We start from the raw sequence: 115343 nt of genomic DNA, 5'->3' as shown, positions 1-115343 counted from the left end.
TAGTTGAGTCGTGTCCATAGGTAAAGGTTAAGATAACTCGCTAATCCATTGTAGTGCTGACAAGCTTGGAATAAAGAAGTACTCGCCGCCATGCAAGGTATTAAAAGTTTCGATACCGTGATAGCGCCTGCGAATTGGATCAGCGGGTACGGTAAAGGTATCAGCATCACTGTCCTTATTAGCATCATGTAAGCCAACCATTGGGTCTTTTTCTTCCCCTAAGCTCATAAAGTTGCCATCATTAATCCACTGTGATTGTAAGAATTCTACGGTTTCCATCGCATGCGCGTTGATACCGATAAAGAACAGGCCGCGATCCTTACCATCGTCCTCGACTACCTCAGGTGGCACGACCTCGCCAAAACCAACACTACGTCTGACAATGCGGTGAATACGCACATCAGATAAGATAAAGTCTTTGCTATCGCGCGGATTCATGCGCCGTACGTGTGCGCCAAACGGGCACTTTTTGCCGTAAGGATCGCCTTTATAACCGAAGTCATTGTTGCGACTCGGGTCATCACCCAATGCTTGATTATCCGCATCAGGAGATAAGATGAGCGGCGCGCCTGATCGCCAGCGCCCCCACATTTTTGCACCGAGCAGCTCTGCCTCCTGTTCATCATCGGTGTTGTCTTTACGATACTTATTAAAGGCAGCAACGTGACTATGATAAGCGCGTAGCACCATAAACGAGCCATCCTTGCCCAAGATTTCAGGCTGCGGCATTGGTGCCACAGTACCTGCCTCCCCTTCATAACCCAGTACAAACTCGCCTGCAGCAATAGGATCGCCATCATGGCTAGGCGGCGTTTGAATGCCACTGCCTTTGATTTCAGGATTACTGATACCGTCGCGATAACCGAAGACGTTCTTGACAGTATTGTTTGAACCAAAGTTCTGCTCCATCAATATCTCTATATCACCATGGGCAGGATTGTGATCATCAATGTGATCTTTGAGATTATCTTTAAGCTCATCAAGTTTGGCTTGCCATTTCTCTTTGGTATCAGCAATGATAGCTACGCCTACGTGGATATCGCCTTTATCACCAAAAGGTGCTATCCAATTATCAGGGGCATTGACATCAAAATCATGCAACTGCTCAGCACGCGCGGCCATACCAGCTTTAAACGACTCAGGGAAACTATCAAGTGAAGAATGCGGCACGCCCAACGCCTCTAACCCCTCGTAAGTTATCACAATAGATAACGTGGCTTGCATATCATTATGCCATCCTTGACTCCCAGTCACATCAGGCAACACTTTGGCTAGTAGTTGTCGTCCAACTGCCTCATCGTTAACTTTTAGCGCCACTACTGTGCCAAAATAGGGCGTTGGACGCTCACGTAGCACGATAGATTGAATATTATCTAGCGCCATTGTCACTAGATTAGGGTTGAAAACTCCGCGTGCTTTACGAGTCATCGCCTCAATACTTTCGCCCACTTCTTCTTTGATATCTCTAAACCATGTCTCAAAGCTACTGTCTTCAACAGGATTGCCGAACTCATCTTTGAAGTTCTGCAATTTATCAGTCAATTCAGACAGTGGTCTCTTATTATTATCTCTACTCATAGATGAACCCTATTTTTTAGTTTCTGGAATATAATTCAGAATTTTTTAGATTGAAAGATTCAATACTTAATTCGCTTGAGCTTCATCCAAAGCTTTGTTGATCCCCTTTACAATGCGCTCATGGCGGCGGATGTCTTGTACAGTGAGATGCGGCACTCCAACATACCAGCCAGCAGCGGTAATTTGGTGGTCTAAGATAAACTGTTTGACACTTGGGTCTTTGATGCCAGGCCAGCCTTTTACATTGCCAAATAAAATATCCATTAATTCAGGAATTTTGGTCGCAAAGTCATCAATGTAAGGATCCCAGTCGCCATCGTAGGCCGTACAGAACAGCACTCTAGTATCATCATCTATAAATACAAAGCGCAGATCGTGCAAGGTTCCTACTCGTGTTGCACCTTTTAGATTACCCCCTGCTATTTTTAAAATCTCTTTTAGACGTTCAGCGCCGCCTTCTTTTAAGGGGGCTATAACCGTAAGCTCAGAGACTTTCCCTGACTTTAGGCCTTTCTCGCCGGCGTTAGTCGTCGAATGATCATAACCATCATCACCGCCTTCCTTTAAGTTGGCGACCAATAGTTCAGCTCGTAGCTTGAAGGCATCAATAGACTCAGTGAATTTACTCTTTAGATCTTCTGAGTTGTTGACAGTATGGTCTTTTTGTTCTTGACTACTCACAGTATTTCTCCTCTCTTAATTGATGATGCCGTACCTTAGCAAATAGAGTTTATGACTCAAAACTTATTAAGCTATTCACACAAAATAGAACATATCACGAACATTTGTCATATTTCAAAATGAAACAGTACAAGTACTAAACGGTATTCTAGTTAGAAATAATAGTGTTTTTATTTTCTAGTATTTAAAATTCCAACGTTTTACGTCCAACAAACTGAACCACAGCACTTAGTCCTTGATGACGCTTGCCCTCAGATATCACACGCTGTTTTTCGGTGCCAATAATTTGTACCAACTCAGTCAGTTCCGTTTGCAAGTTATTTAGTGAGCTAAAGCGCTCCTTTTGCGCGTCAGGGGGACCACCGATAGCGTCCATCTCAAGTTGATCCTCGGTATAAGCTTCAACAATCAATACCCCATTAGGTTTTAGTGCGAGCACAATTTGAGCATGCACATACTGCCTTATTTTAGGCGGCAGATGCGCCCAAATAGAGACGATGCCATCCCACTGTCCCATACCAAACTGATAATCAGCCAAATCAGCGACTTGAGTGGTGATGTCAACGCCTCGCTCAATAGCTAACTTTATCGCTTTGTTTAAACCCACTTCGGATAAATCCATAGCGGTCGCCTGATAGCCTTGCTCAGCCAAAAACACTGCATTCCTGCCCTCGCCTTCTGCTAGACAGAGCACGCGCCCGCCAGCAGGTATCCGTGCAAACTGCGCTTTTAAAAAGTCATTAGGCTCAGTACCAAAGACATATTCTGCTTCGTTATAACGCTCGTTCCACATATTAATTGCAGCCTTGAGTAAGTAATCATCCAATCCCGTTTTAAAAATACACTTGTCTGCTCAGTTTACTTGTATATTCAATTAATAACATATAATATATTCATTAAATAGAAATTGTTGAATGGCTTGGTTTAAATATGCTATGAGTGAGAATAAGGAGCTTCCTGTGATTCATTTAAGCTATATCTTTAAATGCTTAGCACTAAGTATTACTTTTTTTGCGGTATTTTACTTTGCCGTTTTACTCGTCGATCCTAGCTTTGATAAGTATACCCTCACTCTTGGCATCAGTACTTTGCTCTTTCCTATCGTAAAATGCGCTATCGATATTGTCAGAGATGCCGTAGCGCCTAACTATGTTATGTTTAACGGAGCGCTGTCATCACTACTGATCAATATTACTATCTGGTTACTCACGCCATTTCTTATCGTCATATCAGCTGTTGCCTTTTTGTTTTATAGCATGGGAGTGCTCAAGGAAAATAGCAGTAACTAAGTAAAATAAGCGCAAATAAGCGCAAATAAGCATACTTTAGCGCAGCTTTGCTGTTGAATTTCGACAAAATAAATTTGTAAATTAAAGCAAAACAACCCCATGATTTTAATCATGGGGTTGTTTTTTGTATCCGTATTTCGTAACGTGGCCTATGGATTACTAACATAACCTATGCACTGTAACCTGACTTTGATATTTACCTAGGGGTCCATATGTACTCGTAGAGCTAACGCTTCCGATGACGCAAGTATCAAAATATCTATAGTACCCTATCTGCTTTACGCCTTTGGGATGTTGAGTTAATACCTGTTTTGGGTCTGACACGTAGTAGGTTATCTCATTAGAGCTAAGCTCATGAATCTCAAAGCTTCTCTTAAACTTACCCTGTAATTTTACTTGTTTTTCTATTGTGGACTTGTCGTCATGGTCCGTATTCGCCGAAGTTTTGGCACAGCCTGTATTTACAAATATGACAGGTATAACTGCTAATAGTAGTAATTTATGATTGATGATCATCGTCGTTCTCTTAAAATCTATAATTTTCTGGCAGCGCGATTTTTTAACGCGTCCTAAAAAATCTCCTTAAGGACTGCTCTTAGTGAAAAGCACCTTGCAACGCTATGAGCTAGGAGAGGATAAAGGTCTGGGAGACCTTTATCCTAGCGCAAGAGAAAATCTATGATTTTCTGGCAGTATATAATTTTTTAACGAGTCTCATCCCATGCTTTATTAAGCCGCTTCGGTGAGACTGCCATGCGGGTTTTCATCGGTTGTGCAAACAGTTGAATGCGGTACTCCTCTACCATCCAGCGGTAGTCACTGATGGCTGCATCGCTAGCACGATTGCTCAGGCGCTCCATGTGCACATCCAAGGCGTAGACGCCATCAAGATCGGCCTCCAAGTTATGCTCAAGGCGCTCGATACGCACTTCTAATGCCTCTAGATAACGTGGGTATTGTTGCCAATGGCTATAGTCCATACGGTAAATAAAGTCCGATAGGTGCAAGTCCTCAAGCTGATCTTCGATATCGTCGATTGACTCGCCAAATATCTCGCGATCGAGCATCAGTAGGCTTTGGCGGATGCGTTGCCAGCGCGTATAAACGTTTTTGAGGGTTTTGATGACGCTTTGACCGGTCAACAAAAAGTTGCTTTGTACTACCTCTAGTGTTTGGCTATACTCATCGCTAGTAAAGGGCAGCTCCTCACTCAAGCCGACGGCAATGCTATCCGCACTCTCAGGCAAGTCGTTACTGTGATCAAATAGGACGTAATGCTCCTCTAATGTCGCATCCAAAGTGGCATCAATCACAATGGTTTTGAGCTTGTCCATATCGCCAAGCGGGGCAAAAGCCAGTTTAAATATTTTGTCGATTTGGCTCGTCAGCTGTTTTTGTTTGGCGCCAAGCTTGGACTTAATCAGTGCTAGTACACCGATACGGTGCGCTTTTAGAGCGGCGTTGACATCAGTATATTGATGAATAGACACCGCGGTGCCTGAACTATCAGCGACCAAGGCAGCGAATTGTTTCATCACCACGCCTGCGCTATGGCGATTCTTGCTAAAGTTATAGTGCTCAGGGAACTCGGTATGCACCCCTTGTTGCTCGTTCACTGCTTGACTGGTCTCGCTGGCATGACGAATCTGTAAGGTCTCAAGATCGCGACCTTTTTCTATGATACGGTTTTTGTCATCGACGACGCAGATTTGCGGTTGCAGATATCGATCAATACTAGAGGGATCAAATTTATCAGGGGTGACCGACATAATGCCGCGGCGGTTTAGGGCTTGGCAAAGCTGCTTGAGCAGACCCTGTCCGCTATCAGGCTGCAATTCATCGAACAAACTATCGGCGGTATCTGGGATAGGTACGATTTGGCGGCGAATGTCTTTGGGTAGAGATTTGAGTAGTTGCAATACCAGCTCATAACGCCAACCTGGCACGCCCCATAACAGCTCAATAGCATCCAGCTGCGGCAATGCAGCAAGTGGTACACGAATGGTCACCCCATCGTCATCGCTGGCAGGATCAAAGACGTAGCGTAGTGGCAATTTTAAATCGCCCAATTGCCATACTTCTGGGAAGTCGCCTGTCGTTGGTGCTTGGCTATTGAGCACATCATCATCAGTGAAGAATAGATACTTGTTATCGCTCTTCTCCACCTCAGCGCGCCAATCTTCAAAGGCTTTGCGACTAGCAACGTGCTCAGGAATCTTTTTATCATAGAACTGGTACAGCGACTCTTCATCGACCAATAAATCGCGGCGACGCAATTTGTCTTCGATACGCTCAACATGAGCGATCTTGTCCATATTATGTTGCAAAAATGGCGCGGCGCGGCCCAAATTACCGGTCACTAAACCGTCACGAATAAAGATTTCCCGCGACTCGCTTAAATTGACTTGTTCGTAGTTGGTCAGCTGTTTACCGATAATAATCAAACCAAAGAGACTAATCTGTGCGTAAGCCTTGACGCGTCCTGTCTTCTTTGACCAATGCGGCTCAAAGTAGTGGTATTTGAGCAGGTTGCCCGCGGCGGAGATAATCCACTCAGGCTCAATCTTGGCAACCGTGCGCATAAAGACTTGCGAGGTCTCAACGACTTCAAAGGCCATCACCCATGGCGGTACTTGCTTAAACACCGTACTGGCTGGAAAGATTTTGGCTTTTTGCTGGCGGGCAGCGAGATACTCACCGCGGCTCTCTGTCTTGTGCGCGATGGTTGAGAGCAGCCCTGTCATCAAGGCGCGATGCAAATTAGCATACTTCACCGCTTTGATTTCTTCATCATTTATACTGGTAGGATCACTATTAACGGCTTCACTATTTTCTTTGTCAGTAAGCTTAAGATCCGTAACCATTTGCACCAGTTGGCGATGGGTTTGACTCCATTCGCGTACGCGCGGGAAGCTTAAATAGTTCTTTTTGGTGAATTGCTTACGCTGGTTACCAGAGAGCTTGTTACCGTCTTCGTCTTTTTCAAACAGGGCCTTCCATAGACTCAAATAAAATAGAAAGTCCGAGTCATCTTGACGAAATTCGGCATGTTTTTGATCGGCTTGCTGGCGCTTATTGGCGGGACGTTCACGCGGGTCTTGTACCGCAAGGGCAGCCACCACAATAAGCATTTCACGAATACAATCAAAATCGCTACCTGCAACCAGCATACGTGCCAGCCTTGGATCAATTGGCATGCGCGCCATCTTTTGCCCAGTTGGTGTCAAACGCAAATGATCGAGAGTTGGTTTGCGCTTATGCTTGCTATTTTGAGTGGTAGTCTGCTCATTTTTGGAAGCAATTGCGCCTAATTCATCGAGCAGTTTATGCCCATCCGTGACTAAGCGACTATCAGGCGGCTCAATAAACTCAAAATCATCAACGCTACCTAGACGCAGATTTGCCATCTGCAAAATAACAGATGCCAAGTTAGTACGTAGAATCTCAGGCTCGGTAAATTCTGGACGACCGCTAAAATCCTCCTCAGAATACAAGCGAATACAAACGCCTGGCGCGACACGGCCACAGCGACCTTTACGTTGATTGGCAGCAGCTTGTGAGATCGCCTCAATAGGCAAACGCTGCACGCGCGAGCGATACGAGTAGCGTGATATGCGCGCAAAACCTAAATCAATCACATAGCGGATACCAGGCACGGTTAATGCAGTCTCAGCCACGTTGGTCGCGATAACGATACGGCGACCACGACCTGATGGCTGAAAAATCCGTTGTTGCTCCTCATACGTCTGACGGGCGAACAACGGTAATACCTCAGTATGCTTAGGGCCATGACGCTCTAGCACGTCTTGAAGCTCGCGAATCTCGGCTTCGGTGGCCGCAAATATCAAAATATCAGCTTGATCGGCGTGCCCTTTACTTTGGGCGTCATGAAAGCACTCCTCGACTGCGGCAACCACTGCGCGCGGCAAGTTCTCTTCAAAGTCATCATAGCTGTCATCATCTGAGCTGGTTACTGGCTCATCCGTCAAAGGACGATAGCGCACTTCAACGGGGAAGCTGCGCCCTTCAACATTAAAGATAGGCGCATTAACTTGCCGTTTGAGTTTATTATCATAACGACTAAAGTATTCGCTAAAACGCTGAGTATCAAGGGTCGCCGAGGTGATAATGACCTTTAAATCGGGACGCTTGGGTAAGAGCTTTTTGAGATAACCCATAATAAAGTCAATATTAAGACTACGCTCGTGCGCCTCATCAATAATGATGGTGTCATACTTACTCAAAAACCGATCGTGACCCAATTCTGCGAGCAAAATACCGTCGGTCATCAGCTTGACGACAGACTGCGCGGTACCTTGCTCGTTGAAGCGAATCTTAAAGCTGACGGTATCGCCAAGCTTTTCGCCCAATTCTTCAGCAATACGGTTAGAAACACTTCTCGCCGCTAGTCGTCTGGGTTGGGTGTGCCCTATTTGTCCCGTAATACCGCGACCAGCTAGCATCGCCAATTTTGGCAATTGGGTGGTCTTACCTGAACCGGTCTCCCCTGCGACGATGATGACCTGGTTATCGATAATCGCTTGCACCAAATCATCAGCACGCTGACTAACAGGCAAATCAAGGTTGAGTTTGGCAGGCAAATCCTCAGGAATACTCTCTATACGCGCCTGCACTGCTTGCTGTGAGCGGGATTTGATCTTGTCATATTGCGCGCGTTTTTTGCTAAGCTCTTGCTGGGCTTTGTCGCGTTTATCACTAATAGCGTGGTTATCAGCATCAGTGTGTTTGTTTTTAACGACAGCGGCCCGTGCCAGCTCACGCTCAAGACGGCTCAGGTAATAGCTGTCTTTGGCAAGGACTGGTAAGGTATCAGGAATGTTTAGGTTTTTTGATTCTTTAGAATATTTAGTCTGTTCTACGGTATTAGACATATTTGCTTAGGCTATTTATTATTTAAAAGTGCTTAGATTATGGGGATATTTTGGGCGTGATTCAAGATAGGTTTGTGTTCGCTTAGCAACGAGATATCTTTTGCCAATTCGCAAGATACTCATTCATAAGCTCATTGCTTATCGATCTAGTAGCTTTATAAGATTAAGAGGTATAGGCTGGCACAGTTATTCACTACGCGTATAAATAACCTGCTCATTAGTAGCCGCCTGCGTAAAGAAAGTATGCAATTTTTGTAGTGGTATTCTAGGGAAAGGTAGATGCATAGATAGTATCAAGGTCTCAAACGCAACTAACTCATCAGCGAGTGCCTTGGCAATATCAGGCTCAATCTCTGGGTTGTCATAAAGGTTATCAATAAGCCAAGTTAATTGTGCAAAACTGCTATTGTCATGAATTTGATAAAGGGTGGGAATGAGATCATCTGAGATATAACCGCGCGTTTTACGGATCATGCCGTTTTTGAAGTGCATATTTAGAGCCATATTGGTGCGTATCCTTTATCTAAATGCTTTTAATGGGTTGACTTTAAGACTTACTCTATCTATAGCACTGTATCACTTTTGAGGGCGATTACCTAAACTATCCTTGTCTATGTCCTACTGCTTATGCAAAGCGTGTGCTTTTGCGCGAGGGACGAGCGCCGAGGCAGAGTATGAAAAAGCGCTGAGCGCTAACCTGCATATTTGTATGCTTGTCATTGTGTCATGCTGAGGCCCTGCTTTTTAGTCTTTTGCTTTTGATGATAACAAAATCCCGATGTCTAAGACTCGCTTAAACATCGGGAGAAGTAAGTTTTGTAGTATGCAAGAGTTATAGTAAAAAGAAATACGCCCAAAGCCCAATAGCGACGGTTGAGATCAGGTTAAGCACTACCCCTGTGCGCACCATCTCAGATTGCTTGATGAGTCCTGTGCCAAAGACGATGGCATTGGGCGGCGTGGCGACTGGCAGCATAAAGGCACACGATGCACCGATACCAATGACCAAGACCAGCACTTCTTGCGGCAAGCCCATTTGCTCAGCAATGGCGGCAAACACAGGAACTAATAACGCAGCAGACGCGGTGTTAGAGGCAAATTCAGTTAAGAAGATAATAAAAGCAGATATGGCAATCATAACGACAATAATCGGCGCGCTAGATAAAGCATTGGCGACAGTTTGACCAAGTATTAGGGATGCGCCTGAGACTTTGAGCACTGTCGATAGCGCAATACCGCCACCAAATAACATGAGCACGCCCCAGTCGGTATTATCAGAGACTTGCTTCCAAGATACCAAGCCCAAACTGACCACAGCGGCCGCCGCTGACAGCGCGATAATAGCATCGGTATCCGCAATATCGAGCGCGGCACCGATCTTTTTGGAGAATATCCAGCTTAGCGCAGTGATGATAAAGACGATGATGGTCACGACTCTAGGACGATTCCAAGGAATAGGCGCTTCGTCGGAGATGGTGACTTGCCGATTAAGATTGGGCTTGAGTACCAAATACATCGCGCCTAGTAACAGCGGTAGCATGACGAGCATGATAGGAATACCAAACTTCATCCAATCAACAAAGGCGATATCGAGCGCTTTTGCGGCGATGGCATTGGGTGGCGATCCTACAATCGTACCTAGTCCGCCAAGACTGGCTGAATAAGCGATACCTAAGAGCACAAACACAAAGGTGCCGCGGTCTTTTTCGCGATCCACTTGCGTCAAGATACCTAGTGCTAGAGGCAGCATCATAGCGGCGGTTGCGGTATTAGAGATCCACATCGATAAGAACGCGGTAACGCCAAATATCAAAAACACTGCAGTACCAAGCTTACCGCCTGACATGGAGATGATTTTTAAGGCGATTTTTCTATCCAGTTGCTGTACATGCAAGGCGGCGGCCAAAGCAAACCCACCAAAGAACAGGTAGATAATAGGACTGGCAAAGCTCTGTAAACCAATCTTGGCACTAAAATCAGGAATCCCTATCAAAGCTCCTATGACCACGACTAACAAGGCAGTGATAGTGACATGTAGCGCCTCGGTTAGCCATAAGGCACCAATAAAGAATAGTAGAGCCAGACCTTTATTGGCGCTGTTATCAAAGGGTAATACATTATAAATAATAAAACTAATGACAGCCGCTATAGCGACGACTATTAGCCCTTTTCCCGTTCCTTTAGGGAAAGTGTCGGTAAATAAATACTCGTTGCCATCCTTTGGCAAGTGGCTATCTAATTTAGATTCTGACATACAATGTCCTTGTCACTGATGTTGAGTCGTATGGGAAGTGAGTCCCTTATGAGAAGATAAACTTGGTCATTTTAACAAATTTTTGTCGATTTAGAGTATTAGCATACTATCTTTTATTCACTATATAAGTATTTTTTATACCTGTTCATCGTTACACATCGATACCAAACAGACCTCATTAGCGTCTGTACAAGTCAAACTTCGTATTACATAATTGATAGGTTCACTCAAAATGAGTAAATGTCTATAATCTACAAAAACCTAGGCATATGATAAACCAACAGGAGTACCGTATGACGGATCGTAATAAGCCGGACCCAACAACTAAAGTTGCCCCTACTGACATTAATCAAGATGATCTAGCCAAAAAAGATCAGCAACGTACGGATGATTCAGCACTCGATATGATGCAAGGCATGCATGATCATGAAGATCATGAAGAAGAAGAGAAGTAACTGATATCTTTGTAATAGTTATTTAGCAAGAGTAATGACGAAGCGCTTATCATGATGATGAGCGCTTTTTTTTGTGCAAATTGGGGTCTGCAAGTTGACGCTTTTCAGGCAAGCGATCTGAAGCGTGGTTATAGACAAAGGCGGCGATAAGCACGATTATTATGGGGACAAACAAAGCGCCGTAGGAGATTTTGGCATAAAGAAACGCCCCGACTACCCCGCCGCCGCAAAAGCAATACCAAATAATCGCTTGAAAACCAAGCGTCGGCTTACTGATAGAGCGCCCTGCCAGCCAATTACCAATCGCCGCACCCATGTCTGAGGTCAGGCCTGTTAGATGTGTGGTACGAATGACGGCGCCACTGTAGGTTGCGACCATAGCATTCTGTAATCCGCAAGCCATAGCAGCAGCCAGCTGTCCTAAGTAATCCTGCTGTTGGTACAACCAGTGGCTCAGCAATAATAATGCCGCCTCGATATACAATGCTCGTCCGTAACGTCGGCCTAATTTAAGAGAGGTCTGCCCAATGACAAAGCCACTCAAAATAGCGCCTGCTAAAAATGACAGCAAGGATGCGCCAATATACAAAATGCTGCGACCATCAAAGTAAGCAATGGCGGCTGAGAATAGACTGACATTGCCAGTGACATGTGAGACGGATAGATTAGTAAAGCCCATCAGCGCTATGGTATTGACCGAGCCTGCGCTAAAGGCTAGTACTGCCCCGCCCCAGAGTATCCATCTTGGTAATTTGGTAATCATAAGCGCTCAGTAGCAGGTAAGCAAAAGTGGATTATTATAACCAAAAAAGACAGCCGATTGGCTGCCTTTTGAATGTAGAACATATTGACGTAGTTTACAAAGTTACTTATCAGCTTCATCGAGCATCATGAGCTGCTCACTGATAGCAACGGTATTGAAGCCTGCATCGACAAACATAATTTCACCTGTGATACCAGATGCCCATGGTGATAATAAGAATAACGCGGCATTACCAACTTCCGTCTGATTGACATTGCGCTGCAAGGGAGCGATTTTTTCGCTGATATCGAGCATTTTTCGAAAAGATTTGATACCGCTTGCCGCAAGCGTGCGGATAGGACCTGCTGATATAGCATTAACGCGAATACCCTCACCGCCCATAGAGGTTGCCAAATAGCGCACGCTAGCCTCAAGGCTGGCTTTTGCCATGCCCATTACATTGTAGTTTGGCAATACCGAGATGCTACCTTCATAGGTCAACGTCAGCATCGAACCGTGACGCATTGCTAAAAGTTCACGCGCCGCTTTGGCTAATGCCACAAAGCTATAGCTTGAGATGTCATGAGCAATGTGACTGCCCTCGCGAGTTGTGGCACTCACAAAGTCGCCATCGAGCTGATCCATCGGTGCAAAACCAATCGCGTGTACTACGCCATCAATACCATCACCCCAATGCTGGGTCACTTGCTCAAAACAGGCAGCAATAGAGTCATCAGACGCCACATCACATTCTAGTACCAAATCCGCTTCAAACTTCTCGGCCGCCATATCTACACGTTTTTTTATTTTATCATTGGGATAGGTCAAAATAAGAGAAGCGCCTTCACGGTGAAGTGCCTCAGCAATAGCCCATGCGATAGAGAGTTTGCTGGCGATTCCTGTGACGACAAAACGCTGTCCTTGAAGTAGCATAAAATATCCTTATTAATTGATAAACGTGATTAGAGGTTTGAGCTAATAGAGAATGGTAGTCATATGCTACTCATTATACATTAATTTAGTTAAGTAAACAGTCGTAAACTAACTGCACTGGATTACCAACGTACGCTTATTGAGACTGTAGTCATACATATCGGTGTATCGGTCATAGCGGTATGAAGTTGTCATTATTTCAAGTATAATCACAGCCCTTTAAACCCTGCACAAAGTTATTAGGTTTTGGCTGATACATTTTTTAGAGCCAGATTTAGCACAAAGCGATACCCACATTTTTGATAGCGGTCAAACTTATGAGCAACAATGCGATATTAGTAGATTACAAAGAAAGCACTGAGTCCTATCGTCAATTGATCGACTCAACTGGTGAAGACTTGAGTCGTCCTGGTCTACAAGATACGCCTATTCGTGCGGCAAAGGCTTTTGCGCATCTGACGCAAGGCTATCATCAAAGCCTTGACGAAGTGGTTAACGGCGCGGTGTTTCCATCGACCAATCGCGAGCTGGTACTGGTGCAAAATATCGAGTTTTATTCACTATGTGAGCATCATATGTTGCCCTTTCATGGCGTGGCTCACATCGGCTACCTGCCAAATGGTCAAGTCTTAGGGTTATCGAAATTTGCGCGTATCGTCGATATGTTCGCGCGCCGCCTGCAAATTCAAGAGAACCTAAGCGAGCAGATCGCGCAGACCATTATGGATGTGACGGGTTGCCGCGGCGTAGCAGTTGTCATGGACGCCTCACACATGTGCATGATGATGCGCGGAGTTAGCAAGCAGCACTCGACTACGCGAAGCACGGCGATGCTTGGCGAGTATAAGCACGATAATCAGGCACGTAACGAGTTTTTGGACGCCGTACCTAAGCGCCGACCAGCCTTCTAGCTCTTATTTTTTCTAGCTCTCATTAATATAGCAGTGCAAAAAGCCCACTATTTGAGCAAATAGTGGGCTTTTTTGTGGTTAATGTTTAGATGGTGGTTAATATTTAGATGTAAGTAATATAAACCTTATGCAACAGGCTTGACATCGTCAATCCACGCGCCATAGCCTTCCTCTTCCATCTTCGCAAGCGGTACAAAGCGCATTGCGGCAGAATTCATGCAGTAGCGCATGCCCGTCGGTGCTGGGCCATCATTAAACACATGACCTAAATGCGAGTCAGCATAGCGGCTACGTATCTCGGTACGCGTTGAGAAAAAACCCTTGTCTTCTTTTTCAACGACTAAGTTAGGGTTGAGTGGACGCGTAAAACTTGGCCAGCCTGTGCCAGACTTATATTGATCGCGTGAAGAATACAGAGGCTCGCCCGATATCACATCGACATACAGACCAGGTTCTTTATTATCCCAATACTCATTGCTAAAGGCGCGCTCAGTACCATCTTGCTGAGTGACTTTGTATTGCATAGGACTCAGTGACTTTTTGAGCTCATCTTGACTAGGCTTAGTAAAGGCTTGCGGATTAAAACCAACAGTATTTATGCTTTGTGATGTCATCTTAGAGGTCTCCGGAGCGTCAGTCTGTGCGGCACTAGCATTCTGCATACTATTACTAGTAGGCTTGAATTGAGTAAAATCCAACTCATAATCCTTGCCATAAACACTTTCAATGAACTGATAACGACCAGAGTTAAAGGTATAAGCCTTATAGCGTAGCGGGTTTTTCTTATAATAGTCTTGATGATAGTCCTCAGCAGGATAAAAAGTGCTGGCAGGGACGATCTCGATCACGACTGGCTTTTTGTATACGCCAGAGGCTTGCAGTTGCTGCTTAGCCGCTTCAGCGATTTGTTTTTCTTGCTCGTTATTATAAAAAATAGCAGGACGATACTGGGTACCGCGATCAACAAATTGACCTTTATCATCAGTAGGATCAGCAATACGCCATAACGCTTGTACGATACCGTTATAGGTAATTTTGGTTGGATCATAATATACCTGAGCTGCCTCAGTGTGACCCGTACCACCAGCTGATACTTGGCTGTAAGTTGGATTGACCGTCTGACCGCCGCTATAACCTGATACTACTTCTACCACGCCAGGTATCTTTTCATACCCCGCCTCCACGCACCAAAAACATCCCCCAGCTACAGTTGCGACTGCCAAATTTGTATCGGTCGGCGCATAGGGGTTTTCGGCATTAGGGTTTTTGACGGTTGTATTGCTCTCTGTAGACGCACAGCCTGTAATAAAAGCACTACCGACTATAGCGATAGTCGCAATAAAACCTATTTTCGATTTATTATTCATTAGCATATCCTAAATATTAGGTATTAAATAAGGTGTTTATCATTTTATAATACTCCTTACATATCACCGTAACATACCTATTTTGTTATAAATATTTAACGAGTTAGTCTCACTTTATAATAAAACTGAACAATAGTAGCCTATAGTAGATAAATATATTGCTTAGGCTATTTATCATATCGAATAAATTTATATTAAAAAAGCACACTACCCTTTGAGTAATGTGCTTATTTGTAGCTGACTTGATAAATAAACCTAATTAAGCCACTTTGTCACTTTTAGCAGCGCGCTCATCACTAGTCGCCTTAATTTTAGATAGGATATCTTTGATGCCTGACGCTGGCATGTAAGTAGGCACAGCATAAGTGTCGCTGACTTCTTTGGCAGCCGCTTTGGCAATAGCATCAAAGTCACTCTCCTTCATACCTTTAACGGTAGGATCGATACCGACTGACTCAATCAAAGCGCGCACTTGCTCGATAAAGTAGCTCGCCAGCTCTTTATCCGTTTTATCCGCTTGCGTGCTCTCGATAATGCCGATTTTTCTAGCCAGTTTTGCCAGTCTTTTTTCGCTTGATTTACGATTTAAATCCAGCACGTATGGCAGTACGATCGCATTAGCGCGACCGTGAGGAATACTATAATGCGCGCCTAACTGGTGAGCGATAGCGTGGACGTAGCCAAGGCCAGCCTTATTAAAGGCGATACCGCCGTAATGCGCGGCAATTCCCATCTCCTCTCTTGCCTTTAGATCGCCGCCATCATTATAGGCGATAGGCAAATAGTGCATGACCGCTTTGGTCGCAGAAGCGGCGTAGTAGTCGGTCTCAACGCTAGCATTGACACTCATCCACGCCTCTAATGCATGAGTTAAGACATCGATACCAGTATCAGCAGTGATATGCTTGGGCATGCCTTTCATAATCACAGGATCGATAGCAGCGGCTCGAGGTATCATTCTAGGGTCGATTGATAGCGCTTTTTGATGCGTTTCATTGTCTGACACAACCGCACCAAGTGTCGCTTCTGAACCAGTACCAGCAGTCGTTGGAATACAGTACAGCGGCATACAGGACTTGCGCGCTTTTAAGATACCGATAAGCTTTTGCGGCTTGCAGTTATTGCCTTGTGACATAGCGATCATCTTTGCCGCGTCAATGACTGAGCCGCCACCAATGGCCAAAATAGAGTCACAATTGTTATTTATAGACTCACTCAAGCCCTCTTCGACCACAGCAAAAGTAGGGTCTGGGGTGATACCGTCATAAACATGGTAGTTGATATTATGCTTGTCCAGATAATCGGTGACTTTTGACGGTACGCCAAGTTTGTTTAGCACCTCATCAGTGACGATCAATACGTTAGTGCTGCCTTCGTTGATAATCATGTCGCACAGCTCAAAGCAAGCCTCTTCACCGACATACAATAGCGGTCTTGGAACAGGAATCAAGTGCGAGACAACTTTTAACACCTTGGCACGGGTTTTAGCAACGGCTAGATAACCTGCATGTTGCAAGCTGTCGTTGTTCATCAAAGTGGAGATAACAGGAAGTTTACTTTTACTCATAAAAAAATCCTTTTAGATAAAAGATAGTATAAAGACCATCTACCTTAGTCGCTCAATGAGCTCGCAGCACTAGTAATGGTAGGGGTTTGACCAGATTTACGTATTGTATTCAATTGTACCACTAGGATTTTTCGTGTGTGATGAATACTATGAACTGATGTGTTCTAACTGTTTTAGGAGTGCTATGGTTTATGCCATGCTCGCTTGTAATAACTGTTTGGCATAAGGGTGCTGCGGCTGATTAAACATCTCTTCAGTTGCTCCTGACTCGATACATTTGCCGTCTTTGAGTACCATAATATGCTGACACAAAGCCCGTACAACCTTTAGATCATGACTGATAAACACATAGCTGATGTTAAGATTGGCTTGAATCTCGCGCAGCAGTTTGACTACCGTCACCTGCGTCGTACTATCTAGTGCTGAGGTTGGCTCATCTAATATCAGCAGTTGCGGCTGCATAACGAGTGCTCGTGCCAGCGCTACTCGTTGACGTTGACCACCAGATAGCTCATGCGGATAACGATGGACAAATTCATTGGGTAGATGCACCGTCGCCAGACTGTCTATGACCGCTTGCTGGCGCGCCACTTTTGCTACCCCCTGTACTAGTAGCCCCTCTTCGATAATTTGCATAACGGTCATACGCGGGTTAATACTAGCAAAGGGGTCTTGAAACACCATTTGAATCTGCGCGCGAAACTCCCGTAGCTCGCTTTTGGACAGCTTGGTGATGTCTTGACCACCGATGGTAATTTGCCCGTTCACCTTGGCTTGATTACTGAGTAATCTACTTAATGCAAGCGCCGTCGTTGTCTTACCTGAGCCCGACTCACCGACCACACCCAAGGCCTCGCCCGCCTTTAGGGTCATATCTAGATCACTGACCGCCGCAAACCAGCGTTTGGTGCCACCGAATAGGCTTTTTTCTACAGGGAATTGCACACCCAATTGCTCAACCTCTAGTACCTTGACATCACTGTCACAGCTTTTAGATAGACTAAGCGCTTGACCAAAGTCTTGTGCCATAAGGGTGCGCGTATAGTCCGCTTTTGGCTGAGCAAAGATATCTGAGGTTTGACCCTGCTCTATCGTCTGACCCCGGCGCATAACGATAATCTCATCGCTATAGCGCTTAACTAGATTGAGATCATGACTGATCAGTATCATCGCCATATTATGCTCAAGCTTTAAATCATTTAAGAGCGCCAATATCTCATGTTGCAAAGTGACATCAAGTGCTGTGGTTGGCTCGTCGGCGATCAAAATATCAGGCTGCTGCGCCAGTGCCATGGCTATCATCACGCGCTGGCGCTGACCGCCTGAGAGCTCATGCGGATAGCGACTTAGCTTATCCGCAGGGTCTGTGATATTGACGTCGTTTAATAGTGCAATGCTACGCGCGCGCCACTCTTTTTTAGGTACACCAACCAAACGTAGCGACTCAGCGATTTGCTTAGCAACCGTATGAAGCGGATTGAGCGCCGTCATCGGCTCTTGAAATATCATACCGATACGCTGACCACGAATGTGCCTGAGGGACTGATTGCGCGACTTGCTATTGGCTATCGGCAAGCTATTGGCTTTTGGTTGAGGAGCCCTATCTGAAGCGTGAGCCAATTGCGCCTCACCGCTCACTATCAGACTATTAGGTAATAATCCGAGCAGCGCAAGACTGGCGATAGATTTGCCTGAGCCTGACTCCCCTACGATAGCCAGCGTTTCGCCTTGACGCAGCTGATAGCTGAGCTTGTCTACGAGCGCTATACCGGTATCCGTCACAATGGATAGATTATTGACCGTCAGCATAACTTTTGCATGCTTGTTGGTCTGATCGAGCACTGCGGACGGCTCTTTTTGAATAGGTGTCATCATATTATGAGCGCCTCGGATCGAACGCATCTCGTAGCGCCTCACCTATGAATATTAGTAAGGATAAAATAAAGGTTAAGCTAAAGAATCCTGATAAGGCAAGCCACGGTGCATCAAGGTTGTTTTTGCCCTGTACCATCAGCTCACCTAAGGACGGCGACCCTGGCGGTAGACCATAACCCAAAAAGTCTAGGGCGGTGAGTGCAATGATATTAGCCGTTAATATAAAAGGTAGCTGCGATAGACTAGACGCCAAAGCATTAGGTAAGATATGCTTGAGCATAATCTGCGTGTCAGATACGCCAAGGTTACGCGCCGCACGTACATAATCAAAATTACGGGCGCGCAAAAACTCAGCGCGCACCAGACCCACCAGTCCCATCCAACCAAAGAGCAGCATGAGCCCGAACAATATGGTAATGCTAGGGCTAAATAGGCTGACTAAAATAATAATCATAAACAGCTGCGGCATCCCGCCCCAGACTTCCATAAATCGCTGACCTGCCAGATCCACCCAGCCCCCATAGTAGCCTTGAATAGCACCGACGATAATACCGATAAACGCACCTGCTAGCGTTAACGCTAAGCCAAATAGGAGTGACACGCGCATGCCGTAAAGGATACGAGCCAATACATCGCGGCCTTGATCATCGGTGCCCAGCCAGTTTTGGCTATTGGGCGGCGCAGGATATGGCAGCCCCAGCTCAACGTTAGGCGTTTGATCGGCAAAGGCAATGGGCGGCATGAGAAGATAGCCTTTAGACTCTATCAATGCTTGTACCGCAGGATCTTTATAGTTAGCTTCGGTCTCAAATATCCCGCCAAAGGCCGTCTCGGGATAGGCTTTTAGCACAGGGACATAATAGTCACCATCGTAATTGACAAGTAAAGGCTTATCATTAGCAATCACATTGACCGCCATACAGATGACAAAAACAATCGTGAAAATAATGAGAGAGATAACGCCGAGACGGTTATGACGAAAACGATCCAGCCGCGCTTGCCAAACAGGATTTAAGCGGCGTTTTTTTGTTTGGGATAAAGGGGTCACAATAGAATGCTGACTTGACATTAGCGACCCTCAAAATCAATGCGAGGGTCAATCAGATGATAACTGATATCACTGATAAGCTGTAATAGCAGACCAACTAAGGTAAAGATAAATAACGTTCCAAAAATGACAGGATAATCACGCTGCTGAATGGCTTCAAAGCCGAGCAAACCTAAGCCATCAAGCTTAAAGATAATCTCAATCAAAAAGTTGCCCGCAAAGAAAATACCAACGATCGCCGCTGGAATACCCGCAATGATGATCAGCATAGCATTACGAAAGACGTGACCGTAGAGCACTTGGCGCTCGCCCAAACCTTTGGCGCGCGCGGTTAATACGTACTGCTTGCCCAGCTCTTCTAAAAAGCTAAACTTGGTCAAATAAGTTAATCCAGCGAAGCCGCCTACTGTACTAGCGAGCAGCGGGAGCGCTAAATGCCAAAAGTAATCTTTAATTTTGCCGAGTGTCGTTAATTGATCAAAGTTCTCAGAGGTCAGTCCTTGTAGTGGAAAAATATTCCAATAACTGCCCCCTGCGAAGAATACGAGCAAAATTACGGCGAATACAAATACTGGTATAGCATGTCCAATTGCAAGTAGCATCGCCGTTGCCTTGTCTACCGCTGAGCCATGATGCATCGCCTTATAAACACCAAGTGGAATAGCAATCATATAAATGAGTAGCGTACTCCAAAGCCCAAGTGAGATGGAAACAGGCAGCTTTTCGATAATTAAATCGGTTACGGTTTGACCTTTAAAGAACGACTTCCCAAAATCGAGCTGCGCGTAACTTTTAAGCATGAGCCAAAAGCGTTCTGGCGCGGACTTGTCAAAGCCGTACTGAGCATTAATCGCAGCGACCATGTCATCAGAGAGTCCGCGTGTGCCTTGATAGGTGCTATTGCTTCCTGAACTGCCAGCGCCCACGCCACCATTTATGGCGCTATCTTTTGCGCCTTGTTCGATAAGTGCTAATTGCTGCTCGACAGGACCACCAGGGGCGGCTTGCACAATGACAAAATTAGCCAGCAAAATTAAGAATAGCGTCGGCACTATCAGCAGTAGTCTTTTTAAGATATAACGGCCCATAGTGACGATTTCCTAAGTACAAGAGACGAGCAAAAAACAAATCAATGGATAGCAAAAGCCAAGAAACTTAAAGTTTTAAAAATCGTTTTTAAGCTCGCGCAGTGCTGCAAATACCGTTAAAGATTTATCATCCTCTAAGTGTCTTTTAGCACTCACGCCAGCGATGACACTTGGCTCATTCGCTCGCATAAACACATTGATAGCGCGCTCATGCTCTAAAGTGACAGGCAGCGTCGGTATGCCTTGTTCGCTCAGCTCCTCAGCTCGCGCCAAGGCTTTTATCATTGCTTGATTATCTGGCTCTATGCTAAGACCAAAGCGCAAATTGTTAGCGGTGTACTCATGCGCTGGATACAGCAACGTATCAGCAGGCAGCTCGTTTAGACGTCTTAGGCTGTCATAGAGCTCCTCTATAGTGCCTGTGAAGACGCGACCACAGCCGCCACTAAACAGGGTGTCTCCGCAAAACGCGTGCTTTTGTCCATCGATATCTAGGATGTAGGCGATATGCGTTTCGGTGTGTCCCGGTATATCCCATATTTGTGCGGAATGACCCCAAGCGCTCACTGTGCTACCGTCTTTGACCGTTTGATCTTCTTCAACGCCGTGCTCACTATGGGCGACGATATGAGTCATCGGAAAATACTCTTGTAACTCCATAACCCCGCCAACATGATCATAGTGATGATGGGTCGTCCAAATTGAGGTCATTTCTAGATCATGCGCTTTCATGTAGTCAGCAACGGGCGCTGACTGACCTGGATCGATAACTATCGCCTGTTTATTATTCTTATTAATCAGCGTCCAAATGTAGTTATCGGTAAAAGCTTTAATCGGATGGATTTGAATACTCATGGTAAATCCTTACTAGAAGTTATTTTCATTTATTGTCTTGATGCTAAGCGATAAACTTTGTAGGTTGTGCAACTATTGACCCAGATATTCATTGACGCGGCGCTCGCCTTCTTTGTCTACCCACCAGTAGTCAATACCCACCGCATTAGTTGGCAAAGTAGCATGACGATACTGATCCCAGTACGCTACATTCGTCTCAGACTTACCATACAAGGGTACTAGATAATGACCAGCGCGCAACAAGCGATCGAGTACTTGAGTGTACAAAATAATCTCGTCACGGCTTTTGGCAGCGATAAGGGACTCGACCACACTATCGATAGCGGCATTTTTGATACCGATTGTATTATGATTACCAGGCTCGTCCGCAGCGGCGCTACCCCAAAAGGCGGCTTGTTCAGCGCCAGGTGATAGACTTTGGGCAAAGACATCAACCGTCATATCATAATCATAGCTACGCGTGCGCTCAAAATACTGCGGGCCGTCAACTTGACGCAATGTGGCATCAAACCCCAAACGCTCAAGGTTGCGAATATAGGGCAATAATACCCGCCCCATGGTCTCGCCTGTCATCAATATCTCAATTTGCGCTAGCGTACCATTGGGCTGATAAAGTTTCATATCATCATAATAAAACCCAGCATCGAGCAATAACTGCCGAGCTTTTAGTAACCCCTGCCGATTAAAGCCTTTGCCATCGCTCATCTCTACTTGCCAATCCTCCAGCACGCCTTGTCTGTGAATGGGTTCAAGCTCATCTAAAAGCGGTGCTAGTACTTGCCTCTCAAGATCTGAAGGCGCGCCAGTCGCTGCTAGCTCTGAGCCGTGATAAAAGCTTTGCAGGCGTTCATACTGATCATGGAACAAGGTCTTATTCATCCACTCAAAATCATAGGCTAAGCTTAGCGCTTGGCGTACCCGGATGTCTTGGAACAGCGGACGACGCAGGTTCATAATTAGCCCCTGCATCGGTACGGGGTTTTGACTGGTGATCGATTCTTTTTTTATCATGCCTGCTTTGACCGCTGGGAAATTATAGCCCGTCGCCCAGTTTGAGGCTTTGTTTTCGGGACGAAAGCGGTATTGACCCGATTTAAACCCTTCAAAGGCAATCTCATCACTTTGATAGTAGACAAACTTAATCATATCAAAATTATAACGACCGCGATTGACCATAATATCGCGTCCCCAATAATTGGGGTCACGCACATAACTGACTGAGCGCCCAGCGTCGACGCGACCAAGCTTGTAGGGGCCACTACCGATAAGTGGCGTCAGACTAATACTCTCAAAGTCGGCATCTACGGAGGATTTTTTAAAGACTGGAAATTGACCAACAGTGAGCAGTATCTCTTTGTTATCCGCATTGTTAAAGACAAATTTAACTTGATGCTCATCAATGATTTGCACCTCTTTAATATCGCTCAAATAACTACGAATATACATCGGCCCTTTAGTCAGTATCGCATCATAGGTCGCTTTGACGTCCGTACTGGTCACAGGCGATCCCTCCCAAAAGTGCGCTTTTGGGTTAAGATGATAGATAATCCAGCTGGCATCATCGGGATCATAGGTGACCTTTGTCGCCAGCTGCGGATACATAGTAAAGGCTTCATTAAGTGAGCCGGTCATAAGGGTATCATACAGATAATCTGTACCGACCATCGCCACTCCAGTGGTCATCCATTTGTTGGCACTATTAAAGGTGCCACGCGCATCTAGGGATAGCGTACCGCCTGTTGGTGCATCAGGATTGGCATAGGGCATAAAAGGCGCGTCAATATACTCAGCAGTGCTGTTGTGACCGAGCGCTTGAGTCGTAATGGGCGCTGCTACGCTGCTTGGTATCCAGCAGATCACAGCGCCTATGGCGGAACTTAGCAAGGCATTTTGTAGGGTAGCTTTTTTTATCATAATAGAGACTAGAACAACTCAATCCATTCGGCAGCTTATCATCAGCTCATCAAAAACCATCATCAGTTTAGGCAAGCTGTAAAATTTAATCATAACAAACTTAGCTTTTTTAACCTAATGATTTGCAAGAGTGCTTGCGCCCAGACAAACATTTTATAAACAGTCACAAAAAAACGCAGCCCATATTGAGCTACGTTTTTAGTATTTACTTTTTATCCAATAATTGTACCAGCTTATTAAGCATACTTTTTTTCGAAGTCTTTCATAAAGTCCACCAATAGCTGTACCCACTCAAGTGGCACCGCATTGTAGATACTCGCGCGCATACCGCCGACGTCACGATGACCTTTTAGACTTAGCAACCCTGCCTGCTCTGACTCTTCTAAAAATACTTTATCCAAACTACTATCTGCTAGAGTAAACGGCACGTTCATGATAGAGCGATACTCAGGCTCGACGGGATTATGATAAAAGTCGCTGTCATCGATAGTCTGATATAGCAAATCAGCTTTTTTCTGATTGATCTTACCGATGGCTTCGACTCCGCCCTGCGCTTCTAACCAATCAAAGACGAGACCCGCTAAGTACCACGAGTAGGTCGCTGGTGTGTTCGACATCGATTCTTTGTCGGCTTGATGACCATAATTGAGCAGCAGCGGACACCACTCGCTGGCTTGATCTAATAGATCGTCACGAATAATGACGATGAGCAAACCTGCAGGACCGATGTTCTTTTGCGCGCCTGCATAAATCATCCCGTATTTAGACACATCAATCGGCTGCGACAGGATGCATGAAGACATATCAACGACAAGTGGCGCCTCAACTTGCGGCGGCTCAAAGATTTGCAACCCGTGAATGGTCTCATTGGCGCAGTAGTGAAAATAAGCAGCATGATCACTCAGCTGCCACTCGCTCATAGCAGGCACAGTAGTAAAATTACTGTCTTTGCCCGTGGCAACTTGATTGATACCACCCAGACCGATCGCCTCGTAACGCTTGGCCTCTTTTATCGCTTTGCCTGACCACGCGCCTGTTGTTAGGTAATCTGCTGGACCGCCATTTAACAGATTCAGTGGAATCGCTGAAAACTGTAAGCTGGCGCCGCCTTGCAAAAACAGCACTTTATAATTATCAGGAATAGCCATCAAGGAGCGTAATTTAGTCTCAGCTTTTTGGGCAATGGCCATATAGTCTTTGCTACGGTGGCTCATCTCCATAACTGAGACGCCGCGACCTTGCCAATCAAGCATCTCACTTTGCGCGCATGCTAAGACTTCGGTTGGTATAGCCGCAGGACCTGCACAAAAATTAGGCAGACGATGCGGCGCTGAGGTATCAGATGCTGAAGTTGTATTGGTAGACGCATTGTTTGAGGACATATTATTTAAAGACATAGCCACTATCCTAAATAGGAAGATATAAAAGGGAGTATTTTATCTGAGTTTTTATAAAAAAGGATAATTGTAAATGATATTGCAGAATTATCAGCTAGATATCTGCTGCCAGAGCTCGCGCTTAAGCATACTATCTGTAAGCATTACACTTAGCGTTGGTACCTGAGCTAGCTTAGGATGCGTCAAACCCTCAGGTAGTTCGGTCAATGCAGCAACTTGTATCTCCTCGCTCCTACCAATCCTAAAGATATAGCCTGCCAAACTGGCATTGGCAAGCTCAGCGGTATCCATGCCAGCACAGATAGGAAAAGAGGTGGTTTCGCAGTTTAATGATAAAGCCTGAACGATATTTTGCCACAGTTTTTGACCGTTGCTATCTAACGCTTGGATATCGACTATTAGCACCCAATTGCTGTAACGTGCGCCTTGTAAATCAAAGGGGGCTACTTTATCTTGCGTTGCAAAATCCTCTTTGTCATCACTGTAAGAGTGAGGAGTCAAAGTTGTGACTTGATCTAAAAGTGGTGCTATGGCTGGGGCTACAGAGGATTCTACAGGATCGATACTATCAAAATGGTAATCCGCTTCGGCAATAGAGTTCGGTTTTATATCATCACCAGCAACACTTTGGTTTTCGCTAATCTCAGCAACTGGCGTATCTTGCGCCGGTGCTTGTGAGTGACGACTTGACTCAAGGCTTGTATCTGAAGCACTATCTATGACAACTGGCGCTGATACCAGTATTTGTTCCTCAGCTATCCCTATATCATCGATGTTTAACGTCAAAGAATCAGGCTGCACCCATTGTCCGATACCCATCATCGCCAAAATCTGCCGCTGTTGCATCAGTCTTTGGGTAACTGATGATTGCGGTATAGGAGTTGGCGTTTGATGCTGCGTGTCTTGGATATCACTCATGGGTGACGACTATCCTACTTATCATTAAGGTATTAAAAGAGTTTAAAGGCAATTGAGATGAGTATAACGATATTATACTAGTATAAGTAAGTGCGAAGGCATTTATCAAATTTTAGGCAAAAAAAAGCGACTCCATCAGCACATCCTCGGCACACAATGAATCTATTACCGTTGCTACCTTCCGGTCCTGGCGGGGTTCATAGAACACTGTTGCGAGGCTACCAATGGAGCCACCAGTTGCAAATTATACTCACTTTTTGGCTTTTTACAACCCCTATCGTAAACGTTCTTTATTATAAGCTTTAGAAAGTAGCAACTTACCTGACAAAATACTTATGGTATTAAGCGTAAAATTTGCTATGTTAACTAAGTCTAAAAAATATCTTTAATAAATAAGCTTCATTAATAATAATTAACAGTTTAAAACAAGGAGAACATGATGAAAACAACACTAATTATTAAAACTATTATGGCTACCAGTAGCGCAGCACTGCTTACAGCGATGATGAGCCCTGCTCATGCTGAACCGACTGGTTATGACCAAATTAGCTTTCAGACAGAAGTCAAAGAGGAGATTGCTAATGACGAAGTGCGCGCTAGTATGTATAAAAAAGCACAAGCAACTGATGCCAAAACCTTAGCAACGACGCTTAATACCTCTATTAACAGAGCCTTAGCGATCGCTAAACGCTACCCTACTGTAACGGTGAGTACCGGTCAGCAAAGTACTTATCCCCGTTATGATAAGAATGACAAAATCATTGGTTGGACAGGACAAGCAAATATCGATCTAAAAAGTACTGACTTCACCGCGACTAGCCAACTCATAGCAGACTTGCAAGAGACTTTGGTGATGAATAATCTAAACTTTGGTGTCTCTGAGATTAAAAAGGACGCGCTTGAGCAAAAGCTAATGACTGACGCCTCCCGCGCCTTTCAGCAGCAGGCTAAAAACTTGACCCGTGCTTGGGATGCTCGTGGCTATCGCGTCATCACGGTTAATCTTAATACGGGTAACAATAACTTCCCGCGCCCTATGTATAGCTCAATGCGCGCCGCTGATGCGGAGTCCTCAATTCCCAGTCAAAACTTTGAATCTGGTAATAGCACCATCTCAGTCACTGCCAACGGTACGATTGAGCTAAACAAATAACGTCAACTTATAACGCCAAAAGGTCAGCATTATTAGTGCTGACCTTTTTTTATTATGAAAAATTTTTCTGATTTTAGCACTTTTATTTGCAACTATTTTTATTTAGAGACAGTACTGTCTCGACGCATTTTTAGTCGTAGTTTTTGATGCCAAGGCAAGTTTTGATAAGCCTGAAGCTGCTGCGCAACTCGCTTTTTATTTTGCAAGATAGCGGTATTTTGGATGACGTAGACAGTGCGACTAATCCGATTAACGACTTGTCCTGTACTATTTTGTATTATCGCTTGAATGGTGTGCTCACCTGGATTGAGGTTGACCGTCGCAATCGATGCGGTAATTCCTTGCGATATTAGTTGATCGTCTATATAGATACTGATGCTGTCCCCAGTCTGTAGCGCTGGACTCAGTTGCAAATTGACAGTGATGATTTGTCCTGGGCGCTGGTAAGCACGCTCTTCACTAGGTTCGATCATAGCCAGTTGATAATTTATCGGCGCACGTGCTGTAGGCTCTATCGTTGCTAAGTTAACAGGATTAGATTGGCTACTACTATTGTTAGTTGATTGATTATTAGTTGAACGACTCGACTCGTTACCAGTACTGACATTAGTGTCTATGACCTGTTTGCCGGCTTGCTGCTCGTAGTTTTGCGGGCGATCGGTAAAAGTGACCTGACCGGTCTGCTCGTCAATGACTTTATAAATTGAGGCGGCATTGGCCAAAGGCGCACAAAGACTGGCTGACCCTATCATCAAACCTGCCAGCAGAGCTACTGCTCGATTATTCATTAGAGACTTCATTTTAAAAGTTGGCATCATAGTAAGTTGACCTATGTTAATAATATTTAATGACGACTATTATGCTTTATTTTTAAATTTGATTCAGTAGTGGCTTTGATAATGTAATTTTTAGCAGAGACAATATCAAATTTATAGCAACAGTTTAACTACCAAACCATAAACCATAAAAAACCAGCTAAGATTAACTTAACTGGTTATTATGAGATTAAACCACTAAAAGCTCTAAGTGTTCACTAGCAGCTATAGTACAAGTCAAACTCGACAGGATGTACGGTCACATTAACACGCTGAACTTCTTCTTCTTTTAGTGCGATAAAGGCGTCTAGCATATCTTTGGTGAAGACATCACCCTTTAACAAGAACTCATGATCATCACGCAAGGCTTGTAGGGCAACTTCTAAGCTCTCAGCTACCGTTGGGATTTGTGCTTCTTCTTCTGGTGGCAAGTCATACAAGTTCTTGTCAGCCGCTTCACCTGGATGCATCTTGTTCTGAATACCATCAAGACCCGCCATCAGTAGTGCGGCAAAAGCAAGGTATGGATTCGCTGTTGGATCAGGAAAACGTGCTTCGACGCGAACGGCTTTTGGACTGCTCACATGTGGAATGCGAATAGACGCTGAGCGGTTTGAGGCAGAATAAGCCAGCTTAATCGGTGCCTCATAATGCGGCACTAGACGCTTGTAGCTGTTGGTCGATGGGTTAGTAATCGCGTTTAAAGCACGCGCATGTTTGATGATACCACCAACGAAATACAGCGCGGTCTCAGACAGACCCGCGTACTCATCACCTGAGAAAGTATTGACGCCGTCTTTTGAGATGGAGATATGTACATGCATACCTGAACCATTATCACCAACGATTGGCTTTGGCATAAAAGTAGCTGTTTTGCCAAACTGATGGGCGACATTGTGAACGACATATTTTAATTGCTGTACTTCGTCCGCTTTACGAACCATAGTATTGAACGCAACACCAATCTCAGACTGGCAAGAAGCGACTTCGTGATGATGTACCTCTACTGTGCCCTCACCGACGATCTCTTCGATACGCTCACACATTACCGCGCGCATATCATGCGAGCTATCGATAGGGGGTACTGGGAAATAGCCACCTTTGACGCGCGGACGATGCGCCATGTTGCCCCACTCATAAGTCTCATTCGTCGACCAAGCTGCTTCTTCAGCAGTGATCTTATGACTGACGCCTGACATATCGATTGACCATTTAACGTCATCAAAGACAAAAAACTCTGGCTCTGGACCAAAATAAGCGGTATCACCAATGCCTGTAGATTTTAAGTACTCCTCAGCGCGGCGAGCGATAGAGCGTGGGTCGCGATCGTAACCCTGCAAGGTTGATGGCTCGATGATGTCGCAAGTCACAACTATCGTTACTGCATCAAAGAACGGATCTAAAAAAGCAGTCTCAGGGTCAGGGCGCAAGATCATATCTGAGGCTTCAATGCCCTTCCAGCCTGCGATTGATGAGCCGTCAAACATTTTGCCATCTTCCATCACATCTTCGTCAATGCTGTGCGCTGGAAAGCTGATGTGCTGCTCTTTACCGCGAGTGTCGGTAAAACGAAAGTCAACCCACTTGGCATTGGTTGATTCGATAAGATCCAGTAATTTATTCGACATAAACAGTCTCCGTTGAGGTTATCGTAGTATTACAATTTAAGTTTTATTTGCTCGTTACTAAGTACTTATTGCTAAGTACAAGCCGTATCTTAATAACTTACTAATAAGGCTATCTTAAAAAACTTTGTCTCGTTATCGGCGCTATTTTAGCAATATCTGCACAACATTGCTGAACTGATATTTACCTTCTGCGCACAAACTTTAAAATGATTGCCCAAATTGGCTATGTTAACGATCAAGTCATGATTGTTAACGTACTTGTGACAGTTACCGTACTCATGACGGTGTCTCATTTAAACAGGATGCAACGGCTGTGCCACTTTATATTATTTAACTTAAAAGTAGAGATAGATTTAATCGACAAAGTCAATATAGATAAGCTGCTCTTGCTTTATTAAGTACGTAGAGACTTAGCATAGTTTTACGATTGTCGCCTTAGTGCTCCGAGAATCACGTGATAAATAACAGGATCTTATGCACCAAATAAATGCATAACTCGCACCAATTTTGATAGAACAGATAGCTTTGGTGCATTATATGCTGACGCTTGATTCTAACCCAAACCTCAATGACATTAGGATGTATCGATTAGCGATAATAAATTGCTGCTCGTCCTGATGGCTTGATACCTGATAAAATAGTGGTAAGATATCTTGCATTGCATATTCTTTACCTCATAAAAGTAAAGTGACAATGTGCTGGTATGTTTAGCTTAAAATAGATTTGAGCGTCCTTAATGTAAGCTCATATGATTCAAGCATTCGTGACTTATATTTTAGTAATAAATGCTTTTGATACATAGACAAAAAAGAGAATACCATGATTTTGATGATCGACAATTACGACAGCTTTACGTACAACATCGTACAATACTTCGGTGAGCTTAAACAGGACATCACGGTATGGCGTAATGATCAGACGAGTATTGAGCAAATCAAGACGCTGACGCCAGATGTCATTGTCATTGGACCGGGCCCTTGTGACCCTGATCGTGCTGGTATCTCCTTAGAAGTCATTGAAACATTCAAAGGGGTCATACCTATATTAGGTATCTGCTTGGGTCATCAGGCGATTGGGCAGGCGTTTGGTGGTAAGGTAGTCAAAGCGGGTGAGGTGATGCACGGGCGTTTGTCTGCGGTTTATCACAATGATAAAGGCGTGTTTGCAGGTTTGCCTAATCCGTCTGAATTCACTCGCTACCACTCATTGGTCGTAGATAAGGCAAGCCTACCTGATTGTCTTGAGGTAACCGCTTGGACGCAGAATACTGACGGTAGCATTGAGGAGATCATGGGTGTACGTCATAAAACTTTTGCCATTGAAGGCGTGCAATTTCACCCCGAGTCTATCTTGAGCCTTGCAGGCTATCAGCTTCTTAATAACTTCTTGATCACGCATAATTTAGAGGTGCTCAGCGTAGATGAATTGCCTGAAGTGAGCTGACCATTATTATTAAATAACTTTATTAATCATACCTTTACCTAAAAATATAATAAATAAGTGATTTTTTATGACCATAGATACCACTCAAAGCACATCAAACGTTAGTGCTTCAAAAGTTAGTACCTCTACGCACAAAGACATCGCACAGCTCTCTGATGATCAAATACATAAGCTATTGACAAGTGCTTTAGATCGAATCTTGCAACGTATCGATTTGACCTTTGATGAGATGCGTGAGGTTATGCTGATCATTATGCAAGGCAAATGTAGCGACGCTATGATGGGCGCTGTATTGACGGGCCTACGTATGAAGGGCGAGTCTATTGACGAGATTACCGCAGCGGCCAGTGCCATGCGCGCACTCGCTGCTAATATCGAGCCTAAAGGTTGCGACTATTTAGTCGATATCGTCGGTACGGGCGGTGATGGCGCTAATCTATTCAACGTCTCTACTGCCTCGGCATTAGTTGCCGCCGCGGCTGGCGCGCAAGTCGCCAAGCACGGTAATCGCGGCGTCTCAACTAAGTCCGGTAGCTCAGACTTATTGGAACAAGCGGGTATCAGTTTAGCCCTTACTCCCGATCAGGCGCTAGAGTGTATTCAGAATGAGGGTATTGGGTTTTTGTTTGCGCCCAATCACCACAGTGCTATGCGTTATGCCAACCCGATACGCCGTGAGCTCAAAGCCCGCACTATCTTTAACATTTTGGGCCCTTTGACCAATCCAGCTGGCGTGCCTAATTTAGTGATTGGCGTGTTTACCGCGCAGCTGTGTGAGCCTATCGCTAAAGTCATGAAAAACCTAGGGGCCAATCATGTGATGGTGGTCGGTGCCAAAGATGGCCTTGATGAAATTAGCCTTGCGACTTCTACTACCATCGCTGAGCTTAAAGACGGTGAAATATCGGTTTATGAGCTAATGCCAGAAGATGCGGGGGTTGAGTCACAGACGCTCATTGGTCTCGATGTAGAGTCGCCTAAAGACAGTCTTGAGCTAATACGTGCTGCGCTCTCAGGAGAGGAGACTCATGACCGCGCGGTGCTCAAAGCCCGTGATATGATTGCGCTCAATGCAGGTGCTGCTATTTATACTGCGGGTCTGGCGAGCAACTACCCTAATGGCGTCAACCGTGCTCAGGCCGTTATCCAAAACGGTGATGCTCTTCGTAAGCTTGAATCTCTAGCGGCCTATACACAAAAGCTTGCAGCTGGTGCTTAGGGATATAGAGTAGTAAACTCTAAATTAAATAACGCTTAAACCAAAATACTTGGAAATACCATGACGACAAGTACCGACACGCAAACTCATATACCCTCAGTGCTACAACGTATCATCAAAACCAAATACGATGAAGTTGCTGCTGCCAAAAAAGAGCAGCCCTTAGCCGTATTACAAGAGCAAGCCGCTAATGACAACCATCCGCGTCGCGGTTTTGCCAACGCCTTGCGAGAAGCTGCCATGAAAGACAAGGGTGTAGGGGTCATCGCTGAGATAAAAAAAGCCTCACCGTCCAAAGGCATCATTAATCATAACTTCTCCCCTGCTCTATTTGCCAAGCAATACGAGCAAGCCGGTGCCAGTTGTCTATCGGTACTTACCGATCGTGATTACTTTCAAGGCGATGACACTTTTCTTTTGCAGGCAAGTAATGAGTCTAGCCTACCTATATTGCGCAAAGACTTTATGATAGATGTTTATCAAATTTATCAGTCCTACTTGCTCGGCGCTGATTGTATTTTGCTGATTATGGCTTGTCTTAATGACGCACAAGTGGCAGAGCTACATGCTTTGAGTTTAGAGCTGGGTATGGATGTTTTGATTGAAATACATACGCAAAACGAGCTTGAGCGAGCACTAACGCTACCGCGCTCGAACCATAATATCTATGGTATCAACAATCGTGATTTGAACACCTTTGAAGTTGATCTGCAAAACACCCTTAGACTAAAAAACCTTTTACTAGACGCCTTATCAGTAGATACATCGGCTGGCGACAATCACACACAAAAACCCCTCATCGTGACCGAAAGCGGTATTCATAGCGTGGATGATATTCGCTTAATGCTTGACAATGATATTGAGCACTTTTTGATCGGTGAGCATTTTATGAAGACCGATCATCCCGGACAAGCCCTGCAATCGCTACTTGCTAGCATCCCTGCTGGCGCGTAAAGTAAGCAAACTAAATCCTTTTATTCACTCATCAACGATACAGCAATCATTATGGCAAATTCCCTATTTTCAAAAGAGATGCAAAACCAGCTTCAAGAGCTCAAAGGTCAATTAAGTAAAGGCCGTGATACTAATGCGCCAGAGGGCGAGAATCAAAAGCCTACTGAGCCTGTGTCACTACCCACGCAAAAACAGGTCAAAAAAACCGTCAAGCAGTTAGATAGTGAGCACGTCGATGATGACAAAGTATTGTTTATGCAAGCGATGCATGGTGTTGAGCAACTAGAAGACAAAAACGTGCGCTCCCCTGTCAAAAGTAATAAAGGGGGCAAACCTGATGCAGCCACTCTATCCAAGCGCGCCGCCGCTCAAGGTAACGAGGATGGCGACTTGAGTACGGGTCTGTCCGATATGCAAGCGCTGCTCAATCCTGTGGCGAGCGAAGCCTATCTATCGTACAAGCAGCCTACCCTACAGAACAAAGTATTCACCCAGCTCAAACAGGGTAAGCTGCGCTGGTATGACGCGGTAGACATCCATGGCTGCACGATCGAGGAAGCGCGCGCGGCGATGACCCAGCTGCTCGTTCAAGCGAAAAATAACAATGAAACGTCAGTCAAAATTGTCCACGGCAAAGGACAAGAAGCTATTTTAAAAACCTGCGTCAATGGCTGGTTACGTCAACTGCCAGAAGTGTTAGCATTTTGCTCAGCACCGCCAAAAGATGGTGGCAATGGCGCAGTGCTGGTACTACTCAAAAAGTCTAAAACTGACGGCGAGTAAATTGATAGGTTGTCAAAAAAGGACTGCTCTAAGCGGTCCTTTTTTATATTATGAGGTAAGGATTTAGCGAGGTTAAAGATAAGCTTATGACTATAGAGACGATTGAAAATTTAGCAACACTACAAGCTCATATCGAGGCTTTGATTAATATTGAACCTAGATTTGCGCCTATGTATAGCGCCGTTGGCGTGCCGAGCTTAAGACGTAATGATGGAGGCTTTGAGCAATTAATGCGCGCGATAGTCGGTCAGCAGCTATCGGTAGCAGCGGCTAGTAGTATCTGGCAGCGACTAGTAGATACTCAATTGACCACACCGCAAGCTATACTAGCAGCAGACGATGAATTACTGCGTGCCCAAGGACTGTCTCGACAAAAAATCCGTTATGTACGCTCTTTAGCTGAGCATGATATAGATTTTAAGACTTTAAAAACCTTGCCCGATGAAGAGGTCATCAAAACCTTGACCACTGTGGTAGGCATTGGTCGCTGGACGGCCCAGATGTATTTACTATTCTCTCTAGGGCGCGCTGATGTGCTCGCTGTTGATGACTTAGCGATTCGAGTGTCGGCAATGACGCCTCTAGAATTAGTAGAGCGACCAACGCCCAAACAGCTGCAAACACTGAGTCAAGAATGGTCACCCTATCGCAGCGCTGCCAGCTTGCTGCTGTGGGCACATTATGGCTGGTTGCGTGATAAAACTGCGGTGCCTGTTTAAGTCGCTCCTAGCTGATAATTAGGTTTGCGCATTACCTTTGTACGAAAACAACTAAGGCTTATGCCAAGGCTGATTCCACATGGACAGTGTCGGTATTTTGTGCGCACGCTTAAATTTGCGTTTGGCTAGTTTAAATGCCGTCAGTTGCTTGTTTCTATGATGACTGGGTTTACTGTTAGATACGGTATTCAAGCTTTTATCCGTATCTGCTGAGCTGCTTACACTTAAATCAGTATCTACTGTTTTTTCATCAAGCAATTGGTTTGGTTCTTTACTATTCTTATCAGTATCTATAGCTTCAACAGTCTCGTCATCGTTGTTGCTTTCAAACTGTTGTTCTAGCTCTTCTTGATGCACGATTAACTGCTGAGTAGGTAGCGCGTGCTCGACCTTATACTTTTTGACCAGATTTAGGATATCAACGAGCAAGATATCTTGCTTACCATAAAACTCGATAACGTCGACAGAGTTGACATAACCACGCAATTGAATAATGTAGCAGTCTTGACGTAGCTCTAAAATATTAGCTTGGTTCCATTCTTTGTTGGTCAATTCATGCTCATTCAAAAAGCTGTCTAAGTCTTTGACCATTTTGAATACGACATCGATATCGGCGTTGCGCTTAATATATAAATTATGCAAAAAGTGGAACATATCGCGTGAGGTAAAGTTCTCAATTTGCATCGATGAAAAATCGCCATTAGGCACAGTGACTACTGTGCGGTTCAACGTACGCACTCGCGATGAGCGAATGCCGATATCGATGACGGTGCCTTCTTGATCGCCAAATTTGCAATAATCGCCGATACGTACTGGCGAATCCGCCACCACTACCACACTACCAACGAGGTTCTCTATCGTCTTTTGTGCGCCAAGGGCTAGCGCCAAACCACCCACACCTAAAGCGGCGATACCTGTAGTTAGATCAAAACCTAAATTGCCAAAGATGACGATGACTGCAAATATCAGCAGCAGCGCTTTGACCACTTTGCGTAGCAGTCCTAAGATGGAGACGCGCTCTGTGTGATTCTTTCTATAGCTTAGATTGACCGCACGGGTAAAGATGGCATCGATAATACGTAATAGCAGCCACGTAACCGCAAGCCAAGAGGCGACCTCAGTGAAACGGTTAATCGGCTCACGAAGGGTCACTGAGACCCCTGCGTAAATCATGACCTCTGACAATATCATCGACATAATGACGATAGATAATGGCAGTATTACTTTGTCAGGCATTGGTAGCGGTATACCGCGCACGCGTGGATAGGCTAGTCTCAACAAATGATAAAGCACCCATACCACGATATAAGTCAGCAAAAAACTACCTATAATCAGTATGATTGCAGCGGCCAAATCTGCAAGCTGATAGCCAAATAATTGCTCATCTTCTAAAGACTCAAAACTATATTGTGATATCAGTGTTGGCTCAGTATCCTCTAACACCTCAGGTATCGAGCTTAGCGTATCTGCGGAGAACTGCCAGTATTGCTTGCCTTTGTCTGATACTACTCGCTCAAGCATCAGCGGTACGCTTTTATCATTAATATTGATCGTACCGACTTTTTCTTGGCTTGGTGGCAGCTGGTCTGTCAGATTGCCCTCGGGGACATTGCTAATCTGCAAGTCTGGTAAAAACCGGCCGCCGCTGTCTAACGCTTGTTTAAACTGGCGTACCATAGTCGTTGGATTATCAGATTTGGACAGATTGAGGTAATTGCTTGCCAGCAAAAAATCGTTTTGACTCAGTGCGCCAATAAACCCTTGTACCGTCAGCCGCGGCGTATCACGGCCAAAAGCATCTGGTATCGGGGCACGCGCCTCCTCTTGAGGCGTATCAACGCTGAGCATGCCACTGTCTGCTGCCCCCGCCGCAGTAGGCAACGCCAAAGTGAATAACATCGTTAGCGCTAATGCTATTGCAGCAAAGACTTTGTACATAGATGATAATGGGTGCGTCGCAGATTGAGAATGATGCTCAGTAGACAAAACAAACCTCTTGATACAGTAAATGATCGTAAAACAGATAAAGATGGAGACTAGTAAGTGATAAAGAGTCGATATGATAACAATTATTTATGACGCCAGTGCTTTTGATTGAGTAGTTTTTGGAGAATCATGTTTTTATACCTTACTTTATTCTGTTAGGTATAAACGTGCAAAATTATAAATTGGCTCTGTCTAAAGAACAAAACCCTTTAAGATGAAAGTTACTCATCTGATACTGAGAAGATATTAGGTTGTAGTGGTTTATATCTTGATCGTTATTGTTGATAATGGTTCTGTCTTTACTTATTGGTTATTTTGACCGCCTTGCACCTTTTGATTTTTTGGGATTGATTATGACTGTAGCATCTGTAAGTTACCTTCGACTGAGTATTTTAAGTATATTTGGCGTTTTTGCCATGAATACGACTATAGCAGCTCCCTCTACCGTTGCACCTATCGATGAGAGCGAATTACCGCAAGTGGAGCTTGATGAGATTGTAGTGACCGCTACGCGTACCCCAACTAGGATTAGCAATGTCATCGCTCAGACTCGCGTTGTCGATAGCGAAGAGCTACAGCGTTATCAAGGTCAAACGGCGCTTGAAGTACTTCAGCGTCAGCCAGGTATTAGTTATTACAGTAATGGCGGTATGGGTACGACCTCAAAAATTTATATGCGCGGTTATGAGGGCAAACAGATTTTGGTACTGATTGACGGCATTCGCTACAGCTCTTTGAGTGCTGGTAGTGCAACGCTCAGCCTATTACCTGCCGATCAAATCGATCGTATTGAAATTTTATACGGTGCCTCAGGCTCTAGTATATATGGCGCTGATGCTATGGGCGGGGTGATTCAAATATTCTCTAAAGGCAATAATGTAGATAAAAACAGCTTATCAGTTACCGCAGGTGTCGGCTCAAACGATCACTATACTTATGGTGCTACAGCGCAGTTTGCAAGCAATGCGGGTACCTCGTTAAGTGTCTCGGCCAGTCATAACGAAACCAATGGCTTCAATGCAAAGTTGCCTGGTGCTTTTGGCTTTAATAGTGATAATGACGGTTTTGAAAGTGATAATTTTAGTATTTCACTAAACCAACGTATTAACGAGCAATGGCTTGCAGGGGCTAGTGCTTTATATAGCAATTCCACCACTGAATTTGATAACGGTGCTACTAGAGATGATTATACAGATCAAGAAAATGGAGCCGCTCAGGCTTTTGTTGATTGGCGATACTTGCCGGGCTCATCGTTAAAACTACAATATGGCCATTCTATTGATAATCTTGATAACAAGTTCGGTGATGTTTTTGATACCAAGCAAGATCAAATAAATCTAATTGGTCAGCATAAGCTATCTGTTGGACAAGCGACTTACGGTCTAGAGTATTTAGATCAAAGCTTAGACACCACAGCTTCTGGATATGATATCGATGGTCGTGATGTAACGAGTGCATTTTTAGGTTATGTATTAGCGAATAGTAAATATGATGCCCAAGCTAATTTGCGTTTTGATGATAACTCCCAATATGGTGATGAGACGACCTACAACTTGGGCGGAGCTTATCATATAAACCCAAATTTACGCGTTGGCACCAGTTATGCCAAAGGTTTTCGGGCGCCTGACTTTAATGACCTCTATTCACCGTTTGGTGGTAACCCTGATCTAAAAGCTGAAACTAGTGATAACTATGAGGCTTTTGTTGAATACGATACATTATTGCAATCGACACGGTTAACAGGGTATCGCAACAAGGTTGATGATTTAATTGTCTCTTTTGCACCTGATTATACTTCAAACAACATAAATGAAGCTGATATTGAAGGGGTGACGTTAATTACAGATTGGACTATTAATAATTACCTGTTCGGCGGTAGCTATGATTATCAGCAAGCTAAAGACGATAGTGACTACGCTGGTAAGGTTGATTTTGGAGGAAACGCTATCAACTTCAATGGTAACTTTTTAGCCATTCGTCCTGAGCACAAAGGGCTTGTATATGTAGGCTATAGCTTGCCAAGCCTTGATGTGCGTGCAGAGTATGAGTATACCGATGACTACTACAGTAATGTTGAAAACTCAGATGCGCAGCGCGTAGACGGTTTTGGCTTACTTAATATTAGTGGCAACTATAAGCTGAACGATAGACTCACTATGACCGCACGCTTGAACAATGTCACCAACAAAAAGTATGTGACACTACCTGGGTTTAATACTGACGGCACTAATTTCTTTACCTCCTTAACCTATAACTGGTTCTAGACAAAAATTTCAACTTACCTATTTGAAGTTTTCGCTCAAACCAACGCAACTTACAAGTCAAAGGTTTTTCTTAAGTTATATAGGACAATAGGTGACAACAGCGCGCTCATCTATTACAATAATGACCTCCGAGAGGTGTTGCACCGCAGCTCAAATAAGCTGTGTTAGGCTCGGCAACGTGGTACAGACTTTACAACGTCTGTGCTACGTGCAAATAACGGCACCTGCGTTTTTATTCTTTTTATCTATTCACTGATAGGAGCATATTATGGACGCAGTGTCTAACACCCCATCTGCCCATACGATCGACCCCTCTTTTACTGACTACAAAGTCGCTGATATCAGCCTTGCTGATTATGGCCGCCGCGAGATCACTCTAGCTGAAGCTGAGATGCCAGCCCTAATGGGTTTACGTCGTCGCTACCAAGATGATCAACCGCTTAAAGGTGCCAAAATCGCCGGCTGTATTCACATGACCATTCAGACTGCCGTACTTATCGAGACGCTAACCGCGCTCGGCGCTGAGGTACGTTGGACCTCGTGTAACATCTTCTCAACTCAAGATCATGCTGCTGCGGCTATTGCTGCTGCTGGTATTCCTGTATTCGCTTGGAAAGGCGAGACTGACGAAGAGTATGAGTGGTGTTTGCGTCAGCAAGTCCATGTCGGCGGCGAAGAGACAGGTCAGCTGTGGGATGCCAACTTAATCTTAGATGATGGCGGCGATTTAACCGCATTGATTCATAATGATTACCCGCAAATGCTTGACGCTATGCATGGTATCTCTGAGGAGACTACCACAGGTGTGCATCGCTTGATTGAGATGTTAAACGCGGGCACGCTCAAAGTCCCTGCAATCAATGTCAATGACGCGGTGACTAAGTCTAAAAATGATAACAAATACGGCTGCCGTCATAGCTTAAATGACGCCATTAAGCGCGGTACTGATATGTTCCTAGCGGGTCGCCGCGCCCTCGTTATCGGTTATGGTGATGTCGGTAAGGGTTCAGCACAAAGTCTGCGTCAAGAAGGGATGATTGTACGCGTCTCAGAAGTCGACCCTATCTGTGCTATGCAGGCATGCATGGATGGTTATGAAGTACTCTCTCCATATATCGATGGCGACAATACAGGTGGCGCTGATAGCATCAATACCCAGCTATTACAAGATACTGATATGATCGTCACTACGACGGGCAACTACCACGTTTGTGATAAGCATATGTTAGCAGCGCTCAAATCTGGCGCTGTGGTCTGTAATATTGGTCATTTCGATACCGAGATTGATACGCAGTTTATGCGTGACAACTGGCGCTGGAGTGAAGTCAAGCCGCAAGTTCATCAAATCTTCCGCTCTGATGATCCTAACGACTATTTGATTTTGCTTGCTGAGGGTCGCCTAGTCAATCTAGGTAATGCTACCGGTCACCCATCGCGGGTAATGGATGGCTCATTTGCTAACCAAGTACTCGCGCAAATGTATCTGTTCGATGAAAAGTTCGCTGAGCTACCAGTTGATGAGCGCTTTGATAACTTATATGTCAAAGTACTGCCAAAGAAGCTGGACGAAGAAGTCGCCGCTGCTATGGTCGCAGGCTTCAATGGTACGTTGACTAAGCTGACAGATAAGCAAGCTGAGTACCTAGGCGTGCCAGTAGAAGGTCCGTTTAAGCCTGACGCTTACAAATACTAAGAGGAGCTAATAGTGAGTAAGCCTGCTTTTTCCTTTGAGTTCTTCCCTGCCAAAACTGAGCTGGGACATGAAAAGCTACTTAGTACCTATGATGAGCTAAACAAATTGTCACCGAGCTATTTTTCGGTAACATATGGCGCGGGCGGCTCTACCCGTAGTCGCACTTTAGACATCGTACAAGCGCTATGCGCGCGCGGCGATACTGATATTGCTCCGCACATGTCTTGTATTGGCGATGACAAAATTGAGATTGCAGAGTTGCTCGATCACTACAAAAGCTTGGGGATTAATCGCCTAGTTGCGCTTCGTGGCGATCTGCCCTCAGGTCAGGTCGGTATGGGCGAGCTGCCTTTTGCACTGGACTTAGTCAAGTTCATCCGTGAGTACTCAGGTGATCACTTCCGTATTGAGGTGGCCGCTTATCCTGAGATGCACCCGCAAGCGCGCAGCTTTGACTTTGATGTTGACAACTTGGTCAAAAAGTACCAAGCAGGTGCCGATGCTTCGATTACGCAATTCTTTTATAACGCCGATAGCTATCTGTATTTGCGTGATACGTTAGAGAAGCGCGGTATTGATACTAATGCTCAGCCCTTGGTCGCCGGTATTATGCCGATTACCAACTCTAGCAATTTGATTCGCTTCGCCGATAGCTGCGGCGCTGATATTCCGCGCTATGTCCGTAAGCAGCTTGCGGACTTTGGTGATGATCGCAAAGCGATTCGTGAGTTTGGCTATGATGTGGTTCATCGTCTTTGTGAGCGTTTGATCTTAGAGGGCGTACCTGCCATGCATTTTTATAGCATGAACAAGGTTGAGCCAAACAAGCGCTTGGTTGAGTCATTGGGCCTTGTGACATCTGCCACTGCCTAATTAAGTATTACTCTTATTTTATTATTGAACTGGTACTCTTATGAGTGCCAGTTTTTTGTTCTTAGACACGTTTATTATTTATTAACATTTAAGTAAAAGACGTTCCACCTAGTAGCTGCAACAAATAGTAGCTGTAACAAATAGTAGCTGCAACAAAATTCGACTGATGGGTTGTCTGCTGGCTTTACTCATTTGAGCTATATTCTGCTACTATCACAATAGTCATTTATGTAATAAGGATAGCCCATAGTGCGACGTTTTTTTTATGCCGTAAATCATGAAGATGATGATAACAAGCTTAGCGATTTATCTATGGGCCAAAGCTTGGTACTTACCGAGAGCATCACTCATCATTGGTGCAAAGTTTTGCGCGCTAGTGTCGGCGAAAAAGGCGTTGTTTTCGATGGTTTCGGCGGTGAGTATCAAGTAGAGCTGTCAGCTATTAGCAAAAAGCAAGCTACAGCAACTTTGTTATCTCATAGGCCAACAGATCGCACTGCTGATATAATTAGCAAAGTTGCACTGGTCATGAGTCGCGGCGATCGTATGGACTATGCGATTCAAAAAGCGACTGAACTTGGCGTCACTGCGGTTCAATTGCTAAGTAGTCATCATGGTGAGGTCACGCTCAAACCTGCACAAGTGGACAAAAAGTTGGCGCATTGGCAACAAATCGCTATCGCAGCTTGCGAACAATGCGGTCTTAATCGCCCTCCTTTGATACTTGCACCTATGACTATTAATGATTGGCTCACCCAATCGCTTGGTACCCACTCACCCCTTGAGACTAGTGTTCGCACAACTGTAAGCCCTACTGTCTCTGCGCTTAGTCAAGATCCATATTATCATATCCTAAATCGTCCAGCTGATATCAGCTTGCAATTAAGCGTGCCAGCTGCAGGTCAGCCTACCACGCCCACGACGCTTTCAAACGTTCTTGTGCAAGAGCGAGCCTATATAGAATTATTAATAGGGCCTGAAGGCGGCCTAAGTCCAAATGAGATATCACAAGCGAGCGATGCAGGTTTCTATTCTTGGCAAATAGGGTGTCGTATACTACGTACTGAAACAGCGCCTGTCGTTGCGTTGGCAACGCTACAAGCAATGAGACAGAGCCTGATTGATCTATAACCTAACTTGCCATTCATTTGATATATAAAAGTAATAATACAATAACTTTATATTCATTTTTTGATATATAATTGATTTATTAAACTTATCATTACTATTATTATTAGTTATACTAACTACAGTTTTATACATTTGTCGTCTTTATTTATTTGGGCACCTCATGGATCCTTTCGTACCACTATCCTCTTCAGACAAACAACAATTGCTCTTGCAGTCTTATGAGCAATTTGACGAAGCAGTATCTATTTTAGATGCAGATCTTCGCTATTTATCCGTCAATTCGGCTTATGAGAAGATGATGGGCTACGCTGAAAAGCTCCTGATTGGTCGTCCTTTAGGTATTTATACGTCAAATTTTTTGAGTGACGAAGAAAGAGAATTACTCAGTAGCATACGTAAACGCCTCAAGAGAAAAGGGTTTTATGAAAATGAATTTTCTATGCCCAACCGTTTTGATGACATAATTGAGTGTCATATCACCTACCGCAGAGTCTGTGTTGGAGAGACGGTCTACTACATAGGAATTATTCGAAATATACTGCCTATAGTCACCCAAAAAAATCACGTTACTCACCTGCTTAATTACAATCAATTGACCAATCTTCCCAATCGCAAAGTGTTTTTGAGTGAAACTAGTGAACTGCTCATAGATAGCTATCAAGAGGTTGTTGTCGTACGTATCAATATTGACCGCTACCGAATGCTGGCTAACACATTAGGCCCTAGCGGTATAGACACGCTAATCAAAGATTTTGTGACTCGAGTTGAGGCGCTTGAGCTGAAAAACCTCTATATTTTTTCACATTTTGGCGGGGATGATTTTGCGCTTTTATTTGAGTATGCTGATGCTCAAATGGTACGTAATGAGCTTGATATCTTGATGCAAATGTGTGAGCGCCCTTTTGTCATCGCTGATGATAACGACAAAAAAGTTTCTATCTATTGTCATATCTCAGTTGGAGTCAGTTATTTTCCAGAGCATGGTCATCAGCTTAATGATCTGCTCATTAAGGCTGAAAAGGCGCTACAGTATACCAAACAAAACGGCGGCGATGATATTAGCTGGTACGACTGCACGATCAATAATGCCACTGCCGATAGCTTACAGCTTGAGTCTGAGCTGCGCTTAGCTATCGAGAATAGCGAGCTTGTGCCTTTTTATCAGCCCAAAGTTGATCTAAACACAGGGTTTATTATCGGTTTTGAGGCACTAGTACGCTGGCAACATCCAGTACGCGGGTTACTCAAACCTTTTGAATTTATGGACGCTATTGTCACCTACAAGCTATCGTTTGAGCTGTTTTGTCAGATGATGACCCAAATTACAAAACAGCTCTCCAAATGGCGAAAACTGGGTTTCTCTCATCACGTTAGTGTCAACGCAGACGTAGCCGAGTTCGCTCATCCTTATTTTTTTTCGACGATAAGTCGGCTTATTACTGATAACGATATCGAGCCTAATCAGCTCCATATCGAGATGACTGAATCGTCCTTGATACAGCGTCACGCTAACGTACAAAGCCAGCTTAAAGCCCTCAAAAACATAGGTGTCTGCTTGGCGCTTGATGACTTTGGTACCGGTTACGCTTCTTTGAGTTACTTACAAGAATATCCTTTTGATTTTCTTAAAATAGACAAGTGCTTCGTTGGCAAGATAGATACGGATACCACGCAGCGCGCAATCGTCAAAGCGATCTTGGACTTGAGCTTGGCACTAGATATGCAAGTTATCGCAGAAGGGGTTGAGACCCAAAGCCAGCGCGATTTATTAGCAAAAATGGGCTGCAAATACGCTCAAGGCTACTGGTTTGGCAAGGCGGTATCAGCGAGTATGGCAACCAAAATACTCACCCATCAACGCCTTGGAAGATAACGTCACAGCTGCAGTAATATGACGTTTATAGTCACAGTCTGGGCTCCTTTTTTCTTTTTATAGCCGCCAGTCACTCTTTAGTTTGGCTTAAATTGTTGATGCAAGATAGGTTGATGACTTATGAGTCTTATGACCAAACTTGTATAATTCTCTCTGAGCGCCTATCTTTTAGATCAAGCCTATCAATACTGTAGTTATATCTAAGCCTAGTCGATATCTTGGATTTAGAATGTCCACTTATGGTTATGGCAGACAAGTATTCATTGTCTATATATACATAGCTACCTAAGTATGCTCTTTTACTGCCCGTCACATCTAAACAAAGGACACAATATATGCAATACAAAGCGCCCCTACGTGATATGAAATTTGTCATGCATGAGCTTTTAGACAGTACCGCTCATTATCAAAAGCTTGGTGAGTACGCCCATATCGAAGCAGATATAGTAGATAGCTATCTAGAAACGGCTGCAAGCTTTGCTGAAAACGAGTTGTCACCTCTTAACCAAAGCGGTGATGCTGAAGGCTGTCATTTTGAAGATGGTCAAGTCACCACGCCAAAAGGTTTTAAAGAAGCTTACAAGCAGTATTGTGAGCTTGGCTTTACCTCTTTGACTGCAGAAGAAGAGTTCGGCGGTCAAAACATGCCTATGTCACTAAATTCAGCGATTTCTGAGTTTATGGGTACGGCTAACTGGTCATTTGGTATGTATCCTGGGTTATCTGAGGGCTGCGTAGCAACGCTTGAGCATCATGGTACCGACGCGCAAAAGAGTAAATATTTGCCAAAATTGGTATCGGGCGAATGGACAGGCGTTATGTGTTTGACTGAGCCTCAGTGCGGCTCAGATCTCAACTTAGTACGCACCAAAGCTGAACCTAACGATGATGGTAGCTACAACATCAAAGGTAGCAAGATTTGGATCTCAGCCGGTGAGCATGATATGTCTGAGAATATCGTCCATATCGTTCTAGCCCGCCTGCCAAACGCTCCAGAGGGTACCAAAGGTTTATCATTGTTTGTGGTGTCCAAATTTATGGTCAATGATGATCAAAGCTTGGGCGAGCGCAACGCGGTCTCTTGTGGTTCAATTGAACACAAGATGGGTATCAAAGCTTCAGCGACTTGCGTGATGAACTATGATGGCGCTACTGGTTGGTTGATTGGTGAAGAAAACCGTGGTCTAAACGCGATGTTTACCTTTATGAACGTTGCCCGTATCGGTACGGCGATCCAAGGCGTCACCGCCGCGCAGTTTGCTTTTCAAGGCGGCTTAGCCTTTGCAACTGATCGCTTGGCGTTTCGCTCATTAAGCGGTGCCAAAGCGCCTGAAAAACCTGCTGACCCTATCATTGTCCATCCAGCGGTTCGTGACATGATTCTGACGACCAAAGCCTTTGCAGAAGGTGGTCGTGCGCTCATCGGTTATATGTCTCAGTTCGCGGACATCGTAGCCAAAGGCGAAGGCGAAGAACAAGACTACGCTAACCAAATGCTGTCATTACTGACTCCTATCGGCAAAGCCTTCTTGACCGAGACAGGTCTAGAGGCGGCAGGCCATGGCGTACAAGTCATGGGCGGTAGTGGATTTTGTACTGAATATGGTCTTGAGCAAAACGTACGTGACTCTACGATCTCTACGATCTATGAAGGGACGACGCAGATTCAGTCGCTTGATTTGATTGGCCGTAAAGTACTTGCTTCAAAGGGTAAGCTGCTAGCAAACTTTATCAAAGTGATTCAAGATTTTTGTGACGCCAACAAAGACAATGCTGATATGACGCAGTTCATCAAGCCACTTGAGCAACACATCGCACAGTGGAGCGAGCTGACGACTGAGATTGGCAAACAAGCAGAACAGAACCCTGAAGCCGTTGGCGCAGCAGCTGTAGATTACATGTACTTTAGCGGTTATGTGACTCAGGCCTATCTATGGGCACGTATGGCGCTTATCGGTCTCAACGAGATCGCAAATGGCAATAGTGAAAAAGCGTTCTATGATGCCAAAGTTAAAACTGCTCAGTTCTACTTCACCAAATTATTACCGCGTACTGCAACTTACGCTCAGCGTATCGCTACCGGTAGCGAGCCATACATGAGCATGGATGTTGAGCAGTTCTCGTTTTAATTAATACAAAGGGATTAACTTAAAATCTTGAATGATAGTCTTATGATCGGCAATCTACAGGGGTAGGTTGCCGATTTTTTATGTCTGTTATTTATTACATAAAACCCTGATATATACTCCATATGGATGGTATTTGGAGTATAATACTGATATTCAGTAGCATTGAGCTTAGGAGAATCTGATGGCAAGCAAGACCACACCCCCTATCCGCGCCAAAGCAGGCGAGACAGAAAAAGTCACTATCAATTTAGGTTATGTCGATCTGGGACAAGTTGACTTGATGGTACAAGAAGGCTTTTATTCTAATCGTACGGACTTTATTCGTACCGCGATACGTAATCAGCTCAGTACCCATGCAGATGTAGTACGCCAGACAATCGCGCGCAAAACTTTGGAACTAGGCCTACGTCATTACACTCGCGCAGATCTTGAAGTCGTGCAAAAGCGCAATGAGAAACTCGATATTCAAGTACTTGGCCTTGCAACCATCGCCGCTGATGTCTCGCCTGAGCTGGCGGAGGCGACTATCGAGAGTATTACCGTACTTGGCGTACTACAAGCCAGCCCTGAGATCAAAGCAATACTTGCAGGCAAAATGGTCTAAACCCTTGTCTTTAGATACTTGCTCTTTAAACACCTAAGCTTCAAACACTTGTCTTTAAGTACTTGCTCTTCAAATCTCTAGACTGTGAACGCTTGTGCTAAATACTTATATAAACCAATAATCAATAACAGGACATAACTGATGAAGATACCAAAATTTAATACAGCGCCGCCGCACCTCAAAGAGGCTATGGCCCTGATAAAGTCAGGCCGACTAAAAGAAGCGACTGTTGCTATTCAAAATAATTTAAATAGTAATGGCCCTAGCAACTCTGTCAATACTCACACTGATGACAACAGTACAGCTATGAGGGACGTTACACCAAATGAGTCAACACCTAGAATTACTGCTTCAAATCCATCAGTGCCTAAAGACTTAGCCTCTAATACTCACTCAACTCAAAATGAAAATGCTACACCTGAGACAAACGATACGACTAAAGCAAAAGATACCTTGTCTGAAAAACTGCAAAGCCTAACCGATAAAATGAAAGACTTTAAGATAGATTTGCCGTCAGCTTTAAACCTACCTGGTATGGGCGCAGGCGCGACTACGCATAGTGAGCCGCCTATTGCAGAAAATGCTAAGTTTATCAAAGGCGTGTTTACCTCATCACAGGGTAATCATAACTACCGTCTCTATATTCCCTCAAACTATGATGAAGCGTTGACGCAAGGCTCAAAATTACCGCTGGTCGTCATGCTGCATGGCTGTACGCAGTCACCAGAGGACTTTGCCACAGGTACACGTATGAACGAGTTGGCAGAGACGCATCAAAGCCTAGTTTTATATCCGTCTCAGCCAGCGAGCGCCAACTTAAATCGCTGCTGGAATTGGTTCAATAAAAGCGATCAACAGCGTGATCAAGGTGAGCCTGCATGGCTGTCTGCGCTCACTGAATCCATTACTAAAGAGTACGCTGTTGACGCTGGCCGAGTATATGTGGCAGGACTATCCGCCGGCGCTGCTATGGCAGTGATTATGGCACAGACTTATCCTGAGCTATACGCTGCAGTTGGCGTACACTCGGGCCTAGCTTATCAGAGCGCAAGTAATATGCCCTCAGCTATGATGGCAATGCGTAAAGGCGCAGATGCAGCGATAACAGAATCCAATACCAGCACAAATTATGTGCCTATGATCGTATTTCATGGTGATCAAGATCATACGGTAAGCGTGCGCAACGGCGGGCAGGTCTTTGAGCAAGCAAAACAGCGCTTGCAAGCACAAAAGAGTAATCTACAAACCCAGCAGCAGCAAAAAAGCTCAGAGCAAGGCACTCGTAGTACGCAGATACAAATATGTGATGATAAAGGACTGAGCTTACTTGAGTATTGGAAAATACATGGCGCGTCTCATAGCTGGGCGGGTGGTAGTCATGCCGGCTCCTATACTGACCCCAATGGTCCTGATGCCTCAAAAGAGATGATGCGGTTTTTCTTAAACCACACAAATAAAAGTTACTTTAAATAAGCGGCTCTCAGATACGTTCTAACATAGCCGCTTTATCTCAGCTCGTTTATACTTATGATAACTGCACTCATTTATCAAGATTTAGACATCTCGTTATTCTAAACAATACAAGAGCTATCGACAACTTTTGGTGCACACACGATTCACGAAGAGATACACAATTTAATAGGTTAATTTGCTAAACTTTATCTATTGATTGTTAAAGTGAAGTCAACAACACACTGGCGCGCTTTATCCTCATTATCATTTACTCATACCACTCAAAGGAATGTTTATGTCTGTTTATAATGCCCCGCTTAACGATATGCGCTTCATCCTAACGGATGTATTCAAAGCCCATGAATTTTGGCAAAGTAACGACAGTTTAGCTCATGTTGACATGGAAACGGTCGATATGATTTTAGAAGAGATGGCAAAATTGTCCAAAAACGTCCTACTACCGATCAACCGTAGTGGCGATGAAGAAGGCGCGACTTTTGAAGGCGATGGCGTGGTCACGACTCCTTCAGGCTTTAAGGATGCTTATAGCCAATATGCTGAATCAGGTTGGGTTGGGTTGAGCGGTAATCCTGAGTACGGCGGTCAAGGCTTTCCAAAGATGGTCACGATGCTGACCGAAGAGATGATCTTTACTGCAAATCAATCTTTTGCCCTCTACCCCAACCTTACTGTTGGCGCAACCCTCTGCTTAAATGCGGCGGCGTCTGATGAGCTAAAAGAGACTTATCTTGAGAAGATGTATGCCGGTGAGTGGTCAGGTACGATGTGTCTAACTGAACCACATGCGGGTACTGACTTGGGTATTATTAAGACCAAAGCGGTACCTAATGATGACGGTAGCTATAGTATTTCAGGTACCAAAATCTTTATCACTGGTGGTGAGCACGACTTAACAGACAATATTATCCATTTAGTGCTCGCCAAAACACCTGATGCCCCTGAAGGTTCTAAAGGTATCTCATTGTTCGTTGTGCCTAAGTTTTTGGTTAACGAAGATGGTAGCTTAGGCGCACGCAATACATTAGCAGTTGGCTCTATCGAGCACAAAATGGGTATCAAGGCCTCAGCGACTTGTGTTATGAATTTTGATAGCGCTAAGGGCTGGATGGTTGGTGCTGAAAATACAGGCCTATCCTCAATGTTCATTATGATGAACTATGAGCGTGTAACCATGGGTCTGCAAGGTTTGGGCGGCTCTGAGCTTGCTTATCAAAACGCAGCTATTTATGCCAATGACCGTGGTCAAGGTCGTAGTGATACGCAACTGCAAAGCCCTGAAAAGCCTGCTGATGCCATCATTCATCATGCCGACGTGCGCCGTATGCTATTGAATGCAAAAGCTAACTCTGAAGCCTCACGCTGTTTTGCGATGTATGTCGCCAAAAACTTAGATGCTGAAAAGTTCAGTACTGACCCTGAGGTTGCAAAAGCGGCAGCTTCACGTGTTGCGCTATTGACCCCTGTCGCCAAGGCCTTTTTGACGGATAAAGCGCTTGAGGCAACTATTGATTGTCAGCAAGTCTTTGGTGGTCATGGTTATGTGCGCGAATGGGGTATGGAGCAGATCGTTCGTGATACCCGTATCGCTCAGATTTACGAAGGTACCAACGGTATTCAAGCGCTTGATTTATTAGGCCGTAAAGTTGCGCGCAATAACGGTAAATATATTACCCATTTCTTGGGTGAGATTCGTGACTTTGTCGGTAACATGCAAGCGGATCACGCGGTTAAGCAAGCGACATTAGACGCCGCTGATAAGATCGAAGGTCTAACGCAAACCGTACTAGCCAACATTGGCGTACGCAAAAGTGAGATCAATGGCTGTGCGGTCGATTATATGCACGCCTTTGGTTACCTGTGCTACTCGTACATGTTCGCTATGATGGTTGAAGCTGCTGATGGGCGTGAAGGTGAGTTTTATACTAATAAAGCTAAGCTGGCTGATTATTTCGTTGGTCGCATTTTGCCGCGTATCGATGCTCATGCACAAATGGTCGAAGCAGGTAGTGATCCGATGATGAATTTTGATTTAGACTACTTCAATGTAGCAACGAGCTAGTCTTAGTCACAGTCACAGTCATAGGTAGAAAACTATACTACACAAAAGGACAGTTTTTATAACTGTCCTTTTTTGCCTCTAACTTTTTTTAGAAAATTATTTGCTAACAAAATAATGCAATTTAACTGCTAACTTCGCACTAAAATAGCGTCATCATACCTACTCTACATCCAAACAACTATTAATCTAATAAAGGGTTCGACGTGCCTGAGATCAAACGCATTTTGCAGCAGATTACCGCTTTAAGTGATGTGCCTGAGCCCTCTGTTCTCAAGCGCTTGATTGATGAGCTGCGCGTGACTGACAAAGAACCTGCACTTGCCAATCAAAACATACAAGCGCTCATAGATATCTTGGAGCTGCATCCAGAATATGGCGATGGTCTTGCCAGTTTTGTACTCAAACTCATTATCGAATATCGTCAAATTGCGCTGTATACTGATACAGGAATCATGTCAGATCAGGGCTTTTTTAGTAGTTTTAGACGCTTAGTGGGTCATAGGTTTTTACCTATATTGCCACAAGATGATTCTGTCGTTGAGCTGGTCGGCTATCTGTTTGATAAGCGTACCGATGAGCGCTGGCTTGCCAATATTGACAGAGATAAATGGGATAGGCTTGTTGAGCTCCTCAAAGTCAAAGATAATCATCTTGACCTGGTTGCTACAGCAAAAAACAGTATTTTGAACGCTATTATCATTCTATCCTACCGCGTTAGCGGTATCGGTCTGCATCCAGATCTGATGGAAGCGTATCCGCAGATTTTGAACTATTCAGCGTCGTTTGTCGCGCAAAATCAAGAAGCGGTATTATTCGTCAATCAATACCGTCAAGCGCATGAGCTTGATACTTTGACTGACATCATCCCTGAAAAGGCCGTTGATCCTGCGCCCCTACTCGTCATGCTAGAGCAGTGTGAGGACATAGTTGCGACTATACGCAAGCGTATCTACAAGACAGGTATCTCCATTCGCTTGACCAATATGATGCTGCGTTTGGATCAGAGCTTAGAGCGTATTCGTATTTTGACAGAGCTGGTCACTAACGATCGCAAAAAACGCGATCAGGCCATTATCAACCTTATCCAAACGATTATTACTACGGCTAATCGGCGTTATAGTATCGGCTACTTGATTGATAATAATACCAAGCTACTCTCGCGAAAAGTCACCGAAAATGCCAGCCGCGTCGGTGAGCATTATATCAGCACTGATAAAGCGGGCTACCGTAAGATGTTTAAAAAGGCCTCTATCGGCGGCTTTATCATCGCTTTTATGGCGACACTGAAGATTTTGGCATATCACTTGGCTCTTGCGCCCATGGGACGCGCCTTTATCAATAGTATGATTTATGGATTGGGTTTTGTCTTTATTCACATCGTTCATGGGACGGTTGCGACCAAACAACCCGCGATGACGGCGGCGGCAATTGCTTCAACTATCTCGGACGGCTCTGGTAAAAAGTCACATCAGTTGACCAAATTATCAGAGCTAGTCGTTGATATTTTGCGCACTCAATTTGTAGCGATTATGGGTAACGTTATGCTTGCGATACCGGTGGCGCTTGTCATCTCATTTGCCTGGTTGCAATATACAGGCGCACCTATGATAGATGCGATTAAAGCTGAGCACTTGCTTCATGACCTTGACCCCTTTCGCTCCCTTGCTCTACCTCACGCAGCCATCGCTGGGGTTTATCTGTTCTTATCAGGGCTTATTGCAGGCTACTACGATAATTTGGCGGTCTACAATAATATTGGCGCGCGTATCAAGCGTCATCGCGGTCTACAATATATAATGCCAAAGACTTGGCTAAACCGTTTAGGCGGTTTTGTAGAAGCCAACTTAGGCGCTATTATGGGCAACTTTATCTTTGGCGTATTCTTAGGTAGTACCGCCACTATCGGTTATCTATTTGGTTTGCCTTTAGATATTCGTCATATTGCCTTTGCCTCAGCGAACTTTGCCCATGGTATATTTAACGTTTCAGCCGATGACATCAGCTGGAGCGTTATATTACTATCTATACTCGGCGTGGCGCTTATCGGCATTGTTAACCTGATGGTGAGCTTTTCACTCGCGCTGCTGGTAGCGCTACGCTCAAAAGAGGTGCGCTTTTTTGAATGGGGTCGCCTCACCAAACTTATCTTTGGACATGTTATCAGTCACCCCTCAGACTTTTTTTGGCCACGGCAAAAGCCTATGAAATATGCGCGTATCGATAGTCAAGGTCATATGATATTTGAGGATATGTCAGGGCAAAATGGCGGCAAGCCCTTACCGAGCAACTATGTGATTAGGCGTTTATCAGATGTCAAAATACTTCCCAAGTCTATAAAAGTCGCTAGTAAAGACAAGGCGGCGATGACTGATATCAATTATGACGCTCAAGCACAAGAAGGGACCGCTAATACTAGTGAAGTATGGACTGCGCGTACGACCAATATAAATACGTCTCCCAAAAAAATCGTCGATCTCGATGATGGCTTAGTCGATGAGGAATTAGGTAGCGTTCCTTATACTGATGATATTCAATATGACAAACAAACTAAAACGTTGAAAGGGGCGCAAAATGATGACAACGAGGCGTTAGCTGATCCCAAAGTCCCATTACCTAAACCTAAAAAACCACCTAAATTGCCACAGTAGCCTTGTATCGGTAGCTGTATAAGCTAGTGATATATAAAAAGGTCTGATGCTAAGCGATTAAGTACTTAGCTACCAGACCTTTTTTTGTAGATTTATGAGTTGTTATGGTGCTGGACAATTAGCGCTTGAACGTATCACCTGAGCGTCACTTAGACGATAGGCAAGCAAAGCATTACCCCAGACGCAGCCGCCATCCAATGCCCGTGCGTGCGGCAAATCGACCTCACCCCTTAGCGCCGCCCAATGCCCAAACAATATTTTGTGCGTACGAGGAGCTTGCCAATCAAACCACGGAGCAAAACCCTCTGGCATTGACTCACCTAGGCTGGCGGTAAAGCTAAATTCCAGCGTGCCATCCTTCTTACACAATCGCATGCGCGTAAAGTAATTGGCAATCGCGCGCATCTTGGTAAAGCCGTGGATATCTGCATGCCAGTCATCGGCACTTTTGCTATATAAATGCGGTAGTAGTCGATCTAATTGATTAAGACTACTTTGCAGTTGAGCCTCTAACTGTTTGGCATAGCCAGCTGCTGTCTCAATACTCCAGTGCGGCGGTATGCCCGCGTGTACAAGGACCGTTTGCTCGTCTGGATACAGTAAAATCGGCTGATGACGTAACCATTCTAGCAATTCATCGCAGTCGTCGGCTTTAAAAATAGGCGCAGTTTTGTCCTTTTTCTTAAGCCGCGCGGCGCCGCGCCAAACAGCAATCAGATTGATATCGTGATTGCCAAGTACCGTTGCCGCAGCGCCCTGCTCACATAGTGATTTAACATATCGTAGCGTATTTAGCGAGTCTTCACCGCGTGCGACCAAATCCCCTGCAAACCATAATTTGTCTTGCTTAGGATCAAAATCTAACTTATCAATTAATTGTAAGAACGCGGCGTGGCAACCCTGCAAGTCACCGATGACATACTGATGGCGAAAACTCATAACGCTTTACTAGTCCTATCTGATATTTTAATTTTTAAACTTCAGCGCGCTGAGCTTGATTGCTCAAATTAACAAAGTCGCTGACACTGAGCGTTTCAGGGCGCGCTTGTGGATCGATACCACACTGTGCAAAATCGTCTTCGCTCAACGTCGGTAGCAGCGTTGACTTTTTAAAAATAGCACGCAAAGTCTTGCGGCGATGATTAAAAGTCTCGCGCACCACAATGGCGAAATAACCCTCATCCTCTGCGACCACAGGCTTGACCACATGAGGCGTCAAGCGAAACACGGCGCTGGTGACTTTAGGCGGCGGATTAAAAGCGCCGCGCGGTACTGTCAGTAGATAGTCCGTCTCGCAGTGATATTGCATAATGACCGATAATCGTCCATAAGTCTTACTCCCGACATCAGCAGTGATACGCTCAACCACTTCTTTTTGCAGCATAAAATGCATATCTTGAATCACATCAGCAAAATCTAATAAATGAAACAATATGGGCGTAGATATATTATAAGGCAAATTACCTACTACCCGCAGCTGACCGCGCTCTTGATTATACAATTCGCGGTAGTCAACATGCATGGCATTGGCTTTGATAATGGTAAAGTTGGGATGACTGTTGGCCCCAATTCGAATACGTAAGCTGTCTGCTAGATCACGGTCTAACTCAACTACCGTCATAGCATTAACCTCCGCAAGTAGCGGCTCAGTCAGTGCACCCATACCAGGACCAATTTCAACCAAATTATCATCGCGCTCTAAACGAATGCTATCGACGATTTGACGAATAATACTACCATCGTGCAAAAAGTTTTGACCAAAACGCTTACGCGGCTGATGCTTAGCGCCTCGCAAGTTGGCGTTGAGTGACTGAACATCAAAGGTATTTTTAGACATATAAACTTCTTAATAAGCAGAGTAACAAACAAATTATGCAACTATGAATACCGCCGTATTGCGGTAAAAAGCATTTTGGATTATAGCATAGCTCACAGGCAGTAATTTTACAGCATGCATTGTATTGCTAAGACTAGAGCGTTTAAAACTACTCTATAAGTGATTTGTTCGCCATCTCATTTGCCATCATTAGCGCCTGATACAGGCTAGTTGCACTAGCGCCGCCGCGACCTGCTAGATCAAGCGCCGTACCATGATCGACAGAGGTGCGAATATAAGGCAGACCTAGCGTTAGATTCACGGTATCACCAAAGCCGTGTGATTTTAGCACTGGCAAGCCCTGATCGTGATACATGGCAATGACCGCGTCGCAGTTGGCTAGATGCCTTGGGGTAAATAGCGTGTCTGCTGGCATCGCCTCGCTGATATTAACGCCTTTAAAGATAAACTCTTGCAAGACAGGATTGATAATATCACGCTCCTCAAGCCCCAAATGACCGCCCTCGCCAGCGTGTGGATTGAGACCGCAAACTAAGATAAGCGGCGCATCCAGTCCAAACTTAGTACGCATATCATCAATGACGATCTGTACCGTTTGTCTTACATTGTCTTGAGTAATAGCGGCAGGGACATCTCTTAGTGCTAAATGAGTCGTCACAAGAGCGACTTTCATGGCAGGATTGGCGAGCATCATGACGACTTTGTCACAGCCACTTTGTTGCATAAAAAATTCAGTATGACCGCTAAACATCGTGCCATCCAATAGCTTGATATCTGCATCAATCAAAGCAGACTTTTGCAGCGGTCCTGTGACGATAGCAGCGATGCTCTTGTCTGTTGCAAGGGTGTGCGCAAGCTGTAACTGCTGAGCGACCATAGCTGCGTTCTTAGTCTCGATGTAACCGGCGACGACAGGCTTAGCGCAAGGCGTGTTCAATAATAAAAATGCGTCATCTGCCAAGTCTATATGACTTACCTCATTATTAAGAGATGCCTCAATAGTTTGCCATTTTGGAGCGTTTTTGATTACGCCAGCTGACACTAGATCAGCAGCGCGCGCTTGCATTGCTGCTTTATCAGCTGTGACCCAAATCGGCCTTGCAAAGTCTTGCAATTGACCTTGGGCGGCTAGTAGTAGTACAACGTCCATCCCTATACCTGCAGGCTCGCCTGTCGTTATAAGTAGCGGTTTTTTTGTCATAGTGTTCTATTCCCATTATTATAAGTATCTGATTTTATTTGTATTTTAATATCATTATTTGAGTTGTCTTTTTATAGTGAATAACTGCTTTGTAAAGATAATTTTTTATCTTAACTCTAAAGAGGGGTGATAATGTGCTAGACTTTCGCATTTAATTGTAGCATTAATTACTCACTTATTAAGACAGGATATCGCGCCCTAATCACAGAGTTTATTCCGATAAAAAGACATCCATTTTAAAAACAAAAACTAGGCACTCATGGCAGACACCGAAAAAACCGACGACTTACTCAATCAAACGCCGCCGCATAATATCGATATCGAAAAGGCGCTGCTTGCCTCTTTAATGAGCATTGAAGAGGCGTACGAAAAAATCGCTGATATCGTCACCAAAGATGACTTTTATGCAGGGAGGCATCAACATATCTTTGCAGGTATTGCGCATCTAGCAGCAGTCAATGAGCCGTATGACACCGTAATGGTGCATGACTGGCTTGAGGCGCAAAAGCTACTCAAAAGCGCAGGCGGCGATAGCTATTTGGCAGATATTTTAAGTCAAAGTCCAGCGACACTGTTTAACCTGACCGCTTATGCGCAGCGCGTACGTGAGCTCTCAACGCTGCGCCAACTCATTACCACTGGCAACGATATGCTGACCCTCGCCTACAATCCAAAGGATCAAACGGTCAGCGATATTTTGGACAATGTTGAGGCCAAAATTTTTAGCATTAATGAGCAGCATAACAAACGTGCTGAGCAGCGCGGCCCTGTTGGTATCACCTCAGTATTGACCAACGTGATTGACAAGATTCAAGAACTCAAATCCAACCCTGATGGCATGATTGGACTGCAAACGCCTTTTGCTGAACTTAATAATAAAACCCAAGGCTTACAAGCAGGAGACTTGGTCATCGTCGCCGCGCGTCCCTCTATGGGTAAGACCACTTTTGCCATGAACTTAGCAGAAGGCGTGTTATTTAACGAAGACTTGCCTGTAGTGGTATTTTCGATGGAGATGCCCGCCGAATCCATCGTCATGCGTCTGCTCTCCTCGTGGGGCGCGATCAATCAGACTCACCTGCGCTCAGGTCAAATGAACGAAGATGAATGGGCAAAGATGATGAACGCTATTCAGCACTTGCAGTCCAAGCACTTATACATCGACGATAGTACCGCGCTGCCGCCCTCAGAGATGCGCTCACGCTGTCGCCGTATTGCCAAAAACCATGATGGTAAGCTTGGTGCGATCATCGTCGATTATCTACAATTGATGAAGGTGCCTAGTCTCGATGGTAACCGTGTTGGTGAAATCTCTGAGATCTCGCGTAGTCTCAAGGCTTTGGCGCGTGAACTTGAATGCCCAGTCATTGCACTCTCACAGCTCAACCGTAGCCTTGAGAACCGTCCTAACAAGCGCCCTATTATGTCCGATTTGCGTGAGTCAGGTGCCATCGAGCAGGATGCCGATTTGATCATGTTTATCTACCGAGATGAGGTCTATAACGAAAATACTGATCATAAAGGCGTGGCTGAGGTCATCATCGGTAAGCAGCGTAACGGACCTATCGGTACGATACGCTTGGCATTTGAAGGACAATTTACCCGCTTTACTAACCTAACGCCTGAGTATTATCAAGGCGCCACTTTTGATGATGAATAACACGATAAATATCTAGAGCACCCTTACTCTTACAACGGCTACTTAACAAGGCAAATTATGCGCACTGCTACCGTCACAATTAACCCACAAGCTATGACTCATAATCTGATGCAAGTCAAAAAGCGCGCGCCCAGCGCTAAAGTACTAGCGATGGTAAAAGCCAATGCCTATGGTCATGGCATAGCAGCGGTTTTGCCTGCTTTAGAGCAGGCAGATGGTATTGGAGTCGCAAGTTTCACCGAAGCTTTTGAGGCACGCCGTTTAGGCTGGGATAAGGCAGTCGGATTGGTCGAAGGTGTGTTTAGCGCAAGCGAGTGGCAACAAGCCATAGATAAAGGGTGTAGCTGCGTCATTCATCATGCCCCGCAATTGCAGTGGGCGCTTGATTGTGTACCTATACCAGATAGCCCAACGCGAACGGTTTGGCTTAAATATAATACGGGCATGAACCGCTTGGGTTTTGATGAGCAAGGGGTTATCAGCGCAGCCAAGCTTTTATATGACGCAGGATACCAGCTTATCTTAACAACGCACTTTGCTAATGCTGATGACTGCGATCATTCTTTAACCTCTATGCAAATACAGCGTTTCAATGAGGTGCTCACTATCTTGCATCGAGACGTCGATAAAAATATAAAAGCATCGCTCTGTAATTCAGCGGGCATTATTAATTACCCCGATAGCCACTGTGATTGGGTGCGACCTGGAATTATGTTGTATGGTAGCTCGCCTGTCACCGATCAGTCCGCAAGCGAGTTAAACTTGCAAGCCGTCATGGACTTTAGCGCGCAGATTATGGCGTTTCAAACTGTCAAGCAAGGCGAGGCTATCGGCTATGGTAGTCGCTGGGTCGCTGACAAGGACACTAGAACCGCGCTTGTGAGTGTTGGCTATGGCGATGGTTATCCGCGAGTCGTCAATGATGAGGCTTATGTACAAGTTATCGATTCAGCAACGCAAAAGCGTTATACCTGCTTTGTCATAGGACGCGTGGCGATGGATATGCTGGTCATAGACGTTAGTCGTACGCCGATAGATCTTGCGCTAGATAGTAAAGTGATACTTTGGGGCGCAACGTTACCAGTCGATGACGTCGCGCAGCACGCAGGTACGATCAGCTATGAGCTACTGTGCCGTCTTAGTAATCGTCCTTTGCGAGTGATTACCTAAATTACTCTTAAAATGTTAACGCTTATGTCTGTGCAAAGATTTATACCCGTTAAACCCTTTGGCGTCAGATTCTGAGCGAAATTTGCCGTTTACATTAAAGGGAATTCAGCTATACTAAAAGTTTGTTGTCAGCTGTGTATACTCGTTTATACACTGGGACTAAGGGCTGGTAACGTTTTTTTGACTTGCTAGGATTGCTATGAGTTTGCGCCATTTTTTGACCTTATCTGATCTAACCCGTACCGAACTCCAAGACCTTATCAAACGTGCCAGCGAGCTGCGCAAAATGCAGCATGCGGGTGAGATTTATCAGCCTTTTGTGGGTCGTACGCTTGGCATGATATTTGAAAAATCATCGACCCGTACGCGTATCTCGTTTGAGACGGGCATGGGACAATTTGGCGGTAGTGCGATATTTTTGTCACCCAATGATACCCAGCTGGGTCGCGGTGAGCCGTTAGAGGACTCAGCGCGCGTCATCTCAAGTATGGTCGATATCATTATGATACGTACCTTTGGTCACGAAAAGGTTGAGACCTTTGCTGAGTATTCAAGCGTTCCTATTATCAACGCGTTGACCGATGACTTTCATCCCTGCCAATTGCTCGCCGACATGCAAACCTTTTATGAGCATCGCGGTAGTATCGAGAACAAAATCGTCACTTGGGTTGGCGATGGCAATAATATGTGCGCCTCTTTTATGCAAGCGGCGCATCAGTTTGGCTTTGAGCTACGCGTTGCCGCGCCTTATGGCTTTGAGCCTGACACCGATCTGATGAAACGTTTTTCGCACTGCGTAAGCTTAGTCGAAAACGTGCAAGACGCTGCCAAAGACTCCAACCTTATTGTCACTGATGTCTGGGCAAGCATGGGTCAAGAGTCTGAGCAAAACACCCGCGCGCGCCGTTTTGCGCCTTATCAAGTCACGCCGTCACTGCTTGACAAAGCTGACCCTGATGTCATCTTTATGCACTGCTTGCCGGCCCATCGCGGTGAGGAGATATCGTACGATATGCTAGATGATCCACGCTCAGTAGTATGGGATGAGGCTGAAAACCGCTTGCATGCACAAAAGGCATTGATGGAGTTTTTACTTAAAGATAAGATTAAACTACTTTCTTAGTTTTATGCGTTACAGCGGACAGCAAAAAGGCAGATTACTTATGGTAGTCTGCCTTTTTTAGTAAAGCGAAAAATGTATACTGCTTATTAAAATTCTAACGTTTTAAAGTCTCAACGCCATTACTACTCGCTTTTAAGAGAATATCAGCTTGGTTAGCGGCGAAGATACCATTACAAACCACACCCACAATATTGTTCAACTCTTTCTCAAGCGCTAACGGATTGCTGACATCCAAATCATAGGTATCTAAAATCACATTACCATAATCGGTAACAAAGTCATCACGATAAACAGGTTCACCGCCTAGACGAGCCAACTGCCGAGCAACGTAGGAGCGTGCCTGTGGTAATACTTCGATTGGGACTGGGAATGCGCGGCCTAAGATATCAACGCTTTTGCTGGCATCGACCATACAGACAAATTTATTGGACGCTGCAGCAACGATTTTTTCGCGTGTCAGTGCCCCGCCGCCGCCTTTAATCAGTTGCAAATGCGCGTTTACTTCATCAGCACCATCGATATAGACATCAAGTGTGCCTGCAAAGTTTAAATCAACAATCTCGATGCCCAATGCTCTGAGCTTGTCTTCAGTGACCTGCGAGCTGGCCACCGCGCCAGCAAGCTTGACCTGCGGCAATAGCTCAATCAAACAGTTCACCGTACTGCCTGTCCCTACGCCAAGTATCATATTATCTTCGATATAACTTAGCGCCGCGCGGGCTGCGGCTTGTTTTTGTGCGTGCTGATCACTCATCATAAATCCTTGGCAGAATAAACGTAACGTCTAAAAAATTAAAGTCTATAAAAGGTAAAATGCGGCTATTATAACTGATGACTTTGATACATGTCAGCGTAAAACCAATTCTAATAATGAGGTATTCTAACCGTAACTGATATCCTTTAAATGACTTATAAATAGCTTCTCACTATTTTCTCAATAACTCGGTAGCATTGGCAACCAAAACACCAAAGCCAACAGCGTCGCTAACAATACTGGCGGCGTGATAAGCAGGCCGATTTTCATATACTGCCCCCAGCTGATTTTATAGTCCTTCTCTGCCAACACATGTAGCCATAACAAGGTCGCAAGGCTACCGATGGGCGTAAACTTTGGTCCCAAATCGTTGCCAATGACGTTGGCATAAATCATCAGCTCGCGAGTCGCTGCCGGTACTTGCGCGCTATCGATAGCCAGCGCACCTACCAAGGTAGATGGCATGTTATTCATAATAGAAGCCACAATCGCTGAAAGAAATCCCGTGCCTACTGTGGCGATGATATTGCCTTGCTGCCCTAACCAGTTGAGTATTTGAGCACCATAAGCCGTCAGTCCTGCGTTACCCAAGCCATAAACCACCAAGTACATACCGATTGAAAACAAGACGATTTGCCAAGGCGCGTTACGTACGACGTCAGACACCGAAACAACCGCATCTCGCCCGCCCTGCCACCAGCGACCTGCAATTGCCATCAGCACCAGCGCAGCAACGCCAGTCACGAAGGAGATAGGAATACCTAATGACTCAGTCGCAAAATAAGCAACCAATAACAAAGCAAGTAGCGAAAAGGCGGCTTTAAACACCAGCGGATCTTCGATAGCAGACTCTGGTGCGCTAAGATTGGCAATGGAATATTGTGTTGGAATTTGGCGCGCATAGACTACCCACAGCACTGCTAATGTCGCGATGACAGAGACAATATTGACTGGCACCATGACCGCCGCATAACGTCCAAAGCTGATATCAAAATAATTGGCGCTGACGATATTAACCAGATTAGAAGTCACTAACGGCAAACTTGCGGTATCAGCGATAAAGCCCGTCGCTATGATAAAAGCCAATGCCGATGGCGGTGAAAACTTAAGCCGGAGCAAGATAGCGATGACAATCGGTGTTAGAAGTAATGCAGCGCCATCATTGGCAAAAAACGCGGAGATAAACGCGCCCAATATCACAATCATGGGAAACAACAACCGTCCCTGCCCATTGCCCAGTCTCGCCACATGTAGCGCCGCCCAACCAAAAAATCCCGCTCTATCTAAGATAAGCGAGATAATGATAAGCGCCACAAAGGTAAAAGTCGCATCCCAAACGATGTCCCATACAATACCGACATCGGATAACTGCACCACACCAAAAGCCAAGGCGACCAAGGCTCCTCCCAGCGCGCTCCAACCAATGCCCAAACCTTTAGGCTGCCATATCACTAAAACCAACGTCACGATAAAGATAATGAATGCGAGCATGGAGCAACCTTATTTACGGCGTGTTGATTATAACTAGGAGAGATTACAGCGACTTTTGATTGACGCGCTGTGATACTTCCTCAGCACTTTCCACCCGCTCAGAGTATCTGTCGGTCAGATAGGCCGAGCGTCCACGAGTGAGCCACGTAAACTTCACTAGCTCCTCACAGACATCAACGAGACGCAGATATAAGGGCGACATATCCATGCGGTTATCGTCGTTAAATTCTAAAAAAGCCTTTGGAATCGATGATTGATTGGGGATAGTAATCATGCGCATCCAGCGCCCCAAAATGCGCAGCTGATTGACGGTATTAAAGCTTTGACTGCCACCGCTCACTTGCATCACTGCCAAGGTTTTGCCTTGAGTGGGACGTACGCCGCCCAGTGCAAGCGGTATCCAATCAATTTGTGCTTTCATAATACTGGTGATGCTGCCGTGGCGCTCTGGACTCACCCACAGCATGCCTTCTGACCACTGCGCCAGCTCGCGCAGCTCTTGTACCTTTGGATGGTCGCTATCAGCATCGTCAGGTAGCGGTAGACCCGATGGATTAAAAATCCGCACCTCGCAGCCATACCAACGCAATAGCCGACTTGCCTCTTCAGCCGCCAGCCTAGAAAACGAGCGCTCACGTAATGACCCGTATAGCACCAGTATCTTAGGCGGATGACGTGGGTCAGTTGGCGCAATCAGCGACTCAATATCGATCGGTTGTAATTGACTGGCATCAATATTGGGCAAGTCATCTAGATTGGATAAGTCATCGACGTCAGATTGCCCTGTATTAATCTTTACCATGATGTAGAACCTCTCCATCTTCTTTAGTAAAGCTGCTCACTGGATTTTCTAACAATTCAAACACTCGCTCTGATGGTCGGCATAACGCTGCGCCTTTATTTGTGACCACGATAGGACGGTTAATTAAGATAGGATGGGCAATCATTGCATCGATAATTTGATCATCAGATAACTCAAGCTTATCTAAGCCCAACTCATCATTGATGGTTTCTTTGCTACGTAGTAACTCTCTTGGCGAGATATTCATCTTCGATAGCAACGCAACCAACTCATCACGGCTCGGCGGGGTTTTTAGATACTCCACTACTTCCGGCTGCTCACCTGATGCCTTCATGATGGCAAGCGTATTGCGAGAGGTACCGCAGTTTGGATTATGAAAAATTAATGGTTTCATAGCAATCTCACCTATTTTTTGAATCTATAGAGAATTCAGCATAAAAACGATACAGTGGAACTGGGATGAATTTTACGCAGCCTCTGTCTGCGCAGGCACAGCACGCCAGAAAAATTTATACCAGTTCCACGTTGACATATAATGTATCTGTTTTATTTAGAATCGACTATAGTTATTAAGACGATGTTTATTAATAGTAGCTAGCTGCTTAGCGCTTGCCCTAAAAACTGTCTTGTTTATTAGATTTGGCAGTCTCACAGCCGCTTAAACTGTCCATAATCGACGCACACAATTCTGGATGTCCTGCGCAGCAATCTTGCAACAAAAACTGCACGACCGCCTCCATATGCGTAAGCGAGGCGCGATAGATTATCTGCCGACTTTGGCGTTTTGACACTACCCACCCTGCTCGTGCCAGCACCGATAAATGCGCTGACATAGTGTTATGTGGTACAGACAGTTGACGGGCTATCTCACCCGCAGGCAACCCCTCAGGCTCTTGACTGACAAGTAGCCTAAAGGCTTTGAGACGAGTATCTTGAGAGAGCGCCGCGAAGCTTGCGATAGCATTTGTTATTTCCATATGTCCAATAATACAGACATATAAAAATAATTCAATAATTTTTATCTACATCAAGTCATCATAAACGGACTTAGCCAGTATCGAAAAGTACGCTTCTCTATCGATAACTGCAAACAACAACTTCAAAACATCCAGCCTTACCCGACATCAGACATAAATCGCTGTAAAAACTGCAATTGCACCTTGCAACCTACTCAAAATCAGCATAGGCTAATCTATTTATTTTTTGCCCTTATTTAGGAAGCCATTATGTTATCACGCTGGGTACGCGCCATTTTGCAAGCCACTGTCTATGACGTCGCCATTCAAACCCCTCTCGAATCAGCCCCTAAACTGACCCAGCGTTTTGATAATGACATTCGCTTTAAACGCGAAGACTTGCAACCCGTATTCTCTTTTAAACTGCGCGGCGCGTATAACCGTATTAGTCAGCTAAGCGATGAGCAAAAAGCACGCGGCGTCATTTGTGCCTCAGCAGGTAACCATGCCCAAGGCGTCGCTTACTCTGCGCGCACGCTAAATCTTAATAACATCATTGTCATGCCGACCACCACTCCAGATATCAAAGTTGCTGCAGTAAAAGCTTTAGGCGGTAACGTCGACTTGTATGGTGATAGCTTTGATGAGACCAATCGCTATGCGATCAATCGCGCTAAGAGCGAAGGTTTGACCTTTATACCGCCTTATGATGATGAGCTGGTCATCGCAGGCCAAGGCACGATCGGACTTGAGCTGACCCAGCAGTGGCGTAACATGGACTACGTTTTTGTCGCTGTCGGCGGCGGTGGCCTGATATCAGGTGTTGCTGCATTTTTGGGAGAAGTGGCTCCTCATGTCAAGGTTGTCGCTGTAGAATCGGCGCAGTCTGCGTGTCTAAAAGCGGCATTAAAAGCGGGCGAGCGCGTCAAGCTTGAGCAAGTCGGGCTGTTCGTCGATGGTGTGGCTGTGGCGCAAATCGGTGAGCTTCCTTTTGAGGTGGTACGCACGCAAAAAAGCAATGGCCTAGGGCCAATCGTTGAGCCAGAGGTCATTACGTGCACTAACGATGAGGTCTGCGCGGCGATCAAAGATGTGTTTGAAGAAAACCGCAGTATCGTGGAGCCTGCAGGCGCACTATCAGTTGCAGGCATGAAGAAATATATCAACGCGCACAATTTGCAGGGCAAAAACTGCGTTGGCATCATCTGCGGCGCTAATATGAACTTTGATCGCTTACGGTATATCGCTGAGCGTACTGAGATTGGTGAGAAAAAAGAAGCCATCTATGCGGTCACTATCCCTGAGCAGACTGGCGCGTTTTTAAACTTCTGTCGCAGCTTGCATGGTCGAAATATTACAGAATTTAACTACCGCGCTGACAACAAGCTATCCCCTGACTCGATGGATCCTGCCTCGATATTCGTCGGTATCGCCTTAAAAGAAGGCGATAAAGAGCGACAAACTATTAGCGATCAGCTCGCCTCTGATGGCTATACGGCTTATGACTTAACTGATGACGATATCGCCAAATCGCATATTCGTCATCTTATCGGTGGTCACGCGCATGTCGAGGACGAGCAATTATTAAAGGTGACGTTCCCTGAGCGTCCGGGCGCGCTATTGACATTTCTAGAAAAGTTAGGCGATGACTTCAATATCACCTTATTTCATTATCGCAATCACGGCGCTGCAGAGGGTCGCGTGCTAGTCGGCTTGCAAGCTTCGATGGGTAACTCGCGTCAACTGCAAGACGCCTTACTCGATATCGGTTATGACTGTACGATGCTCAACGACAATATCGGTTATCAGTTATTTTTAAAGTAAGATTACATACTAAAATGGATGGTAATCATGATGGCGTACCTTGCGAGCAGCAGTGGTGCAATTAGCTTGTAATAGACCACAGGTACAGATGCTTAACCTATAAACAAGACAGTGCACTTTTAATTATAAAATAAACCACCATTTATAATCATAGTCTATTGATATCTATGAGGTTTTAATGAGTAAACATAATAAAAACCACAATCAGCCCAGCCATAGTCAACCAGACGCAGTACGGATGCGTATTGACAAATGGTTATGGGCGGCGCGGTTTTATCGGACGCGCACCCTTGCCAAAGAGGCTATCGAGAGTGGCCGAGTGCACTATGCTGGCAGTCGAGTTAAGACTAGTAAAGAGATTGCAGTTGGTGACGAGCTACAGATTCGTCAAGGTTCTGCGACCGCCATGACCGAAAAGACAGTCATCGTTGAAGCATTAACGGCGCAGCGCGGCAACGCCACCGTCGCCGAAGTGCTCTATTCAGAGACCGATGAGAGTATATCTCGACGCGCCTATTACACTGAGCAGCGCAAACTGGCCAATCTTGCCCGCCCTGATAATAAACCAAGTAAAAAAGAGCGCCGCGACTTACAGCGCTTTAGAAAAAATCAAGATTAGTACTTTACCTATCAAAAGTTTTTAACATAAATAGTTATCACGATAACTTTTATAGATGACCCCTTTGTCAGCGACTATACTTGCCATTCACAAGGTTTAGCGTTAGGCTGACGGCTGTTTCTCTCTTCTTTTAAACGCCTATAAATTGCCTTGATAAAGATGATTTGTTTGGCTTGTTTTTTGTCAAAAAGGTTTTGTTATGTTGATGAAAGCGTCTACGCCCACCTCTGTTCTGCTCGTCTGTCTTGGCAATATATGTAGATCACCAACGGCTGAGGAGATCTTTCGTCAGCAAGCGGCTATAGCTGGTCTTAACATGAAAGTTGATTCAGCAGGTACCGGGGATTGGCACATTGGTCACGCGCCAGATATTCGCGCGCAGCGTCACGCTAAGTCCCATGGCTATAACATTAGCAAACTTGTTGCCCGTCAAGTCAGCGCCGAGGACTTTTATAACTTTGATCTCATATTAGCGATGGATACGCAGAACTTAGCGGACTTACAAGCTATCAAAGATGAGTTATTAGGCACTAATAATAATGAAGAGGCACTGGCAAAATTAGCACTATTTAGCGAAGAAGATCCTACCTACGGCGGTGATAGCGTACCTGATCCTTATAAAGGCGATGGCGACGCCTTTGAAGAGGTCATTGAGCGTATTGAGTCGAGCTCAAAGGCTTGGATTGAGAGCTGGAAAGCAGTATAACGGCTGATTTTATTTTTTTTATGCTGATTTACTTCATCTATAGGCCATGCTATGACCTCAACGCTACGTACAGATAATTTTCAAAATATCTCTTTGCAATCAGATTATGATTTGTCGCACGCCAATACTATGGCATTGTCATGTGTGGCTAAAAGCGTCGTAACTGTTACTGATGAGGCACAGCTTGATAGCTTTATGAATACAGTAGATAGCGCCTCTGTATTTGTATTATCGGGGGGTAGCAATGTACTTGTGCCTGCCAGGCTCAACGTTACTGTACTACGTCCGCTGATGCACGGCATTAGGGTGATTGAGCAAACAGATGATCATATCGATATTGAGGTTATGGCGGGCGAGAACTGGCATGAGTTGGTCGTTTATACGGTCGCGCGGGGCTGGTATGGACTTGAGAACTTAGCCCTGATTCCTGGTTTAACTGGTGCAGCTCCAGTTCAAAATATTGGTGCTTACGGCGTTCAGCTAGAGGATACGCTACATTCGCTCAAAGCCTACCACATCCCCACTAAAACATGGCATCAGCTGTCGGCAAGCGACTGTGAGTTTGGTTATCGAGATAGTATCTTTAAGCGTGCGCCCAATACTTGGCTTATCACTCGGGTTATCTTTCGACTGCATTTAGATAAAAGCTGCGTACAAGCCAGCTATGGCGACGTACAAATCGTCGCGCAAGACTATGCCAAGCAGCAAGGACGTACAGACCTCACCCCTAGTGATGTTATGCACGCCATTATCGATATTCGCTCACAAAAACTTCCTGATCCCAAAGCACTACCAAACTGTGGTAGTTTTTTTCAGAACCCTATTATTTCTCAGCAGCAATTTGTATCGCTACAAGCCACTTATCCAAGTATTGTCGGTTATACCCTGCCTAATGATGAGGTTAAAGTCGCCGCAGGCTGGCTCATTGAGCAAGCAGGACTCAAAGGTGGCGGCGTTGCGCCTATTATGACCCATAAACACCAAGCTTTGGTATTGACCAATCACGCCGCTTTTACAGCGACGCAAGAGGATGTTGCCTGCGCCCAGCAGCACATAATTAGCACTGTGCAAGAGAAGTTTGCGATTACCCTTGCTCGTGAGCCGGTGTGGGTCAATAGTGATGGATCTATCGGACAAGATAGTCATGTCTAACATGCTCAAGCCCAAAAAGCCAAGCTCTGACAAACACCCCAAACCTCTATGGTCTAAGCGTTTGTGGCGACATTATTTGCGCTCAGCTGAGCGTATGATCAAACTGTTTCGCATTATTAATATCACTTTTGTGGTTGGATCTACATTAGTTGTTCTCACCATTATCAGCTTATTTACTCCACTGTTTTCACGCGGTATGCTTTTTGTCTTAAATGCTCTACCCTTGCCCAGTACTCCTAGCGATTATAAAAGTATGTCGCCAAGCGCTTATGTGGTACTAGGAGGCGGCCTTACGAACGATAACAACAATCATATTATCCTAAACGATTATAGCCTCAACCGTATTCGCACAGCTGCAGGTGCTTATCACGATAAGCCTTTGCCTATTATCTTGAGCGGTGCTGAAGCGCCTTGGATGAATCAGTGGCTGGTTGAGCATGGTATCTCTGAGCAGTTAAGCGAAAACGCGAGTATGAATACTTGTGAAAATGCCCGCTTTACCGCAAAACGCACGCCACTGCGGCACGTGTACCTGATTACAGACAGCTATCATATGACTCGATCTCGGCGTCAGTTCGCTCTAAATGGTATCTACAGCACCCCTATTAATGCTCCACTGCCCGTCAGGCGTGATTGGATGAAACCTGCGCAGAACTTAAGTCATTCAAGGCGCGCGGTGTACGAGACCGCCGCTTATCTGCGAGATTTACTACGCCCGCAAATGGATGACTGTAGGCGTGCTGAAGATATTAGTACTCAGCAGCTACTCACGCCGCGCGGCGATGCCAAAAAATCTTCTGAATGACACTAAGCTCGATGACACTAGGCTCGATAACATCAAGCTCGATAAAACTAATCTCATAGCAACACCACATATAGTTGAATTCAGATAAATTAGATACATAACTATCAAGTCGCTTAATGAAAATTTTTTTCTTGCGTGCTGTGCCTACGCCGACAGAGGCTGCGAAAAACAAATTTTCATCTCGCTGTATCGTTTTTATAGTGAATTAACTATATTCACGTTGTTTGACTTCAGCTCTTATACTTGCAATAAGTGTATAATAAAAGAAGTCGCTACTAAGAGAAACTTGCCATGCTCAGTATATTTTTACTTATTCCACTTAGCTTAATGCTGTTCGTCGTGGCTATTTGGGCCGTACGTTACGCGGTTCGATCCAATCAGTTTGAGGATTTGGATAACGCCTCGCAGCGCATTATTTTAGAGGATCGCCAAGAGCGCCGGCAAGTCATACAGTCTCATGACAATGCTCGTGATAATGAACACCATCTCAAGCAAGCCACAGACATTCTTGATAAAAATCTTGCCAGCGAAGATAAAACTAGCAGCGATGAGGCAAGTGATATGCAAAGTCAAAGCGATGCTGATACTGGCAGCCCGCCTAAATCATAAAAATAACCATTATAAATTTTGGTTTAATACCTACTAAAACGAGCGTTGAAATTTATTAAGAGAGTTTGAGTATGACTACCGCCTTGTTGGTTGCCGCGTTTTTGATGGGATTTTTGGGGTCGCCGCACTGCTTGGGTATGTGTGGTGGATTGGTCGCCGCTTTTAGCTTATCGATGAAAGATGTCAGCCCCGCTAAGCGTAGACGCCTCATTGCCACTTACCATTTTGGACGCCTGATCAGTTACTCCATTTTAGGTCTGATTGCAGGTCTTATTGGTACAACCGTTTTAGAGCCCTTAATGAGAGGTAATAGCACGCCGCGTATCTTGCTCGGCTTGGTACTCGTATTTGTGGGCGTTACTATGCTTGGCGCGCCATTTTTGAGTAAGCTTGAGCGCGTCGGTATGCGCTTTTGGCAGTATCTAAGCCCTATCCGTCAAAAGGTGTTTCCACTCAATACCTATCCGCGCGCTATGGCAGCAGGATTATTATGGGGCTATCTACCTTGCGGCTTAGTTTATGGCGCGCTACTGATCGCTGTGGTTGCACACAATCCTTTAGGCGGGGCGGCGCTTATGTTCGTCTTTGGTCTGGGTACTGTGCCCATGCTCGTTGCCACGCATGAGACCGTAGGCTGGCTACGAGATAAAATCGGTCGTTTGCGCCTGCGGCAAATTAACGGCTCTATTATGATACTCTCAGGTCTAGCAGTCGTCTTTGTTCCAATGATTATGAAGAGTATGCATAGCGGTGCTCAGATGAATCACGGTAGCCCCTCTGCTATGATGACAGATGGTAATATGCAACATATGGATAGCGAAAACCATGAAATGCACGAGATGTTAGACACTACTCATACAGAGATGGGGAGTCATGAGATGCCTGATAGGGATCAAACAGACAGTATGAGTGATACCTTGGAGCACACTGCTCAATAAGTCTCTTTAAAAAATAAAAAGCCCTCAGACCAATAAATCTGGGGGCTTTTTTGATGGTTATAGCTAAAGGCTTGTCATTATTCCTTATGGCGCTTGCCACTGCTCAAGGCTAAACTTGGTATCTAAATGCTTCTCCAATGCAGGCAAGTTAAACGCATCGTCTTCGCTCACAAAACTAATGCTAATACCAGTCTGTCCTGCGCGTCCTGTACGGCCGATGCGGTGTACGTAGTCATCGGGCTGATCAGGCAGTGTATAATTTATGACATGGCTAATATCGTCAACATGAATGCCGCGTCCTGCCACATCTGTGGCGACCAATACCGACGCGTCCCCATCTTTAAAACGCTGCAAGTACTTTTCACGCTTTTGCTGGATGACATCGCCTGATAGCATGACGACTTTATGAGCTTTACGCAATTTGTCATATAGGCGTTTGACCTGATCTTTACGGTTGGCAAAGATAATGACTTTGTCCACTGCATTGTCATTCAAGATACCTTGCAAGGCTCTAAATTTTTGATCTTCGGTCAATAAATAAAAGTGCTGATCGACCAGCTCACTAGTCTTGTGCTCAGGCTCGATCTCAACGAACTGCGGCTCATGCAGCCAGCGATAAGCTAGATTCATCACGTCTTGATTAAATGTCGCTGAAAACAATAAACTTTGACGGTCCGTGTTAGGCGGCATACGCCCCACTAGGCGTTTGATATCAGGAATAAAGCCCATATCGAGCATGCGATCGGCTTCATCGAGCACCAACACCTCAACCCGATCTAAGTACACCATGCCCTTGTTCATAAGATCTATCAATCGACCAGGCGTTGCAATCAGTACATCGACATACTGGCGTTCAAGCTCGTGCTGCTGCGTGTCGTAGTTGGTGCCGCCCATGATACAAACGCTATGTAAGTCCGTGTATTTGGTCAATGCAACGCAGTCATCGAATATCTGCTGCGCAAGCTCACGCGTTGGTGCCATGACGACGGCGCGCGGCTCACCTAAGAACTGTTCTTCATCTGTGGCAAAGGGACGTTTAAGCAGCGCCTCCATAATGGTAATTAAAAAAGTAGCCGTCTTGCCAGTGCCGGTTTGCGCCTGTCCGATAGCGTCTTGATGGGCTAATGTGTGCGGTAGAATCTGCGCTTGAATATCAGTCAGGGTGGTGAAGCCCAAATCAGACACAGCGCGCAAGGTTGGCTCTGATAAAGGCAGATCTGTAAATGCGGTAAAATGACTCAAAAAAGTATCCTTTTAGTAGACCTAAATCTTGTTATTATGCTGTGACACTTTATCAAAAACAAAAAAGCCAAGCCTCGTACCTGCAACTTATAAACGCTGTTGTATCATAGCGCTACAAGTGAAGCGAGCTTGACTTAGTATATCAGTACTACCTAGGTACAAAAGCAGCTTAATTACTCTTCTACTTTTCTGACGTCTTCAGCTTGCAAGCCTTTATCGCCTTCAACTACGCTAAATTCAACTTTTTCACCATCTTTTAGCGAGCGATAACCATCGCCTTGAATCGCGCGAAAATGGACAAAAATATCTTCGCCGCCATCACGCTGAATAAAGCCAAAGCCTTTTGCATCATTAAACCACTTAACAGTCCCTTGCTCACGATCTGACATAACCTGACATCCTAAAATGCGCTTAGCCCCAAATTCCTTTGCACCATTGCATATAAACGGGTCTAAGAATAAAAATTAAACGGTATTCACTTACTTAAAGTTTTGAATAGCTAATATACGAAGTTTAAAATGACCAATTCGGCAAAATGTAACAAACTTGCAATACAAACCATTCAAAAAATATCATAGCACGGGTTTTTGGTAACATAAAGACTTTTCATCGCAGTTTTACTGTGCTAATAGCTTTTTATTGAAAATAAATTGCTATCATAAAACGCTTAGAATATATTCGACTCTGTATTCCAACTTTTGCATATGCATAGAGACCCTTATGAGCAGCTCAACTAGTTCTTCAAGCCCTTTTATCTCAAATAATCATAACGATAGCTCACTTACCCGCAAGATATTACTCGTCAATGGCGTTAATCTTAATTTATTAGGTAAGCGTGAGCCTGAAATCTACGGGCATACCACTCTTGCTGACATTGAAGCGCGACTTACTGCGTTTGCTGCTAAATATGATATTAAGCTTATCTGCATTCAGTCCAATATTGAGGGTGAACTTGTCGATAGTATTCAGCATTACGGCTTACTGGCCCAAACCTCTGCACAAGTTGATGCTATCATCATCAATCCTGCCGCTTTTACTCACACCTCAGTTGCCCTACGAGATGCGCTACTTGCCACACAAAAACCCTTTATTGAAGTGCATTTGTCTAACGTGCATCAGCGCGAGGCATTTCGTCAGCACTCCTACTTTAGTGACGTCGCTGTCGGCGTGATTTGTGGTCTTGGCGCGTCTGGCTATGACATGGCGCTTAATTACTGGTTAACACATACCTACTCTTTAAATATCGCGCACTGACACTATCTAGTGAGTAGGATCGACGAAACGATCAAGGATTAAACACTACAAATCAACCACTAGCATGATCAAGGTGATATGAATGGCACAAACGTCCTCAAAGCGCTTTATGAAACTCGCTGGCATGACCGCTAGCATTGCGGGCAAAGCGGCCAAAAACTCATTTAAACATCTCTCAAGTGACGAAGAGAAGCGCTTGCAAGCGCGCTCTGAGCTGATGCAAGATGTCGGCATTCAGATCGCTGAAACGCTCGGTGAGATGAAAGGTGCGGTTATGAAAGTGGGACAGATCGCCTCACAATATAAAGATGTGTTCCCGCCTGAGGTGGCAACCGCGTTAGAAAAATTACAAAAAGACGCGCCCGCTATGCCTTTTGCGCAGATCAAATCTCAGGTTGAGCGTGAACTCAAAGCCCCTATTAGTGAGCTATTTGCTGAATTTGAAGAAACGCCATTTGCCGCAGCCTCCATCGGGCAAGTACACAAAGCGGTCTTGCCGTCAAATCAAAGGGTTGTGGTAAAGGTTCAATATCCAGGTGTCGATGAGAACTGCGATAGCGATCTTAAGCAGGTGCGTATGGCACTCAAAATCGCAGGCGTGCTCAATATGAGCCGCGAATTGCAAGAGCAATTGTTTGATGAGATTCGTAAAAGCTTACACGATGAGCTTGATTACATCAAAGAGGCGAACAACTTACGTGTATTCGGCGCGTTTCACTCAGATGATGAGGGATTGATTATTCCAAAGGTCATCGCTAGCCACTCAACGAAGCGTATTTTGACTTTGACCGAAGAGATGGGCGAGACACTAAGCGTCGCTGCGACTTGGGACAACGACATTAAGCAAAAAATTGCTACGCGCTTGTTTCACTTTAGTGCAGGGCAGCTGTTTTCCTTGTACCGTATGCATTGCGATCCGCATCCTGGTAACTTTGCTTTTCGCGCTGATGGCAGCGTCGTCGCTTACGATTTTGGCGGTATTCGCAGCTATAGTGATAGTGAGGTGCAGCTGTTTAAACGCTTCGCTCGTCATGCCATTCGCGGTGATGTCACTGCCCTTGAGCAAGATTTAATCGCTCTTGATATTCGCAAAGTTGATGACAAAATTGTGCCAGGCGAGTTTTATCAAAATTGGCTTGAGATCGGTCTTAAACCTCTATCTGTAGCGCCTTACCATATCGGTAAGTTTGATTTCGCCGACAGCCAAGTGCATCATGAAGCTATTACGCAGATGCGCTCATCACTCAAATACTTCGGTCAGTTTCAGCCTTCTGCAACGACGATGATGCTTGATCGAACCGTATCAGGGCAGTATTGGAATCTGGTCAATTTGGGCGTTGAGATAGACTTATCGCCATTGGTGGAGGAATATTTAGAATTGACTGGCAAATAAGGAAATTATATAGCCCTTTTATTTTAAAACCTTAAACTTTGCTTATCAGTGCGTCTTAATAAATCGCTGTTATGTAGTCGCTTTTAAATAGACCAGATGCATTATATTTAAACGCGGAACTGGTATAAATTTTTTCTTGCATGATGTGCCTACGCTACTCGATGCTGCGCAACCTATGTTTTAAAAAAAGCATCCCAGTCCCGCTGTTATATTGAACTCACTATATGTGCAATGCATGTCCGCAGCGATCACAAAAGGTTGCCCCAACCGCGTGACCAAATTTGCCGCAGTTAGGGCAAGAGATAGGATTGAGCTGCGGGCGCATATTACGAGCCAGCTCTGCGGTAAATATCCCTGTAGGTACAGCAATAATCGCATAACCTGTGATCATCACCATCGATGCAATCGCCTGCCCAATGGGTGTTTTGGGTGACATGTCGCCATAACCTGTGGTCGTGACAGTCACAACGGCCCAATAGATTGAAAGCGGAATACTGGTAAAGCCATTCTCTGGCCCCTCCACTACATAAACAATAGAGCCAAAGATAGTCACTAGTAAAACTAGCGATAAGAAAAACACGGTGATTTTTTGCTGGCTTGTCTTAAGCGCTGACGCCAAAAACCCAGCTTGCTGCATATAGGCTTTGAGTTTGAGGACTCGAAATACTCGTAGAATACGCAAAATACGAATGACAATTAGGTACTGCACTCCGCCAAAAACTAAGCTTAGATAACTCGGCAATATCGATAATAAATCCACTATTCCAAAAAAACTAAAGACATAGCGCAGACGATTGGGCGCTGAAAATAGTCGTAAGAGATATTCAAGCGTAAATAAAATGGTAAAAAACCATTCAGCATAAAAGAAGATTTTGCCGTATTGCAAACGCATATACAAGACGCTGTCAAGCATGACCACGCCCACACTAGTCAAAATCGCAATCAGTAGTACGATATCAAAAAACTTACCCAGACGCGTGTCTGTGCCTTCAATAATGATATGAATGCGGTTACGTAAGTGAGTCAGGGCTTCAGCGCTTTTTTGCTTCATAGAATCGGTAAGTTCATTGAATGGAGGGTTTGAAGTTAGCAAATGACGGTAAAAGTCTAGGACAGCTCTTAGTAGTACAAGCAAGCTTTAGTAGTTTATAATACCTATCAGTTATCATACTGGTATGTATTACGATACTGATTGAGCCACAGTGTAGCAAAAAACGGCGGTTAACAATATATAAATTGCAAGGCTACTCACGACAGGCTAAGACCCAAAACGCCTTGACGATAAGTAGGATAAGCGTAAATAAGACAGAGCAAAACTTGAGGATAGAGTATGGCAGGTCATTCAAAGTGGGCAAACATCAAACACCGAAAAGCGCGTCAAGATGCGGTAAGAGGTAAAATATTCACCAAAGTCATCCGCGAGATCGTCTCAGCCGCCAAGCAAGGCGACCCTGATCCCGACAAAAATCCACGTCTGCGCGCCGCTATCGAAAAAGGTCTATCGGTCAATATGACCCGAGACACTATCAATCGCGCGGTAGATCGTGGTACTGGCGGCGGTGATAACGAGAATATGGAAGAAGTCAGCTATGAAGGCTATGGCGTCGGCGGCGTCGCAGTACTGGTTGAGACGATGACTGATAACCTCAACCGTACGGTCAGCGAAGTGCGTCATGCTTTTACCAAATTCGATGGTAACTTGGGTACGTCAGGGTCAGTGGCTTATCTATTTACCAAACGCGGTGAAATCACTTTTGATGATGTGAGCTTAGAAGATGAAGTGATGCTTGTAGCCTTAGACGCCGGCGCGCTCGATATCGAAAACGATGGCGAGAGCTTACTGGTCATCACCGAGTGGGAGAACTTCGGTCAAGTCAAAGACGCGCTTAATGCAGCAGGTCTAACCTCTGATAATGCGGAGGTCACTATGTCACCTGCAACCAGCGCCGATATCACCAATGTTGATGACGCGCAAAAGGTTATGAAAATGATCGATATGTTAGAGGATATCGATGATGTGCAAGACGTCTATAGCAATGTCAATTTTTCAGCTGAGGTCATGGCGCAGCTTGAAGAGTAGCCTACACCTAATAAAAACTCAAAAAGCCAAATCTATTATAGATTTGGCTTTTTATTTGCTTGCCTGATAATAAAATATCACAAGCCAGCTGTACGATTAGTTTCTACATTTAACGCCCTCAAGCGCGAGTAGATACTCTTTTTTATCCACACCGCCCGTATAACCTGCTAGTTTGCCATCACTGCCAATGACTCTGTGACAGGGGATAATAAGGCTAAAGGGGTTTTTGCTATTAGCGTTGGCGACCGCGCGGCAAGCTTTAGGGTTGCCAATGCGCTCTGCCAATGTAGCATAGCTTATCGTCTCGCCAAATCCGATATCCTGAAGGGCTCGCCATACCTGCTGTTGAAAGGGCGTTCCTAAAGACAAATCTAACGGCAAATCAAACTGTTTTCTCTGCTCTTGTGCATATTCATCAACTTGAATGATTGCCTCTAACAATAGCGCTTGGGCGGGATCCTCTGGGTTTAAACTATTTTTTTCTATGAACTTGAAGTCATTATCAGTGAGCTGATAATGCTTTTTGAGTTTGGCAAATGATTTTGAGTCTGTCCACCACTCGTCTTTGGACAGCCAACTCATTTCGGCAAGCTTTGGCTCATTTTGCTTGGCTGAGTGCTCATCATTCTCATTGACCATAAGCACTAAGATGTAAGTCTGCAAATTCGTCGTGGTTACTATCATCGTCATTCCTTAACATAAAATATCGCGGCCAAACTCTAGCTATTAGCGACTACTCTTTATCATCGGTCTCAAATAGAGCAGCCACGAACTGTTTGGGGCTAAAGGCACGCAAATCATCGATAGACTCGCCAACGCCGATATAGCGAATCGGCACATTTGAGGTCTCAGCGATATTGAACACGACCCCGCCCTTTGCGGTACCATCTAGTTTGGTAATGGTAATGCCTGTCAATGGCACGACCTTATTGAACAGCTCAACTTGGTTAATAGCGTTTTGTCCTGTGCCCGCATCGAGTACGATCATACCTTCATGCGGCGCAGTCTCATCGGCTTTACGCATAACGCGCACCACTTTTTCAAGCTCGCTCATCAGATGAGTTTTGTTTTGCAGGCGTCCAGCGGTATCGGCTATTAATACATCTATGTTTTTGGCTTTGGCAGATTGCATGGCATCAAAAATCACTGAGGCACTATCAGAGCCGTGACCTTGCGCGACGACAGGAATGTTATTACGCTCGCCCCAAATCTGTAACTGCTCGGTGGCAGCGGCGCGAAACGTATCGCCTGCTGCGAGCATGACTGATTTGCCTTCACCTTGTAAGCGCTTAGCCAGCTTGCCAATAGTCGTCGTTTTACCCACACCATTAACACCAACGACCAAGATAACAAAGGGCTTTTTGCTAGTATCAATAATCAGCGGCGCAACTTTCGGCGCAAGGATTTCTACCAATTCTGCCTGCAAAGCCTTATAGAGTGAGTGCGAGTAAATCAAATCACCACGAGCGGTCTGCTCAGTCAAGCTTTTGATGATACGCGTAGTGGCATTGACGCCAATATCAGCGACCAATAGCTGATCTTCAACCTCCTCTAACAGCTCATCATCAATCTCTTTACCACCAATTAAGATACTTACCATACCTTCAGCAAGATTCTTTCGCGACTTACTAAGACCCGATTTCATCCGATTAAACCAGCTACCCTTTTGGCGACCTTGCGGCTCTTCTTGCTCCTGCTCTTGCTCTGGCACAGGCGCTGACGAGGATTGACTCACTTGTGCAGGCTGTGCTTGAGATGACTTATCAGCGCTGCCAAGCTGCTCTTGCAAAGGCATCGTCGGCATAGGGGTTGCAGCGACGCTTGGCGCAGTTTTATTATCTACGCCAGTAGGCGTACGGTTATCAGATGCACTATTAGGGCTCTGGGCCTCAGGTGTTATTAGCGGCGCTCCCAATTCGACGCGCTCATCAGCGCTATAAGGTAGCTTTGCATCTAAAGTGCTGGCGGCCAAATCACTCGTATCAGGCGCAGTAGTACTTGACGCCTGATCCCTTGGCTTATCAATAATCTCAACCGATTGCGCAGGGAGACTGGGTAAGGTAATATCATCGTCATCTAAATCATCAAGTGCGCCATCGAGATTGATAACGACGCGATTGCTATTGTTTGGATTATTCATAAATAGGCCCTAAAAGTATCAATATGTATTTGTATTTTATTATAAAGTGGTTGTCATTTGATGTGAGTGATACCATCAGATGCTCACTCATAGTTTAGCATAATTCAAGACAAATTCTGGACTGACAGTTAGCATCGATTTGGTGCGTACTCAGTGATAAGAAAGCTTAGCTTAAGGTTTACACACATAATTGACACCTATATTTGACGCCATATCGCCTACTCTTATTTATACCTTAAACTTGAGACATTCTTATGAAAAATATGATATCCGAACGATCTATCCGCTTAACTTTAGCGCTAGTCATTGCGACTCTAAGCCTAGCTTCAACCGGCTGTAGTACTACTCATGAGTTTAAGCCCACCGCTAGCGTGATGGTTGGCGCTCACAAATCGATATGATGGATGCCTTTATGTCAAAATCAGTGACTCATTCACGATTTAATACCTCAAGTGTGCTTATTAATCAGACAGATAATCGAAAAAAGCAACTATGCAAACCTATTTTTGTGTTGATGATTGCAGCTTTATCATTTTTGATAGTAGGTTGTAGCGCGCTCAATGCCCTTGAGCCTACTGCGGTTTTGATTTCTGATATCAAAGGTTCTATATAATATACCCAACCCTTAAATGCTTGTCAGTCATTATCATAAGAGAGTCTCATGTCCTCATTAACACTGCGCCTTGCCTGCGCGCTAACGCTTAGCACTACCCTTGCTGCTTGCCAAACCCTAACGCCGACATCCAATACGTCATCTACAGTTAGCGCTGATAATATAGCGCAAAATACCAACGATCTAGCTATGGATCTATCAGGTCGTCATGAGTATCAATTAGACAATGGTCTCAAAATCGTTATAAAAGAAGACCACCGCGCGCCTGTTGTCATGACTCAAATCTGGTACCGCGTAGGGTCAGCTGATGAGCCGATCGATAAAGGCGGCATCTCGCATTTGCTTGAGCATATGATGTTCAAAGGCACCTCCACCGTCTCAAGTGACGACTATGAGCGCTTGATCGCTAAATTTGGCGGAGTGAACAACGCCTTTACCAGCTATGATTATACGGGCTACTACGAGCTGTTCCCAGCCAATCGCTTGCCGCTTGCACTCGAATTAGAAGCCGATCGCATGGTCAATTTAATCTTTGATGAAGCGGCGTTTGAGAAGGAGCATCAGGTCGTCATGGAGGAGCGCCGCCAGCGCACGGACGACAATCCTTTGGCAAAAGCCTACGAGTCCTACCGCCTTCTGGCGATGCCTGATAGTCCTAAAGGCGAGTCGGTCATCGGCCCTATGAGTGAGCTTGAATCGATCAAACTATCAGAGCTCAAGGACTGGTACCGCACCTGGTATACGCCCAATAATGCTACTTTAGTCATCGTCGGCGACGTTGATCCTGATGAGGTCATGAGTCAGGTTAAGCGCTACTTTGGCGATCTAAAACCGAACAAGTTACCCAAGCGCCCTTTTGTGACGCAAACAGGGTTTCGCGGCTATCAAAAAGTCGACTCGGTGCAAGCGGTGCAAGTGCCAGTACTCCTTATGGGATATAACGTGCCAAGTTTACTGACCGCACAGCCTGATGAAAAACAGGCTTATAGCTTATCGCTGGCGCAGTATGTATTAGACGGTGGCCTATCCTCAAGGCTTGAGAGCCGCTTGATACGCGAGCAAGGACTGCTCACCACGGTCGGCACTTCTTACAACTTGCTCGATCGCGGCGATGGCCTGTTTTTGATACAAGCGACGCCGCGTGAAGGAGTAAGCTTAGAGCAAGCGCAGCAAGCTATTATCGCTGAGATTGACAAATTATCTACTGATCCGATTGCCGCTAATGACATTAGCCGTGCAAAGACCAATACGGTGACCTCCTTAGTTTACGCGCAAGATAGTATGCAAGGTCAGGCGCGAATGATAGGCTCCATGCAGTCTATTGGATTAGACGATAGGCTACTTGCAAGCTTGCCAAGTAAACTCGATGAGATAAGTGTCGCCGATATTCAAGCCGCTAGCAAAAAATACTTGGTTAAGGACAATCTCACGGTAATGTACGTGGTACCGCCTGAGAGTGACGCGGCCGATGACAAAACTAACAAACTAACAGCGATAAATTAAGTTTGATTTATCGATATAGAGCAACGAACACTCTATCGCTGACTACGTACGAGTATCAAAAACAATCAGACTAAGAAGAAAAACATGACTCAAAACCTCTTATCAAAGTCCGTCCGTTATCTAAGCATGAGCCTACTACTAGCTATGAGCGTGTCTAGTCATGCAGAGGACTACCGCGCGACTACGATCGTTGATCCTAATGCGCCGATTGCGGCGCTATCGACATTGACCAGTCTCGATAACGTCAAACCGCTACAAATTACCGTACCTGATATCGAACAATTCACCACTACCTCAGGGGTGCGCGTGTCGTTCGTACGTACTACTGCCCTACCTATTGTCGATATTGACTTGCGTTTTAACGCTGGTAGCGCGCGCGATGGCTCGATACGTACAGAGGGCTATGGTATTGCTAATATGGCAGCGACGATGCTGACTCAAGGCACTACTCGATTAGATGAAGAGGCATTCACCCGCGCCTCAGAGACTTTGGGTATCAATCTAGGTAGTAGCGCTTACAAAGATATGTTTATCGTCTCATTGCGCAGCTTATCTGATGATGAGCACCTGCTGCCAGCGATTGACTTGATGACGCAGATGCTAACTGAGGCTACCTTTGATGAGCAAATATTGGCGCGTAACAAAGCGCGGCTTTTGGTCGGTTTGCAGCAGCAAAAACAAGATCCAAGCAGCCTTGCCAGTTTAGCATTTAACGAAGCACTATATGGGACGCACCCTTATGCGCACCCCTCCTCTGGTACATTACAGAGTGTACCTAGTATCAACAGAGCAGATTTATTAGATTTTACAGATCGCTACTTGGTCGCGGCTAATGCCTCACTTGCGATGACAGGCAATCTAACTTCATCCGAGGCAAAGGCGCTCGCTGAGGATATCACCGCTAATCTGCCCAAAGGACAAGCGGCGGCGGTGCTACCTGAACCAAAACCACTGACCAAAGAGCAGCACATTCACATACCCTTTCCTAGTAGCCAAACGACTGTGTTGATGGGCCAATTAGGTAATAAGCGTGCAACCAATCCTGTGGCTCAGCAGCAGCAAACCAACTTCGCTATTGGTAATGAGGTCTTAGCAGGCGGCGACTTTAATGCGCGCTTGATGACCGAGATTCGCCAAAACTTGGGCTATACTTATGGCATCTCAGGATCGATGAATCCGATGTTGACTCGCGGCCCTTATCAGATCGGTTTCTCAACCCGCAACGACAAAGCGCGCGCGGCGATTGATGCCAGCCTAAGCGTCATTGATAAAACGCTAGCGCAAGGTATCACAGCATCTGAGATGCGCTTGACCACAGATAATATGAAAAACAGCTTTCCGATGAGTTTTGCGAGTAATGCTGGGATTAACGGCTTGCTTGGCATGATGAATTTTTATCAGTTGCCAAACAGTTATTTGAGTGATTACGTCAGCCGTATCGAGCAAGTGAGTTTGCCTGCGGTTAACCAGACCCTGCGTGATACGCTGGAGCCTGAGAACTTTTTGATTGTGACTGTTGGGGAAGTCGATCCTTGGAATGACAAATAACTGTATTAGCGCTGTCTATAAACGGCGCTTGATAAATTACAGACAGTGCTTATTGCTAGAGCTAATAGTCTATCAAAATTGATAGACGGTTAAGGGGTACAATACATTGATGTTAACAACGATTAGTCTTTGATAACCATCGTCAAATCGTACTCTAAGCGCTTAGGCTTATACTTAACACCGATGTAGTTTAAACGGATGATGTGTTTGTCATAAGAAGTCACCTCATAAGGACCATTAGCGAAATTATGCACTGATGGCACCACTAGCATAGTTTCAATCTTATCGGTATTGATATCCACATCAATGCTTTGTCCAACATCTGGATATAGATAATACTCACAGTAGTCATATACCATAATCTCAGCGGTGCGGACAATAGTTTCATCATCGACGTTTTTTTGTAGTAGTTTGGGGCAAATATCAGAATGCTTCGCCGCTAAACGTGCATAGGAGTTTCTAATATTTTCTTCAATCTCTTTGATATTTTGCTGCTTATTTTGCTCAGCTACGCTTTGCTCAGTCGTAGTAGCAGAATCTTGCGCCTCATTTGGATGAGCATCATGACCACAAGCGCTCAAGACTAATAGAGAAACAGTAGCAATACTGAGCGTTTTTATGCGACATGATAAAGGGAATAAATAGCGTCTGGCAGGCATTGGTTTTTTAAGCGTAATAACAGTCATAACTGCCTTAAAAGGTTATTATAAATAGCGCTCATCACCTAAATTTTACTGAAAGCACTTTGAGTTAAAAACCAATATTATAAAACATTGTTTACTAGTATGAAATAGGCTTTAGTTACTTAACTTACCGTTCAACTTTATATACTACCGCTCATCCTACTATTCTTTTCTTATATTTAGTAAAAATTTAGCAGATAAAAAACCTAATTTAAAGGTGTACAATAAATTGTGTTAGGCCAGCTAAAAACGGCAAGCTGAACTACTGCTGGTATTATTAAAGCCCCATTTACGATAACTTGCTGTATCTAAATGGATCGCGCCCGTCGAGTAAATTCCTAGACCAAACTGATAGGACTGGCCTTGATATTGCCAAAACTCGCACAAACTGTCTTGTAATTTACTGATAAGCCAAGGGTTATCATCGTACTCTGGCACCCAAATGTCTATCGCGCCTGCCGTCATATGTTTGCTAGCATCAGCGCCTCCTGCGCAGTCGTTGAGTCCAGGACTACGATAGGCAGAACGTATTTGTGTACTTGCAGGTAATATCCCTTGTCTTTTGAGCTCACTATATAACCGCAGCGTCGGAATGACATTTGACCACAGCTCCTCTGGCGGCAACTGATAAGGCTCATAACCGCATTTATCCCAGCTCCTAGCAGTAGTCAGTAATTCAGAGAGCGGCGGTACATTTTGTCCGCCAACCTGCGCGCTGAGATAACGCTGATAATTGGCAACTTGACCTGCGCGGTAGCTGTTACTTTTGAGCCAACTGTCAAAGTCCACTAAGCTAAAGTTATTGTCAAAAGCATTATATCTGTTGTTGTACCCATCATTGCTATAAATGGTTCGATACTGGTTTTGGTTCTGATAAGACGTAGCATTTCTAATACTGATGCGTTTATTCTCATCTATTGATAATTTGGCATCAAACGGATAACTTCGCTCTTTTTCTGCAATCAGATTCTGCATACTATCAGCTAGGCGATTATTAGGAGTGGCATACACCCTAGTATTTGGATCTTGTTTTATATAAGCATTGCTACTGCCATAGCGTACTTGAATACGGCGCTCGCTATCATCGGTCAAGAGAGCCGCTTGTGCACTGATAGCACTTAAGCATATTAGCGAGCCAATAATAGGTTTGATCGCCCTACGCTGCAAAGTGATACAGGACTCGTAAGCGCGCAAAGTACTGGCTTTTTTTCGGTTTGACCTTACGCATACATCGTTGTTTTTTTTCATATTTATCATCACAAAAGACTACAAAAACAGTCGCGAGTGTTATCTTAATAGGTTAGCGGTAATCGTTACTTAAATAAAAAGTTAATCCTACCTCTATCGACAGTATCAGGTGTATAGATACTATCAAATTTTTGCTAAGCAGGCTAAACTATCGCCACCATTTACGGGTAACTGATTGACTATTAACATTTATCCTTAACACTTTTAGAATCAAGTGACTTTACCTAAGACGCTTTTATAAGCGGTGTTTTATTCAAAATTTAGAAACTGAAAATTTAACAACTTAAAATAAGTAACTTGGTTTATCTCCATCCCTTTTATTATTCATAATTTTAGCCTACAATGCCTATGTCTATGAGTCCGCAGTACCGATTTTCGCGTCAAAGCCACCATTTAGGGCAGCGCTCTGAGCTGACGCTTTGGCAGCGCATTCATGTTGATCCTTGGTTGACCCTGCTGTTACTGATGATTTGCTGTATTGGCTTAACGATTCTCTATAGCGCCTCAACTCAAAACACCAGTATGGTACTGCGGCAAGCGATCAGTTATGGGGTGGCCTTTGTGGTGATGTTCACTATGGCGCAAATACCGCCAAGCGTTTATCGTACGCTCACGCCTGTGTTTTATGTACTTGGTCTTGCGCTACTCGTGCTCGTTGAGATCATCGGTGAGGTACGTATGGGCGCGCAGCGCTGGATTCGCCTGCCAGGATTTGGTAGCGTGCAGCCGTCTGAATTTTTGAAGCTGGGTATGCCGATGATGTGTGCGTGGTTTTTATCCAAGCGCGAGTTGCCGCCCTCGCTCTCAAGTATTGCCATAACTCTTGCGCTTATTATTGTCCCCGTTCTACTCATCGCAGGTCAGCCGGATCTTGGTACCTCACTGCTGGTTGCAGCAAGTGGTATTTTTGTGCTGTTTTTGGCAGGTCTATCGTGGCGCATTATATCTATAGCGGTTGCTTTAGCGATTCCCTTTGTCGCTTTTGCGTGGAATTTTTTGATGCATGACTATCAGCGCACGCGGGTTTTGACCTTGTTTAACCCCGAAGCTGATGTACAAGGCGCAGGCTGGAATATCATTCAGTCCAAAACCGCTATTGGGTCAGGCGGTCTGACGGGTAAAGGCTACTTAGATGGCACGCAGTCGCATTTGCATTTTTTGCCTGAAGGTCATACAGACTTTATTATTGCTGCTTTTTCTGAGGAGTTTGGACTCTTAGGAGTGATTTTATTGATGTTTATTTATGCGTGCCTGCTTACCCGCGCTTTGTACATTGCCTTTACTCATACCGATACTTATAGTCGGCTGCTAGCAGGCGCTATCGCCATGTCGTTTTTTGTCTATGTTTTTGTCAATGTTGGGATGGTCGGCGGTATATTGCCTGTCGTAGGCGTACCTCTGCCTTTTGTCAGCTATGGTGGTACTGCTATTGTGACTTTGATGGGCGGCTTTGGACTACTCATGTCGATTCATACGCATAGAGCGAGTTGATTTAGATAAACGTGCTACTACATCTATTTTGACGCCAACTCTTTTACGCCTAGTATTTCATGAGCCTTGAAGGGATAGCGATCTGCCATGACCGTCCACTTTGACACTGTCCATCCCGATGGCGAATTTAAATCTTCTTTACTGCTTAGTTGAAGATGTACTAGCAAGATATCGATATCCATTGTGACTTTTTTGATAACTTGCTGCGGCTCCTTTAGGCGATTGCGCCCGCAGCTACTCTCAAAGCTCTTAAAAATTTGTTGTATATGACCTAACGTCATAGCTTGATTTAGACACAGATAGACGCACTGATTGACATAATCTGGCTTTGGCTGCGCAGCGGTAGCAGTAAAATCTGGGTTTTGAAACGGCTTTGATAACCTCATTGTACCCAGCAAGGCTAGTTTTTCTCTCACCTCTATCAGATGTCTCTTTGCTTGATAATTGCTCCCAAGCGCAATCAAGACTGCGCCCACCGGTTTATCAAAAAGCGTTTTGGGAGCAGCTCTTGGCAAGCTATCAAGATTTAAAGCTGCCAAACGATCTAAGTCTTTAGTGGTCATCATTTGACTTATTAGTAGATGTAGCAACACGAGTAATTTGTACGCCGACCGCTGCCGCATCTTTAATCGCAGTCGGTTTTGCGGCGCTGAGGGTGACTTTTTGACACGGATAATGGCTAAGTAGTCTATCGGCCAACTGCGCTGACAAGTGCTCAAGCAGCTCAGCTTTGATCTCTTTGCACCACTGGCTGACATCATCGCACACCGCTTTATAATTTAGCGCGTCTTTAACATCATCTGATAATGCCGCTCTACTGATATCGGTTTCGAGCACGATATCGATAAGTAGCGGCTGAGTGATGGCGCGCTCCCAACCGTATACGCCAATCACCGCATCAACTTTTAGCGCTTTTACGAATACGACATCCGCTTGGGTATCAAACATGGAGCATCCTTAACTATTTATTTTAAAAGGCTTTGTAATTTTCGAGATAAATTAAAGCGCGCGCCCTGCCGATTTTAGCATTTTACTAGGACGATGACGCCACAAATCTATGCTGAATAATAGCAAGCCAAACCAAATCAGGCCGAACACGATTAAACGATTGGTATCAAAAGGCTCATTATAATAAAATACAGCCAGTAAAAAGATAAAGGTTGGCGTGAGATAATTCATAAAACTCAAGATACTATAGGCCACCAATTTAGTCGATTTATTAAACAGTAGCAGCGGTATCAAGGTCACAGGGCCTGCCAGCATAAGTAGCCAAATATCAGGCGTAAACCAAAAGCTGAGCTGACTACTGACCACATCAGCCTGCCAAAACCACCACAGACAAATCGGCACTAGCATAGCGGTCTCAATAAACATCGCATCGATGGCCGTAAATGGCGTTTGGCGCTGAATGGTGCCATAAGTGCTAAAACTAAAGGCCAAAATTAGCGATAGCCAAGGCAAACTGCCCAGCATAATCACTTGGATAAGCACAGATAATAAAGCAAAGCCAATCGCTATCCATTGCAATAGACGCAGGCGCTCTTTGAATAGGATCATCGACAGGGCAACGCCGACCAGCGGCCCGATAAAATAGCCCAAACTGGCTTCGAGGATACGGTCATTATTGACCGCCCATACATAGGTGAGCCAATTGGTCGCAATAATCAGGCCTGATATAAACGTAAAAGCAAGCCATTTTGGGTGCTGCTTGAGCGTGTCAATCCACTGCCAGCGTTTGGTTACAATCAGTACGACAAGTAAGCACAAAAACGTCCAAATGATACGATGCCCTATAATCTCGGTCGCATCATAAGCGGCTAGTTGTTTAAAATATAAAGGAAACGCGCCCCAAATACAAAATGCAATTAGCGCGGTGATAATGCCGCGTCTGGTCGTTGGGATAGGAGCGACTGGTTTTTTTAGGACATTTTGAGTAGTCATAGTACAGCACAACTTATTATCGCTAAAACGCATCTATGCTTTTATTGTGTTTATAAAGTGAGCATATAAAAGCGTCAAGCTTGAGAGAAAAGCAAAAAAAAAAGAAAAGCAATGCGCTGATATCGATGAGACATCAGCCCATTGCTAGAAGTTAAAGATACGTATTATTTTAATGAGTCTATCTAAAGGTTTTAATCTAAAAGATCTGCCTAGATATTATCAGGCATTATCGTCGCCACTTTGCACAGCGCCGCTTTGGACTTCAATGTTCATGCCGATTTGAGTGGCGAGTTCGGCGAACCCTGGGAAGCTGGTATTGACCGTCTCTACCCCTTCGATCGTAATCTGCTCAGACGCTCTGAGGCTCGCTACTGCAAAGCTCATGGCGATACGGTGGTCGTGATGAGAGACGATATGCCCGCCGCCAAATACCGCTTTATCGTTATTATGACCATCGACGTTTTGACCTTCAATAATCATCCCATCGTCCGTTACTGTACAATTGACGCCTAGAGCTCGTAAACCCTCAGCCATAACCGCAATGCGATCAGACTCTTTGACACGTAACTCTTTAGCGCCTGTCAACACCGTACGACCTTGCGCGCAACTCGCCGCGACGAACAGTACAGGGAACTCATCGATAGCTAGCGGCACCAGATGCTCAGGTATATTAATACCTTGCAGATTTGAGCTACGAATGGTGATATCGGCGACGGGCTCACCACCGATATGAGTCTCATTACTCAAAGTGATGTCCGCTTGCATGAGCTTTAGAATATCAATAATGCCCGTACGCGTCGGATTGATACCCACTTGCGACAAGGTCAGCTCACTATCTTTGCTAATGGCAGCGGCCACCATAAAGAACGCCGCTGAGGAGATATCAGCAGGGACAGCGATGTCACCGCCTGTCAGCTGTCCACCGCCTTCAACACTAATGCGATTGCCCTCAACAACAACCGGATAACCAAAAGCAGATAGCATACGCTCAGTATGATCACGGCTAATCTCAGGCTGGGTCACCGTCGTTGTGCCATCAGCCCATAATCCTGCTAACAATAAGCAGGATTTGACTTGCGCTGAGGCTACAGGCATATCGTAATGGATACCTTGTAGTGGTGTGCCCGCTTTGTCGCGGCCTGTAATGCTGAGCGGCGCCGTACCACTAGTGCCCGTACTCTGGATAACGGCGCCCATCTGACGCAGCGGCGCGGCGATTCGCTCCATGGGACGCTTGTTTAGGCTAGTATCACCAATGAGTACACTGTCAAATTTTTGTGCGGCCAAAATACCCGATAGCAGGCGCATACTAGTGCCAGAATTACCCATATAAAGCGGCGTCTTGCTGGGTTTGAGACCATGCATACCAACACCGTGAATGGTCAGCTCACCCTTATCAGGGCCCTCAATCGTCACGCCCATATCACGAAACGCTTGCAAAGTTGCCAAAGCGTCCTCGCCTTCTAAGAATCCAGTGACTCTTGTCACACCAGTCGCAAGACTACCGAGCATAATGCTACGATGGGAGATAGATTTGTCACCTGGAATAGCAATAGTGCCTGTGAGAGTTTGGCTTGGCGAGATAATATAAGAGGCTGACATAGCAGAGGTATCCGTATAAGGGGTAGAAGCTAACATGTGATCAAAGTGTCGCCGGGCAGCTTGCGCGCGGCCTAAAAGCCCCATCAGGGCGGTTGAGTCGTTATTTATAATGAGATGACGCAGCTGTTGTAGATAGTCGCTGTATTCATCAAGGGCGCTCACGACGGCACCTTTGTTGGCGATAAATATATCGTGCCACATTTTAGGATCACTGGCTGCTATGCGGGTAAAGTCGCGAAACCCACCTGCCGCGTAGCGAAACATGTCTAGATTGTCATCGTGGCTGGCGAGTTGTTCAACCAGATTAAAGGCAAGCAGATGCGGCAAGTGACTGGTGTGCGCGAGTATCTTGTCATGACGATCAGCGTCCATACTCATAACCGACGCGCCTACTGCTTCCCACAACTGCTTGAGCCGCGCAATCGCTATAGCATCCGTCGTCATAAGCTCACAGATGATAACGCTATGATGACTGAACAAGTCACTACGTCTGGCATGATACCCTGAATTCTCTGCCCCAGCAATCGGATGCGCGGGTACAAACCCAGTAGGCATACCATTTGATGAAGTGGCAAATACTTGGGTGGCAGCTTCAATGATATTGACTTTGGTACTACAGACATCGGTAATCATACAATCAGTAGCGATCAGACCTATATCCATAGCCGCCTTTATATCAGCAAAAATGGCGGGTACCGCTTGCACGGGAATGGCAACAACGATCAAATCGCTACCAGCAACGGCATCCAAAAGCGTATCACTACCTTTATCAAGCAGACCTTGTTCGATGGCCTCGTCAATACTTGGTATATGGCGATCTACCGCGACGATACGCGCGCTCAACCCTTTATCCTTGATCGCTTGCGCTAGACTTGCGCCAATCAAACCCAGACCGACCACGCACACCTGCTTAAATAAAGGCTGAGTGCTCGTCTGTGAAGGATTAAGGTATAGGTTATTATTTTGTGGACTCACTATTGCCTCAATCATCGTTCAAAATAGAGCTTAGCGTATCAACTAAGCGTAGGTTTTCTTCGGCAGTGCCAACCGTAATGCGTAGCCAATCATCAAGGCCGTAGGCTGCTAATGGTCGTACAATAACGCCTTGCTCTAATAGCGCTTGATTTACTGTTGCCGCTGTTGTCTCCTCCATATCTACAGCCACCTCTAGCATAATAAAATTGGCGAAAGATTTGATAAAACCCAATCCTAACGCGTCAAACTGCTTCTCAAGCCAGCGCATCTGCTCTTGGTTGGTGTATCTTACCGTCTCGATGAACGACTGATCTGCAAGCGCGGCTGTAGCGGCAGCAAGACCGAGACGACTGACGTTAAAAGGTTGGCGTACACGGTTCAATAAATCAGCCACTGGCGCTGAGCTGAGGGCATAACCAACGCGTAACCCCGCCAGACCATAAGCTTTCGAAAAGGTGCGCACAATGACGACGTTGTCAAACGCATCTAGCAGCGCGCGATTATTGCTCTCAGGGCTGTACTCTATATAAGCTTCATCTAATACAACCAGCACTGACGGCGGCATACTGGCTACAAATTCCTGTAGCTCATCACGCCCAAGTTGAGTGCCCGTTGGATTGTTAGGATTAGCGATAAACACTATCTTGGTATTGGGATTGTCTTTGACAGCCTGAGCCATAGCACTCAAATCATGACCAAATCGCTGCGCCGGTATTTCAATACCCGCCGCGCCTTGCATTTTAGCCAGCATCGAATACACTACAAAACCATATTGGCTATAAACGATAGCATCATCACTACTGACAAAACTACGTGCCAAGATATCGAGTAGATCGTTAGAGCCATTACCCAAGGTGATACAATCGATGCTAATATCATTAAAATCAGACAGGGCTTGCTTGAGATAATAGCCATTGCCATCAGGATAGCGCGCCAGCTCTCCTAGCTCATCAGTGATCGCTAGGGTCACATAAGGCGAGCAGCCCAGCGGATTCTCGTTGCTGGCGAGTTTGACCACATCAAAGACGCCATACTCGCGCGTGATCTCGTCGGCAGGCTTGCCCGTTTGATAAGGCGCAAGCGTTAGGATACTGTCGTAAGCAGGACGCAAAACAGATTGATCACCACTGGCAACTGACATGATATCTCCTCAATAATTAAAAGGCTACAATACCGCTTTAGGGTATGAGCCTAGTACGCGCAAGTCTTTTACCAGAGGCTTGATATCAGCAACAGCAGCGCTCACGTTAGGGTCTTGAATATGACCATCCATATCGATAAAGAATACGTAAGCCCATTTATTAGGACGCTCAGGACGAGTCTCGATGCTAGTCATAGATACGCCGTGATACGACAAGGGCTTGAGGATCTCGATCAGTGCGCCAGCTTTATCATGCGCTGAGACGACGATAGAGGTTTTGTCTTGACCTGAGGGCGCAATCGCTTCATGACCGATAATCAAGAATCGCGTAGTATTGCTCGGATTGTCTTCGATATTTGAATATAGCTTATGCAAATCGTACTCTGCAGCCGCTACGTCCCCTGCAATAGCAGCCGAATGCCATTCGTTCTTGAGACGGCGCGCCGCCTCCCCATTACTTGAGACCGCTACCCGCTCAATATTAGGGAAATTAACATCAAGCCAATGACGACACTGTGCAAGGGACTGCTGATGTGAATAGATACGGCTTAAGCTATCAACCTTGGTGTGCTGAGCGACCAAAAAGTTCTGATGAATAGGCAGCTCAACTTCACCAATGATTTTGAGAGATGACGACAAAAACCCATCAAGCGTATGATTAACGACGCCCTCTGATGAGTTCTCAACAGGTACCACCCCATACATAGCCGTACCCGCCTCCACTTCGCGAAACACATCGGTAATCGTAGTCATCGGTACTGTATCAGCCGCTTTGCCAAAATGTTTGAGCGCGGCGGCATGCGTAAAGGTACCGACAGGTCCCAAGAAGGCAATACGCTGCGGTGCTTCTAGATCCAGACAAACCGACATAATCTCACGAAACAGGCGCGCCATCTTCTCGTCAGAGATAGGGCCTTCGTTACGCGCCATGACCGCTTTTAGGACTTGCGCCTCGCGCTCAGGACGATAAAAGATAGGATTACGTATAGAGGCATCTTTGCTATTAGCGACGTGTTCTTTTTTGACTGTCGCTACTTGCTGAGCCAATCTAGCACGGTTGTTAATGAGCGTATGAATTTGGGAGTCTACGGTATCGATGTTTTGACGCAGCTGATTTAAAAACGCTTGCTCCGTTGCTGGCGTATCTGTTTGCTCTGGGTTATCTGGCTTTTGCTCTGGTGACTGCTCGCTCATACCGCCTATCCTTTTTAACTGTTATTTAGACCGCTATAATGTAGCACATCATCAGTATATTTAAAGCCATCTTATCGATTTATCGTGTTTATAAAACAAAAACGGTTTATTTTTAATGGTAGATAGGACTTGTCTAATCCTTTAAAAGCAGGATAAGACACTAAATCACAAACAGGCTGAAAAATCTTCATACATTAGATTTATATCAATACTTATGCTCATTGCCTGCGTCTCGTCTTGGTATCATTCGTTTTTATATTAGATAAATCCAAACCAAACTATGTTAAAGTTTGTTTGCTAATCATTCAACACGCAAGGATATTCAATGAGCGCATTACAACAGCTTCGCACGATGACCACTATTGTCGCTGACACAGGGGATTTGGCTGCTATTGCACGCCTGCGACCTCAGGATGCGACGACCAACCCAAGCCTAATCACCAAAGCCCTCATTCATCCTGACAATCAATCTATGCTGAGTGAAACGATGAGCCGCTATCATGGTGATGTCGATGCTGTCATTGATGCGCTTACTATCAAGATCGGCTGTAATATATTGGAACTCATTGAGGGACGAGTCTCCACTGAGGTCGATGCACGCCTGTCCTATGATACTCAGGCGACTATTGATAAAGCGCTTGCTTTTATGGATGCCTACCAGGACGCTGGCGTGGATTCTGAGCGCGTACTCATCAAAATGGCAGCGACCTGGCAAGGCATTGAGGCGGCGCGCTATCTTGAAACCCAAAATATTCACTGCAACTTAACTTTGCTCTTTGGTCAGCATCAAGCGATCGCTTGCGCCGACGCAGGGGTCACCCTCATCTCACCTTTTGTCGGTCGTATATTGGACTGGCAAAAACGCCAACAAAGCCGCCAGAACATTCCGCCTACTGATGATATGGGCGTACAATCTGTCAAGCTTATTTATCAGTATTACAAGCAGCATGGTTATGACACCCAAGTCATGGGAGCTAGCTTTCGCTCGGTCGAGCAGATACTTGCGCTAGCAGGTTGTGATCTGCTCACTATTGCGCCTGATCTTATCGACGAGCTTGAGGCTATGGACGTCGACGTCACTCGCAAGCTCTCACCAAGTATGGCAACAGAGTTGGCGGATATGCAAAAAATCAGTCTGACTCACGAAGCCTTTAATCATGAGTATCAACAGGATAAGATCACTCAAGACTTATTGCCTAAAGGCATAGACGGGTTTATCGCCGCGCGTGACGAGCTGGCAAAGGCGTTGGCGGGGATGCGTTAGGCTTTGGCGAGTTAACTCGTTAGTCGTTTAGACTCACTATTAAGTAAAAGTTATCAAGTAAAAGCAGCATTCTAAGCACTTAGAATGCTGCTTTTTTATACCTTTCAGATTACTATTCACTGTTATGACTAAATCTTTATGCCTTTAGGACCGTATAAACAGGTACAGGAAACTCGCCATGCAACTCTACCAAGTCGAGAAGTACCAAAGCGCCAACGACAGTATGCTCAGCGGATCGGCATAGCTCATAGGCGGTCGTGAGCGTGCCTCCTGTCGCCAAAATATCATCAACCAATAATACGCGCTCAGGCGGTAAGTTATTTTGCATCTCAAGCGTATCTTTACCGTACTCTAATGCATAGGCTTTATTTGCAACAGGTGGCGGCAATTTGCCAGGTTTACGCAGTAGTATCATGCCTTTGCCAAGACGGCCTGCCAGCAAGCTTGCAAATACAAAGCCGCGTGCCTCAACCGCACCTAAACAATCCACCTCATCCATAAGCCCCTCGGGCAAAGCTGCAAGCAGCGCATCGATGACATCATTTATGTGACTGCGCAGTAACGGCGTAATATCATAAAAATCGATACCTGCTTTTGGAAAATTAGGTACCGTTCTGATCACTTGCCAAAAGGGATGATCAATGTTTTTGGTGTTAGATATTGCAGTGGCGCTCATGGTGACCTCAATCTTAGATGACTGGTGAATAAAGGGATGGCATTCAATAATGGCTAAAAATACGGTTAAAAATAATGGGGGCAATCATAGCATAATGGATACTATTTTGAGGGGTGATGTTCAACATTAGACAATTATAGATATAAAAAGTGCTATATTTTTACTTGATTATGCTAGAGCAATCTCAATATACAAGTGTAAACTTAAACGTGCAAAGTCTGGTTATATGCTACACTACGGACGTTTTCATCGTACCTAAAGGTGCGTAATATCTCAGTATTAGTTGATAGGATAAAGTATGAAACGTTATGAATGTATAGTCTGTGGCTGGATATATGATGAAGAGCTAGGCTGTCCTGAAGAAGGTATCGCGCCAGGTACCAAATGGGAAGATATTCCAGAGGACTGGATATGTCCTGAGTGCGGCGTCGGCAAGCTTGACTTTGAGATGGCAGAATTTTAGGCCACTTGCGCAATAGGAAATATTATGACTTCAAATGATCTAGGTACTCATAGCCCCGCTAACAAGATCGAACACTATCCTAGTGATGAGTGGAAAAAGTTCGGTGAGCACAAGTGGCACCCCTCAGATCTGAGCGAGCATCTGTATCAAGCTATGATAGATATCGGTGACGGCATTGAGCTGTGTGTTGAAGCTGGCGGTAACCCTGCCAACCCACCACTACTGATGGTTATGGGTCTTGGCTCACAGATGATATTTTGGCCCGATGCTTTTATTAAGCGCCTTATTGATGCAGGATTATTCGTTATTCGTTTTGATAATCGTGATATCGGTCTATCTTCCAAAGTCCAAATCGATGGTCTGCCGCGTATCAGTCAGCTTAAGATGATGATGCGCTTGCAAACGGGACTCTCTAACAAAAGCGCGCAAGTGGCATATAACTTGACCGATATGGCAGAGGACACTGCCCGCTTGATCAAAGCTTTGCATCTAGGGAGTACGCATTTGATTGGCGCGTCTATGGGCGGAATGATCTCGCAAATTGTTGCCGCGCGTTATCCAAGCCTAGTGGACAAAGTGGCGCTCATGTTTACCACGACCAATCGCGCATTTCTGCGCCCGCCTAAGCCCAAGCAGTTATATACCTTGATTAATCGTCCTGAGAGCCATTCTGAGCGCGATATCGTACGTCATAGCGTCTGGTTTATGAAAACCGTCGGTACGCCAGGACATATCAATGTGCGTCTCGTGCGTGAGATTGCTCAGTTGCGTTATCAGCGCAGCTTTCATCCGCTAGGCACGGTGCAGCAGCTTAACGCTATATTAGCCTCAGGCTCTATTGCTCGCTTTAGTAAGCAAATCAAAGCGCCAACCATTGTCATGCACGGCAGTGCTGATGGTCTTATTCCAGCCTCTCAAGGTCGCGTCGTTGCCAAGACCATTCCGAATGCCACCTTTCATCTCATTGAAGGCATGGGGCATGATATACCTGCCTATTATCAGCCTTATATGGTTGATCTGATTCGCAATCATTTACTCGGCTAACTTTTAATTACTAATTAACGATTGCTCACTAATAAGTGTTAAGCCAACAAAGAGTCGTTGCTGCTATTCATAACAATAGCCACGACTCTTTTTAAATTTGTCTTTTGAGTTCAAACAACAAATAGTATTGAGTAATTAACCACAACTGACAATTTCACCCGTTGTATTGATACAGGTTTTTTGACCATCTGCCAACGTACCCACCCAAGCCGTACCTTCTTTAAATACAAAAGGTGAGACGCCTTGATAGGTGTCCTCGTTACTTATGACACTATTATCAAAGTTAAAAGGTATGACAAGCTCGCCGCCTAAATTTAAAAAGCCCCATTTGTCATCGATACTGACCGCAGCCAAACCTTCAGAGAAAGGTCGTACGTCATCAAACGAATAGGTAATCATCACTACATCGTTATCATCAACAAAACCCCATTTACCATTTTGTTGCTTGGCCTTTAACGTGGTAAATGCCGCAGGCACTAGCGCTGGCGTATTCTCAGATCGGTTATTTGAAGCTTGCATCTCACGCTTTGCATTGGGGTCTTGAGCGATGTTACCGTCTTTATCCAGCCAACTTATGGACTTGCCTTTACTTACGCGCGCAATACCGTTTTTGTAATTATCGATATGACTGATAGAGGATTTAAACGGTACAACCACTTGATTGGCGGTGGTAATCACGCCATAATCGCCGTTTCTTTTGACGACAATGCGTCCGTCTGATACCGCTCTTGCCCACTCTTGGTTAGAGCCGATGATATCGTACCTGGTCGGTATCGCCTCGCGCCCGCGCATATCGACGTAGCCGACTTTACTATTACGCTGTACAGGCATGAGACCTCCTGCTATCTTGGTGGCATCTACGCGCTGATAACCCATAAGATCAGCTACTTTTTTACCTTTTTTATCGAGTAAAGCGACTGGCGCACCAAAATCCTTTACCGCCAAGAAATAGCGACTATCAGCAGTGCAAGAAACATGCTTGTAGTAGCTCTTTGGTATCTTGCAACTGGCCGCTTGCGCGCTTGGAATGATAAAAACTGAACTCAGAATCATAGCGACACCAAAGTATACTTTGGTAAGTGTAGAGGATGTCAGAACGGTAGATCTAAGAGCGGTAGACCCAAGTATGAAAGATTTAAGTATGGCAGACAAAAGCACAGGCACAAATTTAGTAGATTGTAGTGTATTTAACTGAGTACTTTTAGTCATAGTAAAATCCATTATTTCACAACGCTCTCTTGTATGGTAAGACAGGCAGCCTAACAAATAGCTGCTCATGCACCAACCTGTGTTGAGTAAGCGTGTAACGCAAGCCCTTAGATCGTGTCACTATTGTGCTAAAGCTTAGCACCTTTTAATCTATACTTATTAGAATACTAGATATTGCATTATATTCAATATAAAGAATACTTATTTTTAATCTTAGCAAGCTTTTACTTTAGAACGTTTATATAAAGGATGATATACAGCGATGTCTACTACAAGCTCAGCATCCACCGGCCTTATTATTGGCTGCATTATTTTTGGCTTGGGTAGTCTGATTGTCGCTCACGTCGATATTGGCGGCTGGGCAATGTCGTTTTGGCGGCTTGCGATATCAGGTATTATCTTTACCCTGCTGGCCAAAATGACAGGCCAACGGCTACCGCGCGCCCGTTCTGCTATCGTTTTTGGGTTGTTATCAGGGGTATTTTTGGGCTTGGATCTAGCACTGTGGCATGAGAGTATCTATGCTGTTGGGCCTGGTATCTCAACCTTGCTCAATAGCTTACAGATTTTCTTTTTGGCAGCGATTGGGTTTTTGTATTTTAGTGAACGCCAGACAAGCTTACAGCTGATAAGTTTATTTTTGGCGGTGCTTGGCGTGGCGATGATAGGGAGCCCAGAGTTTGCCAATAATACAGCCGCGACTTGGGGGTTTGTTACTGGCATCGTATCAGGCGCGATGCTGGCGGCGTCTATGACCTTTATCCGTAAGACTCATGATACCGAGCCCACACCGATATTTGTCTTGATGCAACTGATTAGTATTGGCGGCGTGCTGGCGATGATCATACCTATGCTGATATTTGACGCCGGTCACATTATGCCAAACTCGTGGTCTGATATTGGCTGGATACTAGTGTATGGCGCGGTGATGCAATGCTTGGCTTGGGGACTTATAGCCTACTCTATCCCCAAGTTGTCGCTTGCCGTTACAGGCTTGCTGTTGTTGACTGAACCTATCGCAGCTTTGATAATAGACTACAGCTGGCTTGGCAAATCTATTAACACGCTGCAATGGAGCGGCGCGTTACTGACAATGCTAGCGATATATTTAGGATCGCTCAAACCTAAGCCGCGCGCCCTGCGTCGTTATCGATTTTTTGCAAGATTTTATAAGCACAAACCATAAATAAGCTATCTATTATGGCAACTAGCTTTTTTTCAGATTGAATAAAGCATTAAGCACGATAGCAGCTAGCGTTGCCGTACCGATACCGCCCAAATCAAACTCACCTAACTTTAAACCAAAGTTACCTGCGCCCATAATAACGGTAACTGCAGCAATGATTAAGTTGCTATTTTTGCTAAAATCAATATGGTTGTCGATCCAAATTTTCGCGCCAGCGATGGTGATTAGACCAAAGACAACAATAGACGCACCGCCCAGTAGTGCTGGCGGAATCGTCTGAATCACTGCGCCAAATTTGGGTGAGAGTCCAAGCAGGATAGCGACTAAGCCTGCGATGACAAAGATGGTCGTGCTATAGACCTTGGTCACTGCCATCACGCCGATGTTCTCAGCATAAGTGGTCACTCCTGTACCGCCAAAGCCTGCTGAGAAGGTAGTCGCTAAGCCATCAGCGAGAAAAGCGCGGCCCATATAAGGCGTTACGCGCGCTTTGGTCATGCCCTCGACTGCTTTAAAATGTCCTAAGTTTTCGGCGATTAAGATAAAAGCAACAGGGGCAATCAAGATAATAGCGCTAAGCTCAAAGCGCGGTGTGTAGATCGTAGGCAATCCGAACCAAGCGGCACTTTGAATACTACTAAAGTCGATAGGCGTACCAAAGCCTAAGATATTAGTCATCACAAAGTAGGCAATATAAGACAATATCAAACCGACTAAGAGCAGCAAGCGTCTAAGCATACCGCTGGTAAATACGGCTACTGCGCTAATAAGTAGGACGGTAAGCGTTGCCATCCAAGCATCAAATTGATTGCTTGAGACGCCTTGAATGGTCACAGGCGCAAGGTTGAGACCGATGATCATAACGATAGCGCCCGTCACAATAGGCGGCATCAAACTCTCAATCCAGCCTGTACCTGTCTTCATGACGAGCAAACCTACCAAGGAGTAGATAATACCGCACACCATGATGCCGCCTAAGGCCACATCCAGACCACTATTGAAGCCCATACCTGCATACGCAGTCACTGCAATGACAGGGCCAATAAAGGCAAAGCTTGAACCCAAATAGCTGGGCATACGCCCGCCTGTAATGATAAAGAACATCACTGTACAGATACCGGACATCAAGATAGCAAGGTTGGCATCAAAACCCATAAGCAGTGGCGCAAGTACAGTCGCACCAAACATAGCAAAGGTATGTTGAATACCAAGTAGCACGCTTTTGGACGGCGGCAAGTACTCGTTGATACCGACGGGATCGACATCTAAGTTGCCTTTATACGCGCGCCACGTAGGAAACCAGCGACCATTATCAAAGTCTGGATTGTCTATTAATTGCATGGCTTTAGGATCGATACCAGCAGCCGTTAAAGCATTCGGTTTGTTAGAGGCAGAAGAAGGCTCTGATGGCAAGGTCATGCGCTAGTCCTAATAATAGTTGGATGGAAAGTCGCTCGTTATTTATGGTTAGCTCTTAAAACTACTGATCCTCTAAACTTTGAGGCATCTACTGTAGCAATAGGACGAACGACTGCTTTATAATAATCGTCAACAACAAATGGTTTTGAGGATAAAAACTATTTGTTAATAAAGTCCAATTTCACTGGTCGTGTACTACGAGTTGTGTTTAACTGACATCAGTTTTGATACTTACAATAAGCAGTACTGTGCAGATTTTACAGCTGTTAAGTTTACAGAATGTTACATAGTGCAAGATGCTCAGCATCATAGCGGAAATAGTGTATAAATAAAAGATTTTGCTGCATAAAAGTATGAACTCACTCCACCTTCTTAAGTCATGGTAACTTTATGATTAGCGTATTTGATTTATTTAAAATAGGTATTGGCCCTTCAAGCTCACATACCGTCGGCCCAATGATTGCGGCTAACTTATTTTTATCGTCACTATCCAAGCAGGCAAGCATTACTGACATCAAATCAGTAGAGATCGAACTATACGGATCGCTTGCAGCAACAGGCAAAGGTCATGCGACAGATACTGCTATACTCTTAGGCTTGTTGGGTCATACGCCAAGCACGATAGATACGCGCCTCACTGACCATTATCTCTCTGCTATTTTAGATGAGCTAAAGCTTAATCTACTAGGCGTACATACTGTCAGTTTTGATGCACAGCGCGACATTCACTGGTTTGATGACACTGTATTGCCCTATCATCCAAACGCGCTTACCTTGCGTGCTCATTTGATGGACGGCACGCACTATCAGCAGACGTACTACTCTATCGGTGGCGGATTTGTCATCAATGATGAAGATGCCACCAACCCCGATGAGGATCATGCCAGCCCCACTATCGATGATATTCCTTATCCCTTTAACAATGCCGCAGAATTACTTGAGCAATGTAATCAGCACCAATTGAGTGTCAGCGAATTGGTACTGGCAAACGAGTGTCACTATCGCAGCTTGGACGAGGTCTACGCTTATTTAGATGATATTTGGAACGTGATGCAGCGCTGCGTTGAGCAAGGTTGTCAAAATAGCGGTATCTTGCCAGGAGGACTGCAAGTCAAACGCCGAGCGCAGGCTTTGTATTTGCAGTTGTGCGCAGAAAAAGATCAGCCCATTGCCAAGAGCGACAAGCTTGCGGCAATGGACTGGGTTGATTTGTACGCTTTGGCTGTCAATGAAGAAAACGCTAATGGCGGCAATGTGGTCACTGCGCCAACCAATGGTGCAGCAGGTATAATCCCTGCGGTTATGCACTATTACCGTGATTTTTTGCAGAGCTACAATCATGACGGCGTGCGCAAGTTTTTACTCAATGCAACCGCTATTGGTAGCCTTATTAAACAAAACGCCTCCATCTCTGGCGCTGAGGTTGGTTGTCAAGGTGAGGTTGGTTCCGCCTGTGCTATGGCAGCGTCCGCTTTAGCTGAGATTATGGGTGGCTCCCCTGCCCAATGCTTAAACGCCGCTGAGATCGGCATTGAACACAACCTAGGTCTAACCTGCGATCCTATTGGCGGTTTGGTGCAAGTGCCCTGCATTGAGCGCAATGCAATGGGTGCCATCAAAGCTATCAACGCCGCTCGCCTTGCCTGCCGCGGTGATGGGCAACATATGGTATCGCTAGATAAAGCGATTGAAACCATGAAACAAACGGGCGAAGATATGTCTGATAAATACAAAGAGACCGCGCGCGGCGGCCTAGCAGTATATGCAGATAACCGTATACCAACGGCAACTCACGGTGTCAGTGTTAACTACAGTCAGTGTTAATGTAATTAGTGCTAAATAAGTCACATCATCTTGCACGGATCAAAACATAAAAAACCGCTAACTCAGTAGCGGTTTTTTTGTCTTAGTTTGAACTAAATACTAGACTTACTCTGGTGTTTTAGAGATTACATCGTTCAATAACCATACTGGCTTAACTAGGCCTGAAGCTTCATCAGCAACCGCTTCTTGACGGACATCTAACACGTAGCGGTAGTTTGGCTCATAAGTGAACCCTTGGATATCACCGCTTAAGTTAGTAAAGTTCTTTTGGTAAGTATGACGATACTGCAAGCAAGTTGATTGTACTTTTGTGCCATCAGTAGCAGTCAATTCACAAACAGCTTTACGCGGCGCAACTTCTACTTGAAAGCTTTTGATGTTAACGACTTTAACATCCATAGCTTGACCTTCTACGACCATAGTACGCTGGTCATCTAAGCCCATGCTCGAACAACCTGCAAGTGCAAAAGTGGTCATCAATGCTGCTATAGCTAATTTTTTCATTGGTGTATCCTCATACAATTATTATCAAATTTTTAGTATTAATTATCGATATCGTTAGAGCGAAGTTGGTCTAACGATATCGATAATTTTTTATAGTAGTAAGGACACTCGGTTACATCATTTGAACTATAGTTTTTTGAACGACAATAGATCAGCATGTATTTAGTGAGTGCCCTTATAAATACTTCGCTCAGTATAGAAGCTTTAAAACCTTATCTTCTATGACTGCTTTGTAATTAAACGTCAGTATTTGCAACTGATATCACTCATGTCAGATAATCTAAGACGCACTAACTACGATAGTCTGCATTTATCTTGACGTAATCATAAGATAAATCACAAGTATAGACGGTATCTGTCGCCGACCCTCGCGCCAAATCGATATGAATGGTAATCTCAGCACGCTTCATAACCTCCTTACCTGCGTCTTCTGTATAGTCTGGAGCCACGCCACCATTTTGACAGATCATAATGTCGTCCAAATAGACATCCACTTGCTCAGTATCCAAATCATCGATACCCGCGTAGCCGACTGCCGCTAGGATACGACCCCAATTGGCGTCGCTTGCAAAGAATGCCGTTTTCACGAGTGGCGAGTGAGCAACGGCGTACGCAACGTCGCAGCACTCTTGCGTAGTTTTGCCGCCAGTGACCTTGACCGTCATAAATTTAGTCGCGCCCTCACCATCTCGGACGATCAGCTGCGCTAAGCGCAAAAACACTTCGGTAAGCGTATCGACCAAAGGCTGATAATGCGCGTGATCAGAGCTATCTATAATCTCTGAGCTGGCCGTGCCCGTTGCAATCAGCACGCAGCAATCATTGGTCGACATGTCGCCATCGACAGTAATGCGGTTAAAAGATTGCTCATTAATAGTGACTAATATCTCTTGCAATAAATCAGCGGCGATATTGGCATCAGTTGCTACAAATCCAAGCATGGTCGCCATATTAGGACGTATCATACCTGAGCCTTTTGAGATACCTGTGACATGATAGCGCGCGCCGTCGACCTCGATTTTTTGACTGGCAAGCTTAGGAATGGTATCTGTAGTACGTATACCATTAGCCGCAGCGAGCCAGTTATCAGATCCAAGCGCCTCTATTGCAGCGTCAAGTCCAGTAATGACGGCATCGCTATTGAGCGGCTCGCCAATGACCCCTGTTGAGAATGGCAATATCGTATGAGTATCGACACTAGTTTTGTTTGCCAAAGCTCTACAAATATCTTTGGCGCGGCGGATACCATCAGCACCAGTACCCGCGTTAGCATTGCCAGTGTTGGTGATTAGGTACCGCGGACTGCTATGAGCAAAGTGCTCACGTAGAACGCGTACGGGCGCGGCGCAAAAGGTGTTTTTGGTGGTCACTACTGCTGTCGTTGCCGCTTCATTGATTTTTATGATGACTAAATCATCGCGGTCTTTGTAGCGCACGCCAGCTGCCGTTGCACTCAAGGTAATGCCATCAATAGCATAAATAGTATCAGGTATAGTTATATCGCCAACAGCCATGGCAGTCTCCTTTTTATATGAATAATTTAATTGTCGTTACTTAAGTCAAATACCGACCAAATAGGCGCGTGGTCAGAGGGTTTTTCCATAGCGCGTAGCTCATAGCTGATGCCAGCATCTACGCAGTGCTCGACCAAATCGGGTGTGCACAAAATATGATCGATACGCATACCGCGTTTGGGCTCATCATTAAAGCCGCGACTACGATAATCAAACCAGCTATAAAAATCTGTGCTCTCTGGGTAATGCAAACGATAAGTGTCGATCAGCTCGCACGCCATCAACCTCTCGTACCATTCGCGCTCCTCTGGCAAAAATGAGGTTTTACCCTGTTTTAGCCAGCGTTTCATACTAGCCTCACCGATGCCAATATCGAGATCCTCTGGTGCAATATTCATATCCCCCATAACGATCATCGTACGCCCCTCACTTTTTAAGGTAACGATGTAATCGATGAGATCGGCGTAATAAGCACGTTTCATCGGAAACTTAGTAGGATGATCTCGGCTCTCTCCTTGCGGAAAATAGCCATTTAATACATCAATCTCACGACCTTGTATTACGTAGCGCGCATGAATAAAGCGTTTTTGATCCTCTTCGCTTTCGTGCGCAAATCCCTTTTGTACAAATATCGGCGCAACTTTTGAGAGCAGCGCAACGCCGTAATGCGCTTTTTGACCAAAGTATTCTACGTGGTAGCCCAAACCTTCTACGTTTTTTAGTGGAAACTGCTCATCGTGGACTTTGGTCTCTTGTAATCCTATGACATCAGGATCGATGACGGCTTGTAATGCCTCTAACTGATGTTGACGGGCGCGAATACCATTGATATTAAAGCTAACAAAACGGGTCATACTTTATCCTATATAAATAGTGAGGCGATATATCAGCCAGATAACTTACTCACCTATCTGGCCAACTCAAATACTGTCCGTATCATAACAGAATTGCGCGCCGCTATCTGTTGCACGCCTCTATTAGGTAGGCTAAAGTAGCTATATTAATCAAACTATACATAGAGAACTTTATGAGCAAAACTGAAAATATAGTAGCCTCTAATAATGATAAAGCGTCACTTAAGCCTTTATTTGCCACCGACTATCATATCTATATCAATCATACTGACGCCGGCGGCATCGTTTATCATGCCAATCATTTGGTGTTCTTTGAGAACTGTCGCCGTGATTGGTTTACCAAAATAGGTATCAATGGCTATTTTTTGCAAAATGATAGCGGACAAGTGCAGCACTTCGTGGTTAGTCAAGCGGCGCTTAATTACCGCCAAGCGATATATTTAGACGAGATCATCGATGTGCGCATTGATAAAGTCGAGCTAAAACCTGCCAGTATTATTTTTTATCAAACTATCTATCGCGCAAAGAGCAATACGCTGTTGAGTAGTGCCAAAATTGTTATTGCTTGCGTGCAAAATCAGTTGAGCACTAGCGCTGCGACTTCTACAAAAGCTGATACCAACGCAGTGACTCCAGTTGCCAATGTCACCTCTATACGACCAGTACGCGTGCCAAAAAGTCTGTGCGTTGTCATCGATCAGGCTATTGCTACCCATAGATCCAAAAATTAGTTGTCATGCTCATGTCATATAGTGGCTAAATTTATGTTTCTGTAATCTTGTCAACATCCTTTATAAAATTCATTTTTTAGACTTGGCTACGCTAAACTCGTAGCCTAAATACTTTGTACATTCATATACAAATATATTTTTTTGTATTTTTCAAACATTTATCTTCTATATCTTATCACCTACTACAAAACTCTCTTTATTTTTACCATTTCATATACATTTGTGTATACAAATGCATGCTAATAATAATTTTATTTTTCTACTATATGTTTCATTAAGAATATAAATTTAAAAAGACGCTAACTAAAAAGCAGCTCATCCTCTTTTAATAACCGCTTATCCGAATATCATTGCTTCACAAAAAAAACCTATAATCAATTTTTAATCGAAACCAGACAGTGCTAAGATACATTTTCTAGTACAATTGTAGTTATGTTAATTTATTGCTTAAGTATGTCTTTGTATTACTTAACCTTTTATTTACTGATTGGTAAGTAAGTAAGAGTCATACCTAATAACCCTCTACTCCGTTTACATTTAAGGGACACTGAAGATGACAGTGAACAAACCTTGGCTCGCTCAATATCCTAGCAACGTACCCAAAACCATTGATCCTGATCAGTACAGTAGCTTGATTGAGCTTTATGAGGAGTGCTTTGCACGCTTTCGCTTGCACCCTATCAGTGTTTGCATGGGCGTGACGCATACTTATGGCGATATCGATGATGCTTCGCAAGCGGTCGCTGGATGGTTGCAGGCGCAAGGATTACCACAGGGGTCTGTAGTCGCTTTGATGATGCCAAACGTACCACAATATCTGCCTATTATGATCGGGATACTGCGCGCAGGCTATGTCTGTACCCCGATTAATCCTCTGTACACAGGTCGTGAGCTGCGTCATCAGCTTAATGATTCTGGTGCCAAAACGATATTTATCGTCGAAAATTTCGCTCAAGCATTAGAACAAGTCGTTGAAGAGACACCTATCAAACATATTGTCTTATCTAAGATGGGCGATATGATGGGCTTAAAAGGTATGCTAGTAAATACCATCATTCGCCGTGTCAAGCGCTTGGTACCTAAGTACAAGCTTAATGATCCAAAACGCGAAGTGACTAAGTTCCCTGATGTGCTTCGACGCGGCAAAAACCTACCGCTACAAAAGCCAAAGATGACGCTTGAGCAAAAAGCGTTTTTGCAATATACCGGTGGTACGACTGGACTGTCTAAAGGCGCAATTTTGTCACAGCGCAATGTGGTTGCCGCCGCTTTGCAGTCTGAGGCATGGACACGACCTATTACCTCAGAGATTGATGAGGTATATATCAATATGGTGATGGCACTGCCGCTCTATCATATATTTGCCTTTATGCTAAGTCTGCTCGCCATGCGCTCAGGCTACACCTTTATATTGGTGCCTAACCCGCGTGATATTCCAGGATTTGTCAAAACCTTATCCAAACAACCCTTCCATGTATTCCCTGCGGTCAATACTTTGTTCAAAGGATTACTGGATAACCCTAACTTTAGCACTCTTGATTTTAGCTCGCTTCGTATTTCACAAGCAGGGGGTATGGCAGCCACTCAGCAGACAGCAGCGCGCTGGCTTGAAGTGACAGGGTGTGCGATGATTGAGGGCTGGGGCATGACTGAAGGCGTTGCCGCAGGTACGGCTAATATCGTCACTGATCGCAAATTCAACGGCACCATTGGTCTACCTGTTCCGAGTATGGATGTCATCGTCATCGATGAAGAGGGCAATCGCGTAGGCATCAATGAGCCAGGTGAGATGTGCATCAAAGGCCCTAACGTCACAGCAGGATACTTAAATAAAGACTCTAGCGAAGCCTTTACTAAAGACGGTTACTTCCGTACAGGCGATATTGTGAGTATGGATGATAGAGGGTACTTCAACCTACTTGATCGCAAAAAAGATATGATCTTGGTTTCAGGATTCAATGTCTTCCCGAACGAGGTAGAATCTGTCATGCTAGATTGTGATGGTATCGTGGATTGTGCGGTAATAGGTATTCCTGATGAGCGTCAGGGTGAAGCGGTCAAAATCTACGTGATAAGAGCAGATGCAAATGTAACCAAAGACGTTGTTAAAGACTTTGCGCTAGATAATTTAACAGGGTATAAATGTCCTCGTTATATCGAATTCGTTGATGAGCTACCTAAGAGTAATGTCGGTAAGGTACTGCGCCAAAAGTTACGTGAAAAACATATGGCAGATCATCCTCAGCTTTGAGCTGTCGATACCTTGGACCTCTAGTGGCTTGAACGTTATAGCACAAAAAAGCACCCTACAAGATTGTAAGGTGCTTTTTTTATGAGCAATATAAATTAGCTTGCTTTGGTAATTAAACTCAAAGGTAGGTATTTCATTGCAGGGCTTACAATAGACCAAGGCAAGCTTGGCACGCAGGCTTGTGCAACACCAGATTCTATAGCAGCGACGATAGCTTTAGTGCCCTTGTTAGCACTGACCTCAAAAGGTAATGGCTTAGCATTTTCATTAATCTCAGTACGTATATAACCTGGAAAGATAGTAGAGACTTTGATAGGGAGTTTTTCAAGTATCATATCAGCGCGAATACCTTCAGCCAAATGCGCAATGCCAGCTTTACTTGCACCATAAGTCGTCATGTGTTTTGGTAAACCGCGCATGGCGGACATGCTCGATATAACTACCAGATGACCATGGTTTTGTTTGCGAAAAATCTTCATGCCTGCTTCACACTGCGCTAGTGCTGATATAAAGTTGATCTCAGCGGTGCGCCTGTTGATACTAAAGCGACCTTTTCCGATGCGGCGACTCTCACCAATCCCTGCGTTCACCACTACCCGATCTATAGTGCCAAAATCGGCGACGAACTCATCAAACACTGTAAATATAGCGCTATAGTCGGTCACATCTAATCCCCGATACTCGACACGAATATCAGGATATTTGGATAAAATATCTGTTTTTAGCTGCTCTAAACGACTAGTGCGGCGCGCGCAAATGGCTAAGTTATAACCTAGTCTGGCAAATAACCATGCCATGCCCTCACCAAGTCCTGAGCTGGCACCTGTAACCAGCACTGTCTTGCCCTGTCCTACTTGCTGCTGGTTTAATCGGGCAAGATAACGCCCAGGTTTGATCGCACTAACTAATTGCGCTTTACGGTTCTTGGCCGTTTGCGTCATTAAATTTACCAATTTACTTTGCATAGATAGCTCCTTGTATATCAGTAGCAATGTAACACTTAATCGCAGTCTTTATGCGTCAAAGTATACGGCTAAAACACAATAGTATAGTATGCCTGCGTAGATAATTGAACGGCAATTGTGTATAGCAGACTAGAGGCTTAGGGTCTGTTGAACATTCAAACATTAGGACTGCTGATAGCTAAAATTGCACCAAACTAGGCGTAAACCGAAGATAATGTCTAGACATTAGCTAGATTTACAACACCGTTTGGGGTGATTTTAGCATCAGCCTTTCAAGGCGAGGCTATTTTTTGCCAATACATGGCGAAGTTATCTAACCTAGAATGACTAGGCCGCAAGAATTTCACTGCGTATTGCTTAAAAAATAGCGCCCGCCAGTTCCACATTTGAATGTTCAACAGACCCTAGTGTATTTAAATGAACAAACCCTTAAAGCCAATCCCTAGCGCCACGTCACAAAACGCTCACCACCTGCAAACAGGTGACTGTGCTCATTCAAAGACAATAGACGTGTACCACCTTTGTTCATAGTAATAGCGGTAACACCTGTGTTGATAAGCTTTCTGTTTAGGGTATAAGCAAGCGGACTGCCCTGCTCTAGCAATTGCGCGCTTATCGCTGCGATGACGCCGCCTGAGGTAAAAACCAGCACGGTACTATCATGACCCAAATCAGCTCGCTGCGTTATTTGAGTCCGAATAGTGTCAAGTCCACTTTGTGCACGCTTGTTGAACTGAGTCCAGCTTTCGATATAGTCACTATCATTGTCGCCAGCATGCCAGCGCTGCATAGCCTCGTCAAATAGCTCTGCTAGGCGTACATTGGGCACTTTTGCCTTAGCAATCTCTGTCGCTATAGTACCTGGATTACTAAATGCGCTATTGGATTTTATAAACACGTCTCTATGATTGAATTCATTAAATACTGGCAATACCGAGCTATCGGGCATTTGCCTATCAATATCAAAGATATGGTTTGATAGGGTTGTATCACTTTGAGCAAATGAGTCCTTATAATACGACCAAAAGTGCTCGGCGGACTCTTTTTGCCGTACTAAGCTGCCACTAAAAATCGCATCAATACGGCGCTGAGTCGCTCCATAATGCGCGCCTAATAGCTGAGCTTGCCTGATGCCAAGCTCTGAGAGCTTATCGTAATTTTCTTGTCCAAATGATGCCTGTCCGTGGCGGGCGAGCAAAATAGTTGTCATTATGGTAGTGCCTTTATAGTTTGTTCAATTAAGTTTAATAAATAAAAACCAGTGAACTAGGCCTAGCTCACTGGTTTGTTACCTTAAATTTAAGCCATTAGCTATCAATGAATTTATCAGATGCTGACTCAAAATAGCCTTTGGGCAACACGCTTTTGACGACTTTTTGTATAGGCGCTGGTAGCTGCTCTACCATTGCTGCATCGACGCCGATCTCTTGCAAATGCGGTTGTACGCGGCGGGTAAATAGCGCCTCACCCTCATACTTAGCAATGAGCTTAAGGCATTTAGCGTGCAATACATGAACGATAATCCAAAAATTCTTAAAGGCAGGATTTTTGGTTTGTTTATGATAGTAGCGATAATAAATCTGCTGAACGATACCCGCTAGGCGAAATAATCCAAACACTTCATAAAATGTCCAGTTATCGACCTCAAGACCTGTTTGCTTAAGATAGTAATCGACCACCTCATCACGAGTCATCATGCCTTTTAGATGGGTCGGCTGACGACGCGACTGCTGCATGATTATGTTGTCATCGGCCTCAATCCAGTACGCTAGCGCACTTCCTAGATCCATCAGCGGATCGCCAAGGGTTGCCATCTCCCAATCGAGCACACCGATCACCTCAGTAGGATTATCTGCATTCAAGATAACATTATCAAAGCGCCAGTCATTGTGAATCACGCATGTTTTGCTATCACTTGGCGTATGAGTGGTCAACCATTGACGCACTAAAGCATAGCTTGGCACATTGGGCGTCTTAGCCTTGACGTAGCGCTTGTTCCAACCGCTCACTTGACGCTCGCAGTACCCCTCTCCGCGGCCCAATTCAACCAGATCAGGATGCTCTGCGTAGTCCACTTGATGGAGCTCAACGAGTGCATCTATGACATTGGTACATAGCGCGCGCGTTTGCAACTTGTCAAGCTCAACTCCCTTTGGCAGATTAGCGCGTGGAATAATGCCCTCCATACGCTCCATCACATAAAAGTCAGCACCGATGATGTCCTCGTCGGTACATAGCGCGACCATCTTTGGAACATAGGGATAGGCATCCTTGAGCGCCTTTTGCACCGTGTACTCGCGTACCATATCATGAGCAGATTTGGCTTTGGTGCCCTTGGGTGGACGACGCAGGATTAGATCCTGATTGTCATACTCTAAGCGATAGGTCCAATTCGACGCGCCCCCTGAGAACTGAGTCACGATAGGTGAGCCTTTAATATCAACGCCTTGATTGCGTAGCCATATACTGACCGCTGCTGTATCTAACTCTTCACCATCACGAATCTGACCGCCTTGGTCTAAAACCTTTTGATCTACAGCCTTGTCGCCACTTGGCAGATTGCCTTTATTATCAGTTGCCATATATTTGTCCTTTTCTATTTTACACTTAGACTATTTTTAACGTTTTAGACGAACGCCGTGACGCTTTAACTCTAATTTGGCAATCATGGTTTTGTGCACCTCGTCAGGACCATCCGCTAAGCGCAATGCACGAGCCTGAGCGAAGAAACTTGGCAACATCGTATCTTGACAGACGCCCATACCGCCATGTATCTGAATAGACATATCGACCACTTCTTGTAGTACGGTTGGCGCCACTACTTTAATCGCTGATATTTCAGTCAAAGCCGCTTTGGTGCCTTGGCTATCCATCTTTTGCGCCGCATATAGGGTCAATAGACGTGCTTGATCAATCTTGATACGTGCCTCCGCAATGCGCTCAAGGTTGCCGCCTAATTGCAACAAAGGCTTACCAAAAGCGGTGCGCTCAGTGCCGCGCTTAATGGCCAGCTCAAGTGATTTTTCGGCCGCGCCTATACAGCGCATGCAATGGTGAATACGGCCTGGCCCTAATCGACCTTGGGCAATCTCAAAGCCCATACCTGGTCCGCCGATAAAGTTATCAATCGGTACGCGTACATTATCAAAGCTAACTTCGCCATGCCCATGCGGCGCATCATAATCACCGAATACTTTTAGCATGCGCTCAATGTTGACGCCTGCGGTTTTGGCAGGGACGAGTACCATAGAGTGCTGATGATGACGATCTTGTTCCTCGTTTGGTGTATGTGCCATGACGATGAGCACATCAACCGCAGGATCGCCTAGGCCTGATGACCACCATTTGCTACCGTTAATGACGATCTCATCACCATCGACGACAGCAGTCGCCTGCATATTAGTCGCGTCACTTGAGGCCACCTCAGGCTCAGTCATACAAAATACAGAGCGAGTTTTGCCCTCTAATAATGGCGTAAGCCACTTATCTTGTTGATCGGTACTGCCATAACGCCATAATAATTCCATGTTGCCACTATCAGGAGCATTACAGTTGAAGACATACGGCGCAAGCAAACTGCGACCTGTCAGCTCTGCAATCGGCGCATAGTCTGTTACAGACAAGCCTGCACCTAACGTATCATCAGGCAAAAACAAATTCCAAAGACCTGCCTCGCGCGCTTGTTTACGCAAGCTCTCGTATTTTTCGGGCCATTGCCAGTTTTTCCAGTTGCCATCTGGGTTTTGCTCGTGGCAGTCGTGCCAAAACTCTGCCTCTATTGGCTCGATATGAGTGGCAATAAAGTCTTTAACTCGGTTATGCATCTCTTGACCGTGCTCACTGACGGCAAACATAGCCTTGGCTGTCGTTGTTGGTTTTTCTGTAGACGTTGTTGGCTTTTCTGTAGACATAATTATTTCCTTTTTCCTTGTGACGCATTATTTATGCAGGTTTATAGTTTGGTGTACGTACGTTTACTCTTTTTGATATGCTACATTTATAACATAGGCGCTACCAATAAACAGCAAAAAAGGCGCGACCGACTAGGACACGCCTTTACAAAACATACACAGTTAATGATGCTACTAGAGCTACTTTAAAATATTTAAGCGCTGATTGAGATCAAAACGCATGAGCGCGTCAGGCAATTTATCGATTGCCATTGTAAGGGTTGCTTCAGCCGCCTGCGCTAAACCTAGCTTCTCTGCCAATGTAGGCTTTTGACGAGAGTGTAGCGCGTAGACTTCATTGTCCTTCATCAGCTCAAGCAAGTAGCTGTCTGAGGTTTGTAGGCTATCAATGAGGTTAAGCTCGATTGCATCTTCACCATACCAGTGCTCACCTGTCGCTACTTTTTGTAGATCCAATTTTGGACGATAAGTGGTCACAAAATGCTTAAATAACTCATGAGTTTGCTCAAGCTCTTGTTGATATTTGGCGCGGTCTTCGTCGTCATTTTCACCAAATACAGTCACTGTGCGTTTGTAGTCACCAGCAGTAAACATCTCGTAATCGACGTCATGGTTTTTAAGCCATTTATGAAAGTTTGGTAATTGCGATACCACACCGATAGAACCGATAATGGCAAAGGGCGCAGCGATAATTTTGTCTGCAACGCAGGCCATCATATAGCCGCCACTTGCCGCCACTTTGTCCACACAGACGGTCAATGTCAAACCAGCGTCCTTTAGGCGAGCCAATTGCGCTGCTGCAAGACCGTAACCATGTACCACCCCGCCTGGCGACTCTAAACGTATAACGACCTCATCGCCTTTATTCGCCGTGCTGATAAGAGTGCTAATCTCTTCACGTAGATGCTTGACAGCGCTGGCTTTAATATCGCCATCAAAATCTAATACAAAGACTTGCGTGCTTTTATCAGCATCTTTGTTTTTCTTCTTGGCTTTTGATTTTGCTTTTAGCGCTTGCTTAGCTTTTTTTGCCATGTTTTTTTTAAGTAGCTTGAGTGCCGCTTTGCCTTGCGTGGCTTCCATGAGATCTTCGCGGCGTTGTTCTTGCGCTTTATTAAGGTGGCGAACTTTGAGCTCAACAGGGTTCTTGGGAGGATTAAATAGCATGAACAGTATTCCTTTTTATAGTATAAATAATCTTATGATATTTTGATTGATAGCTATGAAGTCATTTTGATATGAGCGCATGAGTGCTGGTTTTCAAGCCAAGTAAATATATTTATCTGACTACCTCCACGGTAAATGACGCAAGTTTGAACCGTTAGCCTTTATCGTCACAAGTAGATTATCGCATCAGAGTTGTATAACAAAAACACATTAGGCATAATATGCGTTTGCACAAAACTTTCTACTACTAGCGCTACGGCTACTTATTTATGAGCCGTTTTAGTTGTGCTGACTCCTTTATTAGCTAATAATCCCATTTTTAGCACTATTGCCTTTGAATTGACTTGATAACTGGATAACTAAATATTATGACACAGAGCACTATGACGCACAGCGGCTACCGAGACGAATATTGCGGCGCCGTAACAGAGAGCTTACTTGAGCAAACCATCACTATCGTAGGGTGGGTACATCGTCGTCGTGATCACGGTGGCGTGATTTTTTTAGATATGCGCGACCGCGCAGGCATATTGCAAGTCGTCGTCGATCCTGATACGCCAGAGGCCTTTGCTACCGCAGATGCGGCCCGACCAGAGTATGTCCTCAAGATTACAGGACGCGTGCGTCGTCGTTACGAAGGTACTGAAAACGCCAATATGACTAGCGGTCAAGTCGAGCTACTTGGTAAAGAGATTGAAGTACTAGCCAAGTCTGAAACGCCGCCATTTCCGCTAAATGATGAGAACATGACGGTATCTGAGGATCTGCGTCTTAAGTATCGCTACCTTGATATGCGTCGCCCGCAAATGCAAGAGCGCATGGTGTTTCGCGCTAAAGCCACCTCAGCAATTCGTCGTTATTTAGACGATCATGGCTTTTTGGATGTTGAGACGCCTATTTTGACTCGTGCTACCCCAGAGGGCGCGCGCGACTACTTAGTACCGTCACGTACGCGTCCGGGCAACTTCTTTGCTTTGCCGCAGTCGCCGCAATTGTTTAAACAACTATTGATGGTATCAGGCTTTGATCGCTATTATCAAATCGCCAAGTGTTTCCGTGATGAAGATCTGCGTGCTGATCGTCAACCTGAATTTACTCAAGTGGATATTGAGACCTCTTTTTTAAACGAAGAAGAGATCATGACTATCAATGAAGGTCTTATCAAACACGTTTTTAAGACGATGATGGATATCGAGCTTGCTGATTTTCCGCGTATGACTTACGAGGAGGCCATGCGTGACTATGCGTCAGACAAGCCTGATCTGCGTATACCCCTCAAACTGATCGACGTTGCAGACTTGATGCAAAGCGTTGACTTCAAAGTATTCTCAGGTCCAGCCAATGATCCAAAAGGTCGCGTAGCCGCCCTACGTATCCCAAATGGCGCGTCAATCAGCCGCAAGCAAATCGATGCGTATACCAAGTTCGTGGGTATTTACGGCGCGCGTGGTCTGG

96 protein-coding genes and 1 other RNA gene (1 of these 97 only partly in view) are annotated in these 115343 nt (G+C 45.0%); 44 read left to right on the top strand and 53 right to left on the bottom strand.

The window, feature by feature from the left end; translation table 11 throughout:
• Nucleotides 1-27: 27 nt before the first annotated feature.
• The 3 genes from ACTXGE_RS05425 to ACTXGE_RS05415 form a co-directional block, all read right to left on the bottom strand.
• Nucleotides 28-1578, bottom strand: a complete 1551-nt coding sequence (locus tag ACTXGE_RS05425; protein ID WP_443542325.1) for a Dyp-type peroxidase — start codon at nt 1576-1578, stop codon at nt 28-30.
• A 66-nt stretch (nt 1579-1644) separates the two neighbouring features.
• Complete coding sequence (locus ACTXGE_RS05420; protein ID WP_443542323.1) at nt 1645-2259, bottom strand: hypothetical protein; 615 nt, start codon at nt 2257-2259, stop codon at nt 1645-1647.
• A gap of 184 nt (nt 2260-2443) precedes the next feature.
• Nucleotides 2444-3052, bottom strand: a complete 609-nt coding sequence (locus ACTXGE_RS05415) for a class I SAM-dependent methyltransferase (protein ID WP_443542321.1) — start codon at nt 3050-3052, stop codon at nt 2444-2446.
• 142 nt (nt 3053-3194) lie between these two features.
• Here ACTXGE_RS05415 and ACTXGE_RS05410 point away from each other — a divergent pair, with 142 nt between their 5' ends.
• Nucleotides 3195-3548 carry a hypothetical protein gene (locus tag ACTXGE_RS05410; protein WP_435948921.1) on the top strand — a complete coding sequence of 118 codons (354 nt, stop codon included), beginning with the start codon at nt 3195-3197 and terminating at the stop codon, nt 3546-3548.
• 704 nt (nt 3549-4252) lie between these two features.
• Here ACTXGE_RS05410 and hrpA read toward each other — a convergent pair.
• From hrpA to ACTXGE_RS05395, 3 genes are all read right to left on the bottom strand, one after another.
• Nucleotides 4253-8440, bottom strand: coding sequence for an ATP-dependent RNA helicase HrpA (gene hrpA, locus ACTXGE_RS05405; protein ID WP_443542318.1), 4188 nt, complete (start codon nt 8438-8440; stop codon nt 4253-4255).
• Nucleotides 8441-8626: 186 nt separating this feature from the next.
• Nucleotides 8627-8944, bottom strand: a complete 318-nt coding sequence (locus ACTXGE_RS05400) for a hypothetical protein (RefSeq protein ID WP_443542317.1) — start codon at nt 8942-8944, stop codon at nt 8627-8629.
• Nucleotides 8945-9272: 328 nt separating this feature from the next.
• Nucleotides 9273-10694 carry an SLC13 family permease gene (locus ACTXGE_RS05395; protein ID WP_443542315.1) on the bottom strand — a complete coding sequence of 474 codons (1422 nt, stop codon included), beginning with the start codon at nt 10692-10694 and terminating at the stop codon, nt 9273-9275.
• Between the two features lie 293 nt (nt 10695-10987).
• On the opposite strand from ACTXGE_RS05395, the gene ACTXGE_RS05390 reads away from it, so the two are divergent.
• Nucleotides 10988-11149, top strand: coding sequence for a hypothetical protein (locus ACTXGE_RS05390; protein ID WP_317198806.1), 162 nt, complete (start codon nt 10988-10990; stop codon nt 11147-11149).
• Nucleotides 11150-11198: 49 nt separating this feature from the next.
• Here ACTXGE_RS05390 and ACTXGE_RS05385 read toward each other — a convergent pair whose 3' ends face one another.
• Nucleotides 11199-11912, bottom strand: coding sequence for a YoaK family protein (locus tag ACTXGE_RS05385; RefSeq protein WP_443542313.1), 714 nt, complete (start codon nt 11910-11912; stop codon nt 11199-11201).
• A gap of 102 nt (nt 11913-12014) precedes the next feature.
• Entirely contained in the window at nt 12015-12824 is an 810-nt protein-coding gene (locus ACTXGE_RS05380) for an enoyl-ACP reductase FabI (RefSeq protein ID WP_435948926.1), read from the bottom strand.
• 317 nt (nt 12825-13141) lie between these two features.
• Between ACTXGE_RS05380 and folE the strand changes: the two genes are divergently transcribed.
• On the top strand, nt 13142-13735 hold the full coding sequence (gene folE, locus ACTXGE_RS05375) for a GTP cyclohydrolase I FolE (protein ID WP_317198809.1): 594 nt from the start codon (nt 13142-13144) through the stop codon (nt 13733-13735).
• Between the two features lie 125 nt (nt 13736-13860).
• Here folE and msrB read toward each other — a convergent pair whose 3' ends face one another.
• The 10 genes from msrB to ffs all read right to left on the bottom strand — a co-directional run bounded on the left by msrB (nt 13861) and on the right by ffs (nt 25991).
• Nucleotides 13861-15102 carry a peptide-methionine (R)-S-oxide reductase MsrB gene (gene msrB / locus ACTXGE_RS05370; protein ID WP_443542312.1) on the bottom strand — a complete coding sequence of 414 codons (1242 nt, stop codon included), beginning with the start codon at nt 15100-15102 and terminating at the stop codon, nt 13861-13863.
• Between the two features lie 259 nt (nt 15103-15361).
• On the bottom strand, nt 15362-16669 hold the full coding sequence (locus ACTXGE_RS05365; RefSeq protein WP_443542311.1) for an iron-containing alcohol dehydrogenase: 1308 nt from the start codon (nt 16667-16669) through the stop codon (nt 15362-15364).
• Between the two features lie 189 nt (nt 16670-16858).
• Nucleotides 16859-18478, bottom strand: a complete 1620-nt coding sequence (locus ACTXGE_RS05360) for an ABC transporter ATP-binding protein (protein WP_443542357.1) — start codon at nt 18476-18478, stop codon at nt 16859-16861.
• Between the two features lie 67 nt (nt 18479-18545).
• Nucleotides 18546-19613 carry an ABC transporter permease gene (locus tag ACTXGE_RS05355; RefSeq protein ID WP_443542309.1) on the bottom strand — a complete coding sequence of 356 codons (1068 nt, stop codon included), beginning with the start codon at nt 19611-19613 and terminating at the stop codon, nt 18546-18548.
• A complete protein-coding gene (locus ACTXGE_RS05350) occupies nt 19613-20680 on the bottom strand; it encodes a microcin C ABC transporter permease YejB (RefSeq protein ID WP_435948930.1) in 1068 nt (355 codons plus the stop codon). Before ACTXGE_RS05350 ends, ACTXGE_RS05355 begins: the two co-directional genes overlap by 1 nt.
• A 75-nt stretch (nt 20681-20755) precedes the next feature.
• Nucleotides 20756-21535 (bottom strand): hydroxyacylglutathione hydrolase, encoded by a 780-nt coding sequence (gloB, locus tag ACTXGE_RS05345; RefSeq protein WP_443542307.1) that lies wholly within the window; start codon nt 21533-21535, stop codon nt 20756-20758.
• Between the two features lie 72 nt (nt 21536-21607).
• Complete coding sequence (locus tag ACTXGE_RS05340; RefSeq protein ID WP_443542305.1) at nt 21608-23449, bottom strand: extracellular solute-binding protein; 1842 nt, start codon at nt 23447-23449, stop codon at nt 21608-21610.
• Between the two features lie 236 nt (nt 23450-23685).
• Entirely contained in the window at nt 23686-24831 is a 1146-nt protein-coding gene (serC, locus tag ACTXGE_RS05335; RefSeq protein ID WP_443542355.1) for a 3-phosphoserine/phosphohydroxythreonine transaminase, read from the bottom strand.
• A 105-nt stretch (nt 24832-24936) separates the two neighbouring features.
• Entirely contained in the window at nt 24937-25764 is an 828-nt protein-coding gene (locus tag ACTXGE_RS05330; protein WP_435948933.1) for a DNA polymerase III subunit psi, read from the bottom strand.
• Between the two features lie 130 nt (nt 25765-25894).
• Nucleotides 25895-25991, bottom strand: an RNA gene (gene ffs / locus ACTXGE_RS05325) — signal recognition particle sRNA small type.
• Between the two features lie 212 nt (nt 25992-26203).
• On the opposite strand from ffs, the gene ACTXGE_RS05320 reads away from it, so the two are divergent.
• Nucleotides 26204-26917, top strand: coding sequence for an SIMPL domain-containing protein (locus tag ACTXGE_RS05320; protein WP_435951036.1), 714 nt, complete (start codon nt 26204-26206; stop codon nt 26915-26917).
• A 98-nt stretch (nt 26918-27015) separates the two neighbouring features.
• Here ACTXGE_RS05320 and ACTXGE_RS05315 read toward each other — a convergent pair whose 3' ends face one another.
• The gene (locus tag ACTXGE_RS05315; RefSeq protein ID WP_443542303.1) at nt 27016-27735 is read right to left on the bottom strand and encodes a DUF4124 domain-containing protein; all 720 of its coding nucleotides are present in this window, start codon (nt 27733-27735) and stop codon (nt 27016-27018) included.
• A 215-nt stretch (nt 27736-27950) separates the two neighbouring features.
• Nucleotides 27951-29366, bottom strand: coding sequence for a type I glutamate--ammonia ligase (gene glnA / locus ACTXGE_RS05310; RefSeq protein ID WP_443542354.1), 1416 nt, complete (start codon nt 29364-29366; stop codon nt 27951-27953).
• An 813-nt stretch (nt 29367-30179) separates the two neighbouring features.
• On the opposite strand from glnA, the gene ACTXGE_RS05305 reads away from it, so the two are divergent.
• The 5 genes from ACTXGE_RS05305 (at nt 30180) to ACTXGE_RS05285 (ending at nt 34478) form a co-directional block, all read left to right on the top strand.
• Nucleotides 30180-30803, top strand: coding sequence for an anthranilate synthase component II (locus tag ACTXGE_RS05305; protein WP_317198820.1), 624 nt, complete (start codon nt 30180-30182; stop codon nt 30801-30803).
• A 67-nt stretch (nt 30804-30870) separates the two neighbouring features.
• The gene (trpD, locus tag ACTXGE_RS05300) at nt 30871-32022 is read left to right on the top strand and encodes an anthranilate phosphoribosyltransferase (RefSeq protein ID WP_443542301.1); all 1152 of its coding nucleotides are present in this window, start codon (nt 30871-30873) and stop codon (nt 32020-32022) included.
• 60 nt (nt 32023-32082) lie between these two features.
• Nucleotides 32083-32976: an indole-3-glycerol phosphate synthase TrpC gene (gene trpC, locus ACTXGE_RS05295; RefSeq protein ID WP_443542299.1), complete on the top strand. Its 894-nt coding sequence runs from the start codon at nt 32083-32085 to the stop codon at nt 32974-32976.
• Nucleotides 32977-33027: 51 nt separating this feature from the next.
• Nucleotides 33028-33759, top strand: coding sequence for a Smr/MutS family protein (locus ACTXGE_RS05290; protein ID WP_435948938.1), 732 nt, complete (start codon nt 33028-33030; stop codon nt 33757-33759).
• Nucleotides 33760-33845: 86 nt separating this feature from the next.
• Nucleotides 33846-34478, top strand: coding sequence for a DNA-3-methyladenine glycosylase family protein (locus ACTXGE_RS05285; protein WP_443542297.1), 633 nt, complete (start codon nt 33846-33848; stop codon nt 34476-34478).
• 51 nt (nt 34479-34529) lie between these two features.
• On the opposite strand, the gene ACTXGE_RS05280 is transcribed toward ACTXGE_RS05285, so the two are convergent.
• The gene (locus tag ACTXGE_RS05280; protein WP_443542296.1) at nt 34530-36464 is read right to left on the bottom strand and encodes a mechanosensitive ion channel family protein; all 1935 of its coding nucleotides are present in this window, start codon (nt 36462-36464) and stop codon (nt 34530-34532) included.
• 416 nt (nt 36465-36880) lie between these two features.
• On the opposite strand from ACTXGE_RS05280, the gene ACTXGE_RS05275 reads away from it, so the two are divergent.
• From ACTXGE_RS05275 to ACTXGE_RS05230, 10 genes are all read left to right on the top strand, one after another.
• The gene (locus tag ACTXGE_RS05275) at nt 36881-38728 is read left to right on the top strand and encodes a TonB-dependent receptor plug domain-containing protein (RefSeq protein ID WP_443542294.1); all 1848 of its coding nucleotides are present in this window, start codon (nt 36881-36883) and stop codon (nt 38726-38728) included.
• Nucleotides 38729-38996: 268 nt separating this feature from the next.
• Entirely contained in the window at nt 38997-40421 is a 1425-nt protein-coding gene (ahcY, locus tag ACTXGE_RS05270) for an adenosylhomocysteinase (RefSeq protein ID WP_317198827.1), read from the top strand.
• A gap of 9 nt (nt 40422-40430) precedes the next feature.
• Nucleotides 40431-41294, top strand: a complete 864-nt coding sequence (locus ACTXGE_RS05265) for a methylenetetrahydrofolate reductase (protein ID WP_435951039.1) — start codon at nt 40431-40433, stop codon at nt 41292-41294.
• Between the two features lie 249 nt (nt 41295-41543).
• On the top strand, nt 41544-42425 hold the full coding sequence (locus ACTXGE_RS05260; RefSeq protein WP_435948941.1) for a 16S rRNA (uracil(1498)-N(3))-methyltransferase: 882 nt from the start codon (nt 41544-41546) through the stop codon (nt 42423-42425).
• 160 nt (nt 42426-42585) lie between these two features.
• Nucleotides 42586-44298, top strand: coding sequence for a putative bifunctional diguanylate cyclase/phosphodiesterase (locus tag ACTXGE_RS05255; protein ID WP_317198830.1), 1713 nt, complete (start codon nt 42586-42588; stop codon nt 44296-44298).
• Nucleotides 44299-44633: 335 nt separating this feature from the next.
• The gene (locus ACTXGE_RS05250; RefSeq protein ID WP_435948942.1) at nt 44634-46427 is read left to right on the top strand and encodes an acyl-CoA dehydrogenase C-terminal domain-containing protein; all 1794 of its coding nucleotides are present in this window, start codon (nt 44634-44636) and stop codon (nt 46425-46427) included.
• Nucleotides 46428-46608: 181 nt separating this feature from the next.
• Nucleotides 46609-47031, top strand: coding sequence for a hypothetical protein (locus tag ACTXGE_RS05245; RefSeq protein WP_435948943.1), 423 nt, complete (start codon nt 46609-46611; stop codon nt 47029-47031).
• A 141-nt stretch (nt 47032-47172) separates the two neighbouring features.
• Entirely contained in the window at nt 47173-48504 is a 1332-nt protein-coding gene (locus ACTXGE_RS05240; protein ID WP_443542290.1) for an extracellular catalytic domain type 1 short-chain-length polyhydroxyalkanoate depolymerase, read from the top strand.
• A gap of 274 nt (nt 48505-48778) precedes the next feature.
• The gene (locus tag ACTXGE_RS05235) at nt 48779-50563 is read left to right on the top strand and encodes an acyl-CoA dehydrogenase C-terminal domain-containing protein (protein WP_443542289.1); all 1785 of its coding nucleotides are present in this window, start codon (nt 48779-48781) and stop codon (nt 50561-50563) included.
• 203 nt (nt 50564-50766) lie between these two features.
• On the top strand, nt 50767-53211 hold the full coding sequence (locus ACTXGE_RS05230) for a site-specific recombinase (protein ID WP_443542287.1): 2445 nt from the start codon (nt 50767-50769) through the stop codon (nt 53209-53211).
• A 102-nt stretch (nt 53212-53313) separates the two neighbouring features.
• On the opposite strand, the gene ACTXGE_RS05225 is transcribed toward ACTXGE_RS05230, so the two are convergent.
• From ACTXGE_RS05225 to pdxA, 3 genes are all read right to left on the bottom strand, one after another.
• The gene (locus tag ACTXGE_RS05225; RefSeq protein ID WP_443542285.1) at nt 53314-54150 is read right to left on the bottom strand and encodes a symmetrical bis(5'-nucleosyl)-tetraphosphatase; all 837 of its coding nucleotides are present in this window, start codon (nt 54148-54150) and stop codon (nt 53314-53316) included.
• 34 nt (nt 54151-54184) lie between these two features.
• On the bottom strand, nt 54185-55048 hold the full coding sequence (gene rsmA / locus ACTXGE_RS05220) for a 16S rRNA (adenine(1518)-N(6)/adenine(1519)-N(6))-dimethyltransferase RsmA (protein ID WP_435948948.1): 864 nt from the start codon (nt 55046-55048) through the stop codon (nt 54185-54187).
• Between the two features lie 148 nt (nt 55049-55196).
• Entirely contained in the window at nt 55197-56249 is a 1053-nt protein-coding gene (gene pdxA, locus ACTXGE_RS05215; RefSeq protein ID WP_435948949.1) for a 4-hydroxythreonine-4-phosphate dehydrogenase PdxA, read from the bottom strand.
• A gap of 259 nt (nt 56250-56508) precedes the next feature.
• On the opposite strand from pdxA, the gene dnaB reads away from it, so the two are divergent.
• The 3 genes from dnaB (at nt 56509) to argF (ending at nt 60202) form a co-directional block, all read left to right on the top strand.
• Nucleotides 56509-57909, top strand: coding sequence for a replicative DNA helicase (gene dnaB / locus ACTXGE_RS05210; RefSeq protein WP_317198839.1), 1401 nt, complete (start codon nt 56509-56511; stop codon nt 57907-57909).
• Nucleotides 57910-57966: 57 nt separating this feature from the next.
• Nucleotides 57967-59079 carry an alanine racemase gene (gene alr / locus ACTXGE_RS05205; protein ID WP_443542284.1) on the top strand — a complete coding sequence of 371 codons (1113 nt, stop codon included), beginning with the start codon at nt 57967-57969 and terminating at the stop codon, nt 59077-59079.
• A gap of 199 nt (nt 59080-59278) precedes the next feature.
• Nucleotides 59279-60202, top strand: coding sequence for an ornithine carbamoyltransferase (argF, locus tag ACTXGE_RS05200; RefSeq protein WP_443542282.1), 924 nt, complete (start codon nt 59279-59281; stop codon nt 60200-60202).
• Nucleotides 60203-60296: 94 nt separating this feature from the next.
• On the opposite strand, the gene rpiA is transcribed toward argF, so the two are convergent.
• The 5 genes from rpiA to ACTXGE_RS05175 form a co-directional block, all read right to left on the bottom strand.
• Entirely contained in the window at nt 60297-60956 is a 660-nt protein-coding gene (gene rpiA / locus ACTXGE_RS05195) for a ribose-5-phosphate isomerase RpiA (RefSeq protein ID WP_443542280.1), read from the bottom strand.
• Between the two features lie 180 nt (nt 60957-61136).
• The gene (locus ACTXGE_RS05190; RefSeq protein ID WP_443542279.1) at nt 61137-62447 is read right to left on the bottom strand and encodes an arsenic transporter; all 1311 of its coding nucleotides are present in this window, start codon (nt 62445-62447) and stop codon (nt 61137-61139) included.
• Between the two features lie 43 nt (nt 62448-62490).
• On the bottom strand, nt 62491-63249 hold the full coding sequence (gene arsH / locus ACTXGE_RS05185) for an arsenical resistance protein ArsH (RefSeq protein WP_443542277.1): 759 nt from the start codon (nt 63247-63249) through the stop codon (nt 62491-62493).
• Nucleotides 63236-63643, bottom strand: coding sequence for an arsenate reductase (glutaredoxin) (gene arsC, locus ACTXGE_RS05180; RefSeq protein WP_443542276.1), 408 nt, complete (start codon nt 63641-63643; stop codon nt 63236-63238). The genes arsH and arsC overlap by 14 nt, the downstream gene beginning before the upstream one ends.
• A 220-nt stretch (nt 63644-63863) precedes the next feature.
• Nucleotides 63864-64226, bottom strand: a complete 363-nt coding sequence (locus ACTXGE_RS05175) for an ArsR/SmtB family transcription factor (protein ID WP_317198846.1) — start codon at nt 64224-64226, stop codon at nt 63864-63866.
• A gap of 249 nt (nt 64227-64475) precedes the next feature.
• Here ACTXGE_RS05175 and ilvA point away from each other — a divergent pair, with 249 nt between their 5' ends.
• The 8 genes from ilvA (at nt 64476) to ACTXGE_RS05135 (ending at nt 70858) form a co-directional block, all read left to right on the top strand.
• Nucleotides 64476-66029 carry a threonine ammonia-lyase, biosynthetic gene (ilvA, locus tag ACTXGE_RS05170; RefSeq protein WP_443542274.1) on the top strand — a complete coding sequence of 518 codons (1554 nt, stop codon included), beginning with the start codon at nt 64476-64478 and terminating at the stop codon, nt 66027-66029.
• Entirely contained in the window at nt 65981-66094 is a 114-nt protein-coding gene (locus ACTXGE_RS05165) for an excalibur calcium-binding domain-containing protein (protein WP_443542352.1), read from the top strand. The genes ilvA and ACTXGE_RS05165 overlap by 49 nt, the downstream gene beginning before the upstream one ends.
• Before the next feature lie 113 nt (nt 66095-66207).
• Nucleotides 66208-66648, top strand: a complete 441-nt coding sequence (locus ACTXGE_RS05160; protein ID WP_443542272.1) for an RNA-binding S4 domain-containing protein — start codon at nt 66208-66210, stop codon at nt 66646-66648.
• A 199-nt stretch (nt 66649-66847) separates the two neighbouring features.
• A complete protein-coding gene (locus ACTXGE_RS05155; protein ID WP_317198849.1) occupies nt 66848-67354 on the top strand; it encodes a low molecular weight protein-tyrosine-phosphatase in 507 nt (168 codons plus the stop codon).
• Nucleotides 67355-67405: 51 nt separating this feature from the next.
• Nucleotides 67406-68506 carry a UDP-N-acetylmuramate dehydrogenase gene (gene murB, locus ACTXGE_RS05150; RefSeq protein ID WP_443542270.1) on the top strand — a complete coding sequence of 367 codons (1101 nt, stop codon included), beginning with the start codon at nt 67406-67408 and terminating at the stop codon, nt 68504-68506.
• Nucleotides 68499-69311 carry a YdcF family protein gene (locus ACTXGE_RS05145; protein WP_443542268.1) on the top strand — a complete coding sequence of 271 codons (813 nt, stop codon included), beginning with the start codon at nt 68499-68501 and terminating at the stop codon, nt 69309-69311. Before murB ends, ACTXGE_RS05145 begins: the two co-directional genes overlap by 8 nt.
• A 291-nt stretch (nt 69312-69602) precedes the next feature.
• Nucleotides 69603-69920: a cbb3-type cytochrome oxidase assembly protein CcoS gene (gene ccoS / locus ACTXGE_RS05140; protein WP_443542267.1), complete on the top strand. Its 318-nt coding sequence runs from the start codon at nt 69603-69605 to the stop codon at nt 69918-69920.
• Between the two features lie 71 nt (nt 69921-69991).
• Complete coding sequence (locus ACTXGE_RS05135; RefSeq protein ID WP_443542265.1) at nt 69992-70858, top strand: sulfite exporter TauE/SafE family protein; 867 nt, start codon at nt 69992-69994, stop codon at nt 70856-70858.
• 84 nt (nt 70859-70942) lie between these two features.
• Here ACTXGE_RS05135 and ACTXGE_RS05130 read toward each other — a convergent pair whose 3' ends face one another.
• Nucleotides 70943-72100 carry a DEAD/DEAH box helicase gene (locus tag ACTXGE_RS05130; protein ID WP_443542263.1) on the bottom strand — a complete coding sequence of 386 codons (1158 nt, stop codon included), beginning with the start codon at nt 72098-72100 and terminating at the stop codon, nt 70943-70945.
• 173 nt (nt 72101-72273) lie between these two features.
• Nucleotides 72274-72489 (bottom strand): cold-shock protein, encoded by a 216-nt coding sequence (locus tag ACTXGE_RS05125; protein ID WP_317198855.1) that lies wholly within the window; start codon nt 72487-72489, stop codon nt 72274-72276.
• 331 nt (nt 72490-72820) lie between these two features.
• Between ACTXGE_RS05125 and aroQ the strand changes: the two genes are divergently transcribed.
• Both aroQ and ACTXGE_RS05115 read left to right on the top strand, forming a co-directional pair.
• Nucleotides 72821-73354: a type II 3-dehydroquinate dehydratase gene (gene aroQ, locus ACTXGE_RS05120; protein ID WP_443542261.1), complete on the top strand. Its 534-nt coding sequence runs from the start codon at nt 72821-72823 to the stop codon at nt 73352-73354.
• An 82-nt stretch (nt 73355-73436) separates the two neighbouring features.
• Nucleotides 73437-74747, top strand: a complete 1311-nt coding sequence (locus ACTXGE_RS05115; protein WP_317198857.1) for an ABC1 kinase family protein — start codon at nt 73437-73439, stop codon at nt 74745-74747.
• 220 nt (nt 74748-74967) lie between these two features.
• On the opposite strand, the gene ACTXGE_RS05110 is transcribed toward ACTXGE_RS05115, so the two are convergent.
• Entirely contained in the window at nt 74968-75798 is an 831-nt protein-coding gene (locus tag ACTXGE_RS05110) for an ion transporter (protein ID WP_317198858.1), read from the bottom strand.
• A gap of 279 nt (nt 75799-76077) precedes the next feature.
• On the opposite strand from ACTXGE_RS05110, the gene ACTXGE_RS05105 reads away from it, so the two are divergent.
• On the top strand, nt 76078-76827 hold the full coding sequence (locus ACTXGE_RS05105) for a YebC/PmpR family DNA-binding transcriptional regulator (RefSeq protein WP_317198859.1): 750 nt from the start codon (nt 76078-76080) through the stop codon (nt 76825-76827).
• A 96-nt stretch (nt 76828-76923) separates the two neighbouring features.
• Here the strand turns inward: ACTXGE_RS05105 and ACTXGE_RS05100 are convergent, their stop codons facing one another.
• Together ACTXGE_RS05100 and ftsY are read right to left on the bottom strand one after the other, a co-directional pair.
• Nucleotides 76924-77511, bottom strand: coding sequence for a methylated-DNA--[protein]-cysteine S-methyltransferase (locus ACTXGE_RS05100; protein WP_317198860.1), 588 nt, complete (start codon nt 77509-77511; stop codon nt 76924-76926).
• Nucleotides 77512-77560: 49 nt separating this feature from the next.
• Nucleotides 77561-78967, bottom strand: coding sequence for a signal recognition particle-docking protein FtsY (gene ftsY, locus ACTXGE_RS05095; protein WP_443542259.1), 1407 nt, complete (start codon nt 78965-78967; stop codon nt 77561-77563).
• A 661-nt stretch (nt 78968-79628) separates the two neighbouring features.
• Here ftsY and ACTXGE_RS05090 point away from each other — a divergent pair.
• A complete protein-coding gene (locus tag ACTXGE_RS05090; RefSeq protein ID WP_443542255.1) occupies nt 79629-81083 on the top strand; it encodes a M16 family metallopeptidase in 1455 nt (484 codons plus the stop codon).
• An 84-nt stretch (nt 81084-81167) separates the two neighbouring features.
• On the top strand, nt 81168-82631 hold the full coding sequence (locus ACTXGE_RS05085; RefSeq protein ID WP_443542253.1) for a M16 family metallopeptidase: 1464 nt from the start codon (nt 81168-81170) through the stop codon (nt 82629-82631).
• A gap of 122 nt (nt 82632-82753) precedes the next feature.
• On the opposite strand, the gene ACTXGE_RS05080 is transcribed toward ACTXGE_RS05085, so the two are convergent.
• Nucleotides 82754-83317 carry a hypothetical protein gene (locus ACTXGE_RS05080; protein ID WP_443542251.1) on the bottom strand — a complete coding sequence of 188 codons (564 nt, stop codon included), beginning with the start codon at nt 83315-83317 and terminating at the stop codon, nt 82754-82756.
• Nucleotides 83318-83557: 240 nt separating this feature from the next.
• Nucleotides 83558-84562, bottom strand: coding sequence for a D-Ala-D-Ala carboxypeptidase family metallohydrolase (locus ACTXGE_RS05075; RefSeq protein WP_443542249.1), 1005 nt, complete (start codon nt 84560-84562; stop codon nt 83558-83560).
• Between the two features lie 348 nt (nt 84563-84910).
• Between ACTXGE_RS05075 and rodA the strand changes: the two genes are divergently transcribed.
• Entirely contained in the window at nt 84911-86053 is a 1143-nt protein-coding gene (rodA, locus tag ACTXGE_RS05070; protein ID WP_435951040.1) for a rod shape-determining protein RodA, read from the top strand.
• Between the two features lie 23 nt (nt 86054-86076).
• Here the strand turns inward: rodA and ACTXGE_RS05065 are convergent, their stop codons facing one another.
• The 6 genes from ACTXGE_RS05065 to pheA all read right to left on the bottom strand — a co-directional run bounded on the left by ACTXGE_RS05065 (nt 86077) and on the right by pheA (nt 92906).
• A complete protein-coding gene (locus ACTXGE_RS05065) occupies nt 86077-86616 on the bottom strand; it encodes a 2-amino-4-hydroxy-6-hydroxymethyldihydropteridine diphosphokinase (RefSeq protein ID WP_443560283.1) in 540 nt (179 codons plus the stop codon).
• The gene (folB, locus tag ACTXGE_RS05060) at nt 86606-87001 is read right to left on the bottom strand and encodes a dihydroneopterin aldolase (RefSeq protein ID WP_443542246.1); all 396 of its coding nucleotides are present in this window, start codon (nt 86999-87001) and stop codon (nt 86606-86608) included. Before folB ends, ACTXGE_RS05065 begins: the two co-directional genes overlap by 11 nt.
• 51 nt (nt 87002-87052) lie before the next feature.
• Entirely contained in the window at nt 87053-87994 is a 942-nt protein-coding gene (gene rarD / locus ACTXGE_RS05055; protein WP_443542244.1) for an EamA family transporter RarD, read from the bottom strand.
• A 219-nt stretch (nt 87995-88213) separates the two neighbouring features.
• Nucleotides 88214-90571 carry a bifunctional prephenate dehydrogenase/3-phosphoshikimate 1-carboxyvinyltransferase gene (locus ACTXGE_RS05050; protein ID WP_443542242.1) on the bottom strand — a complete coding sequence of 786 codons (2358 nt, stop codon included), beginning with the start codon at nt 90569-90571 and terminating at the stop codon, nt 88214-88216.
• Nucleotides 90572-90578: 7 nt separating this feature from the next.
• Nucleotides 90579-91712 carry a histidinol-phosphate transaminase gene (gene hisC / locus ACTXGE_RS05045; RefSeq protein ID WP_435948973.1) on the bottom strand — a complete coding sequence of 378 codons (1134 nt, stop codon included), beginning with the start codon at nt 91710-91712 and terminating at the stop codon, nt 90579-90581.
• Nucleotides 91713-91736: 24 nt separating this feature from the next.
• The gene (gene pheA / locus ACTXGE_RS05040) at nt 91737-92906 is read right to left on the bottom strand and encodes a prephenate dehydratase (RefSeq protein WP_317198871.1); all 1170 of its coding nucleotides are present in this window, start codon (nt 92904-92906) and stop codon (nt 91737-91739) included.
• A gap of 325 nt (nt 92907-93231) precedes the next feature.
• Here pheA and ACTXGE_RS05035 point away from each other — a divergent pair, with 325 nt between their 5' ends.
• Nucleotides 93232-94170 (top strand): transaldolase, encoded by a 939-nt coding sequence (locus ACTXGE_RS05035; RefSeq protein ID WP_443542239.1) that lies wholly within the window; start codon nt 93232-93234, stop codon nt 94168-94170.
• 136 nt (nt 94171-94306) lie between these two features.
• On the opposite strand, the gene ACTXGE_RS05030 is transcribed toward ACTXGE_RS05035, so the two are convergent.
• Nucleotides 94307-94846 (bottom strand): adenine phosphoribosyltransferase, encoded by a 540-nt coding sequence (locus ACTXGE_RS05030; protein ID WP_317198873.1) that lies wholly within the window; start codon nt 94844-94846, stop codon nt 94307-94309.
• Between the two features lie 298 nt (nt 94847-95144).
• On the opposite strand from ACTXGE_RS05030, the gene ACTXGE_RS05025 reads away from it, so the two are divergent.
• Together ACTXGE_RS05025 and ACTXGE_RS05020 are read left to right on the top strand one after the other, a co-directional pair.
• Nucleotides 95145-95309 carry a rubredoxin gene (locus ACTXGE_RS05025; protein WP_317198874.1) on the top strand — a complete coding sequence of 55 codons (165 nt, stop codon included), beginning with the start codon at nt 95145-95147 and terminating at the stop codon, nt 95307-95309.
• Between the two features lie 24 nt (nt 95310-95333).
• Nucleotides 95334-96353 carry an alpha/beta fold hydrolase gene (locus ACTXGE_RS05020; protein ID WP_435948976.1) on the top strand — a complete coding sequence of 340 codons (1020 nt, stop codon included), beginning with the start codon at nt 95334-95336 and terminating at the stop codon, nt 96351-96353.
• Between the two features lie 135 nt (nt 96354-96488).
• Here the strand turns inward: ACTXGE_RS05020 and ACTXGE_RS05015 are convergent, their stop codons facing one another.
• The gene (locus ACTXGE_RS05015; RefSeq protein ID WP_443542237.1) at nt 96489-97406 is read right to left on the bottom strand and encodes a WG repeat-containing protein; all 918 of its coding nucleotides are present in this window, start codon (nt 97404-97406) and stop codon (nt 96489-96491) included.
• 418 nt (nt 97407-97824) lie between these two features.
• Here ACTXGE_RS05015 and ACTXGE_RS05010 point away from each other — a divergent pair, with 418 nt between their 5' ends.
• Nucleotides 97825-98748, top strand: coding sequence for a DMT family transporter (locus ACTXGE_RS05010; RefSeq protein ID WP_317198877.1), 924 nt, complete (start codon nt 97825-97827; stop codon nt 98746-98748).
• Nucleotides 98749-98769: 21 nt separating this feature from the next.
• Here the strand turns inward: ACTXGE_RS05010 and ACTXGE_RS05005 are convergent, their stop codons facing one another.
• The gene (locus ACTXGE_RS05005) at nt 98770-100167 is read right to left on the bottom strand and encodes a solute carrier family 23 protein (RefSeq protein WP_443542235.1); all 1398 of its coding nucleotides are present in this window, start codon (nt 100165-100167) and stop codon (nt 98770-98772) included.
• Nucleotides 100168-100557: 390 nt separating this feature from the next.
• Between ACTXGE_RS05005 and ACTXGE_RS05000 the strand changes: the two genes are divergently transcribed.
• Nucleotides 100558-101991 carry an L-serine ammonia-lyase gene (locus tag ACTXGE_RS05000; RefSeq protein WP_443542233.1) on the top strand — a complete coding sequence of 478 codons (1434 nt, stop codon included), beginning with the start codon at nt 100558-100560 and terminating at the stop codon, nt 101989-101991.
• Between the two features lie 105 nt (nt 101992-102096).
• Here the strand turns inward: ACTXGE_RS05000 and ACTXGE_RS04995 are convergent, their stop codons facing one another.
• The 3 genes from ACTXGE_RS04995 to xthA all read right to left on the bottom strand — a co-directional run bounded on the left by ACTXGE_RS04995 (nt 102097) and on the right by xthA (nt 104863).
• Nucleotides 102097-102495 carry a DUF4377 domain-containing protein gene (locus ACTXGE_RS04995; RefSeq protein ID WP_317198879.1) on the bottom strand — a complete coding sequence of 133 codons (399 nt, stop codon included), beginning with the start codon at nt 102493-102495 and terminating at the stop codon, nt 102097-102099.
• Between the two features lie 290 nt (nt 102496-102785).
• The gene (gene argJ, locus ACTXGE_RS04990) at nt 102786-104009 is read right to left on the bottom strand and encodes a bifunctional glutamate N-acetyltransferase/amino-acid acetyltransferase ArgJ (RefSeq protein WP_443542231.1); all 1224 of its coding nucleotides are present in this window, start codon (nt 104007-104009) and stop codon (nt 102786-102788) included.
• A 26-nt stretch (nt 104010-104035) separates the two neighbouring features.
• Entirely contained in the window at nt 104036-104863 is an 828-nt protein-coding gene (gene xthA / locus ACTXGE_RS04985; protein ID WP_443542229.1) for an exodeoxyribonuclease III, read from the bottom strand.
• A gap of 173 nt (nt 104864-105036) precedes the next feature.
• Between xthA and ACTXGE_RS04980 the strand changes: the two genes are divergently transcribed.
• Nucleotides 105037-105594, top strand: a complete 558-nt coding sequence (locus tag ACTXGE_RS04980) for a thioesterase family protein (protein WP_443542227.1) — start codon at nt 105037-105039, stop codon at nt 105592-105594.
• Nucleotides 105595-106147: 553 nt separating this feature from the next.
• Nucleotides 106148-107845, top strand: coding sequence for an AMP-binding protein (locus tag ACTXGE_RS04975; RefSeq protein WP_443542225.1), 1698 nt, complete (start codon nt 106148-106150; stop codon nt 107843-107845).
• A 95-nt stretch (nt 107846-107940) separates the two neighbouring features.
• Here the strand turns inward: ACTXGE_RS04975 and ACTXGE_RS04970 are convergent, their stop codons facing one another.
• From ACTXGE_RS04970 to sohB, 5 genes are all read right to left on the bottom strand, one after another.
• Nucleotides 107941-108810, bottom strand: a complete 870-nt coding sequence (locus ACTXGE_RS04970; protein WP_435948983.1) for an SDR family oxidoreductase — start codon at nt 108808-108810, stop codon at nt 107941-107943.
• Nucleotides 108811-109252: 442 nt separating this feature from the next.
• Nucleotides 109253-110020 carry a histidine phosphatase family protein gene (locus ACTXGE_RS04965; RefSeq protein WP_443542223.1) on the bottom strand — a complete coding sequence of 256 codons (768 nt, stop codon included), beginning with the start codon at nt 110018-110020 and terminating at the stop codon, nt 109253-109255.
• A 97-nt stretch (nt 110021-110117) separates the two neighbouring features.
• Complete coding sequence (locus ACTXGE_RS04960) at nt 110118-111392, bottom strand: phosphotransferase family protein (protein WP_443542221.1); 1275 nt, start codon at nt 111390-111392, stop codon at nt 110118-110120.
• A gap of 36 nt (nt 111393-111428) precedes the next feature.
• Nucleotides 111429-112664 carry an acyl-CoA dehydrogenase family protein gene (locus ACTXGE_RS04955; RefSeq protein ID WP_443542350.1) on the bottom strand — a complete coding sequence of 412 codons (1236 nt, stop codon included), beginning with the start codon at nt 112662-112664 and terminating at the stop codon, nt 111429-111431.
• A 237-nt stretch (nt 112665-112901) separates the two neighbouring features.
• Nucleotides 112902-113888 carry a protease SohB gene (sohB, locus tag ACTXGE_RS04950; RefSeq protein ID WP_317198887.1) on the bottom strand — a complete coding sequence of 329 codons (987 nt, stop codon included), beginning with the start codon at nt 113886-113888 and terminating at the stop codon, nt 112902-112904.
• Between the two features lie 383 nt (nt 113889-114271).
• Here sohB and aspS point away from each other — a divergent pair, with 383 nt between their 5' ends.
• Nucleotides 114272-115343: the 5' portion of an aspartate--tRNA ligase gene (aspS, locus tag ACTXGE_RS04945; protein ID WP_443542348.1), read on the top strand. 755 nt of this gene lie beyond the right edge of the window; the window shows 1072 of its 1827 coding nt (coding positions 1-1072); the start codon lies at nt 114272-114274; its stop codon lies off the right edge, out of view.

The sequence above is a fragment of the Psychrobacter sp. T6-4 genome, from assembly GCF_052258425.1.
GTDB lineage: Bacteria > Pseudomonadota > Gammaproteobacteria > Pseudomonadales > Moraxellaceae > Psychrobacter.
Note: the sequence above shows the minus strand (reverse complement) of the source record. Positions and strands in the feature narration are given on the sequence as shown.

What these genes read in the sequence shown, in the direction of transcription:
- ACTXGE_RS05255 (WP_317198830.1), top strand. Translation starts at nt 42,586, where the DNA reads ATGGATCCTTTCGTACCACTATCCTCTTCAGACAAACAACAATTGCTC.
- xthA (WP_443542229.1), bottom strand. Translation starts at nt 104,863, where the DNA reads ATGACCCGTTTTGTTAGCTTTAATATCAATGGTATTCGCGCCCGTCAA.
- ACTXGE_RS05355 (WP_443542309.1), bottom strand. Translation starts at nt 19,613, where the DNA reads ATGTCAAGTCAGCATTCTATTGTGACCCCTTTATCCCAAACAAAAAAA.
- argJ (WP_443542231.1), bottom strand. Translation starts at nt 104,009, where the DNA reads ATGGCTGTTGGCGATATAACTATACCTGATACTATTTATGCTATTGAT.
- ftsY (WP_443542259.1), bottom strand. Translation starts at nt 78,967, where the DNA reads ATGAATAATCCAAACAATAGCAATCGCGTCGTTATCAATCTCGATGGC.
- folE (WP_317198809.1), top strand. Translation starts at nt 13,142, where the DNA reads ATGAGCAACAATGCGATATTAGTAGATTACAAAGAAAGCACTGAGTCC.
- ACTXGE_RS05340 (WP_443542305.1), bottom strand. Translation starts at nt 23,449, where the DNA reads ATGATAAAAAAAGCTACCCTACAAAATGCCTTGCTAAGTTCCGCCATA.
- serC (WP_443542355.1), bottom strand. Translation starts at nt 24,831, where the DNA reads ATGTCCTCAAACAATGCGTCTACCAATACAACTTCAGCATCTGATACC.
- ACTXGE_RS05400 (WP_443542317.1), bottom strand. Translation starts at nt 8,944, where the DNA reads ATGGCTCTAAATATGCACTTCAAAAACGGCATGATCCGTAAAACGCGC.
- ACTXGE_RS04955 (WP_443542350.1), bottom strand. Translation starts at nt 112,664, where the DNA reads ATGTTTGCCGTCAGTGAGCACGGTCAAGAGATGCATAACCGAGTTAAA.
- ACTXGE_RS04995 (WP_317198879.1), bottom strand. Translation starts at nt 102,495, where the DNA reads ATGAAAAAATTAGCTATAGCAGCATTGATGACCACTTTTGCACTTGCA.
- ACTXGE_RS05380 (WP_435948926.1), bottom strand. Translation starts at nt 12,824, where the DNA reads ATGCTACTTCAAGGACAGCGTTTTGTCGTCACAGGAATCGCCAGCAAA.
- ACTXGE_RS04965 (WP_443542223.1), bottom strand. Translation starts at nt 110,020, where the DNA reads ATGACAACTATTTTGCTCGCCCGCCACGGACAGGCATCATTTGGACAA.
- alr (WP_443542284.1), top strand. Translation starts at nt 57,967, where the DNA reads ATGCGCACTGCTACCGTCACAATTAACCCACAAGCTATGACTCATAAT.
- ACTXGE_RS05085 (WP_443542253.1), top strand. Translation starts at nt 81,168, where the DNA reads ATGACTCAAAACCTCTTATCAAAGTCCGTCCGTTATCTAAGCATGAGC.
- ACTXGE_RS05000 (WP_443542233.1), top strand. Translation starts at nt 100,558, where the DNA reads ATGATTAGCGTATTTGATTTATTTAAAATAGGTATTGGCCCTTCAAGC.
- ACTXGE_RS05350 (WP_435948930.1), bottom strand. Translation starts at nt 20,680, where the DNA reads ATGGGCCGTTATATCTTAAAAAGACTACTGCTGATAGTGCCGACGCTA.
- msrB (WP_443542312.1), bottom strand. Translation starts at nt 15,102, where the DNA reads ATGAATAATAAATCGAAAATAGGTTTTATTGCGACTATCGCTATAGTC.
- hrpA (WP_443542318.1), bottom strand. Translation starts at nt 8,440, where the DNA reads ATGTCTAATACCGTAGAACAGACTAAATATTCTAAAGAATCAAAAAAC.
- ACTXGE_RS05235 (WP_443542289.1), top strand. Translation starts at nt 48,779, where the DNA reads ATGTCTGTTTATAATGCCCCGCTTAACGATATGCGCTTCATCCTAACG.
- ACTXGE_RS05240 (WP_443542290.1), top strand. Translation starts at nt 47,173, where the DNA reads ATGAAGATACCAAAATTTAATACAGCGCCGCCGCACCTCAAAGAGGCT.
- ACTXGE_RS05225 (WP_443542285.1), bottom strand. Translation starts at nt 54,150, where the DNA reads ATGAGTTTTCGCCATCAGTATGTCATCGGTGACTTGCAGGGTTGCCAC.
- arsC (WP_443542276.1), bottom strand. Translation starts at nt 63,643, where the DNA reads ATGAAACCATTAATTTTTCATAATCCAAACTGCGGTACCTCTCGCAAT.
- ACTXGE_RS05015 (WP_443542237.1), bottom strand. Translation starts at nt 97,406, where the DNA reads ATGATTCTGAGTTCAGTTTTTATCATTCCAAGCGCGCAAGCGGCCAGT.
- rpiA (WP_443542280.1), bottom strand. Translation starts at nt 60,956, where the DNA reads ATGAGTGATCAGCACGCACAAAAACAAGCCGCAGCCCGCGCGGCGCTA.
- ACTXGE_RS05020 (WP_435948976.1), top strand. Translation starts at nt 95,334, where the DNA reads ATGACTTCAAATGATCTAGGTACTCATAGCCCCGCTAACAAGATCGAA.
- ACTXGE_RS05410 (WP_435948921.1), top strand. Translation starts at nt 3,195, where the DNA reads ATGAGTGAGAATAAGGAGCTTCCTGTGATTCATTTAAGCTATATCTTT.
- ACTXGE_RS05305 (WP_317198820.1), top strand. Translation starts at nt 30,180, where the DNA reads ATGATTTTGATGATCGACAATTACGACAGCTTTACGTACAACATCGTA.
- ACTXGE_RS05030 (WP_317198873.1), bottom strand. Translation starts at nt 94,846, where the DNA reads ATGAGCGCCACTGCAATATCTAACACCAAAAACATTGATCATCCCTTT.
- dnaB (WP_317198839.1), top strand. Translation starts at nt 56,509, where the DNA reads ATGGCAGACACCGAAAAAACCGACGACTTACTCAATCAAACGCCGCCG.
- ACTXGE_RS05315 (WP_443542303.1), bottom strand. Translation starts at nt 27,735, where the DNA reads ATGATGCCAACTTTTAAAATGAAGTCTCTAATGAATAATCGAGCAGTA.
- ACTXGE_RS05395 (WP_443542315.1), bottom strand. Translation starts at nt 10,694, where the DNA reads ATGTCAGAATCTAAATTAGATAGCCACTTGCCAAAGGATGGCAACGAG.
- ACTXGE_RS05330 (WP_435948933.1), bottom strand. Translation starts at nt 25,764, where the DNA reads ATGAGTGATATCCAAGACACGCAGCATCAAACGCCAACTCCTATACCG.
- trpC (WP_443542299.1), top strand. Translation starts at nt 32,083, where the DNA reads ATGACGACAAGTACCGACACGCAAACTCATATACCCTCAGTGCTACAA.
- pheA (WP_317198871.1), bottom strand. Translation starts at nt 92,906, where the DNA reads ATGAGCGAGCAGTCACCAGAGCAAAAGCCAGATAACCCAGAGCAAACA.
- trpD (WP_443542301.1), top strand. Translation starts at nt 30,871, where the DNA reads ATGACCATAGATACCACTCAAAGCACATCAAACGTTAGTGCTTCAAAA.
- folB (WP_443542246.1), bottom strand. Translation starts at nt 87,001, where the DNA reads ATGTTTGATACCCAAGCGGATGTCGTATTCGTAAAAGCGCTAAAAGTT.
- ACTXGE_RS05105 (WP_317198859.1), top strand. Translation starts at nt 76,078, where the DNA reads ATGGCAGGTCATTCAAAGTGGGCAAACATCAAACACCGAAAAGCGCGT.
- ACTXGE_RS05005 (WP_443542235.1), bottom strand. Translation starts at nt 100,167, where the DNA reads ATGACCTTGCCATCAGAGCCTTCTTCTGCCTCTAACAAACCGAATGCT.
- ACTXGE_RS05135 (WP_443542265.1), top strand. Translation starts at nt 69,992, where the DNA reads ATGACTACCGCCTTGTTGGTTGCCGCGTTTTTGATGGGATTTTTGGGG.
- ACTXGE_RS05175 (WP_317198846.1), bottom strand. Translation starts at nt 64,226, where the DNA reads ATGGAAATAACAAATGCTATCGCAAGCTTCGCGGCGCTCTCTCAAGAT.
- ACTXGE_RS05115 (WP_317198857.1), top strand. Translation starts at nt 73,437, where the DNA reads ATGGCACAAACGTCCTCAAAGCGCTTTATGAAACTCGCTGGCATGACC.
- murB (WP_443542270.1), top strand. Translation starts at nt 67,406, where the DNA reads ATGACCTCAACGCTACGTACAGATAATTTTCAAAATATCTCTTTGCAA.
- rarD (WP_443542244.1), bottom strand. Translation starts at nt 87,994, where the DNA reads ATGACTACTCAAAATGTCCTAAAAAAACCAGTCGCTCCTATCCCAACG.
- ACTXGE_RS05035 (WP_443542239.1), top strand. Translation starts at nt 93,232, where the DNA reads ATGAGCGCATTACAACAGCTTCGCACGATGACCACTATTGTCGCTGAC.
- ACTXGE_RS05320 (WP_435951036.1), top strand. Translation starts at nt 26,204, where the DNA reads ATGAAAACAACACTAATTATTAAAACTATTATGGCTACCAGTAGCGCA.
- ACTXGE_RS05065 (WP_443560283.1), bottom strand. Translation starts at nt 86,616, where the DNA reads ATGACCACTAAAGACTTAGATCGTTTGGCAGCTTTAAATCTTGATAGC.
- ACTXGE_RS05275 (WP_443542294.1), top strand. Translation starts at nt 36,881, where the DNA reads ATGAATACGACTATAGCAGCTCCCTCTACCGTTGCACCTATCGATGAG.
- ACTXGE_RS05365 (WP_443542311.1), bottom strand. Translation starts at nt 16,669, where the DNA reads ATGAGTAAAAGTAAACTTCCTGTTATCTCCACTTTGATGAACAACGAC.
- ilvA (WP_443542274.1), top strand. Translation starts at nt 64,476, where the DNA reads ATGTTATCACGCTGGGTACGCGCCATTTTGCAAGCCACTGTCTATGAC.
- ACTXGE_RS04970 (WP_435948983.1), bottom strand. Translation starts at nt 108,810, where the DNA reads ATGCAAAGTAAATTGGTAAATTTAATGACGCAAACGGCCAAGAACCGT.
- ACTXGE_RS05390 (WP_317198806.1), top strand. Translation starts at nt 10,988, where the DNA reads ATGACGGATCGTAATAAGCCGGACCCAACAACTAAAGTTGCCCCTACT.
- rsmA (WP_435948948.1), bottom strand. Translation starts at nt 55,048, where the DNA reads ATGTCTAAAAATACCTTTGATGTTCAGTCACTCAACGCCAACTTGCGA.
- ACTXGE_RS05080 (WP_443542251.1), bottom strand. Translation starts at nt 83,317, where the DNA reads ATGACTGTTATTACGCTTAAAAAACCAATGCCTGCCAGACGCTATTTA.
- ccoS (WP_443542267.1), top strand. Translation starts at nt 69,603, where the DNA reads ATGCTCAGTATATTTTTACTTATTCCACTTAGCTTAATGCTGTTCGTC.
- ACTXGE_RS05360 (WP_443542357.1), bottom strand. Translation starts at nt 18,478, where the DNA reads ATGCTGACGGTCAATAATCTATCCATTGTGACGGATACCGGTATAGCG.
- pdxA (WP_435948949.1), bottom strand. Translation starts at nt 56,249, where the DNA reads ATGACAAAAAAACCGCTACTTATAACGACAGGCGAGCCTGCAGGTATA.
- ACTXGE_RS05250 (WP_435948942.1), top strand. Translation starts at nt 44,634, where the DNA reads ATGCAATACAAAGCGCCCCTACGTGATATGAAATTTGTCATGCATGAG.
- hisC (WP_435948973.1), bottom strand. Translation starts at nt 91,712, where the DNA reads ATGTCAGTTGCCAGTGGTGATCAATCTGTTTTGCGTCCTGCTTACGAC.
- ACTXGE_RS05125 (WP_317198855.1), bottom strand. Translation starts at nt 72,489, where the DNA reads ATGTCAGATCGTGAGCAAGGGACTGTTAAGTGGTTTAATGATGCAAAA.
- ACTXGE_RS05025 (WP_317198874.1), top strand. Translation starts at nt 95,145, where the DNA reads ATGAAACGTTATGAATGTATAGTCTGTGGCTGGATATATGATGAAGAG.
- ACTXGE_RS05190 (WP_443542279.1), bottom strand. Translation starts at nt 62,447, where the DNA reads ATGCTCGCATTCATTATCTTTATCGTGACGTTGGTTTTAGTGATATGG.
- ACTXGE_RS05110 (WP_317198858.1), bottom strand. Translation starts at nt 75,798, where the DNA reads ATGAAGCAAAAAAGCGCTGAAGCCCTGACTCACTTACGTAACCGCATT.
- ACTXGE_RS05285 (WP_443542297.1), top strand. Translation starts at nt 33,846, where the DNA reads ATGACTATAGAGACGATTGAAAATTTAGCAACACTACAAGCTCATATC.
- argF (WP_443542282.1), top strand. Translation starts at nt 59,279, where the DNA reads ATGAGTTTGCGCCATTTTTTGACCTTATCTGATCTAACCCGTACCGAA.
- ACTXGE_RS05145 (WP_443542268.1), top strand. Translation starts at nt 68,499, where the DNA reads ATGTCTAACATGCTCAAGCCCAAAAAGCCAAGCTCTGACAAACACCCC.
- rodA (WP_435951040.1), top strand. Translation starts at nt 84,911, where the DNA reads ATGTCTATGAGTCCGCAGTACCGATTTTCGCGTCAAAGCCACCATTTA.
- sohB (WP_317198887.1), bottom strand. Translation starts at nt 113,888, where the DNA reads ATGCTATTTAATCCTCCCAAGAACCCTGTTGAGCTCAAAGTTCGCCAC.
- ACTXGE_RS04975 (WP_443542225.1), top strand. Translation starts at nt 106,148, where the DNA reads ATGACAGTGAACAAACCTTGGCTCGCTCAATATCCTAGCAACGTACCC.
- gloB (WP_443542307.1), bottom strand. Translation starts at nt 21,535, where the DNA reads ATGAGTATTCAAATCCATCCGATTAAAGCTTTTACCGATAACTACATT.
- ACTXGE_RS04980 (WP_443542227.1), top strand. Translation starts at nt 105,037, where the DNA reads ATGAGCAAAACTGAAAATATAGTAGCCTCTAATAATGATAAAGCGTCA.
- arsH (WP_443542277.1), bottom strand. Translation starts at nt 63,249, where the DNA reads ATGGTAAAGATTAATACAGGGCAATCTGACGTCGATGACTTATCCAAT.
- ACTXGE_RS05385 (WP_443542313.1), bottom strand. Translation starts at nt 11,912, where the DNA reads ATGATTACCAAATTACCAAGATGGATACTCTGGGGCGGGGCAGTACTA.
- ACTXGE_RS05290 (WP_435948938.1), top strand. Translation starts at nt 33,028, where the DNA reads ATGGCAAATTCCCTATTTTCAAAAGAGATGCAAAACCAGCTTCAAGAG.
- ACTXGE_RS05090 (WP_443542255.1), top strand. Translation starts at nt 79,629, where the DNA reads ATGTCCTCATTAACACTGCGCCTTGCCTGCGCGCTAACGCTTAGCACT.
- ACTXGE_RS05415 (WP_443542321.1), bottom strand. Translation starts at nt 3,052, where the DNA reads ATGTGGAACGAGCGTTATAACGAAGCAGAATATGTCTTTGGTACTGAG.
- ACTXGE_RS05425 (WP_443542325.1), bottom strand. Translation starts at nt 1,578, where the DNA reads ATGAGTAGAGATAATAATAAGAGACCACTGTCTGAATTGACTGATAAA.
- ACTXGE_RS04960 (WP_443542221.1), bottom strand. Translation starts at nt 111,392, where the DNA reads ATGGCAACTGATAATAAAGGCAATCTGCCAAGTGGCGACAAGGCTGTA.
- ACTXGE_RS05155 (WP_317198849.1), top strand. Translation starts at nt 66,848, where the DNA reads ATGTTGATGAAAGCGTCTACGCCCACCTCTGTTCTGCTCGTCTGTCTT.
- ahcY (WP_317198827.1), top strand. Translation starts at nt 38,997, where the DNA reads ATGGACGCAGTGTCTAACACCCCATCTGCCCATACGATCGACCCCTCT.
- ACTXGE_RS05160 (WP_443542272.1), top strand. Translation starts at nt 66,208, where the DNA reads ATGAGTAAACATAATAAAAACCACAATCAGCCCAGCCATAGTCAACCA.
- aroQ (WP_443542261.1), top strand. Translation starts at nt 72,821, where the DNA reads ATGAGCAGCTCAACTAGTTCTTCAAGCCCTTTTATCTCAAATAATCAT.
- ACTXGE_RS05245 (WP_435948943.1), top strand. Translation starts at nt 46,609, where the DNA reads ATGGCAAGCAAGACCACACCCCCTATCCGCGCCAAAGCAGGCGAGACA.
- ACTXGE_RS05075 (WP_443542249.1), bottom strand. Translation starts at nt 84,562, where the DNA reads ATGAAAAAAAACAACGATGTATGCGTAAGGTCAAACCGAAAAAAAGCC.
- ACTXGE_RS05010 (WP_317198877.1), top strand. Translation starts at nt 97,825, where the DNA reads ATGTCTACTACAAGCTCAGCATCCACCGGCCTTATTATTGGCTGCATT.
- ACTXGE_RS05100 (WP_317198860.1), bottom strand. Translation starts at nt 77,511, where the DNA reads ATGATAGTAACCACGACGAATTTGCAGACTTACATCTTAGTGCTTATG.